This window comes from Corynebacterium sp. ED61, assembly GCF_015233855.1.
In the GTDB taxonomy this organism is placed as follows: domain Bacteria; phylum Actinomycetota; class Actinomycetes; order Mycobacteriales; family Mycobacteriaceae; genus Corynebacterium; species Corynebacterium dentalis.
In genome coordinates this window covers 1-115343 of the sequence record NZ_JADGIT010000003.1, presented here as the reverse complement: position 1 = coordinate 115343, position 115343 = coordinate 1, and the positions used below count along the sequence as shown (strand labels likewise).

General features: G+C 59.5%; 102 protein-coding genes and 1 pseudogene (1 of these 103 running past the window's edge). 70 read left to right on the top strand and 33 right to left on the bottom strand.

Annotation, left to right across the window (positions count from 1 at the left end):
- Positions 1 to 5152: the 3' end of a non-ribosomal peptide synthetase gene (locus IM764_RS04270; RefSeq protein ID WP_194187040.1), read on the top strand. 5771 nt of this gene lie to the left of the window's left edge; the window shows 5152 of its 10923 coding nt (coding positions 5772-10923); its start codon lies beyond the left edge, outside the window; its stop codon occupies positions 5150 to 5152.
- 2 nt (positions 5153 to 5154) lie between these two features.
- Here IM764_RS04270 and IM764_RS04265 read toward each other — a convergent pair whose 3' ends face one another.
- Positions 5155 to 6159 (bottom strand): esterase family protein, encoded by a 1005-nt coding sequence (locus IM764_RS04265; protein ID WP_194187039.1) that lies wholly within the window; start codon positions 6157 to 6159, stop codon positions 5155 to 5157.
- A gap of 59 nt (positions 6160 to 6218) precedes the next feature.
- On the opposite strand from IM764_RS04265, the gene IM764_RS04260 reads away from it, so the two are divergent.
- Positions 6219 to 7163, top strand: coding sequence for a methionyl-tRNA formyltransferase (locus IM764_RS04260; RefSeq protein WP_194187038.1), 945 nt, complete (start codon positions 6219 to 6221; stop codon positions 7161 to 7163).
- A 65-nt stretch (positions 7164 to 7228) separates the two neighbouring features.
- Positions 7229 to 8245, top strand: coding sequence for an iron-siderophore ABC transporter substrate-binding protein (locus IM764_RS04255; protein ID WP_194187037.1), 1017 nt, complete (start codon positions 7229 to 7231; stop codon positions 8243 to 8245).
- Between the two features lie 97 nt (positions 8246 to 8342).
- Here IM764_RS04255 and IM764_RS04250 read toward each other — a convergent pair whose 3' ends face one another.
- A complete protein-coding gene (locus tag IM764_RS04250; protein ID WP_194187036.1) occupies positions 8343 to 9326 on the bottom strand; it encodes a siderophore-interacting protein in 984 nt (327 codons plus the stop codon).
- Between the two features lie 221 nt (positions 9327 to 9547).
- Between IM764_RS04250 and sucC the strand changes: the two genes are divergently transcribed.
- Both sucC and sucD read left to right on the top strand, forming a co-directional pair.
- Positions 9548 to 10735, top strand: coding sequence for an ADP-forming succinate--CoA ligase subunit beta (gene sucC, locus IM764_RS04245; RefSeq protein WP_194187177.1), 1188 nt, complete (start codon positions 9548 to 9550; stop codon positions 10733 to 10735).
- A 36-nt stretch (positions 10736 to 10771) separates the two neighbouring features.
- Entirely contained in the window at positions 10772 to 11668 is an 897-nt protein-coding gene (gene sucD, locus IM764_RS04240) for a succinate--CoA ligase subunit alpha (protein ID WP_194187035.1), read from the top strand.
- 112 nt (positions 11669 to 11780) lie between these two features.
- Here the strand turns inward: sucD and IM764_RS04235 are convergent, their stop codons facing one another.
- Both IM764_RS04235 and IM764_RS04230 read right to left on the bottom strand, forming a co-directional pair.
- Positions 11781 to 12161 (bottom strand): hypothetical protein, encoded by a 381-nt coding sequence (locus IM764_RS04235; protein WP_143341744.1) that lies wholly within the window; start codon positions 12159 to 12161, stop codon positions 11781 to 11783.
- A gap of 537 nt (positions 12162 to 12698) precedes the next feature.
- Positions 12699 to 13067, bottom strand: a complete 369-nt coding sequence (locus IM764_RS04230) for a hypothetical protein (RefSeq protein ID WP_194187034.1) — start codon at positions 13065 to 13067, stop codon at positions 12699 to 12701.
- Between the two features lie 534 nt (positions 13068 to 13601).
- Here IM764_RS04230 and rplN point away from each other — a divergent pair.
- The 4 genes from rplN (at position 13602) to IM764_RS04210 (ending at position 15712) form a co-directional block, all read left to right on the top strand.
- Positions 13602 to 13973, top strand: a complete 372-nt coding sequence (gene rplN, locus IM764_RS04225) for a 50S ribosomal protein L14 (RefSeq protein WP_099297958.1) — start codon at positions 13602 to 13604, stop codon at positions 13971 to 13973.
- A complete protein-coding gene (rplX, locus tag IM764_RS04220; RefSeq protein WP_099297957.1) occupies positions 13974 to 14288 on the top strand; it encodes a 50S ribosomal protein L24 in 315 nt (104 codons plus the stop codon).
- Positions 14289 to 14290: 2 nt separating this feature from the next.
- On the top strand, positions 14291 to 14863 hold the full coding sequence (rplE, locus tag IM764_RS04215) for a 50S ribosomal protein L5 (protein WP_099297956.1): 573 nt from the start codon (positions 14291 to 14293) through the stop codon (positions 14861 to 14863).
- 210 nt (positions 14864 to 15073) lie between these two features.
- On the top strand, positions 15074 to 15712 hold the full coding sequence (locus IM764_RS04210; protein WP_312587700.1) for a DedA family protein: 639 nt from the start codon (positions 15074 to 15076) through the stop codon (positions 15710 to 15712).
- Positions 15713 to 15722: 10 nt separating this feature from the next.
- On the opposite strand, the gene IM764_RS04205 is transcribed toward IM764_RS04210, so the two are convergent.
- Genes IM764_RS04205 through IM764_RS04195 form a run of 3 tightly spaced genes read right to left on the bottom strand, consistent with a single transcriptional unit; the run spans position 15723 to position 18768 of the window.
- Positions 15723 to 16505: an ABC transporter ATP-binding protein gene (locus IM764_RS04205; RefSeq protein WP_228073329.1), complete on the bottom strand. Its 783-nt coding sequence runs from the start codon at positions 16503 to 16505 to the stop codon at positions 15723 to 15725.
- Positions 16506 to 16555: 50 nt separating this feature from the next.
- Positions 16556 to 17650 (bottom strand): iron chelate uptake ABC transporter family permease subunit, encoded by a 1095-nt coding sequence (locus tag IM764_RS04200; RefSeq protein ID WP_194187032.1) that lies wholly within the window; start codon positions 17648 to 17650, stop codon positions 16556 to 16558.
- Positions 17650 to 18768 carry an iron ABC transporter permease gene (locus IM764_RS04195; protein WP_194187031.1) on the bottom strand — a complete coding sequence of 373 codons (1119 nt, stop codon included), beginning with the start codon at positions 18766 to 18768 and terminating at the stop codon, positions 17650 to 17652. The genes IM764_RS04200 and IM764_RS04195 overlap by 1 nt, the downstream gene beginning before the upstream one ends.
- Before the next feature lie 520 nt (positions 18769 to 19288).
- On the opposite strand from IM764_RS04195, the gene rpsH reads away from it, so the two are divergent.
- The 6 genes from rpsH to rplO are packed head-to-tail and all read left to right on the top strand — an operon-like array spanning position 19289 to position 21989.
- Positions 19289 to 19687 (top strand): 30S ribosomal protein S8, encoded by a 399-nt coding sequence (gene rpsH / locus IM764_RS04190; RefSeq protein WP_034986964.1) that lies wholly within the window; start codon positions 19289 to 19291, stop codon positions 19685 to 19687.
- A gap of 14 nt (positions 19688 to 19701) precedes the next feature.
- A complete protein-coding gene (gene rplF / locus IM764_RS04185; protein ID WP_099297948.1) occupies positions 19702 to 20238 on the top strand; it encodes a 50S ribosomal protein L6 in 537 nt (178 codons plus the stop codon).
- Positions 20238 to 20648, top strand: coding sequence for a 50S ribosomal protein L18 (gene rplR, locus IM764_RS04180; RefSeq protein WP_099297947.1), 411 nt, complete (start codon positions 20238 to 20240; stop codon positions 20646 to 20648). Before rplF ends, rplR begins: the two co-directional genes overlap by 1 nt.
- A gap of 40 nt (positions 20649 to 20688) precedes the next feature.
- Positions 20689 to 21351 (top strand): 30S ribosomal protein S5, encoded by a 663-nt coding sequence (rpsE, locus tag IM764_RS04175; RefSeq protein WP_099297946.1) that lies wholly within the window; start codon positions 20689 to 20691, stop codon positions 21349 to 21351.
- A gap of 3 nt (positions 21352 to 21354) precedes the next feature.
- Entirely contained in the window at positions 21355 to 21540 is a 186-nt protein-coding gene (rpmD, locus tag IM764_RS04170) for a 50S ribosomal protein L30 (protein WP_099297945.1), read from the top strand.
- A 2-nt stretch (positions 21541 to 21542) separates the two neighbouring features.
- Complete coding sequence (rplO, locus tag IM764_RS04165) at positions 21543 to 21989, top strand: 50S ribosomal protein L15 (RefSeq protein ID WP_099297944.1); 447 nt, start codon at positions 21543 to 21545, stop codon at positions 21987 to 21989.
- 81 nt (positions 21990 to 22070) lie between these two features.
- On the opposite strand, the gene IM764_RS04160 is transcribed toward rplO, so the two are convergent.
- Positions 22071 to 22655: a TetR/AcrR family transcriptional regulator gene (locus IM764_RS04160; RefSeq protein WP_099297943.1), complete on the bottom strand. Its 585-nt coding sequence runs from the start codon at positions 22653 to 22655 to the stop codon at positions 22071 to 22073.
- 94 nt (positions 22656 to 22749) lie between these two features.
- On the opposite strand from IM764_RS04160, the gene IM764_RS04155 reads away from it, so the two are divergent.
- From IM764_RS04155 to truA, 14 genes are all read left to right on the top strand, one after another.
- Entirely contained in the window at positions 22750 to 23415 is a 666-nt protein-coding gene (locus tag IM764_RS04155) for an NAD(P)H-dependent oxidoreductase (RefSeq protein ID WP_099297942.1), read from the top strand.
- 170 nt (positions 23416 to 23585) lie between these two features.
- The gene (gene secY / locus IM764_RS04150) at positions 23586 to 24920 is read left to right on the top strand and encodes a preprotein translocase subunit SecY (protein WP_099297941.1); all 1335 of its coding nucleotides are present in this window, start codon (positions 23586 to 23588) and stop codon (positions 24918 to 24920) included.
- Positions 24917 to 25462, top strand: coding sequence for an adenylate kinase (locus IM764_RS04145; RefSeq protein ID WP_099297940.1), 546 nt, complete (start codon positions 24917 to 24919; stop codon positions 25460 to 25462). The genes secY and IM764_RS04145 overlap by 4 nt, the downstream gene beginning before the upstream one ends.
- 159 nt (positions 25463 to 25621) lie before the next feature.
- Positions 25622 to 26416, top strand: coding sequence for a type I methionyl aminopeptidase (gene map / locus IM764_RS04140; protein ID WP_194187030.1), 795 nt, complete (start codon positions 25622 to 25624; stop codon positions 26414 to 26416).
- 196 nt (positions 26417 to 26612) lie between these two features.
- The gene (gene infA / locus IM764_RS04135) at positions 26613 to 26834 is read left to right on the top strand and encodes a translation initiation factor IF-1 (RefSeq protein ID WP_005519800.1); all 222 of its coding nucleotides are present in this window, start codon (positions 26613 to 26615) and stop codon (positions 26832 to 26834) included.
- Positions 26835 to 27083: 249 nt separating this feature from the next.
- Positions 27084 to 27452: a 30S ribosomal protein S13 gene (gene rpsM, locus IM764_RS04130; RefSeq protein WP_099297938.1), complete on the top strand. Its 369-nt coding sequence runs from the start codon at positions 27084 to 27086 to the stop codon at positions 27450 to 27452.
- Complete coding sequence (gene rpsK, locus IM764_RS04125; protein WP_099297937.1) at positions 27452 to 27856, top strand: 30S ribosomal protein S11; 405 nt, start codon at positions 27452 to 27454, stop codon at positions 27854 to 27856. The genes rpsM and rpsK overlap by 1 nt, the downstream gene beginning before the upstream one ends.
- Before the next feature lie 29 nt (positions 27857 to 27885).
- Positions 27886 to 28491: a 30S ribosomal protein S4 gene (rpsD, locus tag IM764_RS04120; protein WP_099297936.1), complete on the top strand. Its 606-nt coding sequence runs from the start codon at positions 27886 to 27888 to the stop codon at positions 28489 to 28491.
- A 114-nt stretch (positions 28492 to 28605) separates the two neighbouring features.
- On the top strand, positions 28606 to 29619 hold the full coding sequence (locus IM764_RS04115) for a DNA-directed RNA polymerase subunit alpha (protein WP_099297935.1): 1014 nt from the start codon (positions 28606 to 28608) through the stop codon (positions 29617 to 29619).
- 45 nt (positions 29620 to 29664) lie between these two features.
- Entirely contained in the window at positions 29665 to 30216 is a 552-nt protein-coding gene (gene rplQ / locus IM764_RS04110; protein WP_194187029.1) for a 50S ribosomal protein L17, read from the top strand.
- A gap of 146 nt (positions 30217 to 30362) precedes the next feature.
- Positions 30363 to 32102, top strand: a complete 1740-nt coding sequence (locus IM764_RS04105) for a circularly permuted type 2 ATP-grasp protein (protein ID WP_194187028.1) — start codon at positions 30363 to 30365, stop codon at positions 32100 to 32102.
- A gap of 149 nt (positions 32103 to 32251) precedes the next feature.
- Positions 32252 to 34222 (top strand): prolyl oligopeptidase family serine peptidase, encoded by a 1971-nt coding sequence (locus IM764_RS04100; protein ID WP_194187027.1) that lies wholly within the window; start codon positions 32252 to 32254, stop codon positions 34220 to 34222.
- Positions 34215 to 35453: an amidohydrolase gene (locus IM764_RS04095; protein ID WP_194187026.1), complete on the top strand. Its 1239-nt coding sequence runs from the start codon at positions 34215 to 34217 to the stop codon at positions 35451 to 35453. Before IM764_RS04100 ends, IM764_RS04095 begins: the two co-directional genes overlap by 8 nt.
- Positions 35450 to 36325 (top strand): tRNA pseudouridine(38-40) synthase TruA, encoded by an 876-nt coding sequence (truA, locus tag IM764_RS04090; RefSeq protein WP_194187025.1) that lies wholly within the window; start codon positions 35450 to 35452, stop codon positions 36323 to 36325. The genes IM764_RS04095 and truA overlap by 4 nt, the downstream gene beginning before the upstream one ends.
- Here truA and IM764_RS04085 read toward each other — a convergent pair.
- Positions 36322 to 37170 (bottom strand): hypothetical protein, encoded by an 849-nt coding sequence (locus IM764_RS04085; RefSeq protein ID WP_194187024.1) that lies wholly within the window; start codon positions 37168 to 37170, stop codon positions 36322 to 36324. The two genes, truA and IM764_RS04085, sit on opposite strands and share 4 nt — an antisense overlap.
- A gap of 118 nt (positions 37171 to 37288) precedes the next feature.
- Here IM764_RS04085 and eccB point away from each other — a divergent pair, with 118 nt between their 5' ends.
- Positions 37289 to 38575 carry a type VII secretion protein EccB gene (eccB, locus tag IM764_RS04080; RefSeq protein ID WP_194187023.1) on the top strand — a complete coding sequence of 429 codons (1287 nt, stop codon included), beginning with the start codon at positions 37289 to 37291 and terminating at the stop codon, positions 38573 to 38575.
- A gap of 212 nt (positions 38576 to 38787) precedes the next feature.
- Here eccB and IM764_RS10335 read toward each other — a convergent pair.
- Both IM764_RS10335 and IM764_RS04075 read right to left on the bottom strand, forming a co-directional pair.
- Positions 38788 to 39522 (bottom strand): annotated as a pseudogene (locus IM764_RS10335) (S8 family serine peptidase); the annotation flags it as partial.
- A gap of 29 nt (positions 39523 to 39551) precedes the next feature.
- The gene (locus IM764_RS04075; RefSeq protein WP_194187022.1) at positions 39552 to 40724 is read right to left on the bottom strand and encodes an EsaB/YukD family protein; all 1173 of its coding nucleotides are present in this window, start codon (positions 40722 to 40724) and stop codon (positions 39552 to 39554) included.
- 191 nt (positions 40725 to 40915) lie between these two features.
- Between IM764_RS04075 and IM764_RS04070 the strand changes: the two genes are divergently transcribed.
- The 10 genes from IM764_RS04070 to IM764_RS04025 all read left to right on the top strand — a co-directional run bounded on the left by IM764_RS04070 (position 40916) and on the right by IM764_RS04025 (position 51482).
- Positions 40916 to 44092 (top strand): FtsK/SpoIIIE domain-containing protein, encoded by a 3177-nt coding sequence (locus IM764_RS04070; protein WP_194187021.1) that lies wholly within the window; start codon positions 40916 to 40918, stop codon positions 44090 to 44092.
- A 50-nt stretch (positions 44093 to 44142) separates the two neighbouring features.
- Positions 44143 to 45423, top strand: a complete 1281-nt coding sequence (locus IM764_RS04065) for a type VII secretion-associated protein (protein ID WP_194187020.1) — start codon at positions 44143 to 44145, stop codon at positions 45421 to 45423.
- Positions 45424 to 45632: 209 nt separating this feature from the next.
- Positions 45633 to 45920, top strand: coding sequence for a WXG100 family type VII secretion target (locus IM764_RS04060; RefSeq protein ID WP_099297923.1), 288 nt, complete (start codon positions 45633 to 45635; stop codon positions 45918 to 45920).
- A 122-nt stretch (positions 45921 to 46042) separates the two neighbouring features.
- On the top strand, positions 46043 to 46324 hold the full coding sequence (locus IM764_RS04055) for a WXG100 family type VII secretion target (RefSeq protein WP_099297922.1): 282 nt from the start codon (positions 46043 to 46045) through the stop codon (positions 46322 to 46324).
- Positions 46325 to 46597: 273 nt separating this feature from the next.
- Positions 46598 to 47041: a 50S ribosomal protein L13 gene (rplM, locus tag IM764_RS04050; protein ID WP_099298039.1), complete on the top strand. Its 444-nt coding sequence runs from the start codon at positions 46598 to 46600 to the stop codon at positions 47039 to 47041.
- Positions 47041 to 47592 carry a 30S ribosomal protein S9 gene (rpsI, locus tag IM764_RS04045; RefSeq protein WP_194187019.1) on the top strand — a complete coding sequence of 184 codons (552 nt, stop codon included), beginning with the start codon at positions 47041 to 47043 and terminating at the stop codon, positions 47590 to 47592. Before rplM ends, rpsI begins: the two co-directional genes overlap by 1 nt.
- 199 nt (positions 47593 to 47791) lie before the next feature.
- Positions 47792 to 49135 carry a phosphoglucosamine mutase gene (gene glmM, locus IM764_RS04040; protein WP_194187018.1) on the top strand — a complete coding sequence of 448 codons (1344 nt, stop codon included), beginning with the start codon at positions 47792 to 47794 and terminating at the stop codon, positions 49133 to 49135.
- A gap of 156 nt (positions 49136 to 49291) precedes the next feature.
- On the top strand, positions 49292 to 49594 hold the full coding sequence (locus tag IM764_RS04035; RefSeq protein WP_143341741.1) for a hypothetical protein: 303 nt from the start codon (positions 49292 to 49294) through the stop codon (positions 49592 to 49594).
- 2 nt (positions 49595 to 49596) lie between these two features.
- Complete coding sequence (locus IM764_RS04030; protein WP_194187017.1) at positions 49597 to 51198, top strand: hypothetical protein; 1602 nt, start codon at positions 49597 to 49599, stop codon at positions 51196 to 51198.
- Positions 51192 to 51482 (top strand): hypothetical protein, encoded by a 291-nt coding sequence (locus tag IM764_RS04025; RefSeq protein WP_099297917.1) that lies wholly within the window; start codon positions 51192 to 51194, stop codon positions 51480 to 51482. The genes IM764_RS04030 and IM764_RS04025 overlap by 7 nt, the downstream gene beginning before the upstream one ends.
- A gap of 76 nt (positions 51483 to 51558) precedes the next feature.
- Here the strand turns inward: IM764_RS04025 and IM764_RS04020 are convergent, their stop codons facing one another.
- Positions 51559 to 52455, bottom strand: a complete 897-nt coding sequence (locus IM764_RS04020) for a dienelactone hydrolase family protein (RefSeq protein WP_370551541.1) — start codon at positions 52453 to 52455, stop codon at positions 51559 to 51561.
- Between the two features lie 129 nt (positions 52456 to 52584).
- Between IM764_RS04020 and glmS the strand changes: the two genes are divergently transcribed.
- Both glmS and alr read left to right on the top strand, forming a co-directional pair.
- Positions 52585 to 54447, top strand: a complete 1863-nt coding sequence (gene glmS / locus IM764_RS04015) for a glutamine--fructose-6-phosphate transaminase (isomerizing) (protein WP_099297916.1) — start codon at positions 52585 to 52587, stop codon at positions 54445 to 54447.
- Positions 54448 to 54460: 13 nt separating this feature from the next.
- The gene (gene alr / locus IM764_RS04010) at positions 54461 to 56131 is read left to right on the top strand and encodes an alanine racemase (RefSeq protein ID WP_312587903.1); all 1671 of its coding nucleotides are present in this window, start codon (positions 54461 to 54463) and stop codon (positions 56129 to 56131) included.
- 24 nt (positions 56132 to 56155) lie between these two features.
- Here the strand turns inward: alr and IM764_RS04005 are convergent, their stop codons facing one another.
- Positions 56156 to 57799, bottom strand: a complete 1644-nt coding sequence (locus IM764_RS04005) for a glycerol-3-phosphate dehydrogenase/oxidase (RefSeq protein ID WP_194187015.1) — start codon at positions 57797 to 57799, stop codon at positions 56156 to 56158.
- Positions 57800 to 57848: 49 nt separating this feature from the next.
- On the opposite strand from IM764_RS04005, the gene IM764_RS04000 reads away from it, so the two are divergent.
- Complete coding sequence (locus IM764_RS04000; protein ID WP_228073327.1) at positions 57849 to 59489, top strand: FAD-binding oxidoreductase; 1641 nt, start codon at positions 57849 to 57851, stop codon at positions 59487 to 59489.
- 95 nt (positions 59490 to 59584) lie between these two features.
- Positions 59585 to 60583 (top strand): diacylglycerol kinase, encoded by a 999-nt coding sequence (locus IM764_RS03995; RefSeq protein WP_194187014.1) that lies wholly within the window; start codon positions 59585 to 59587, stop codon positions 60581 to 60583.
- A 29-nt stretch (positions 60584 to 60612) separates the two neighbouring features.
- On the opposite strand, the gene IM764_RS03990 is transcribed toward IM764_RS03995, so the two are convergent.
- Positions 60613 to 60918, bottom strand: a complete 306-nt coding sequence (locus IM764_RS03990; RefSeq protein WP_194187013.1) for a hypothetical protein — start codon at positions 60916 to 60918, stop codon at positions 60613 to 60615.
- 137 nt (positions 60919 to 61055) lie between these two features.
- On the opposite strand from IM764_RS03990, the gene tsaD reads away from it, so the two are divergent.
- Complete coding sequence (tsaD, locus tag IM764_RS03985; RefSeq protein ID WP_194187012.1) at positions 61056 to 63653, top strand: tRNA (adenosine(37)-N6)-threonylcarbamoyltransferase complex transferase subunit TsaD; 2598 nt, start codon at positions 61056 to 61058, stop codon at positions 63651 to 63653.
- A 126-nt stretch (positions 63654 to 63779) separates the two neighbouring features.
- Positions 63780 to 64208, top strand: coding sequence for a hypothetical protein (locus IM764_RS03980; protein WP_099297910.1), 429 nt, complete (start codon positions 63780 to 63782; stop codon positions 64206 to 64208).
- Positions 64209 to 64213: 5 nt separating this feature from the next.
- Here IM764_RS03980 and nadC read toward each other — a convergent pair whose 3' ends face one another.
- Positions 64214 to 65101 (bottom strand): carboxylating nicotinate-nucleotide diphosphorylase, encoded by an 888-nt coding sequence (gene nadC / locus IM764_RS03975; protein WP_194187173.1) that lies wholly within the window; start codon positions 65099 to 65101, stop codon positions 64214 to 64216.
- Between the two features lie 35 nt (positions 65102 to 65136).
- On the bottom strand, positions 65137 to 66207 hold the full coding sequence (nadA, locus tag IM764_RS03970) for a quinolinate synthase NadA (RefSeq protein ID WP_312587645.1): 1071 nt from the start codon (positions 66205 to 66207) through the stop codon (positions 65137 to 65139).
- Between the two features lie 283 nt (positions 66208 to 66490).
- On the opposite strand from nadA, the gene groES reads away from it, so the two are divergent.
- Together groES and groL are read left to right on the top strand one after the other, a co-directional pair.
- Positions 66491 to 66787: a co-chaperone GroES gene (groES, locus tag IM764_RS03965; RefSeq protein WP_099298035.1), complete on the top strand. Its 297-nt coding sequence runs from the start codon at positions 66491 to 66493 to the stop codon at positions 66785 to 66787.
- Between the two features lie 13 nt (positions 66788 to 66800).
- Positions 66801 to 68414, top strand: coding sequence for a chaperonin GroEL (gene groL, locus IM764_RS03960; protein ID WP_194187011.1), 1614 nt, complete (start codon positions 66801 to 66803; stop codon positions 68412 to 68414).
- A gap of 229 nt (positions 68415 to 68643) precedes the next feature.
- On the opposite strand, the gene IM764_RS03955 is transcribed toward groL, so the two are convergent.
- On the bottom strand, positions 68644 to 68949 hold the full coding sequence (locus IM764_RS03955) for a WhiB family transcriptional regulator (protein WP_099297907.1): 306 nt from the start codon (positions 68947 to 68949) through the stop codon (positions 68644 to 68646).
- Positions 68950 to 69368: 419 nt separating this feature from the next.
- On the opposite strand from IM764_RS03955, the gene shbA reads away from it, so the two are divergent.
- Positions 69369 to 69956: an RNA polymerase sigma factor ShbA gene (gene shbA, locus IM764_RS03950; RefSeq protein ID WP_099297906.1), complete on the top strand. Its 588-nt coding sequence runs from the start codon at positions 69369 to 69371 to the stop codon at positions 69954 to 69956.
- 22 nt (positions 69957 to 69978) lie between these two features.
- Positions 69979 to 70938, top strand: coding sequence for a hypothetical protein (locus IM764_RS03945; protein ID WP_194187010.1), 960 nt, complete (start codon positions 69979 to 69981; stop codon positions 70936 to 70938).
- Between the two features lie 95 nt (positions 70939 to 71033).
- Here the strand turns inward: IM764_RS03945 and IM764_RS03940 are convergent, their stop codons facing one another.
- A complete protein-coding gene (locus IM764_RS03940; protein WP_099297904.1) occupies positions 71034 to 71423 on the bottom strand; it encodes a DUF5319 domain-containing protein in 390 nt (129 codons plus the stop codon).
- Between the two features lie 223 nt (positions 71424 to 71646).
- Here IM764_RS03940 and guaB point away from each other — a divergent pair, with 223 nt between their 5' ends.
- From guaB to guaA, 3 genes are read left to right on the top strand one after another with little or no spacing between them, the layout of a single operon-like run.
- Positions 71647 to 73179, top strand: coding sequence for an IMP dehydrogenase (gene guaB / locus IM764_RS03935; protein ID WP_194187009.1), 1533 nt, complete (start codon positions 71647 to 71649; stop codon positions 73177 to 73179).
- A gap of 30 nt (positions 73180 to 73209) precedes the next feature.
- Positions 73210 to 74388: a GuaB3 family IMP dehydrogenase-related protein gene (locus IM764_RS03930; RefSeq protein WP_194187008.1), complete on the top strand. Its 1179-nt coding sequence runs from the start codon at positions 73210 to 73212 to the stop codon at positions 74386 to 74388.
- 29 nt (positions 74389 to 74417) lie between these two features.
- Entirely contained in the window at positions 74418 to 75998 is a 1581-nt protein-coding gene (gene guaA / locus IM764_RS03925; RefSeq protein WP_370551540.1) for a glutamine-hydrolyzing GMP synthase, read from the top strand.
- Positions 75999 to 76135: 137 nt separating this feature from the next.
- Here guaA and IM764_RS03920 read toward each other — a convergent pair whose 3' ends face one another.
- On the bottom strand, positions 76136 to 76549 hold the full coding sequence (locus tag IM764_RS03920) for a hypothetical protein (RefSeq protein ID WP_194187007.1): 414 nt from the start codon (positions 76547 to 76549) through the stop codon (positions 76136 to 76138).
- A gap of 245 nt (positions 76550 to 76794) precedes the next feature.
- Between IM764_RS03920 and IM764_RS03915 the strand changes: the two genes are divergently transcribed.
- From IM764_RS03915 to IM764_RS03900, 4 genes are all read left to right on the top strand, one after another.
- Positions 76795 to 77499, top strand: coding sequence for a hypothetical protein (locus tag IM764_RS03915; protein ID WP_194187006.1), 705 nt, complete (start codon positions 76795 to 76797; stop codon positions 77497 to 77499).
- The gene (locus IM764_RS03910) at positions 77496 to 79208 is read left to right on the top strand and encodes a DNA polymerase Y family protein (RefSeq protein WP_194187005.1); all 1713 of its coding nucleotides are present in this window, start codon (positions 77496 to 77498) and stop codon (positions 79206 to 79208) included. Before IM764_RS03915 ends, IM764_RS03910 begins: the two co-directional genes overlap by 4 nt.
- A 62-nt stretch (positions 79209 to 79270) precedes the next feature.
- Positions 79271 to 80260 (top strand): sucrase ferredoxin, encoded by a 990-nt coding sequence (locus tag IM764_RS03905; protein WP_194187004.1) that lies wholly within the window; start codon positions 79271 to 79273, stop codon positions 80258 to 80260.
- 35 nt (positions 80261 to 80295) lie between these two features.
- Positions 80296 to 80565, top strand: coding sequence for a hypothetical protein (locus IM764_RS03900; protein WP_194187003.1), 270 nt, complete (start codon positions 80296 to 80298; stop codon positions 80563 to 80565).
- Between the two features lie 220 nt (positions 80566 to 80785).
- Here the strand turns inward: IM764_RS03900 and IM764_RS03895 are convergent, their stop codons facing one another.
- The 7 genes from IM764_RS03895 to IM764_RS03865 form a co-directional block, all read right to left on the bottom strand.
- Positions 80786 to 81475 (bottom strand): methionine ABC transporter permease, encoded by a 690-nt coding sequence (locus IM764_RS03895; RefSeq protein ID WP_194187002.1) that lies wholly within the window; start codon positions 81473 to 81475, stop codon positions 80786 to 80788.
- Positions 81472 to 82524 carry a methionine ABC transporter ATP-binding protein gene (locus tag IM764_RS03890; protein WP_194187001.1) on the bottom strand — a complete coding sequence of 351 codons (1053 nt, stop codon included), beginning with the start codon at positions 82522 to 82524 and terminating at the stop codon, positions 81472 to 81474. The genes IM764_RS03895 and IM764_RS03890 overlap by 4 nt, the downstream gene beginning before the upstream one ends.
- Positions 82525 to 82676: 152 nt before the next feature.
- A complete protein-coding gene (locus IM764_RS03885) occupies positions 82677 to 83543 on the bottom strand; it encodes a MetQ/NlpA family ABC transporter substrate-binding protein (protein WP_194187000.1) in 867 nt (288 codons plus the stop codon).
- 206 nt (positions 83544 to 83749) lie between these two features.
- Complete coding sequence (accC, locus tag IM764_RS03880) at positions 83750 to 85126, bottom strand: acetyl-CoA carboxylase biotin carboxylase subunit (RefSeq protein ID WP_194186999.1); 1377 nt, start codon at positions 85124 to 85126, stop codon at positions 83750 to 83752.
- A 30-nt stretch (positions 85127 to 85156) separates the two neighbouring features.
- The gene (gene accB / locus IM764_RS03875; RefSeq protein WP_194186998.1) at positions 85157 to 85696 is read right to left on the bottom strand and encodes an acetyl-CoA carboxylase biotin carboxyl carrier protein; all 540 of its coding nucleotides are present in this window, start codon (positions 85694 to 85696) and stop codon (positions 85157 to 85159) included.
- A 2-nt stretch (positions 85697 to 85698) separates the two neighbouring features.
- Positions 85699 to 87252, bottom strand: coding sequence for a pyruvate carboxylase (locus IM764_RS03870; protein WP_194186997.1), 1554 nt, complete (start codon positions 87250 to 87252; stop codon positions 85699 to 85701).
- A gap of 288 nt (positions 87253 to 87540) precedes the next feature.
- Positions 87541 to 88611 carry a PDR/VanB family oxidoreductase gene (locus tag IM764_RS03865; RefSeq protein ID WP_194186996.1) on the bottom strand — a complete coding sequence of 357 codons (1071 nt, stop codon included), beginning with the start codon at positions 88609 to 88611 and terminating at the stop codon, positions 87541 to 87543.
- Between the two features lie 123 nt (positions 88612 to 88734).
- On the opposite strand from IM764_RS03865, the gene IM764_RS03860 reads away from it, so the two are divergent.
- From IM764_RS03860 to IM764_RS03850, 3 genes are all read left to right on the top strand, one after another.
- On the top strand, positions 88735 to 90078 hold the full coding sequence (locus tag IM764_RS03860; protein ID WP_228073325.1) for an oxygenase MpaB family protein: 1344 nt from the start codon (positions 88735 to 88737) through the stop codon (positions 90076 to 90078).
- A gap of 426 nt (positions 90079 to 90504) precedes the next feature.
- Positions 90505 to 91683, top strand: coding sequence for an oxygenase MpaB family protein (locus tag IM764_RS03855; protein ID WP_194186995.1), 1179 nt, complete (start codon positions 90505 to 90507; stop codon positions 91681 to 91683).
- Between the two features lie 82 nt (positions 91684 to 91765).
- Positions 91766 to 93142: an NAD-dependent succinate-semialdehyde dehydrogenase gene (locus IM764_RS03850; protein ID WP_194186994.1), complete on the top strand. Its 1377-nt coding sequence runs from the start codon at positions 91766 to 91768 to the stop codon at positions 93140 to 93142.
- Positions 93143 to 93300: 158 nt separating this feature from the next.
- Here IM764_RS03850 and IM764_RS03845 read toward each other — a convergent pair whose 3' ends face one another.
- Positions 93301 to 94653, bottom strand: a complete 1353-nt coding sequence (locus IM764_RS03845) for an MFS transporter (RefSeq protein WP_194186993.1) — start codon at positions 94651 to 94653, stop codon at positions 93301 to 93303.
- A gap of 92 nt (positions 94654 to 94745) precedes the next feature.
- Complete coding sequence (locus IM764_RS03840; protein ID WP_194187169.1) at positions 94746 to 95966, bottom strand: acetyl-CoA C-acetyltransferase; 1221 nt, start codon at positions 95964 to 95966, stop codon at positions 94746 to 94748.
- 267 nt (positions 95967 to 96233) lie between these two features.
- On the opposite strand from IM764_RS03840, the gene IM764_RS03835 reads away from it, so the two are divergent.
- From IM764_RS03835 to IM764_RS03820, 4 genes are all read left to right on the top strand, one after another.
- Positions 96234 to 96977 (top strand): CoA transferase subunit A, encoded by a 744-nt coding sequence (locus IM764_RS03835; protein ID WP_194186992.1) that lies wholly within the window; start codon positions 96234 to 96236, stop codon positions 96975 to 96977.
- Positions 96977 to 97636: a 3-oxoacid CoA-transferase subunit B gene (locus tag IM764_RS03830; protein ID WP_288802225.1), complete on the top strand. Its 660-nt coding sequence runs from the start codon at positions 96977 to 96979 to the stop codon at positions 97634 to 97636. The genes IM764_RS03835 and IM764_RS03830 overlap by 1 nt, the downstream gene beginning before the upstream one ends.
- 43 nt (positions 97637 to 97679) lie before the next feature.
- Positions 97680 to 101102, top strand: coding sequence for an error-prone DNA polymerase (locus IM764_RS03825; protein WP_194187168.1), 3423 nt, complete (start codon positions 97680 to 97682; stop codon positions 101100 to 101102).
- A gap of 97 nt (positions 101103 to 101199) precedes the next feature.
- Positions 101200 to 102387: a PHB depolymerase family esterase gene (locus IM764_RS03820; RefSeq protein ID WP_194186990.1), complete on the top strand. Its 1188-nt coding sequence runs from the start codon at positions 101200 to 101202 to the stop codon at positions 102385 to 102387.
- On the opposite strand, the gene IM764_RS03815 is transcribed toward IM764_RS03820, so the two are convergent.
- The gene (locus tag IM764_RS03815) at positions 102380 to 103597 is read right to left on the bottom strand and encodes a DUF4272 domain-containing protein (RefSeq protein WP_194186989.1); all 1218 of its coding nucleotides are present in this window, start codon (positions 103595 to 103597) and stop codon (positions 102380 to 102382) included. The genes IM764_RS03820 and IM764_RS03815 overlap by 8 nt on opposite strands.
- A gap of 73 nt (positions 103598 to 103670) precedes the next feature.
- A complete protein-coding gene (locus IM764_RS03810) occupies positions 103671 to 104930 on the bottom strand; it encodes a trans-acting enoyl reductase family protein (protein WP_194186988.1) in 1260 nt (419 codons plus the stop codon).
- 66 nt (positions 104931 to 104996) lie between these two features.
- On the opposite strand from IM764_RS03810, the gene IM764_RS03805 reads away from it, so the two are divergent.
- From IM764_RS03805 to IM764_RS03795, 3 genes are read left to right on the top strand one after another with little or no spacing between them, the layout of a single operon-like run.
- Complete coding sequence (locus IM764_RS03805) at positions 104997 to 105482, top strand: tRNA (cytidine(34)-2'-O)-methyltransferase (protein ID WP_234990782.1); 486 nt, start codon at positions 104997 to 104999, stop codon at positions 105480 to 105482.
- Between the two features lie 19 nt (positions 105483 to 105501).
- Positions 105502 to 106353 (top strand): bifunctional methylenetetrahydrofolate dehydrogenase/methenyltetrahydrofolate cyclohydrolase, encoded by an 852-nt coding sequence (locus IM764_RS03800; protein WP_194186987.1) that lies wholly within the window; start codon positions 105502 to 105504, stop codon positions 106351 to 106353.
- A gap of 32 nt (positions 106354 to 106385) precedes the next feature.
- A complete protein-coding gene (locus tag IM764_RS03795) occupies positions 106386 to 106796 on the top strand; it encodes a DUF3017 domain-containing protein (RefSeq protein ID WP_099297875.1) in 411 nt (136 codons plus the stop codon).
- A gap of 4 nt (positions 106797 to 106800) precedes the next feature.
- Here IM764_RS03795 and IM764_RS03790 read toward each other — a convergent pair whose 3' ends face one another.
- The 3 genes from IM764_RS03790 to IM764_RS03780 all read right to left on the bottom strand — a co-directional run bounded on the left by IM764_RS03790 (position 106801) and on the right by IM764_RS03780 (position 111913).
- A complete protein-coding gene (locus IM764_RS03790) occupies positions 106801 to 107970 on the bottom strand; it encodes a homoserine O-acetyltransferase (protein ID WP_194186986.1) in 1170 nt (389 codons plus the stop codon).
- 79 nt (positions 107971 to 108049) lie between these two features.
- Positions 108050 to 109381 carry an O-acetylhomoserine/O-acetylserine sulfhydrylase gene (locus IM764_RS03785; RefSeq protein WP_194186985.1) on the bottom strand — a complete coding sequence of 444 codons (1332 nt, stop codon included), beginning with the start codon at positions 109379 to 109381 and terminating at the stop codon, positions 108050 to 108052.
- A gap of 309 nt (positions 109382 to 109690) precedes the next feature.
- On the bottom strand, positions 109691 to 111913 hold the full coding sequence (locus IM764_RS03780) for an NADP-dependent isocitrate dehydrogenase (protein WP_194186984.1): 2223 nt from the start codon (positions 111911 to 111913) through the stop codon (positions 109691 to 109693).
- Positions 111914 to 112179: 266 nt separating this feature from the next.
- Between IM764_RS03780 and IM764_RS03775 the strand changes: the two genes are divergently transcribed.
- The 3 genes from IM764_RS03775 (at position 112180) to IM764_RS03765 (ending at position 115291) form a co-directional block, all read left to right on the top strand.
- Positions 112180 to 113442 carry an MFS transporter gene (locus IM764_RS03775; RefSeq protein ID WP_370551539.1) on the top strand — a complete coding sequence of 421 codons (1263 nt, stop codon included), beginning with the start codon at positions 112180 to 112182 and terminating at the stop codon, positions 113440 to 113442.
- Positions 113443 to 113501: 59 nt separating this feature from the next.
- Positions 113502 to 114515 (top strand): exodeoxyribonuclease III, encoded by a 1014-nt coding sequence (locus tag IM764_RS03770; protein ID WP_194186983.1) that lies wholly within the window; start codon positions 113502 to 113504, stop codon positions 114513 to 114515.
- 71 nt (positions 114516 to 114586) lie between these two features.
- Entirely contained in the window at positions 114587 to 115291 is a 705-nt protein-coding gene (locus tag IM764_RS03765) for a trimeric intracellular cation channel family protein (RefSeq protein ID WP_370551551.1), read from the top strand.
- The last annotated feature ends 52 nt before the right edge of the window (positions 115292 to 115343 follow it).

The following is a 115343-nucleotide window of genomic DNA, read 5'->3' as shown; positions in this document are numbered from 1 at the left end:
AGAGACCGGCATCATGTACGTTGCCGGACCGCAGGTCACCGCGGGTTATTGGGGGCTTGCTTCTACTACGGCCTCCCGTTTCGTGGCCGATCCTTTCGTTGGTGGAGGCGCGCGGATGTACTGCAGCAATGACATGGCAAAGGTGCTGAACAACGGTCATCTGGATTACGTGGGCCGCGCCGATAGGCAGGTGCAGCTGCGCGGTTATCGCGTGGAGCTGGGGGAGATCGAGAGCGCGCTGGAGAAGGTCAGCGGTGTGCGGGAGGCCGCCGTGGTGGTGGTCGATCTGCCCGAGGGTCAGGTGCCGGGTGCATTGTTGATTACGGATTCTGGTGCCGACGCCAAGGAGATCACCTCCCGGGCTGCCGCAGCGGCCCGAGACGCGCTACCTGCCTACATGGTTCCGCAGCTATTCGCGGTGAGTACACAGGTGCCGCAGACCATCAATGGCAAGCGGGATGAGCGCGCGATCCTCGATCTTTTGGGAGAGGTTTCTCCTGCTCAGAAGGCTTCGGACACCTCGGATCTGGTGGAGTCGATCTCGCGGGCAATCGTTGATGCACTTCGCTTGGACCGCGCCGAGGTGGCGCCGGACTCGGACTTCTTCCGCTTAGGTGGAGACAGTATTCTTGCCATCCGCGTTACTCATGCGCTGGCGCGCGCTGATCTCAACGTGACTCCGCGGGACTTCTTTTTGGGGCGCACGCCACGCAAGATTGCCGAGCGGGTCACGCCGCAGAACAGTCAGCCGGGTGCTCGGGAAGCAACGCAGAGCCAGGCAGAAACTCGGCCGAAGGAGGGGCACTCGGAAATCTCGGGGGCTTTCCCCATCCCGGCGATGCTGCGGAGGCAGATGGAAAGAGGAATGAGCGACCGCTTTGTGCAGGCGCGCCGCTTGGATCTGGGGCCGGTCGCTGTGGAGGACTTGGAGCGGGCTCTGCAGCAGGTAGCGCAGGCACATCCGATGCTTCGTGCGCGCGTGGACACCAGTTCTGCGTTCGCGCACTTTGTTGGTGCCGAGGGAGACGGTCCTGTGGTTGTGCGGGCTTTGGACGTGGATGCATTGATCGATCACATCGATATCGCAGCTGGTCGTAGCGTGGTGCTCGGGTGCGTGGATGGGTACGTCAAGGCCGTTGCACATCACGCGGTGATCGATAGCGCCAGTTGGATGATTCTGGAAGACGATCTGCGGCATGCGCTCGCGGGGCGCAGGATTCTCCCTGAGCAGGCGAGCTTCAAGGATCTGTGCCTGCAAGAACTGCACGATGCTCACACCGCAGCAGCTCAGGATGCCCAGCACTGGAGTGAACTGGCTACATTGCCACGGCCCGTCGAGGACTCGTTCCAGTGGAGTACGGATCACGTGAGCAAGGTCGAAGTGAGCATTGACGGACGGACCGCGCAGGTTCTGCAGAGCGTTGCGCCCGAAGTGATGGGTGTGGACGTTCAAGACCTGGTGGCAGGGCTGGTGACCGTCGCGGTGGCTCGGACAATTGGCACGGACGCGCGGAGCTGGGCTGTGGACGTCGAAGGCCACGGACGCCCCTTCGATCATTCCTTTGGGCGAAGCCTCGGGTGGTTTACCACCATCGCGCCGGTAAGCCTCCCGCTGGATGATCCAGCGCATGCTGCGCGTGCCGCAGCGAAAATGCGCGCCCTCCACGAGGACGGCGCAGCCCCGGACCGGCGCACTTATCAGGCACTGCGATACACACACCCGCAAGGGCAGCGAACACTGGCCCGCGGTGCACAGATCCTGGTCAACTACCTCGGACGGGGAGAGACTGGCACCGTCCTTCACGCGCCGGGCGATGCCGCCTGTCAGTGGACGAATTACGTGGTGGAGGCGGATGTCTGGTCTAGCGAGCGAGCTTTGAGCATGGACCTGTCCGTGGTGAATTCGGTGATTCCCATCGAGCGTTTGCGCAGCGCCATCGGCGAGGTAGCTCGCGAGTTGCAGGAGCAGGTCAGCCGCGAGCAATCCTCAGGACGCTGCGCTCCGCTGAGCGTGCTGCAGCGCGGAATCTGGTTCCAGTCGCAGGTGGCAGCACCCGGTGCCTACGTTGCACAGACTGCGTTGACGTTTGACCGGAGACTGGATGCCAAGGCCGTTGTGGAAGCCTTCCGGGACACAGTGACCGTGCATCCAGCCATGGGCGCGGAGTTCCGCACCGATGCTTCCGGCCAGCCCGTGCAGATCTTGCCGTGGAGTGGACAGGGCATTGACCTTCCCGTCGAGACCATCGAAGGGGATCTCGAGGCGATCATGAACGCTGATCGCAGCGCGGGCATCGATCTTGCATCCGTTCCGCTGGCGAAGGCAACCATCGTCTCCGGCCGAAGTGCCGAACAAACTGGCGACACGCTGCTTCTCACCTACCACCTGGTTCTAGTCGATGGTTGGTCGCGTGCAGTGATGCTGCAGACCTTCCTCGAGAGGCTGACGTTGAGGTCCGGCCAGGCCCGCACGCAGGGTGCGGGAGAGTTGGTTCCTCGCCGTTGTTCTATTGCCGACGCCCTGCTCGAGTCCGTTGACACTCACAAAGAGCAGGCAGATAGCGACTATTGGGTACACCGCCTGGAGACATTGTCTCAGCCCACGCTCGTTGCCCCGCAGGCCGCGGACATCTCTTCAGAGCAGTCTCGTAGCGAGTTGCCTTGCCAGGTGTTTGCCGAGTGCAGCGAAGAGCTGACTGGTGCACTGCAGAAAAAGATCCGGGCGCAGGCCCTGACGTTGACCTCCGTGGTCAACGCAGCTGTGGCCGTGGCATTAGGTGCTGTCACAGGGGACTCGGATGTGGTGTTTGGCCAGTCTGTCAGTGGCCGCGATGCCCTGAGTGATCCCGCGATGTCTGACGTGGTGGGAGTGCTGCTCAACACCGTGCCGGTGCGAGTGACAGCTCGGCCTGGCCAGAGCATAAAAGAACTGGTCCAGGATGTTTATCGCCAGCGCATCGAGGATATGGACCACGATTCCGCGGACCTCGGCGCCATTCAGCAGCAGCTGGGGGTGGGCACGCTGTTCGATTCCATGGTGGTGGTGCAGAACTTCCTCGATCCGCAGGCAGCCGAGGAACTTCGGGACCGCCACGGGGTTGTGGAGGAGCGCGCGGAAGATTCCACGCACTTCCCTCTGACCTGGGTATTCACTCCGGGGCCGAAGCTGGGCATCAAGCTGGAATTCCGCCACGATGTGGTGGATGAGTCCCTCGCGCATTCCGTGCTGGAGGCCGCGACCGAAGTCCTGACCGCGTTTGTGGACACACCAGAGGTTCCGCTCGCTCAGTTGGCCCAGTCGGCGCCATCCCGTGCTGAGGTTGCTTCCCTGCCAACCACGCCGGCGCAGGTGGCTTCTTGGCAGAAGGCTGAAGGCATTGAACGCACCGTCGCGGACGAGCTCATGGACATCGCGCAGCGCTTCCCGGATTGCATCGCGCTAGTGGATGATGCCCAACAGTGGACGTTCGGTGAGCTGATGGCTCGCTGTTCCGACATTGCGGAAAAGATCAAGAATTGCGGCGTGAACAGCGGCGGTACCGTCGCCATCGCGGTGGAGCGCTCCGCGCATTCGGTGGTGGCTCTGCTGGGCGCCCTGTGGGCAGGGGTGCGTTACGTGCCGCTTGATCTGACGCACCCCGATGGGCGGCTCCGGGTGATCGTGGAGGACAGCCAGCCCACTGCCGCGCTGGTGGACGATTCCTCTCGGGAGCGCATGGAACGGATCGGTGCGTTTCCTTGCGTCGACGTCACCACTGCCGATTCCCACGCCACCACCCGCACACCTGCGGCCATGCCCGGGGACGATGCCTACCTGATGTACACCTCCGGGTCGACCGGCAAGCCCAAGGGTGTGGTGATCAAGCATTGCGGGCTGCATAACATGTTGGATAATCATCGGCGCAAAATCTTCACGCCAGCTGCTGCCGATGGGCAGACGTTGCGGATCGCGCATGCCATCAGCTTTGCTTTCGATATGTCGTGGGAAGAGCTGTTTTGGCTGGTGGAAGGCCACGAGGTGCGGATCTTCTCCGAGGATTTGCGACGCGATGCTGCGGCCATGGTTGAGGCCATTCGCGCGCATCAGGTGGATGTCATCAACGTCACCCCGACCGTTGCCGAGCAGCTGCTCGCGGAGGGGATGCTGGAATCCGGCGCGCATCGCCCGCGGCTGGTGCTCTTGGGCGGCGAGGCTGTCTCGCACGGAGTGTGGGAGACTTTGCGAAAGGCCGATGACGTGCGCGGATACAACCTTTACGGGCCAACCGAGTACACCATCAACGCCCTTGGTGCTGGTACGAATGAGAGCGCTACGCCCGTGATCGGAACTCCGGTGGACCGCACGGCGGCGTTCGTTTTGGACCCGTGGTTGCGCCCCGTTCCTACAGGCGCGCCGGGTGAGCTCTACCTCGCGGGCAGCGGCTTGGCGCAGGGGTATCACGGGCTCGCGGCGCGCACCGCAAGCTCCATGGTCGCGTGCCCGTGGGGAGCCCCGGGGGAGCGGATGTATCGCACGGGAGACATTGTTCGCGTGCGTGCGGATGGCATGTTCGAGTACCTCGGACGCAGCGATGATCAGGTGAAAATCCGTGGTCATCGCGTGGATCCCGGCGACGTCTCGGCCGCCGTGTCCCGCAGCGTGGATCCCCGCATCCTCCACTGCGTGACCGTTCCTGTTCGTATATCCGACGCCACACTCCTGGCCTGTCACCTCGTGGCCCCACAACTGCGCGATGCAGACCAGGGGGAGCGGCAGAATTTCTTGACTGGCGTGCGTGATGCGTTGCGCGAGGAACTGCCCAGCTACATGATCCCGGATCGATGGTCGATCGTGGATGAGTTGCCGGTGACGTCGAATGGAAAGACCGACCTTGCCGCACTGGGTGAGGGAGAAAGGATCACGGATAAGGGTCGCGCACCGGCGAGTGAAACAGAGGAGATCACGGCGGAACTGTTTGCCGAATCGCTCGATATTGAGCCCGAGGACGTGCCGGTGGATGCTGATTACTTCGACATGGGAGGGCACTCCATGGCGGTCATCAAGCTCTGCGCGCTGCTGCGGGGAGAACTGAGCGTGGAGGTTGGCGTGCGTGAATTCTATGGGCTGCGGACGGTCGAGCGCGTGGCTGAGTTTGTGGAGGCGCGCTCGTAGATTCAGCCCAGCAATTCGGCGAGGGCCGGGATGATCCCGTGGCGCCACATCGCAGGGTCGTGGCCGCCGGGCGTGCGGTGATTGGTGGTGGGAAAGCCGCGGCGTGTCAGGGCATCCGCTACCGCGTCCACGTGCCGTTGCATGGGCGGCTCTTCTGCACCGCACGTCAGTACGATGCGTGCCAGACCGGAGCCGCTGTGAGCGGCAGGAATGTCGAGTGAGTGGCCAGCGAGCTGTGCGGCAATGTCGCCTCCTGCAGGGCCGTCCGAGAGGGTGTCTGCGAGCTCTGTAGAACGCTCAGACGACCACCAGACGGCAGGGGATTGGGCGATGACTCCTTTGATTGCAGGGGCGGTTTCGGTGGAAGCCACAAGGGCAGCGCGCAGGGCGGAGAGACCGCCGAAGCTTTGCCCTACCAGGACTATGTGGCTGCTGTTGATGATCGCCGGAAGCTCGGTGGCCAGTGCGCTGGCGAATGTTTGGGAGGTGTACTCCTCGCTGCGGTCTTTGGCTGCAGGTAGGAAGACGCGGTTGATCTGGGGGATAAGCCCTGCCGTGACTGCTCGGTCCAGTGCGCCTGTGAGGTCATGCAGATGGATCCAGTCGTCGCCGTCCAGGAACACCACGGTGGTATCCGCACCGCGGTCATCGAGGCGCGCGGTGCAGCGTCTGCCGAATACCTTTCGGTCGATGGACAGGCGAGCGCCGGGCAAGTCCGCGATGACGTCGGCAGCGCGTGGCGGCCAGAACCTCTGGTCTACAGAATCGCCGCTCAACAGGCTCGCCTGTGGGCCTGCACCGTGTTCATTTTTTGGGTCGGGATACTTCAGCTCGCCGAACTGAAAGCTATAGGTCACCGCGGAGTGCGCCGGTATTCTCACGTCGACGCTGGATATCGATTCGGTGAGCTCGACGTTCGGACGGTAGGGGTCCGTGAAAACGAGTGTATCCGCGTCTGCGGGCACCGAGATTCGGTGATGGGTGGTCTCGTCCGGGGAGTATGGCATGAAAATTGTGCCGCTTTCATCATTGACTACATAGGTTACCCTAAGCTAACATCCTCTGTATGCGAGTTGCTGTTTTCGGTTATCAGTCGTGGGGACACCGGACGTTGTCTGCGGTCATCACGGCTGGTCATGAAGTAGTTTTGGTAGTTACGCACCCTGCCAGCGATCACCCTTATGAGCAAATGTGGGCAGACTCCGTAGAGAAGCTAGCCAGCGAACATGAGCTCCCACTGTGTGTCACTGAGCGCGTGGGCCAAGACGTCATTGAGGCGTTGCGCGATGCTGCACCAGACGTCATCGTGGCCAACAATTGGCGAACCTGGCTTCCTCCCGAGGTCTTCGGCGTGGCCAAGCACGGCGCATTGAACGTCCACGATGGCCTCCTGCCTGAGTACGCCGGATTTTCGCCCATCCTGTGGGCGCTGTTGAACCGGGAAACTCACGTGGGGGTCACCGTGCATGAGATGGATGAAGTGTTGGACGGCGGCCCCATCGTCGCCCAGCGCGCGATCCCCGTGGGTCCGCAAGACACCACCACGGATCTCGTGGCCAAGACCATCGACCTCATCGAGCCCCTCGTGGAACGCGCATTGAGTGACGTCGCCCAAGGCACCGCCACCGCGCAACCTCAAGATCCCACCCGCGCCGCGTACTTTCACAAGCGCGGCGAGCAGGAATCTCGCATAGATTTCACCCAACCTGCGGAAGATGTTGCCTTGCTGGTCAGGGCGCAGTCCGACCCGTACCCCAGTGCTTACTTTGAATTCCGTGGCGAGCGCGTCCGCGTGCTTTCCGCGCACGTCTCGCGGGGCCGCTTTGGCGGAACCCCCGGCCGAGTCACCATCCCTCACGAGGGAGGAATCGCGGTGGTCTGCGGATCGCCCCGTGCCAACGTGCCGGCGCCGGCGATTGTTCTGGATCGTGTTCGTCTCGACGACAACTCGGAACTGCCCGCCACCGAATTCTTTGGACATAGGGCTGGATATATCCAACCAAAGGTTTGACCTTTCCCTTTTGTGTACGGGCCACGCCTCGCGCGGAAATCCGTCACCAGTAACAACGGAGAAAAATGACACTCAAGAAGATTCTCGTTAGCACCGCTGCTGTGTTGACCTTGGGCGCGGCACTGACCGCGTGCTCGACTGATGAACAGTCCGGCAACTCCGGGGACTCCCAGGCAGTCAATGCAGAGCAGGGCGCATTCCCCACCACCATCGAGCACCGCTACGGCTCCACCGAAATCAAGGAAGCCCCTCAGCGCGTGGTCTCCCTGGGCTACACGGATCAGGACGCACTGCTGGCGCTGGGCGTTACTCCTGTCTCCGTGAAGTACTGGGACGGAATGACCCCGGATGGTCAGGCTGCGGGCAACTGGTCCAATGACAAAATCGAGGGCGACACTCCTCGGATCGACAAGGACACAGAAGTCAACGCGGAAGCCATCGCAAAGGACAATCCAGACCTCATCGTGGCCGTGTACTCGGACATCGATGAAGACACGTACAAGAAGCTGTCTGAGATCGCCCCTGTCGTCGTACAAAAGGGCGAATACGAAGAACTACAGCAACCATGGGACGTGACCACGGAAGAGATCGGGCAGGCCGTGGGCAAGCCGGAAGAGGCAAAGCGCCAGGTGGAGCAGGTCAAGGAGAAGTTCGCAGAGCTCAAGGGCCGCCACCCAGAATGGGCCGAAAAGGAATTCGGCGTGGCCACTGTCTCCGACGAGAGCCTGGCTGTCTTTGCCGAGGGCGATCCGCGCAGCCGCTTCTTCGCCGAGCTGGGATTCAAAATCAACCCGGCCTACGCGGGCATCACCAAGGACAAGTTTTACGGTGAGGTTTCCAAGGAAAACGCAGACCAGATCAACTCTGACGTGCTGGTGTGGGATCAGCTGTCTTACTCTCCGAAGCAGAGCAAGGCTTCTGTGACCGAGGATCCGATCGTGGGCAAGCTGCCCGCCGTGAAGGACGGACACAGTGTCTACCTGGAGGGCGACCTGGAAAAAGCCTTCGGATGGCAGACCGTGCTGAGCCTGAACTACCTGCTGGACAAGATCGAGCAGCCGTTGGCAGACGCCACGAAGTAGTCTGAATCAAATGATGAACCGCCCCGCATAAACGTGCTGGGGCGGTTTTGCTGTTGCAGGCTAGGGGACGGGCACTCACGGGGGTAATGGATGCACGCTAGGGGCGAGCTTTGCCGACGAACCAATAAGGGCACCACAGGATGTTGTCCTTGTTGAGCCGCCAAGTCTTGATGGCGTGGGAGCGCACCATCTTGCAGAAATCCCCCTCCCCGGCGACCCACACATAGTCCACTTCTGGTAGGAGCTTGTGCTGTTGATTGCGCGAGGACTCAACGACGATGTTTGCGAGATGTTCGGCGATGGCCTGCGCATAACCTTCAGAAGGTGCGGTGATTTTGGTGAGGCTGCCGAGGGCGTTGCGCCAAACCTCCAGGTGAGGCTCTGAATCGAAATCGGAACTGGTGACTGCGATGACGTGGGTGTCTGCGAGCTGCTCGGGAAAGAGCGTGGCGAGGTACTCCAGGATCGCGCGCACGGATGGCAGGGAGCTGGGATCTGCCACCAGTAATTGTTTACGGTGCTCGCGATGCCACAGACCTTGGCATGTCCACAAGCCAGCAGGGTCGCCCGGCTGTGCAGACAAACACCACGAAATGCCAGGGCCGGTGGGCGTGTCCGTAGAAGGTTCGGCGTGGGGGCTGGCGTCAGTGGGCTGTGCATTCAGTCCGTGGGTGGCGACGTCAAACGCCAGCAAGCCGCGGGTTTTGTCGAGGTAGCGCACGGTATACCACCGCAGGTTGGGCCGCACTTCGGGAGGCATTGCTGCCACGGCAGCCCGGATGTTCAGGCCCTCGATGGGTGTGGCGGCGAAGTCCTCCGGAGAACTAAAAGGCTGATTCGGTGGCGGCATCAATAGACCGAAGAACTCATCCGGACCGCTGAGTGCATAGCTCTTAAGCTCTTCTGCGTGCACCACGATGCGTAGCAAAGTATCAGTCAGGTAGTCCACGCTGTGAACCGTGACGGGGATCAGCCGATGGTTTTGTGGGTGCGGGGCACGCAGCAGCTGGTGATCGGCGAACTCCTCTGAAGAGCGCTGAGGGTTCTCATGTGAAGAAGGATCGTGAGAGGGGAAAGTCATATGATTTTTAGCCTACCCTTACCCGTTCGAATCTTGCCCCTTGCTCGATGGACGTGGACGTGTGGGGGTTAGCACCGCCACATCCGCTGTCTTGGAGGCAAAACTTCCTTACGATGGGTTAAGGAAGCTCATGCACTTGCTGTTGCTAGTCAATGAGCACACTCGTGAGCTGGCCGCACGTCCCGATCTTTCACACAAAGAAGACCGAATGGAGAATTCACGTGGATCTTTACGAGTACCAAGCTCGAGATCTTTTCGAAAAGTACGGCGTGCCTGTTCTTAAAGGCATCGTTGCCACTTCCCCCGCACAGGCTGAGCAAGCAGCTGCCAAGCTCGGCGGCACTGTCGTGGTTAAAGCCCAGGTCAAGGTGGGTGGCCGAGGCAAGGCCGGAGGTGTGAAACTGGCTCATTCCCCACAGGAAGCCTCCGAAGCTGCGGATGCGATCCTTGGTTTGAACATCAAGGGTCATACCGTGCGCCGGGTGATGGTGGCCGAGGGGGCGGATATCGCCGAGGAGTACTACTTCTCCATCCTGTTGGACCGCACCAAGCGTCGTTACCTCGCGATGTTGTCCCGTGAGGGTGGTGTGGAGATCGAGAAGCTGGCCGAGGAGCGTCCGGAAGCTCTTATTCGACGCAACTTCTCCCCGCTGGATGGGATGACCGACACGTTGGCCCGCGAGATGGCTGAGGAAGCGGGATTCCCAGAGGATGACGTCAAGAAGCTCATCCCCGTATTCAAAAAGCTGTACGAGGCCTACACCGGCGAGGATGCCACCCTGGTAGAGGTCAACCCACTGGTCAAGACGAAGTCGGGAGAGATCCTGGCCCTGGACGGCAAGATGTCTTTGGATGGCAACGCTAGCTTCCGTCACCCAGAGCACGCAGAGCTGGAAGACCACAGCGCAGCGGACCCATTGGAGCTCAAGGCGCAGAAGATGGGCCTGAACTACGTGAAGCTGGATGGCGACGTAGGCGTGATCGGCAACGGTGCCGGTCTGGTGATGTCCACGCTGGACGTGGTTGCTTATGCCGGTGAAGAGTTCGCCGGCTCCCCGAAGCCCGCCAACTTCCTAGACATCGGCGGCGGTGCCAATGCCGAGGTCATGGCGAATGGTCTGGAAGTCATCTTGGGCGATTCCCAGGTCAAGTCGGTTTTCGTCAACGTCTTCGGTGGCATCACCGCGTGTGACGAGGTCGCCAAGGGAATCGTGCAGGCCTACCGCATTCTTGAGTCTGATGGCATTGAGCCGAAGCCGCTCGTCGTCCGTTTGGATGGCAACAATGCGGAAGAGGGCCGGAAGATTTTGGATGACGCCAACCTGCCCGGGCTGCAGCGGGAAGACACCATGGATGACGCTGCCCGCACTGCCGCCGAGCTGGCCTCCCAGGCCGGTCATAACAACTAAACGCCACGGATAGTAAAAGGAAGAGGACGAAAGAAAATGGCTATTTTTCTCGATAGCGATTCCAAGATCATTGTCCAAGGCATGACCGGCTCGGAGGGCATGAAGCATACGCAGCGCATGCTGAACTCCGGTTCGAACATCGTCGGTGGCGTAAACCCTAAAAAGGCGGGCGAGACGGTCACTTTCGACGGTGGCGACGAGATCCCTGTGTTCGGCTCTGTGCGCGAAGCGATGAAGGCGACGGATGCCAACGTCTCCGTGATCTTCGTGCCAGCCAAGTTCACCAAGGCGGCGGCCGAGGAAGCCATCAAGGCGAACATTCCACTGGCCGTGGTGATCACCGAGGGTGTACCGGTGAAGGATACTGCCGAGTTCTTTGCTCTGGCCAAGGAGTCCAATACCCGCATCATCGGCCCGAACTGCCCGGGAATCATCTCTCCGGGACAGTCCAATGCTGGCATCATCCCAGCGGAGTCCGCGGGCAAGCCTGGCAAGATCGGGCTGGTGTCTAAGTCCGGTACCTTGACCTATCAGGTGATGCACGAGCTGTCTGACCTGGGATTCACCAGCTGCATCGGTATTGGTGGAGATCCGATCATCGGCACTACCCACATTGCTGCGATCGAGGCTTTCCAGAATGATCCGGAGACCAAGGCGATCATCATGATTGGTGAAATTGGTGGCGACGCGGAGGAGTACGCGGCCAAGTACATCGCGGAAAATGTCACCAAGCCAGTGGTGGGCTACATCGCCGGATTCACCGCTCCGGAGGGTAAGACGATGGGTCACGCGGGAGCCATCGTCAGCGGTTCTTCCGGCACCGCGGAGGCAAAGAAGGAAGCACTGGAAGAAGCTGGCGTGCGCGTGGGCAAGACCCCAACGCAGGCAGCTGAACTGATGCGCGACGCACTCGCCGCAATCGGCGAGGCTTAGGGTCTTTCTCTCACTGGTTTAAGTGAGAGAGCAGAAGAGCCGCCCTGCACTTCCCGAAAGGGAAGCGGGGCGGCTCTTTTGTGCGGTTTTAAAGAACCAAGAAGATTAAGACTTAGTTCTTTGGAGCCAGCATGTCGTTGATCTTCATGACAGCGCCAACCAGGGTGGCGATGCCGCCGACGACGGTCACAATGACACCGAAAACAGTAGAAATGGTCTCGAGCTTGTCGAGGCCAGAGGTCTCTTCGTCCCAGCCGAAGAAGTCTGCGGAACCGGTAGCTTCGCCCTCTTCGGTGCCTGGAGCTGGAGTCTCGGTGCCCTCGCCGGTTGCGGGATCGGTGGTCTCTTCGTTGCCGCCGATGGAACCGGTCAGGCCGCCTTCGGTGATGTTCTCCAGGGAGCCGGTGGTGTCCTGAGCGGAAGCAACTGCGGTGCCGGAGATGGCGACAGCGGTAGCGGTGGTGATGGCCATGAGGGACTTCTTGAGCTTCATGATTCTTCTCTTTCTCGAGTGTCAGATGGAGGCAATGCGCAGGGGATTTCGAGGCGCAGACCTCGTTACGAGGAGAATCTAACACGGCGCAAAACAACCGGCATCCGCTAGAAGTTAAGAAAAGTGTAAAAATTCAAGTATTTATGTAACGCTACCGCGCTGAGCAGCGATCATGTTCAGTTGAGGGCTGAAAAATTTTTAAAAAATCCACCCCTGAGGTTATGGAAAAGTAAACGCAGCGCAGGGAAGTCTCTGTCTTTCCTTATGGAAATAAGTTTAGTTTGCGAACGTTAATAAAATGCGCCGCTCCCTAGCGAAGTGCGCTATCCATTGTTGCTTTGGCTTTTTTCCTGGTCCGATATGCACAATGATCCCCCGGAAGTGTCATGCCTCAATCTGCGACCTGCGGAAACGTAAATCGTGTGGCACTTCCGGGGGATCGTTGGGCACTCGCAACATTGCGAGTGCCCAACGGTGAAAGAAGCTATGCGCGCTGTGATGCGCTGTAGCTAGATGCGCGGTAGCGCGCGCTATTTACTAGCTGCTCAGAGCAGACAGGTCTGGGATGCCGGCGATGGTCTTAGCAACCTTGACGATTCCGTCCAGGATGGTCAGGAACTTGTCGAAGCCGGTGGTCTCCTCATCCCAGCCGAAGGAGCCGTTCACGGACTCCTGCAGCTCTGGGTTTTCGGAGGACTCCAGTGCGCCGGACTCCTCGGAGGAGCCGGAGGTGGTGTCTTCCTCGGTGCCGGTCTCGGTGCCGTTGTCTGCGGCGGTGGAGCCGGCTGGAGCCTCAGCGGTAGCGGCTGGCTCGGTTGCAGCGTCCTCTGCCTGTGCGGCTGGAACGCCAGCCAGGGCAACAGCGGTAGCGGCGGTCAGGGTGACGAGGGACTTCTTAAGCTTCATGAACGGACTCCTTTTGTCTTGAACTTGGCAATAGGCAAACGTTATGAATCTAAAATTGACGTTCTTGATCGCTTGCCGTGCGTACAACGACGAATTTAGCATGACCTAATGGGGTTTCTCTAGGAGAAATCGGGGAAATGTGCGCCATATCACACAGGAATTTTGCGGCGATTTAGTTGAACATTCCTAGAGGTTTAAGAAAAACTAAGGGAGATCTAAGCCCTTATTAATAATATTTACTTATGTTTTGGAGGGCGAAGTTCCTGGCCTTCGGACGCGGTAGCGCGAACAGGAAAGTCCATATGCAAGCGGCTTTTGGAATCAGCGCCCAAACATGGAATAATTCGGAGGTTGCCAGTTCTGGCGTACATCCAGGGGAGAACCCCGTATCCGCCCTGAGAAGAGTGGATCAGGTTCGCCCTGGCGTCGACGAAAAACACACGTCGACCAACACAGAACAAGGCACGGACCACGTGCGCGAGGGTCGGTAATCCCACGCACATTAAGCAATCTAGGTCTACGAGGAGACTCAAAGTGATTCAGCAAGAATCGCGTCTGCGAGTCGCCGATAACACCGGTGCCCGGGAAATCCTGGTCATCCGCGTTCTCGGTGGTTCCACCCGACGCTCCGGTGGCATCGGCGACATCGTCGTTGCAACCGTCAAGGAAGCCACCCCAGGTGGCACTGTTAAGTCCGGTGAGGTCGTCAAGGCCGTAATCGTTCGCGCTAAGAAGGAAACCCGTCGCGCAGACGGCTCCTACATCAAGTTCGACGAGAACGCCGCCGTCATCATCAAGGCAAACGACAATGACCCACGCGGTACCCGTATCTTCGGCCCAGTGGCTCGTGAGCTTCGCGAGAAGAAGTTCATGAAGATCGTTTCTCTCGCTCCGGAGGTGCTGTAAATGAAGATCCGTAAGGGCGATACCGTCATCGTGATCTCCGGCCCAGATAAGGGCGCTAAGGGCAAGGTCATTGAGGCCTACCCAGCTCAGGAAAAGGTCCTCGTTGAGGGCGTAAACCGCATCAAGAAGCACGTTGCTAACTCCGCCCCAGAGCGGGGCGCCGAGTCCGGTGGCATCGTTACCCAGGAAGCACCGATCCACGTGTCCAACGTGATGGTCGTAGATGCTGATGGAAACCCAACCCGCGTTGGCTACCGCTTCGATGAGAACGGCAAGAAGATCCGCGTCTCCAAGCGCAACGGGAAGGACATCTAACGATGAGCGAAAACTACACTCCACGCCTCAAGTCCGAGTACCGTGCAGAAATCCGCGAGAAGCTGAACTCTGAGTTCAACTACGACAACGTCATGCAGATCCCAGGCGTCACCAAGGTGGTCGTCAACATGGGTGTCGGCGACGCTGCCCGCGATTCCAAGTTGATCAACGGTGCGATCGAAGATCTCACCCTGATCACCGGTCAGAAGCCACAGATCCGCGTTGCGAAGAAGGCTATCGCTAACTTCAAGCTCCGCGAAGGCATGCCCATCGGCGCCCGCGTTACCCTGCGCGGCGACCGCATGTGGGAGTTCCTGGACCGTCTGCTGACCGTCGCGCTGCCACGTATTCGTGACTTCCGCGGCCTGTCTGACCAGCAGTTCGATGGCCACGGTAACTACACCTTCGGCCTGAACGAGCAGTCCATGTTCTACGAAATCGACGTAGACAAGATTGACCGTCCACGCGGTATGAACATCACCGTGGTCACCACCGCGACCAACGATGATGAGGGACGCGCTCTGCTCCGCGAGCTGGGCTTCCCATTCAAGTCCAAGCAAAACTCCGGCGAGTAATTCCCGCTTCTGTTTGTACGCCGAGACTCTCAGCAACTTGGCTTAGAAAACCCGCACACTTCTTTGTTGAAGTTGGTGCGGGTTTTTCTGTGCAATGCCTGCGTTTCATGCTGACTGTTTGTGAACCAGTCGCAATCGGGCACGCCTGCCTGTATTCCGGTCAGAAACCGGGGTAAGAATAGACCGGTTGTTTTCTAGAAGGGATTCCCTGTGCACTTAAGCGACCTCATGGACGCCACCACCCTGCTCCAGAACTTTGGCGGCTGGGCGCTCGGCGGCATTGCGCTGATCATCTTTATTGAATCCGGCGTGCTCTTTCCGTTCCTGCCCGGCGATTCAATGCTGGTCACCGCGGCAATCCTGCGCGATCAGCTGGGCTTGAACGTTCCGATTCTGGTCGGCGTGGCCATCGTCGCGGCGTTCTTGGGCGACCAGGTGGGTTTCTGGCTCGGCCACCGTTTTGGTCGCAAATTGTTTAAGCCCGACGCCAAGATCCTCAAAACTGAGCACCTCGAACAAGCCGAGGCTTTCTTCCTGAAGTACGGGCCGTTGGCTCTGGTACTGGGACGCTTCATCCCGATCGTGCGTACCTACATTCCCGTGGCCGCTGGTACCGCGGAGATGCCGTACAAGAAGTTCGTGGGATGGAACGTCACGGGTGCTGTGCTGTGGATTGTCAGCATGGTTGGCATCGGCGTGCTGCTGGGGGATATCCCGGGCATTGCGGATCGCATCGACATGATCGCCATCGTCATTGTGCTGGTGTCCGTGATCCCGGTGGTGATTTCGGCGATGATCAACTGGCGGAAGTCCAAGAAGACTCCAGCCCAGGAGCTGATGGAGGACTAAGCTCCGATCGTCACTTGGGGACGATCAGCGGACCGCCGGTGACAGGATCCTCGATGACCAGCGCATTGAGGGAAAACGCCTCGAGTAGTAGCTCTGGGGTAATCACCTCGCTGGGACGCCCGGTGGCGAGGATCTGTCCATCCTTCATAACCACGAGATTATCGCTGTAGCGCGCGGCCAAGTTGAGATCGTGCAGCACCATCACCACGGTCCGATGCAGCTCTCGGCGTAGACGCTGCACCAGCTCCAAAATCTCTACCGACGTGGCCAGATCCAGGTAGGTGGTGGGCTCGTCCAGGAACAGGTTGTCCGTGTTTTGCGCAAGAACCATGGAGATCCACACGCGCTGCCGCTGCCCGCCGGACAGGGAATCCAGGGTGCGCTCCGCCAGCCCCATCGAGCCAGTCATTTCCAGCGCCTTGTGCACCTCGGCTTCGTCCGTGGACGACCACTGACGGATCCACGATTGGTGTGGATGCCGACCGCGCGAGACGAGATCAGCCACGTTGAGTCCCTCTGGGGCGGTAGGGGTTTGTGGCAGCACGCTGATGGTCCGTGCGAGATCTTTGCGCTTGATGGATGAGATATCGGTACCGTCTAACAACACTTCGCCCTCATTGGCCGGAAGTAAGCGAGACATGGCTCGCAACAACGTGGATTTACCGCAGCCATTAGGGCCGATGATTGTGGTGATCTGTCCGCGAGGAAAGTCCACGTCCAAACCCTCGATGACCGTCCGGTCGCCGTAGCCCACGGTGAGGCCGCGTGCGGTCATGCTGTGGTTCTGAATCATGTGTCCTTCTTTGTTCGCGTCACTGCTAACTTCCAGGGTGGTATCTTTCCTCATGCCGTGGTTGACCTATTCCGTTGCACCAGCAAATAAATAAGGAACGCACCGCCGATTGCCGAGGTGAGAATGCCCACCGGCAGCTCTACGGGCAACAGAGTTTGGGTGCTGATATCTGCCAGCAGGAGGAGCGCCGCGCCGGTCAGTGCGGATGCAAGAAGCGGTGGTGCAGAGCAGTTACACAAGCGCAGGGCCACCTGTGGGGCCACGAAGGCGACGAATCCGATGGGGCCAGCGGCAGACACCGCCACTGCTGCCAAGGCCACGGCAGCGGCGAGCAGCAGCACCTGTACACCCTGGACGTTTTGTCCCAGAGCCCGAGCAGTATCCGAGCCCAATAGGGTGGCTAAAAGTTGGTGACCAATCCAGGCCAGCAGGGGGGTAAACACCAGTACCACGATGGCGACGGGCCACATCTTCGACCAGTCCGCAGTGCTCAGGGAGCCAGTAAGCCAGAACTGGGCGGCTGCGGCATCGCGCAATTCCGTGCGGATCATCAGGAAGTTGATATACGAGGTCAACAGGGCAGAGATGATGATGCCGAACAGCACTAGCCGGAAGGAATCAGTGGATCTCCTCCACGCCAGAGCCCACATCACCGTTGCGGTTAGAGCCGCACCAAGCACTGCGGCCAGGGGGATGCCGATGCTGCTGAGCCAGCCGAGGAAACCACCAGCGCCACCACCCAGAGTGATGACGGTGACCGCGGCCGCAGATGCGCCCGTGGTGAAGCCTAAGATATCCGGGCTGGCCAGCGCATTGCGGGTCACGGACTGAGTGAGGGCTCCGGATAAACCCAGCGCACAGCCCACCAGAATGGCCGTCAGCGCACGAGGCATGCGCCAATCCAAAACCACCAGACGCTCAATGCGGGTTCCCTGGCCGGTGAACAGCACCTCCAGCACACGAGCCGGGGAAACGGGATAGTCGCCCAGGCCGATGGAGACCGCCGCTAGCAAGACGATCGCCACGAGCAGCAATAGAGACACCGTCAACGCGCGAGGGCGCCGCACCACAGAAAATGGGCCCACGCGGAACGGCGGACGGCCGGGGATAGTGGAAGAGGTAGGGCGGGCAAGGAGGGAACTCATTAAATGGCCACCACCCGGCGTCGATAAATAAGGGTGATGAAGAACGGCGCGCCCACGAACGCGAGGACGATGCCCACTTGCAACTCGCCCGGACGAGTGATCAGACGGCCCACCACGTCTGCGAGCAGCATCATCACCGCACCCGTCAGGGCAGAGTAGGGGAGGATCCAGCGGTAATCAGGGCCCGTGACGGCGCGCACGAGGTGCGGGACCACCAGGCCGATGAAGGTGATGGGGCCGGCGGCAGCTGTCGCGGCACCCGCCAGCAGTGCGATCAGAGCCATGCCGATCAAGCGGGCGCGCTGGGTGCTGATGCCCAGTCCAGAGGCGATGTCATCGCCCAGATTGAGGAGGTTCAGCTGCGGTGCCGTGATGAACGCCAGCACGAGGCCCGCCAGGATAAACGGCAGCACGCCGTAGAACACGGTGAGATCCCGGCCCGCGATGGAGCCGACGGTCCAGAAGCGCATGCGATCCAGGTTGGCATCGTCAGTGAGGATAAAACCGCTGATGATGGCGCTGAGGACCGCAGACAAAGCCGCACCGCCGAGGACCAGCGTCATCGGATTGGCCTGTCCTCCTCCTATCGACGCCAAACTAAACACCAACGCAGTAGCAGCGATGGCCCCACCGAACGCCCACATGCTGGTAGCCCACACGGACGTCACACCCAGCAAGGAGAAGCTGGCAACTACGGCCAGGGACGCACCATAGTTGATGCCGAGAATGCCCGTGTCCGCGAGAGGGTTGCGCGTGTGCCCTTGGATCAATGCGCCGGAGACGCCGAGGGCAGCACCGGCGACTAGGCCCAACAGGGTGCGGGGAATGCGGAGCTCGACGATCACGCGCTGATCCACATTCAGCCCCTCCGCGTGGCCGAACGCCGTGCCGAGATCGCGGAACACAGCGGTCACTTCTCCGAAAGGGATCTGCCGGGAACCGAACACAATGCTGGCAACGATGCTGGCGAGGAGTAAGAGGAAAAGTACCCCGAGGCCGACGAGGCGGCGCGGGAGTTTGCCTGATGGAGTGCTGGCAGAAGCGTCCGAAGTGGCGTCCGCGCGAGACCCCAGGTGTGTTTGAGAAGGGGATTGTGCATGCGGGGTAGAGGTAGCCATGCACCCTCCTTGACGCGTGAAACTCCGTGGTCTTAACGGGAGCAAGCCTATATGAACAAGGTAAGCCTAATCAAAGTACTCTAGGGAAGAGTTGAGAAGGTGCTAGTGAGTGCGTGGGCCAGCAGGTGCGGCTAGTGAGGTCGGTCGGCTCTGCATGGCGCCGACCTTACACTTCAGCTCTATGCTTCTGAGCAGGGATTTGGACATGTTTTAGCTGGTTGCTAGGCTAGTCAGGTCTTGCCGTAGGTAGGTACCCCCATGTTCTTTTTTCGACGCTACCGCGTCAAAATCTCGGGAATGCCACATGACCTGCGGAAAGAGTCTCCCGCTACAAGGGAGAAAAACTGTACATCCACTTTGTTACAGGCCCCTCGCCCGAAGCGGCCGCACGGATAAAGGCAGCGAGCACCCCTAACTACTGAGTTAGGCGGAGCGTGAGTAGCCAGCGATCGTGCGGTACACGCGACTAATCAAGGGTGAGCACGGGAACCGTAACGAGAAAGGCAACAGGTCACTTCACATGACCATGACTGATCCGATTGCGGACATGTTGTCACGAGTGCGCAACGCAAACAATGCGTTCCACGACACCGTGTCTATGCCATCCTCCAAGATCAAGGCCAACATCGCCGAGATCTTGAAGCAGGAAGGCTACATCGCCGACTACTCCGTTAACGACGAGACCGTCGGCAAGACCCTGGAACTGAACTTGAAGTACGGCCCATCTCGCGAGCGTTCCATCGCTGGCGTGCGCCGTGTTTCCAAGCCAGGTCTGCGCGTTTACGCAAAGTCCACTAATCTGCCAAAGGTTCTCGGTGGCCTGGGCGTGGCTATTATTTCCACGTCCCAGGGTCTGCTGACTGACCGTGAGGCCAACAACAAGGGCGTGGGCGGAGAAGTCCTCGCCTACGTCTGGTAAGAGGAGGTTTAACCATGTCTCGTATTGGCAAGGCACCGGTGACCGTACCCTCTGGCGTCACCGTCACCATCAACGGCCAGAACGTTGAAGTCAAGGGTCCTAAGGGCACCCTGGCTCAGGAGATTCCGGCACCAATCACCGTGGCTCAGGAAGGCGAAGAACTCGTCGTCTCCCGCCCAGATGACCACCGCAAGAACCGTTCCCTGCACGGCCTGTCCCGCTCCCTGATCAACAACATGGTCGAGGGCGTTACCAATGGTTACACCATCAAGATGGAAATCTTCGGTGTGGGTTACCGTGTGCAGCTCAAGGGCCAGAACCTGGAGTTCGCACTGGGCTACTCTCACCCAGTCCTGATTGAGGCGCCTGAGGGCATCAAGTTTGCCGTCGACGGAAACACCAAGTTCTCCATCGAAGGCATCAACAAGCAGCAGGTTGGACAGATCGCCGCTAACATCCGCCGGCTGCGGAAGGATGACCCATACAAGGGTAAGGGCATCCGTTACGAAGGCGAGCAGGTCCGTCGCAAGGATGGAAAGACGGGTAAGTAATGAGCAACAACGCAACGAACAAGGAAGGCCAGCGTTTGCCGGTGGGCAAGGACATCTCCACCCGCCGTCGCAACGCTCGCGCACGTCGCCACTTCCGTATCCGCAAGACCCTGTCCGGCACGCCAGAGACTCCACGTCTCGTTGTGCACCGTACCTCTCGTCACATGCACGTTCAGGTCATCGACGACACCGCTGGCCACACCCTGGTCGCGGCGTCCACGATGGAGCCAGATGTGCGTTCCCTCGAGGGTGACAAGAAGGCACGCGGAGCAAAGGTGGGTCAACTGATCGCGGAGCGCGCTAAGGCCGCTGGCATCGAAGCAGTCGTTTTCGACCGCGCTGGCTACAAGTACCACGGTCGCGTCGCCGCACTGGCAGACGCCGCCCGCGAAGGTGGTCTGAAGTTCTAATGATCACCGCTAACTACAACACCAACGGAAGGAACGCGTGATGTCGGGACGTGAACGTAACGGCGGACGCTCCGCCGAGAACAACGACAACAACCGCGACGGCCGTAACAACGACCGCCGCAACGATCGTGACGGCCGTAACAACGACCGTCGCAACGATCGTCGCAACCAGCAGCAGGACGAGCGCAACCAGTACATCGAGCGCGTCGTAACCATTAACCGCGTGTCCAAGGTGGTTAAGGGTGGACGTCGCTTCAGCTTCACCGCACTGGTCATCGTCGGCGACGGCCAGGGCATGGTCGGCGTGGGCTACGGCAAGGCCAAGGAAGTTCCTGCCGCAATTCAGAAGGGCGCAGAAGAGGCTCGCAAGAACTTCTTCCGCGTGCCAATGATCAACGGCACCATCACTCACCCAGTTCAGGGTGAGGCTGCAGCCGGCATCGTCATGATGAAGCCAGCTGCTCCAGGTACCGGTGTTATCGCCGGTGGCGCTGCACGTCCAGTTCTGGAATGTGCCGGCGTGCAGGACATTCTGTCCAAGTCCCTCGGCTCTGACAACGCAATCAACGTTGTCCACGCAACTGTGGACGGCCTGAAGCAGCTCGTACGCCCAGAGGAAGTTGCCGCTCGTCGTGGCAAGTCCCTCGAAGAGGTTGCTCCAGCAGCAATGCTGCGTGCACGTGCTGCAGGACAGGGGGCATAAGCAATGGCTCTGAAGATCACCCAGTTGAAGGGCATCGTCGCAACCAAGCCAAAGCAGCGCGAGTCTATGCGCTCACTCGGCCTGAAGCGCATCGGTCAGTCTGTGGTACGTGAGGATTCTCCAATCGTCCGCGGACAGATCAACACCGTGCGCCACATGGTTGAGGTCGAAGAAGTGGCAGGAGAGTAAAAATGAGCGATCCAATTAAGCTCCACGACCTCCGCCCAGCAAAGGGTGCCAACAAGGCCAAGACCCGTGTCGGTCGTGGTGAGGCATCCAAGGGTAAGACCGCTGGTCGTGGTACCAAGGGTACTCGGGCCCGTAAGCAGGTTTCTGCAGCGTTTGAGGGTGGCCAAATGCCACTGCACATGCGCTTGCCGAAGCTCAAGGGCTTCAAGAACCCAGCAAAGGTTGTCTTCCAGGTAGTCAACGTTGAGGACCTGGAAAAGGCATTCCCTAATGGCGGCGATGTTGCAGTAGCAGACATCGTTGCTGCAGGCCTGTGCCGTCCGAAGCAGCCGGTGAAGGTTCTGGGCAACGGAGACATCAGCGCAAAGCTGAACGTCACCGCTCAGAAGTTCTCCAAGTCTGCCAAGGAGAAGATCGAGGCTGCAGGTGGCTCCGTCACCGAGGCTTAAGGTCTAACTGTTTGGCCGCTGCGCGCGGCTGAGCGAGAGAGCGCCCCGCACCTGTGAAGGTGTGGGGCGCTTTTTGCTGCGTTATCGCTCTGCAGCCAGCGCTGTCACGGATGCTTCCGCCTCCTCCAGCGGCAGGTGTCCCGCCGTCACTAGTTGCGCGAGCCCGTGCACCAGGCCCCACACCATCGTGGTCAATTCGGCAGAGTCGGTCGCGGCGAACATGCCCTCGTCCTGCGCCCGCCCCGCGGTCTCCCGCAGTAGCGCCTCCACCCGGTCGATCTGAACCTGCTTCTCTGGCCCTGGATTACCCGGGTCGCACACCGCTGGATCGTAGATCAAGGCGAACGCGTGCGGGTAGCGCGCTGCGAAGCGGATGTAGGCGAGTCCTTGGGCCCGCAAGGCAGCTATTCCTCCGTGCGCCGCGTGTACGGCTGCTTCTTGTTCAACGCCAAACCGGCGCATGCATTCCGTACTTAAGTCCTCGAGCAGCGCTTTTTTATCGCTGAAGTGGTGATAGGGCGCCTGGTGGCTCACTCCAGCGCGGCGGGCGAGTTCCCGCATGCTGATTCTGCTGGCGGGATGCTCGGTGAGCATGTCGAACCCAGTGGCGCGGAGATCTTCGAGGAGCCGGCCGTGGTGGTAGGACTTTTCCGTTGAACTTGACACAGTCAAGATCCTAGTACAGCCTTAAAGGCGTGCAATCTAGACACTGTCTAAATGTAGTCACAAGCCACCGCATATCCCACCGAAGGGCTCACTCATGCCGAACATCTTGGTGATCAACGGTCACCCCAATCCGGAATCATTCACCAGTCAGCTGGCTGCGCTGTATGCAGACGCTGCACAACAAGCTGGAGCAACTGTGCAGCGTATCAATCTGCACGCGCTGGACTTTGACCCGATCCTGCACCTCGGCTACCGAGGAACGCAGGAACTAGAGCCCGATCTGAAGGAAACACAGAAGGCTCTGGACGAGAGCGATCACCTGGTGATTTTGGCGCCACTGTGGTGGGGTTCCACTCCTGCGCTGCTGAAGGGATTTTTCGACCGAACACTCGAGGCCAAGTGGGCGTACCACTATGACGATCATGGCTTGCCACACGGACACTTCGGCGGACGTTCCGCCCGATTCGTGATGACTGCCGATTCGCCGGGGTGGTACTTAACGCTGTTGCAGGGCAGGCCTACGGTCAAGCAGGTGGCTCAGTCCACGCTGCGCTTCTGCGGCTTTAAGCCGGTTTCGGTCACGAGGTATTCGCCGGTCCGTACGTCCTCGGCAGCGAAAAGGCAGCAGTGGTTGGACGACGTGCAAGAGGTAGCGAAGTCTGACGTCGAAAAACTGCATACTCGAAACGCAAAAGCGGGAAAGAAGAACAAAACCAAGCAGAACCCGTTCTTAATCCGTGAAGAATTGCTCGGTCGGTAGGGAAGCGATAAGAACGCGTTAAGCGGACGGCTAAATCGGCCGTCAGACTATCGAGTGTCCCGCGCGCCTGATACTATTCGGGGGTTGTACATCGGCCGAATTTTGGCCAGCCGCCGCACCACCCACGCGGGGCGCGCCGAAATGCCGTACCAAATACCCAGGAGGCTAGTTTGTCCGCCATCGTCTCGGCGTTCAAAAATGTTGATCTCCGCAAGAAGATTCTCTTCACTATTGCGTTGGTCATCCTTTATCGCATCGGCGCCCAGATCCCAACACCTGGTGTGGATTACGCCCGAATTACGCAGCAGATTAGCGATCTGACCGAGCAATCGGCGGTCTATTCTCTAATCAACCTGTTCTCTGGCGGCGCGCTGCTGCAGCTGTCCATCTTCGCGGTGGGCATCATGCCGTACATCACGGCCTCCATCATCATTCAGTTGCTCACAGTCGTGATCCCTAAGTTTGAGCAGTTGAAGAAGGAGGGCCAGTCCGGCCAAGCCAAGATGACGGAATACACCCGTTATCTGACGGTGGCGCTGGCGCTGCTGCAGTCCTCCGGCATCGTCGCTCTGGCGGACCGTCAGCAATTGCTGGGCCAGGGCATCCCTGTGCTGAAGGACAACGTCGGCGTGTTCGGCTTGGTGGTCATGGTGCTGATCATGACCTCCGGTGCTGTGCTGCTGATGTGGATGGGCGAGCTGATCACCGACCGTGGCGTGGGCAACGGCATGTCCCTGCTGATTACCGCAGGTATCGCCACCATGCTGCCTGCTGAGGGCGCGACCATCCTGTCCTCCGGTGGTGGCTTCAAGTTCGGCGCGGTGATCGTGGGTGTGCTGATCCTCGTGGTGGGCGTGGTCTTCATCGAGCAGGGCCAGCGCCGCATTCCGGTGCAGTACGCTAAGCGCATGATTGGCCGCCGCCAGTACGGCGAGACCTCCACCTACTTGCCACTGAAGGTCAACCAAGCTGGCGTGATCCCAGTGATCTTCGCGTCCTCCCTGCTGACCGTCCCCATCTTGATCACCCAGATCATCCAGTCCAATGATTCCGCCGCCGCGCAGAATCAGGACAACTGGTGGAACCGCACGGTCATCAGCGCGCTGACAGACCCATCTAACTGGGCCTACATCGCGGTCTACTTGCTGCTGATCATCTTCTTCTCCTTCTTCTACGTCTCCGTGCAGTACGATCCGTACGATCAGGCAGACAACATGAAGAAGTACGGTGGCTTCATCCCCGGCATCCGCCCCGGCCGTCCGACCGCCGAGTACTTGGGTTATGTGATGAACCGTCTGCTGGTGGTGGGTTCCATCTACTTGGGCCTCATTGCCATCCTGCCGAACATCCTGATTAACATGGGTGTCCAGACCTCAGCATCGGCCAACGGTTCCATGCCGTTTGGTGGCACTGCGATTCTGATTCTGGTGTCTGTCGCGTTGACCACCGTGAAGCAGATCGAGTCCCAGGTCATGCAAGCTAACTACGAAGGATTCCTGAAATGAGACTAGTTCTCCTCGGCCCTCCCGGAGCCGGCAAGGGCACCCAGGCAGCACTGCTGTCCGATTCCCTGAAGATCCCACACATTTCCACCGGCGATTTGTTCCGCGCGAACATCAGCAACGGCACCGATCTGGGCAAGCAAGCTCAGGAATTCATGGATGCCGGCAAGCTGGTTCCCACCGAGGTCACCGCGAAGATGGTTCAGGATCGCCTGAACGAGGACGACGCCCAGAACGGCTTCCTCCTCGACGGCTTCCCACGCACCATCGAGCAGGCCGAACTGCTGGAAGAGATGCTGTCCAAGTCCGGCACATCGCTGGACGCTGTGGTCAACTACGTTGTCTCCGAGGACGTCGTGGTGGAGCGCATGCTCGCCCGTGGTCGCAATGATGACAACGAGGACACCATCCGCACCCGCCTCGAGGTCTACCGCGATGAGACCGCTCCTCTGATCAAGCACTATGAGGACATCCTGGTCAACATCGACGCCGAAGGTTCCGTGGAAGATATCTCCACCACCACCTTGGATGCCCTGGGCAACTAGCCTTTTTGGGTCTCACCCGCCGCGCCTCGTCAGTGATCTTCCTGGCCGGGCGTGGTTTTTCATTTCCCTTCCTTTTCTTTTCGACGCCAGCCTCGATCGATCGCGCGCATGGCGTCGGGAAGAAAAAAACAACAACCCGCAGATAGGACGCACCCACCCATGGGCTTTAGAAAAAAGACCAAGGCGATCGCCGCCAAGACTCCCGAGCAACTGGATGCCATGGAGGCTGCGGGCAAGATCGTCGGTGACGCGTTGCAGGCAGTGCGCGCGGCCGTGAAGCCGGGGATGACCACGCTGGATCTGGACAAGATCGCAGAGGACGTGATCCGTAGCGCAGGTGCCGTGCCGACGTTCAAGGGCTACCAGGGGTTTCCGGGTTCTATCTGCTCGTCGGTCAATGAGATGATCGTGCACGGCATTCCCTCCGATGACGTGGTGCTCAAAGACGGCGACCTGGTCAGTGTGGATTGCGGCGCCACACTCGGGGGATGGGTGGGTGATAGCGCCTGGTCATTCGGCGTGGGGGAGTTGGCCGAGGACGTGCGCTTGCTCAACGAGGCCACGGAGTGGGTCCTGATGGAAGGTCTGAAGGCGATGGTCCCCGGTAACCGACTCACGGATGTGTCCTGGGCATTGGAAAAGGCCACGTATGAGGCGGAGAAGAAGTTTGGCGTCGATCTATACATCGTCGATGGATACGGCGGGCACGGCATCGGGCACACCATGCACGAGGATCCGTTCTTGGCCAACGAGGGCAAGCCGGGGCGTGGACCGGTGATTCAGGAAGGTTCCGCGCTGGCTATCGAGCCGATGCTGACGCTGGGCACCGAGGATTCCGTGGTGCTGGAAGATGATTGGTCCGTGGTGACGGTCGATGGTTCGCACGCCGCGCACTGGGAGCACACCGTGGCGGCGACCGCTGGGGGACCGCGGATTCTCACGCCGCGCCGCTAGAGCCGCACCGGACGTGCGGGGGCCTAGGCCACAAGGTGAGCACACTTATTTGTCATGAGCAGGGAAAAGGGCGTAAAGTCTCCCTTTGTCTTGTGAGACAACGATCTTACTACGACAAACGCTCACATAAACGCGACTGAGATCGCGCAGACTGTGGCGGAAAATATACGTTTACCACCAGGTTGTTAGGAAGTTTATGGCTAAGAAGGAAGGCGCCATCGAGGTCGAGGGCCGCATTGTCGAGCCTTTGCCAAATGCGATGTTCCGCGTTGAGCTGGATAACGGGCACAAGGTGCTCGCACACATCTCCGGCAAGATGCGTCAGCACTACATCCGCATCCTCCCAGAGGATCGCGTAGTGGTTGAGCTTTCCCCATACGACCTGACCCGTGGGCGTATCGTTTACCGCTACAAGTAAACAAAGTTGACTAGTTATTGCTGGCCAACGGGCTATGTGAGACTCATACTGTAAGCCTCCATACATCCATTCGGGGTCATTTCCTGCGTGCAATCGCCGTGTGCTTTTGTGCGTAAGCCAAGCCCCGATAACTACCTTTGGCCGCGGTGGCCAGAGCCCGCAAAACACTCACCGGCACCAAGTGCTGGTGGTTTTTGAACGGGACGAGTATGGAGAAAACCGCCGCAATTATCCGGAAGGAAATGCCCTATGGCACGCCTTGCTGGTGTGGACCTCCCACGCGATAAGCGCATGGAGGTTGCACTCACCTACATTTTCGGAATCGGCCCAGCCCGTTCCGCAGAGCTGCTGGAAAAGACCGGCATCTCTCCTGACCTTCGCTCCAAGGACCTCACCGACGAGCAGCTGTCCGCTCTGCGTGACGTGATTGAGAACACCTGGAAGGTGGAGGGTGACCTCCGCCGCGAGATTCAGGCCGATATCCGCCGCAAGATCGAGATTGGTTCCTACCAGGGCCTGCGCCACCGTCGTGGTTTGCCGGTTCGCGGTCAGCGCACCAAGACCAATGCCCGTACCCGTAAGGGTCCTAAGAAGACGATCGCAGGAAAGAAGAAGTAATGCCTCCTAAGACTCGTTCCGGCGCTCGCCGTACCGGCCGTCGCGTCGTCAAGAAGAACGTGGTTAATGGCCACGCCTACATCAAGTCCACCTTCAACAACACCATCGTGTCCATCACGGACCCGAAGGGCGCTGTGATTTCCTGGGCATCCTCCGGCCACGTCGGCTTCAAGGGATCCCGTAAGTCCACCCCATTCGCTGCCCAGATGGCTGCTGAGTCCGCTGCCCGCAAGGCAATGGAGCACGGCATGAAGAAGGTTGACGTTTTCGTTAAGGGTCCAGGCTCCGGCCGCGAGACCGCCATCCGTTCCCTGTCCACCGCTGGCCTCGAGGTCGGCACGATCGCAGACGTTACGCCGCAGCCACACAATGGCTGCCGCCCTCCAAAGCGTCGTCGCGTCTAAAGATCACACAGAAAGGATAGGGATAAATAATGGCTCGTTATACCGGACCCGCAACCCGTATTTCCCGTCGCCTCCGCGTCGACCTCATCGGCGGCGATAGCTCCTTCGAGCGCCGTCCGTACCCACCGGGACAGGCTGGCCGCGCTCGCATCAAGGAGTCCGAGTACTTGCTGCAGCTTCAGGAGAAGCAGAAGGCTAAGTACACCTACGGCGTGCTGGAGAAGCAGTTCCGCCGTTACTACGCTGAGGCTAACCGCCAGGCTGGCAAGACCGGTGACAACCTGGTCATCATCCTGGAGTCTCGCTTGGACAACGTCGTGTACCGCGCAGGACTGGCTCGTACCCGCCGTCAGGCTCGTCAGCTGGTGTCCCACGGTCACTTCACCGTGAACGGAAAGAACATCAACGTTCCTTCTTTCAAGGTTTCTCAGTACGACATCATCGACGTGCGCGAAAAGTCTCGCTCGATGCTGTGGTTCGAAGAAGCTCAGGACCGTTTGGTTGATACTGTCGTACCGGCCTGGTTGCAGGTCGTTCCGGCAACTCTGCGCATCCTCGTGCACCAGCTGCCCGAGCGCGCTCAGATCGACGTGCCGCTGCAGGAGCAGCTCATCGTCGAGCTCTACTCCAAGTAGTAGACAACCCGGCTTTACTCCGTTGCCGTACTTTCGCTGCACACCGTGGGGTGAAAGGCGGTTCCCCCTCTACCGGCGTCAAATAGCGGTCGCCGACAAGGAGAATTTCAGACAATGCTTATCTCACAGCGCCCATCACTGACCGAGGAATACATCGATCAGTCCCGCTCCCGGTTCGTCATCGAGCCACTGGAGCCGGGCTTCGGTTACACCCTCGGCAACTCCCTGCGCCGTACCCTGCTGTCCTCCATCCCCGGAGCAGCAGTGACCTCCCTGCGTATCGACGGTGTGCTGCACGAGTTCACCACCATCCCTGGCGTAAAGGAAGATGTCTCTGACATCATCCTGAACATCAAGTCCCTGGTTCTGTCCAGCGATTCCGATGAGCCAGTAACGATGTACATCCGCAAGGAAGGCGCAGGTGCCGTCACCGGTGCCGATGTTGTTCCTCCCGCAGGAGTAGAGGTCCACAACCCGGACCTGCACATCGCTACCCTCAATGACCAGGGCAAGCTGGACATCGAGCTGATCGTAGAGCGTGGCCGTGGTTACGTTCCTGCAGCAGCCGCTTCCAGCGAGATCGGCCGCATCCCTGTGGACCAGATCTACTCCCCAGTGTTGAAGGTCAGCTACAAGGTCGAGGCAACCCGTGTGGAACAGCGCACGGACTTCGACAAGCTGATCTTGGATGTAGAGACCAAGAACTCCATCACCGCCCGCGATGCCATGGCATCCGCAGGTAAGACTCTAGTGGAGCTCTTCGGACTGGCCCAGGAGCTGAACTACGAGGCTGAGGGCATCGAGATCGGCCCATCCCCACAGGAGACCGAGCACATCGCTGCATACAATATGCCTATCGAGGACCTGAACTTCTCCGTTCGTTCTTACAACTGCCTCAAGCGTGAGGAAATCCACACCGTTGGTGAGCTGGCCACCCGTACGGAGTCCGATCTGCTGGACATCCGCAACTTTGGTCAGAAGTCCATCAATGAAGTAAAGATCAAGCTCGCCGGCCTTGGCCTGGGCTTGAAGGATGCCCCAGAGGGCTTCGATGTCACTGAGATCGAAGGCTACGACGCTGCAACGGGCGATTTCGTAGACACTGAGGGCGAAGACATCGCGGAGTAAGTCGCTTTTCGAAGCGCTCACTAAACACCCACACGAGGAGAACTAATGCCTACCCCAAAGAAGGGCGCCCGTTTCGGCGGTTCTGCTTCTCACCAGAAGAAGATCCTGTCCAACTTGGCAGCCCAGCTGTTCGAGCACGGCGCCATCAAAACCACGGATGCAAAGGCTAAGCTGCTGCGTCCATACGCTGAGAAGCTGATCACCAAGGCTAAGCGCGGCACCCTGGCTGACCGGCGCAACGTTTTGAAGCTCATCCCGAACAAGGAAGTTGTTGCTTACCTGTTCAACGAGCTGGCTCCACAGTTCGAAGGCCGTGACGGCGGATACACCCGCATCATCAAGCTGGAGAACCGCAAGGGCGACAACGCTCCAATCTCTCAAATTTCCCTGGTTACCGAGCCACTTGTTTCTACCGAGGCTGAGCGCGCAAACCGCGCTGCTGCTTCCAAGAACGCAGACAAGGCTGAGGCAGCAGAGGCTGAAGAGACCAAGGCTGAGCAGGCTCCTGAGGTTGAGGCTGATACCGCAACCGACGAGGCCGCTGAGGCTGAAGCAGTAGAGGCTGACAAGGCTGAGGACGCTGCTGAGGAGAAGTAAGCACTAACTGCTGAAACTTCCTGCACACAAGCGGGGCATGACCTTTCGAGGTTGTGCCCCGCTTGTTTCGTTTTGTAGGTCGAATTTGCACGGACAATGCCAGTTTTCAAAGTCGGTGCAGGAACAAGTCGCTAGCCTTGAAGGTTATGTGCCCTGCAAAAGATGACACCAATACCTCGGATGGAACCCCTCGGGAGCAGTCCAACGATGCTCCCAGCCCGTTGGTGACCATGGAGTTCTCCGACGAGACCCTACCCACATACGATCCCGATGCGGATGCCACCCCTTCGGAGGACGCGCAGCTGTTCTCCGCGTATGACCCGAATTCCCCCGCGGCCAAGTTGTGGGATGAGGCCCTTTTTGCCGACGGCACCCCGCGCCCTCGTTACGCGTTCGCCATGGAAAAGTTCGCCGAAATCGGGTTGCAGGAGCTAGACGAGCGCAACGCACGCGCAGAAGACTTGGAGCGCGAAGAAGGCATCACCTTCCGCGTCACGGGTGAGAACGAGCCGCAGGTGTTCCCGATGGACTTCATTCCTCGCATCATCAACGCGGAGACGTGGACGTTCCTATCCGAAGGTCTGGAGCAGCGCGCACGGGCGCTCAATGCCTTTTTGGACGATGTGTACGGACCGAAGAAGATCGTTGAAGCTGGCGTCGTGGACGAGTTCGACCTGCAGCGCGCACCCGGGTACGAGGACTCAGGCTTTCTGCAGCCCACGGGTTCCGTCCGCGCACAAGTGTGTGGCATGGACTTGGTATGCACGGACGAAGGACGTTGGTACGTGCTGGAGGATAACCTGCGCGTGCCGTCGGGAATCACATTTTCCCACTCCATGCGAAAGATCTCCCGCGAGCTCTTTGGAGAGGTCATGGAGGGCTACGACATGCACGACCCGGAAGAGGCGTTCCCCATGATCAGGGAGACAATGCGCGCCTCCGTGCCGCAGAATGCGAAGAACCCGCAGGATCCACAGCTGGCAGTCGTGTCCATTGGTGACACTGATTCAGCGTGGTTTGAACATCAACGTATCGCGGAGATGATCGGTGCCCCGGTGTGTACGCCGGACCAGTTGGCCGTGATCGATGGTTACCTGCACTACAGAGATGCCGAGGGGCAGGAGCGGCCCCTGGATGTGGTCTATATCCGCATCACCAAGGAGCAGCTGTTTGAAGCCACAGGTTTCAATGGAGAAAAGCTTGGCCCAGGCCTAGAGCAGGCCCTCAACGGTCACCGGGTGCTTTTTGCAAATGCCTTTGGCAATGGCGTGGGTGATGACAAGGCCATCTATGCCTATGTTCCGCAGATGATTCGCTTTTACCTCGATGAAGAGCCGCTATTGGATCAGGTTCCTACGTGCCTATGTCACAAGCCGGGTGAAGTTGACGCGGTGCTTAGTCGACTTGGTGAAGTGGTAGTCAAGCCAGTGGATGGATACGGTGGAAACGGCATCACAATTGGTCCAGAGTGTTCGGACGAGGTGCTGGCGCAGCGCGCTGAAGAACTGAAGGACAACCCAGAAGGCTATATTGCTCAGGACGTGGTTCGTCTGTCTACGTTGCCCACTTATGGTGAGGACACCACAGGTAATAAGGTTATTCATCCCCGCCACGTGGATTTGCGTGCGTTCGTTCATGTGCGACCTGCGCAAAGTGAGCAGGAAGCCTCCGATCAGCCAGTGAACGCCCATAGGCTCACTGCGCACACGGTGCCTGCCGGGTTAACTCGGACGGCTGCGGCGGGGTCGTTGATCGTTAACACTTCTCGCGGTGGCGGAGGCAAAGATACGTGGATCTTGCAGAATCCGGTGGAATGGGGAGAGAACATTCCTTCGGCAGGTGCATTAGTGGATGAAGACGAAGAAGGGCCTGTGGTGATGCAGTAGTGACAAATTCGGAATCATACGAACATCCCGAAGTGCACGGGGATAGGCAACCCGAGGATGCCAAGCAGGACCGTACGTTCCGTCAATTCAGGCGCTTTGCCTCCCGCCCCTTTCGAGGATCACCTGCACAGCAATTAGGATTTAGAGCTGTGAATTATCAGGATGTAGTCAGCGACGAAGTGCCCGTGCATGGAGAAACTTCTGCGGGTGGTGGTGATCAGCCGAACTGCTTGTGGTCCGTCGACCGCTACGTCAAGGCTCCAGCTTTGTCCCCAGATGGTCGTTTGTTGGCGTGCGTGGTGGTGGAGCAGGAACGTTACCCGCTAGCCATCCAGATTCCTCTCGACGCCAAGGGTGATCCCGTTTCTGGCCAAGAGCGCGAGGTTGTGCTCCCGATTGAGGGCGCCGTGCGCAGGGTGTTGTACTCCCCGAATGGTGAGTGGTTGGCCTGCGAAGTAGCGCCCGATGGTGGTGACCATGAGCAGATCTGGTTTGTGACCACTAACCCGGAGGATCCAAATGCCTACATGGTGGACTTGGCCGCATACGCCACCGTGGAGTTGGTCAGCTGGGAAGACGAATACGTGGCCGTGAGTGCCTATGACCGGGATGGAACGGTGGAAGGCCGCCTGTTCAACCCTGTTACCGGTGAGTCCAAGTTGGTGGATCGGCGCACGGGCGGTGCGTTGATCCATTCTCGTGACCAGTACTCCTTGTTCCGAGTGGGGTCTCGCACCAACCGTGAGTTGCTTGCAGTGAGTCCGGAGGGCGAATGGATGCCCCTGTTGCCCGTGGACAAGGGGTCCACCACAGATCAGGGCTTCGTGTTGCCCACCGAAGACGGCGGTCATTGTTACATCGTGCGTAGTGATCATTCCGCTGAACGTTTCCGCCTGCTCAAGGTCACGCCAAGCACGCACGGCTACAACAAGGACGTGTTGTTGGAGCGTGACGATGCCGAGGTAGAGGAGTTCACAATCTCTGCGGACGGTTCTACTGCTGTAGTGCTGTGGAACGACGAAGGTTGGTGCGATCTGGAAATCGTGGACCTTGCTAATGGCAACGCTGAGGTCATAGCGATACCGGAGTTGCCTTCCCTGATCGCGACGTCCCCTTCGTTGACGGCGGATGGAAAGTTGCTGGCAGTAACTGTTTCTGGTCCTGAGTTTCCGCCCAGCGTGGTGGTTTATGACGTGGCGCGCCAAAGCTGGGTGGGCGACGAGTTCCAGGTCACTGCTGCGGCGGTGGGAGATGTGGTGAGTGAGGCTCCGCCTGAGCTACTTTCTGAACAGCCGCAGGACCAGCGTGGCCGTGCAGTGCTGTCTGTGTGGGACGAGGCGGAGATCATCCCGGAGCTACACAATTACGAAACGCGGGATGGTCTGCGACTATCAGGCTGGTTGTATCGGGCCGTGGGGCAAGAGCCCACTGAGCCTGCGCCCATGGTGGTGTATTTCCACGGCGGTCCCGAGGGGCAGTCTCGTCCGGATTACAACAATGTGTTGCGGAAGTTGGCCTCGTCCGGATATTCGGTTTTCCAGCCCAACGTGCGTGGTTCGGCAGGACGTGGGCGCTGGTTCTCCCAAGCAGACGACCGTTATGGTCGCTTTGCCGCGATCGACGACGCCGAGGACACCCTGGACTACTTGATCTCTGCTGGTCTGACTGAAGAGGGCAAGGCTGTCATCATGGGACGCTCCTACGGCGGCTACCTGGTGCATGCTTCCCTGACCAGGCACGCGGGACGCTGGGCTGGCGGCATCGCCGCCTGTGGCATGTCTGATCTGGAGACGTTCTACCGCGATACAGATCCGTGGATTGCAGCTGCTGGTCAGCCGAAGTACGGCGATCAGAATCTTGACCAGCAACTACTGCAGCAGGCATCCCCACTGCGCCAGCTGTCCAAGGTAGACGTTCCAGTGCTTTTCATTCACGGTCAGCGTGATGCCAACGTGCCTGTGTCTGAGGCATATCAGGCCATGGGTGTGTTGACGGCCCACGGTGTGCATACCGAGCTACTGCTTTTCGACGATGAAGGCCATAACTTTGAACGCCTTCCCAACCGCGCTGAGATGGCACAGCGGATACTGAAATTCTGCGAAAGGATTTTTCATGAATAACGCACCTAGTGCCAACAAAAACAATCCCATTGGAACAACTCCGGCCGACGCATGGAGCGCAGCGAAGGGATATGCGGGTGTCGATGAGCAATTAGTAGAAAGTTTGACTGGTTGGCGTCGGCACATTCACCGCAACCCCGAGCTCAGCTACAAGGAGTTTCAGACCACCGATTACATTGAATCGGAGTTGAACAAACTGGGTTTTGAGGTGCGTCGCTTCGAATTTGGGAGCGGTTTGACCTGCGATATCCCGGCGGCGGACGGCTCGAGTGAGACGGATGTGGTGGCGCTGCGAGCAGATATCGACGCGCTGCCGATGGAGGAGACGACGGGCTACGATTTCTCCTCGACCAACGAGGGAGTGTGTCACTCTTGTGGTCACGACGCCCACGCCGCCATGCTTTTGGGTGCGGCCACCTTGCTGGCAAAGACCCCTCCACCACGCCCCGTGCGTCTGATCTTCCAGCCCGCCGAGGAGACCATGCCCGGCGGTGCGGTGGACTGTGTAAAGGAAGGGGCGGTCAAGGGAGTGGATCGCATCGTAGCCCTGCACTGCGATCCGCACCGCGTGGTGGGCGATGTGGGCGTGCACGCTGGTGCGATTACGTCTTCGAACGCCAAGCTAGAGGTCACGCTGCAGGCCAGCGGTGGGCATACCGCCCGCCCGCACGAGACGGGGGATATCGTCTACGCCCTGTCTACGGTGGCCACGGGTGTGGCGCAGGTGGTGGATCGTCGTATCGATCCGCGCTCCGGAACGGTGCTGACCTGGGGTTCCATCATGGCTGGTGCGGGCGCGCCGAACGTGATCCCTGCTATAGGCACGCTGGCCGGTACGGTACGCTCCGCGAGCCGCGATACGTGGGCTGAGCTCCCTGAAGTGATACCGCCTGCCATCCGTGCGATCGCTGAACCCTATGGCGTGGAAGTGGATGTGAACTACGTGCAGGGCGTGCCTCCCGTGGTCAACGACGATGCCTGCGCGGAGATCGCTGGACGTGCTGTGACCGACGTGCTGGGGGAGCAGGGCGTGGGAGAGGCCGTGCAGTCCTCCGGCGGCGAGGACTTTGGCTGGTATACCGAGGAGATTCCGGGCGTCTACCTGCGCCTGGGCGTGTGGGACGGCGAGAGCCCGGAGACGGACCTGCACCACCCCGCGTTCGCCATGGATGAGCGTGCGCTGGTGATCGGTGCTGCCGTGTTTGACCGCTTTGCCCGTTTGGATCGATGAACCAGCACGAAGTGACCGCAGCACCTGCCAATTCTGAGCACGTCCGCGTGCGCTTGGATATCTCCTACGACGGCACCGATTTCCACGGTTGGGCCTCCCAGAAGGGAGACCTGCGCACCGTGCAAGGGGTCTTGGAGGACAAGCTTTCCCTTGTCACCCGCCACCCCATCACGCTGGTGGTGGCTGGCCGCACCGATGCGGGAGTGCACGCGGACGGGCAGGTTGCGCATGCGGACATCCCCGCGGAGGCCTTCGAGCAGCGGTCTTTGAACCGCCCCGAGGACCTGGTGCGGCGCTTGTCCCGCATGCTCCCGCGGGACATTCGCCTCTCGGCTGCTACGTCTGCGCCGGAGGGTTTCGACGCGCGGTTTTCTGCCCTTAGGCGCCACTACGTTTATCGCGTGACCACCTCTGACGCGGGTCCCCGCCCGGTTCGCTCCCGTGACACCGCGGTGTGGCGCAAATCGGTGGAGCAGGACAAAGTACAGTCGGCGGCCGATGCACTGCTGGGCCTGAACAATTTCGCCGCCTACTGCAAGGCCCGCGAAGGCGCGACCACCATTCGCGAGCTGCAAAAGTTTGAGTGGCGAGACGTGTCCACCGCGTCCGAGCCGGAGACCTACGAGGCACACGTGGTGGCCGATGCCTTCTGCTGGTCCATGGTCCGCTCGTTGGTGGGAGCCTGCCTGACGGTGGGCGAGGGGCGCCGTGCACAGAGTTTCACCGCAGACCTGCTGGAGGAAACCGAGCGCAGCTCCGCTGTGCCCGTGGCACCCGCCAATGGGCTGAACTTAGTGCAGGTGGACTACCCGGCGGACGCAGACCTAGCCGAGCGTGCAATGGCCACGCGCGCGGTGCGCACGCAGGACTAGAGCCTCCTGCGAATAGGCACCGGCACCTGCTTGATCCCGGTGAATAGCGGCCAGAAAGTCTGCCGGTATCCGGTGTTCTGGTGCACCACTTCTCCCACGACATCCCCGTTGATCACCTGCACGGAAACCACAATGTCGTAGTAGATCCCTTCCAGCTGTGGATCGGCCGCATCTGAAATCCCCAGGACTTTCACCACTCGGCATACTCCTGGATCCCACGCCGCTTCCCATGCATCGGCCACGGTGTCCTCAGAATCCACATCGACGAGGCGAAACCAGTGATGTTGTGGCAGCGCAGCCGCGTTTCCTAGCACCAGAATGGTGGAACCGGGCACAGCCTGTACGCTCACGGATTCGCCGGAAATATCCATCCCCAGTAGCCAAGGACTCGGCCCGGTCACGGCGAAGTCTGACGTCGGAACTACAAGACCTGAACCACGCCCACCTGCTACCGAACTCGGCGCGACCAGAACCCCGCACGCGGCAGCCGCGATGCGCATGGACCCGGCCAACTCCGTGGGCACACCGACCGTGCTCAGTAGCTCCGTTCCCAACAACCCCGGAATGGGCCGTTCAGATACGTGCACACGGCGCCGTTCGCCCTGGGCACCCAAGGAATCAAGAAGCAGCTCCGGTGAAAACGCGATTGGACCTGGGGGCGAAAAGAAATGAGACGGCGCCGCAGCCACATCAAACCAGGTCAACGGAGTAATGCCCTCGACCTTGGCGCGTTCCCGCAGCCACCAGGCTCCCACCCCACAGCCAACGAACAACAGCACACACAACAGCGCCAACATGATCCCCATCAACTTTTCCCCCGCATCGTGCAAACCACCGTTTGCCATCAATCTCTGGTCACACCTTAACCTGCGAGCCCACGGTCTGCCGTGCGGGCGCAGCGCATTCCTGCGATGATCAATGAGCTAGGTGAACAGAACTTCGGGGGAAGGGGAGTGCGCAGCCATGCGTACTACGGGAATTCAGGTTTCGGGATACAGTTTTCTGTTACGTCGATTGGAGTTGGCGCTGGTCATTGGGGATCCGCGCATGGCACACGATCCACTGCGGTCTCAACGACGCGCCGTGATGGTGGGCGTGCTGATCAGCCTCCTGTTGGCTGGTGCAGCAGTGATGATGGGGCTGTTGCGCCCGCAGCCGAATATCGACGACGCCGCGTTAGTCTCCGACGAATCCGGAACCCTCTTTGTGCGCCTCGACGATGCTTTCCATCCCGTCACCAACGTGGCCAGCGCCCGGCTGATCCTGCGGGAACCGGTGCAATTCCAGCAGAGCACTGCGGAGCAGCTGGCCAAGTTTCCGCAGGCAGATCCGGTGGGCATACCGGTGGTGCCAGGCTTGGAGCAGGCACCTTCGCGCGAGCTGTTGCTGTGTGAACCCGGAGTGGTGCTGGCCTCTACGAACGTGACGTGGCACGAGCACGCGCTGTTGCAAGCACCCAGTGGAACCTGGCTGGTGGTGGGCAAGGATCGTTTTCTTATCGACGCCCGAGCCCCGCGTGCCTTAGGTGTCACCGGAGTTCCTGCAAGTGACCAATTAGTAGGTCAGTTGGAGCGGAAACCGGATGTGGTCTTACCCCATGGACCTTCGGGTTTGCCTGCCCCGTTTGACGTGGCGGGGCGTGTGCTGCTGGCAGACGATCGCGCGTTCATGGCCACGCGCGGTGGAGTCGCTGAGCTCACAGGACCGCAACGAGCGCTGGCAGAAGCCTTGAGTACCGTTCCTCCGATACCCGTGAACGTGGCGGATGCAGTCGATCAACCCAGTGCTGGAGTACTGCAAGGCCTGCCGAAAGAAGATGTGCAGTGGTCTGCGCCGGAGATGCTCTGCGCAGGTCAAAACGGGTTGGGAACTCCTGCTGAATTGGAAGATAGTACGGGTAACGAGAAATCGGCAGGAGCAATTGAACAAGACAGTCTTAATGAGCTGGGCCTGGTTCGCGCGGTTGATCAAGCACCTTACGAGGGGCCACGGTATGTGGCGCCGCGAGGAACGATGCCCGTTGCCACAGAACGCGGAATCCTGCTGATCAGCGACGACGGAACCCGCTTCAGCGTGGGATCCCAGGAGGATCTGACTTCGCTTGGTTTTACTGATCCCACTCACGCGCCGTGGCGGGTGGTCTCCGCGCTCCCTGACGGTGGTCTGCTTTCCGAGGACAACGCTCGGGCGATCAGCACCACTATCAACACCAACGAAACCACAGCAGATAGTGCGATGGGCACGCGATAGTCCACCGGAGGTTCAGTGAGCAGCGGGCTGGTCACTGAAGTTGTCTCGGGCAGCCACGGTTCAGCGGATAAGCCGTGTGCGTTGACCTCGGGAGTACGGCCATCGCGTACGTCGCGAATCTCCCAAGCCTTCTCAACCGCAGCCTGCGGATTAACCACTTGTAGGGCGGAGCTCCCACGCAAGGGTGATCCACCGGCAATGGCGGTGGAGGTGAGAATATCGGAGACCGCGGTGGCGTCGAGAAAAGGAGCGATCTCCCACACCAACGCCGCAGTTCCTGTGACCACAGGGGCGGCAAACGACGTTCCGAAAAATGGGTCCGGACCACCGACCACGGTCCTCGGACCAGACTCGGTTTCGAGGACCGCGCTGACAGGACCGCCCGGTGCGAACAAGTCCGCGTGGCTACCGCTTGCGTTGTACTCGGCGGCGGTCCTGCCTAAATCCAAAGAGCTTTCCTTGTTGGAAGAATCTCTGCTATCAACTGCCCCTACGGCGAGGACTCCCGTGTAGCTGGCCGGAAACGTCGGCACTGCTTCGTCGCACTGACCTCGATTACCAATCGAGGCGACAACGAGGGTGCCACTTCCTTGAACTGCGCGAATGGCATCGCGGAGGGAGGCAACGTCCTCGCAGGCGACCATCGAAATATTGACGATTTTCGCGTGCAACTCCTCGGCTGTATAGATTGCCTGCACCAGATCCTCCACGGTGCCTTCAGCTCGATCTTCCACGGGAGAATGACGCAGGGAGTGTATGGACGCGCCGGGAGCCACTTGCTTAATCACGCTGGCCACAGCGGTTCCGTGGAGAATGCACGAGCTCCTGTCGCCGGTAGTTCCGGGAGTGGCAGCGCCGGTATCGATCACCGTTGTTTGCACACCTCGTCCCGTGGCAATCCCGCTATCTACTGTCTGGATATCAACCGGAATGCTGGGGCCATACATCGGAACGGCGCAATTCAGTGGAGAGGTCATCAGCCGATCCCTCGAATGAGCTCAAAGATCCCCGTGCTGTGCAGAGCAAGAGGTATGGCGCAGGCGAAACTGAGGCTTTCCAGCCCATCAATGATCCGCCCAGCCAGGGGTGAGCGGACGTGGATGGCCGGCAGCACGAGGAGCGCGAATACCAGGGCTCCAAAAGAGACATGGAGAGCGAGCCACACCAAAATGACAGCGGACAAGACAACCACCGCGGTGGCGTGAACCGGGCGGGCGCCGCGCGAACTCAAACCAATCGTTGCCGTGCATACGGCCAGCGCGATGATCCACACACTAGGACGCGACCCCCACGGGATGAGTTGGTAGATACTGGCGGAAATCACCGAGCATAGAGCGATAACCACCGTGGAATGAATGGTGATCACGTTGCCACTGGAAGCGTGGACAGGTTCCTGGAAGAGGCCAGTGGCAGGTACTCTCGGCAACTTGATCTGCGCGATTCCGATGGCTATCTGTCCGGAAAAAGTTAGGGTGAGCAGTGCCAAGACAAGGGTGAGGCCGGGGAAGAAATTGATGGCCGCAAAGACTGTGACTACCAGCGTGAATACGCGTGCTGGGCCCGGACGCCAGACCATCAGGGCTGCGCACACACAAGCGCACAAGACATTGATGTGCAGGCCAAGTCCAAACCCGAGAAGAGCAGCGATGTAGGTGTAGCGCCGATCGAACAGTGAACCGGCAGCAGCACACAGTGCCGCGATGCCCGTGACGGCGAGCAAGAGCAACGCTTGGTAGTCCATTGCAGAGGCGCCAGCGGCCAGGCCTAGTTGATGCCGTCCATGATGAGCCAGCGGATGAAACAGTGGCGCAGATTGCAGGCTGAATAGTGCTGCGATGCATGCTGCGAACCACGCAGCGTGATTACTCCCAATCTTTCCCGTGAGTTGATCAACTGCCTCTGCCTCTGGTTGCGGAACCATGGCGATATCCAGAGTTAGCAGCTCTCCGGGGCGTACCCCGGCCTCGCTTAGAGAATGCTCCGGTCGGATTGCGCTGATGCTTCGAGAAAGTACCCAGTGCTCGCCCGGCTTGAGCTCGGCTTCCTGCTGCACCAAGTGCGGAATTAACTCCGCAACAGGCACGTGATCCGCCACCGCCGCATTGATGGTCGATTCCGCTCTTGGCACGGAAATACTTACTGCAAGCATGGTCCCCCCATACGAGAATTGTCTCTGCCACCCCCACGGTGTCTTGCCACACTTTAGTATGAGTGCCAGACACGCGCTGGACTCGCCGAGAGAGCACAGCCGTGGCAGACTAAAGACACTTATGCGGCTCATGGGGATGGGTTGCGTCGTGAAGAAACATCACGGGGGAACAATGGGGGAGGAACCAATTCATGCAATCGCAAGCACCACCAACGCTGCCCAAAGATAAGCAGCCATTCGTCAAGATGCTGATGCCCGTGATCATGCTGGTGGCTGTCGCGGGGATGATCGGCGCAATGGTGCTATCCGGGGCGGGGCGTTCCCCGATGACGTTCATCTTTCCGCTGATGATGCTGGGCTCGATGGCCATGATGTTTTCCCCGGGCACGAATGTGGATGAGATGCGGCGTGCGTTTCATCGTCACCTAGACGCGCTCAAAGATTCGGTGCGCCGCTCGCGGGCGGAGCAACTGGAAAAGATGGCCGAATCCCATCCCAACCCGCACGCGCTGTGGACGCACCTAGTGACGGATACGCAGGTATCTTCCGCGCCGGGGGTGGTGCGGCTGGGAACCGCGGTGCAAACTCCGGAAGATCCACTGGAGATCCCCATTTCTGCACCTCCGGAGGACTTAGAGCCGGTATGCGCGATGAGCCTGCGTGACCTCGCCTTGGCAAACGCCACCATTGAAGCGCCTGTCGCGGTGGACCTCTCCAGCTTTCACTGCGTGGTGCTGACTGGCCCTGGTGCGCAACGGTTGGCTTACGCTATGCAGGCCCAAGTCGCGGTTCAAGACGTGGATGCATTGAGCATCGAGGGCCCATATGACGAGTGGCTGCCGCACGACGGGCCGCACAAGGTGCGCTTTTGTACTGGTGCACATCCGGTGACATCCGGCGCTGTTGTGGTGGATCCCTCGCCGGAATGGGTGGAGACTGCCAAAGGTCAAGGGCTGCTTCTGCATGTGGAAGAGGAAGCAGCGGGATGCGTTATGGCGGCGTGGACGATGGACGGGTGGGCTCCGTTCGGTGTGGCGGATCAACTATCTGACGTGGAACTGGCGCAGATATGCCGGTCGCGGTCCCGCGTGACTGGATCTTCGAGCTTGTTGGAATTGCCTGGTGGAGATCTGCGTGCGCCCATCGGCTATTCCGGCGCGCCGGTGTATCTGGACATCAAGGAATCTGCGCTGGGCGGCATTGGTCCGCATGGCTTGTGTGTGGGCGCGACGGGCTCCGGAAAATCAGAGCTCCTTAAGAGCATTGTCATTAGCTTCGCTTACAACCATTCGCACCTCAATCTCAATTTCATCCTGGTGGATTTCAAGGGCGGCGCGTCCTTTCTGGGCATGGAACGGCTCCCACACACCAGCGCCGTGATCACCAACCTTGCAGACGAGGCTGGGCTGGTCGATCGCATGCAGGACTCACTGCTGGGCGAAATGCACCGGCGCCAAGAACGGCTGCGAGCAGCCAATCTGACCACCGCACGTGAGTTCAACGCACAGTTCCCCGGGCAGATGCCCTCACTGTTTATCGTGGTAGATGAGTTTTCGGAACTTCTGCACGCACGCCCGGAGTTTGCCGAGGTGTTTGCGGCGATCGGACGCCTCGGGCGCAGTCTGGGTATGCATCTCCTGTTGGCCAGCCAGCGGCTGGAAGAGGGGCGGCTGCGCGGCTTGGAATCCCATCTTTCCTATCGCATAGCGCTACGGACGTTTTCTGCTGCGGAATCTCGCGCCCTCATTGGGTCACCCGCCGCGTTTGAACTTCCTGCCACGCCCGGTGCGGCCATTTTGTATGCGCATGACGCCACCCGTTTCCAATCCGCCTATGTATCCGGCCCGGAATTGCCCCGGGATCAGCGCCTGGTTCGTCGTCTCGGAACGGAAGTGGAATCCACCAGCACCACCTTGGATTTAGTGATCGACAGGCTTGCTGCACCGACGCACAACCAAGTTTGGCTCCCACCCTTGCCGAATCGGCTGCGTGCGTGGGATGTCATCGCTGAAGGCTCACCTATGCAGGCGTTTGTCGCTTTGGAAGATCTTCCGTTTGAAGGCCAGCAGATTCCCTATGCGGTGGACATGTCACGGCGCCACTGGGCGGTGGTAGGGCAACCGCGGACTGGCAAGACGAGCTTCTTGCGCGCCCTAGTGCTGGGCACAGTGCTCTCGAGTCCAGGAGTACCGATCTACATTTTCGATCCCGGCGGTTCGCTACGGGACCTCACCCGCTTGCCACAGGTATCCGCCGTTGCAGGCGCCGACCAGCTCACTCGCTTGCTGGATGAAGTGGAGCTCATGGAAGGTCCTCGGCTGCTCGTGATCGATGGCGTGGATCAACTAGGCGAGGAGGATCAGCGTGTGATCCGCTTCGCCACCACCGGTCTAGAACACGGACTTCACCTGGTGGTCACGGCTCTGCGATGGAACTTCCGCCCTGCGCTGCGGGATATGTTGACCGGCATCGTCGAATTCAAGATGACCGCATTGGACGCTCACTTTCGTGACGCACAGCGTAGTCTGCCTGACGTGGCAGGCCGAGCAGTCTCCCACCATGGCAAACACATTCAGGTCGCAGAGGTAACAGTCCAGGACATCGAGCATGGGCGAATGGTCTCTGCCCAACGCAGTGAGCCAAACCTGACCATGCGCATCCTTCCGGATGAGCTGAATCGAGAGGATATCGATACCCACGCGTTCGCCATGGGTGGTCCGCGACTGGACTCTGTGGTGTGGGACCACGGAGCCTTTCCACACTTCGTGGCTGTGGGACAGTCCGGCGCTGGTGTGACTACTGCTCTGCGTGCGGTGATTGATGGGCTGAATGGCCAGGTTGGCGTCGAGAAAAAGATCCTAATCACCGACGCACGGCGAGGTTTGTTGGGCCACGATGGCTACGCCGTCCCAGAGGACTTCCGAAACCAGCTTCAGGAATGGGTTCACGTTCTGCGGGAGCGGATCCCACAGGCGGATGTGACTCCGGAGCAACTAGCACGGCGTACTTGGTGGCACGGGCCGGAAGTGTTTGTGGTGGTCGATGATGCGGATGCTGACCCTGGATTGGACTGTCTGATTCCCCTTTTGCCATATGCCGCGGATATCGGCTTGCACGTGATTTTAGGGCGGAAGTCCGGTGCTTTTGCTCGCGCTAGTTACCAGCCGTTGATGCAGTCGATGCGTGATCAAACAGCGTGGTTACTGTTGAGCGCGCCTCGAGAGGATGGCTCCATTGCAGGTCAGAAATTGTTTCGACGCCAGCCTGGCCGCGCCATCTACGTTCACCGTGAGCCGTGGCTCGTGCACGTGGCCGCAACTCCGATGCCGGGTGCCAACAAGGTGGAAAGAGTTGAGGCTGCGTCGTGAATACAAGCGCTGCGATGGAGCGGGGAAAGCACCGAAAGATGGATGAAACAATGACCGTTACCACGCGTTCGGAAAAAGCTGACATGGGGATTTTGGCTAAAGCTGTGGCGCTGCAGGAATCAGGCATCTTGGTACATGCACTGACTGTCACCGATTTATCTTCTGGCTTTACAGTGAGCGGAACAGGAGCCGTGGAAGCCGATCCTTTCCAGGTGGGGGAGGGAGAACCTCGATTCCGGACGAGCGCGCTGGGGCTGGCGCGACTGGAAATGTTGCGTGAATTGGTGGTGGATGTGGTGGAACAGAGGAAAGCCAATCCGGAATATTCGCAGGTTGACGCGCCAGGTGGCCGGACTCAGTTCCCGTGGGGAGTGGGAATGCGCGAGTCAGATGTGGTGGTGGCCGGAATGCACGCGAGCACTATTGCCGAGTACCTGAGGTGCACGGGGATGCGGGCCCGCACGCTAGATGTGGATAGTGTGCTGCGCATTGCTGCGGATTTGCGGGATGCGGAACACGAATGCGTGAGGGAGACTGAATCCGCACCGGGTGCCGCAGTTCCGAAAGAGCAGGTGCGGCAGGTGGTGACCGACGAACCACTGGCGAATCAAGAGCGTGCTGGCTCTGAAAAGTCTTGCATTGAGCCGTTGGATAGGGGCGCTAGGGACAAAAATCTGCTGCGCATCGCTGTGGCTGCTGCGGCGGTTGTTTTGTGTTTGGTGGGTGTGGGAACGATCGTCGCTGTCATGCACAGTGGCGCTGGCTCATCAGTGGAGGAAGCGCAAAATTCCCAAATGATTACAGAGCCAGAAGACGCGGCGACAGGTGGCGTGACGAGTTCAGAGAGGTCAGAACCGGCTGCCGCTCCGTCGGATTCCGCTAGTGCGCAACAGCCACAGCCGTGGAGAGAGCAGCGAGTGGCCGGAGACCAGGTGGTTACGGCATCCGCGGAACGAGCACAGATTCCGGTGAAGATGGATGCACCGGGGTGGACGAGATCCGGTGCTACGGCACAGCGCGAGGAATTCATGTCCTCTGATCCGGACATGAGAGTGCTGGTTTCTGCAGTACCCACCCCCTTGACCACGCAACAGGAAATGGATAACGCTGTCCTGAATCAGCTGCAAGGAATGCAGGGAATTCGGATAGCGGGGCGGGCTCCCGTGAGCTATGAGGAGGTCTATCCGGAATCCACCACGTTGTGGCACGTTCGTCTCAAGGACGGTCATCAAATTTCCGTGGGATGCCAATTCCGGGAAGTGACAGGGGATAGGCTCCGGGCTTGCGATACAGCAGTTCAGTACGCGGGGATAGACCCTGAACGTCAGTAGCATCAGATCGTGGATGTGCTCAGAAAAATCCGCTAATCGTGAACCTTTTATTCTGGTGTGGAGTCTTATTGCCTTGTGGGGGACGCGTGGGAAGCCTTCGGAGCATTAAGCAATTCTCTAGATGGCGCTCAGGTGGTAATCACGGCAAAGGTCGGCATCGGAAGTTGCCGCAGAGAACATTCAAGATTGACCTTTAGGGGAGGCACATCGTGAGTTTTAAGACAGACATTCAGACGATGAACAATGCGGCCAGCAATGTGGACCGCGTGAATGAAGACGTACAAGGCGAGCTCCGTCGCCTGCAGGGAGTGGTGGATGACGTGGCTGCGAGTTGGAAGGGTGACGCGCAGCACTCCTTCGCTGGACTGATGCAGCGGTGGAATGACGATGCTCGTCAGCTGCGTGAAGCACTGAACAGCATCGCGGAAAACCTCCGCGCCAATGCTGCTGGTTTCGACGAGACCGAAACGGAAAACGCGTCCGCATTCAACAGCTAGTCAGCTGAAAACGGACATTACGAGCGACCGGTGGCCGGCATAGACAACGAGAGCTATCGGGCCAAAGGTGTCCGCAGAGTTTGCACAACTTCACATTCCACACTTCTCAAGGAGACAACATCATGATTCACTACAACTTCGCCAGCATCGGCCAGGCAGCAGACGATATCAACAGCACCTCACAACGCATCAACGGAATTTTGGAAGATCTCAAGAGTGACCTGCAGCCACTGGTTGCGGAGTGGGAAGGCGAATCCGCGACGTCCTACCAAGCAGCTCAGAAGAAGTGGGATAACAGCGCGCAGGATCTCAACGTGGTCCTCGGCGAGGTTTCCCGTGCGGTTCGTGAATCCAATGACCGTATGAGCCAGATCAACACCAACGCTGCAAACAGCTGGGCATAGAACACCTGCATTAGCGATCAGCGGTGCGGTTCATCAGCGAACTGCGCCATTTTTATCCCTCAAGCGTCCTGTTTGGGGGATTTTGTCTATCCCCCCAGCATGGGTAATATTTATCAGGTTGCGAGCTCACCACACGGTGAGATCCCCTGTCCGTGGGTCACAACCGGCCGCCACGGACAGACCGTGAAATCCATCAGGTATTGCCTGATCAGATACTTTTTCTCACGGGAGCAGCGCCTGGCTGGCAGTTCCAATAAGACCAAGGAGTCCCACGTGACTACTTTCCACCCAAAGAGCGGTGACATTACCCGTAAGTGGTACGTCATCGACGCCACTGACGTGGTGCTGGGCCGTCTTGCCGTTACCGCAGCTGACCTGCTGCGCGGCAAGAAGAAGCCTTCCTACGCACCAAACGTTGACTGCGGTGACAACGTCATCATCATCAACGCTGACAAGGTTCACATCTCGTCCAACAAGCGCGAGCGCGAAATGCGCTACCGCCACTCCGGCTACCCCGGTGGCCTGAAGTCCATGACCCTCGGTCGCTCCCTGGAGCTGCACCCAGAGCGCGTCGTGGAAGAAGCAATCCGCGGCATGATGCCACACAACAAGCTGTCCCGCGCTTCCATCAAGAAGCTTCGCGTCTTCGCCGGTTCGGAGCACAACCTCCAGGCTCAGAAGCCTGAGACCTACGAGATCAAGCAGGTGGCACAGTAATGGCTGATTACAACGAGAACAACGAAACCGTCGAGAACACCGACAACTTCGAAGGCGAGTACACCGCCGCTGACGCAGTCAACGAAGAGTTCGTCGCTTCCATCGGCGATGCCGTAGCAACCGAATCTGCTGAGGAAGAAGTTCAGGCTGCTCCAGTTCTGTACGAGGGAACCATCCAGACCGTCGGCCGCCGTAAGGAAGCTGTCGTTCGCGTCCGCATGGTGCAGGGCTCCGGCCAGTTCATCTGCAACGGTCGCACCCTGGAGGATTACTTCCCCAACAAGCTGCACCAGCAGCTGATCAAGGCACCACTGGTGCTGCTTGATCGCGACAACCAGTTCGACATCGTCGCAAACCTCAAGGGCGGTGGCCCATCCGGCCAGGCCGGCGCATTCCGCCTGGCAATCGCTCGCGCTCTGAACAAGTACAACCCAGAAGAGCGTGGCGCCCTGAAGAAGGCTGGCTTCCTGACTCGCGACGCACGTGCCGTCGAGCGTAAGAAGGCCGGTCTGCACAAGGCACGTCGTGCCCCGCAGTACTCCAAGCGCTGATCTGCTTATCACGCTGGATTTCCGGCGGCATGGCGTCGAAACAAAGATGCCACCGCAGTCGGAAAGGAAACCGCTTCCACACTTCACAGCTGCATTGCTGCGAAGGTGGGGGCGGTTTCGCCGTTGCTGGGCACAACACAGCACCCGCATTGCCCACATTGCGCAAAACCACCCACCGTGGTGGGTATGCTGTGAGGCTATGGGAAGACTGTTCGGAACCGACGGAGTGCGCGGCCTAGCTAACGATAAACTCACCGCGCCACTGGCAATGAAGCTTGGCGCGGCCGCAGCGCGCGTGCTCGTAGACCACGAGGGCAAAGGCAACCGGCGGCCGACCGCCGTGGTGGGACGCGACCCTCGAGTTTCCGGCGAAATGCTCACTGCAGCGCTGGCAGCGGGCATGTCCTCGCAAGGCGTGGACGTGCTCAACGTGGGCATTCTGCCCACCCCAGCCGTGGCTTATCTCACGGACGCCTTCGGCGCGGATATGGGCGTGATGATCTCCGCCTCGCACAACCCCATGCCAGATAACGGCATCAAGTTCTTCGCAGCCGGCGGGCACAAGTTGGAAGACTACGTGGAGGACGAGATCGAGTCCTTCATGCTGGAACTGCCGGAGCAAGGCCCCACGGGCGCGGGGATCGGGCGCATCATCGACGAATCCGAAGACGCGTTGGAGCGCTACCTTTCCCACCTGCATAACGCCGTGCCGACCCCACTGGACGGAATTCGCGTGGTGGTGGACTGCGCCAATGGTGCTGCATACAAGGCCGCACCTTCGGCTTACCGGAACGCGGGCGCGGAGGTCATCGCCATCCACGACCGCCCCAACGCCTTCAACATCAACGAGGGCGTGGGCTCCACGCACATCGAGGTAGTGCAGCAGGCGGTTCAGAAGCACGGCGCTGATATCGGCCTGGCTCACGATGGCGATGCGGACCGCTGCCTAGCTGTCGATTCCGAGGGCAACGTGGTGGACGGCGACCAGATCATGGCCATCCTCGCCATGGCCATGAAGGAAGATGGCGAGCTAAAGAAGAACACGCTCGTGGCCACCGTGATGTCCAACCTGGGGCTGAAGCTGGCGATGAAGGAGCAAGGCATCGTGCTGCGCGAGACCTCAGTGGGCGATCGCTACGTGCTGGCTGACCTGCGCGCTGGTGATTTCTCCTTGGGTGGCGAGCAGTCCGGCCACATCGTCATTCCTGAGCACGGCACCACCGGCGACGGTACCCTGACCGGTCTGTCTCTGATGGCGCGCATGGCATCGACCGGCAAGTCCCTCGGCGAGCTGGCCAGCGTGATGTCCGTGCTGCCGCAGACCCTGATCAACGTGCCGGTGGCGGATAAGTCCATGATCGCTGATTCTCCGCAGGTTAAGGAAGCGATTGCCGCTGCTGAGGAAGAGCTCGGCGAGACCGGCCGTGTGTTGCTGCGACCCTCCGGCACCGAGGAGTTGTTCCGCGTGATGGTGGAGGCCTCCGATTCCACGACCGCTCGCCGCATCGCCGGCCAGTTGTCCGCCGTGGTTGCGCAGGTCTAGCACTCTTTTTCTCGACGCCAAACATCGGCCCTTTCAACTCGTGACACTGCATTGCCAGTGACCAGTTGAAAGGGCCGATGAACTTTTTCTGTCTGGTGGTAGTCAGATGTGACCAAAGGTTTGGTAATCATTGGGCGGTTCAAAGGGGATGAGCTGGTGGGGAACGGAATTACTACTGATCCGACAGTGGTGCGCGAGGGCGCAGAGAAGCTGCGTGCGCAGCAAGAGCAGTGGGCGAGTGTCTTGGCAGCGCATCGTCCGCATGTGCCTCTTGCCGCATTCGGCGTGGGCTTGCAGGGGGCTGGTGCGCGGCTCAAAGAGCTGGTGGATAAGGGGCACGATGTACGTGTGGCACACGCGGGAAGGTTGGCTGCAGCGGGACGCGATGCTCACCGGCTGGCGGATGTAGTGGACGCTGCCGATGCAACGAACGCTGTGGCTTTGGGAGGTGGGCGATGATGATGGCTGCACCCACAAATAGTGCTCACGTCTCGGAAAGTTTGACTCAGCTGGAGGCTGCGGGTGGTGCCACGGGGGCGTGCCGAGTGGCTGCGAGCTTCACCCACGGTTTGGATATTCCAGCTATCCGTCAGTGCCTGGGCGAAGCCTCTCGTCAGGTACTCGAGACCGATGTAACCAACGTGGTGGATGGCTTTCTCAATGGCATCGGACAGGATCGCTCGCAGCAGGCGGTGACCAAGGCGGTCCAGGAGCAATGCGGACATGAGGACCAGGTGGCCAGTAGCTGCCAAGCAGTAGAAATCGCTACTGATGGGTTGCAAAGGATTGACGACCAGTGTGCCCATACGGTCGCTCAGATGTGCACGGCAACTGCGCGCGCAGTGGATGCAGCCAAGGCCTTCGCCGGACCGGTGCAGGGAGCGTTGCTTTCCCAGCCTTTGGTGCAGATGGCAACCGGGGTAGTGGAGCGGTTGTTGAGCTCTCGAAATATCTCGCTGGAGGGCATGCTCGATGTGTTGATTAACGATCATTCACCGGCGGCGCAATGTGGATCAGCACAGACTCCAGTCTGCGTGAGCTCTGCACCCGACCCTGCGCCAGCGCCCTCGCCCGTGGATGACCGTGACTGCGGTTGCGATGGACAACAAAGCGTGGAACCAGCTGCTACGGATTGTGCGAAGCCCACACCCGTGGTGGAAGAGCCGCCGGCTGCCACACCGGAATGTGAGGAGGGCGTCACATTAGCATCCACTCCGACCGCTGATCCCGCGCCGTGTCCGAGCACTACTTCTAGTTCAGACTTGTCCGACAGGCCACCGGTGAATTCTCATCCCGCTTCGTCGACTTCGGCGCCTGCACCGGTCGTTGCTGATACGTCGTGTGCAGGATCGGCCCAGACTGTTGTGGCGCCTGCTCAGGCCTGTGAGGTCGCGCAAAATATCAACGCGAATGTCAATGCCAACTTCAACGCCAGCCTCAACGTGGCCGCGAGTGTGGCGGGCAGCGCCGTCGGAGAGTTCATCAGCTCAATGGACGCTGCACTGTGCCCGCCGGAGAGTCCTTCGACGGTAGAGTACCCGACCCTTGAACCGGTGAACAACTCTCAACCTGAGTGTCCTGAACAGCCAGTCTGTGATGAACCGGAACCAAAGACAGAGCCGGAACCTTGTGCCGAGCCCGTGGGCCCTGAACCCGAATGCGCGGACAACACAGAGCCTGCCATCGCAAAACGTCCAGAGGATGTCACCGGTGAAGACGTTCCTCCAGAAGGGTTCGATAAGAGTAAGCAGCCGTCCGTGCCTGAGGGTGCCGTGACGGTACCGGATCCCATTGAGCCAGACAGTGTGGACAACACTGGCCAGGCACCTGCGGTTGATGAGTCGGTAAATGATGAACCAGTCAATCGAGTAACAGAGGTTCCACAGCAAGAAGTGCAGCAGCCAGCGGAGGCAGCGCCAGAACCGGTCACACCGGAAACTGCACCCGCATCAGAAACGTGGACTCCAGACATCTGGGTCAGCGCGGGAGCTGATGTGGACATGGAAGTGGAGTTGGCAACTAGTGCGAACGCGGTTCCTATCGCAAGGAGTGGGCAATGGTGAACCATCAGCACTATCAATCCATCCTGGATGAGTACTTCTCACAGGTCGCTGAAATGACCAAAGAATTTGAAGATGTTCTAAAAGAACAAACGGAACTATTACGCACTTTGGCGGAAAAGTCTGGACATTCTTTAGAAGAAGCCACGCCCAAACAAAGCGAGCAAGCCGAAGCTACTCCGCGTCCAAATCAGAGCACGCACAACCCCACCCCAGATATGAATTACCGGCCGCCTCATACCGGTGGTGGCTCGCACCGTATGAGACAGCCGGACATCTTCACTTAAAAGTGGCCCGAACCGGAGATGCAGTCCAGACGCTCAAAGCCCGAGATCCAACCAGGGGTGTTGCACACCCCGCGAACTAGATCAGCTTTTGGAGGCCCTGCAGGCTATCCAAAGCGTCAGCGTTCTCCGGAAGGTGACGCGCCAGCTCCAGCTGGCCGGGAGCCTCGGTGTCATCGAGCTTTTCGTCGTGGCTACGGAACGCCTTGTACTTGCTTTGCTCGCCAGCCAAGATGAAGCCCGTCATCAAACCACGGATTTCTTCCTGATTAGCGAATTCCGGGCCACCCTGACCCAAGAGGAACTTGCGTGCCAGCTTCTCGTGGAAACCAGTGGAGCTTGCCTTCTTCAGCTTGCGGTAGAAGACCTCACCCTTCCAGTTAGCGGCCATGCGCTCCGGACTACCAGCAGGAACATCAGCCAACGCTCCCGCAGCCAGAATCAGGCCAGGAACGTCCACATGCTTGGCAGCTTCGTAGGCGTTAGGAGAAGTGTCCGATGGGAATACAGACACCACACCAGCCAGGGGAGGAGCATCGCCGGTGCGAATCGAATCCGTGCGGTAGGCGCGATTAGTCGCAGCCAACACAGCAGTGGAAGCACCCATTCCATGGCCAGCCAAGTAGAGATTGGAAGGCTGCACGGTCACATTGCCCTGACCCAAACGCACTCCAGCCAGAATCTGCAGAGCAGTTTCCAAATCCGCAGCGAAACCACGGTGGTTAGGGACAAAGCCCTTCTCCGTATCCGGAGCTGCTACAGCGATACCCCAGCTAGCCAAGTGGCGCAGAGTCGCATGGTAGCCATCCACTCCCACGCGCCAATCGTGACCAAAGGCCACACCGGGGATGCTCTTGCCCTCTTCAGGGACATACACGCGGCCAGGGATGCCCGCGAAAGAGAGATCGCCAGTGAGCACTCGGTGCGGGCCGCGCTTGCCGAGCGAAGGAACGAGGTTTTTCAGTTTATCTGCCACGATGTATAAGCCTAACCGACGATGCAGCACGAGCGCAGAAGCATCCGAACTTTCCAGCCGACCAGCCGCCCAACCCACAAATAGACAAGTCTTCGAATTCAATAATCCACAGCGTGTATCGTTTCCCCTATGTGTGCAATTGTTGGCTACGTCGGAAATTCAGATGCGTTGCAGATCGGCCTCGATGCCCTCAAACGAATGGAATACCGAGGGTACGATTCTGCAGGAATTGCAGTCATCGAACCCGGAGAGCTGCACCTCGAAAAGAAAGAGGGCAAGCTCGATAACCTCCTGAACCGTCTCGACGAAGTCGGCAAGGATACTTTCCAGGGCTCTACCTGCATCGGCCACACGCGTTGGGCCACGCACGGCCGACCCAACGATGCCAACGCGCACCCTCATCGTTCGTTCGACGGCAAGGCAGCCATCGTCCACAACGGCATCATCGAAAACTTCGCCGCCCTCCGTGACGAAATCGAAGCAGCCGGCGTGGAAATGGAATCCGAAACGGACTCCGAGGTGGCAGCACACCTCCTCGCGCTTGCCTACAACGAGGGTCCCACCCAGGGCGACTTTGAAGCCTCCGCCCTCAGCGTGCTCTCCCGCCTGGAAGGTGCGTTCACCGTCCTGTTCACTCACGCCGACGCGCCAGATCGCATCGTCGCTGGCCGTCACTCCACCCCACTGATCGTGGGTGTGGGCGAAGGCGAAAACTTCATTAGCTCTGACGTCGCCGCCTTCATCGACCGCACCAAGAATGCTGTGGAACTGGGGCAGGACAACGCCGTCATCATCACCCCCGATTCCTACAAGATCTGCGATTTCTCAGGTAACGAGGTCGAGGGGCGTCCATTCACCATCGATTGGGATCTGGAAGCTGCGGAAAAGGGTGGCTTTGATTCCTTCATGATGAAGGAGATCTTCGAGCAGCCAGCCGCCGTGCGCGACACTCTCGCTGGTCACTTCCTTGACGGTCGCGTGGTTCTGGACGAGCAGCGTTTGTCCGATGACGAGCTGCGCCAGGTGGGAAAGGTCTTCGTGGTGGCCTGTGGCTCCGCCTACCACTCCGGACTGCTGGCCAAGTACGCCATCGAGCACTGGGTGCGTGTGCCCGTGGAAATCGAGGTGGCTTCTGAGTTCCGCTACCGCGACCCAGTACTGGATAAGCAAACGCTGGTGGTCGCCGTGTCCCAGTCCGGTGAGACCGCGGACACGCTGGAGGCCGTCCGTCACGCCAAGAGCCAGGGCGCTCGCGTGCTGGCCGTGTGTAACACCAACGGTTCCCAGATTCCGCGCGAGGCAGATGCGGTGCTCTACACCCACGCTGGTCCGGAGATCGGTGTGGCTTCCACCAAGGCGTTCCTCGCACAGGTTGCAGCCAACTACGTGGTGGGCCTGGCATTAGCGCAGGCACGTGGTACTAAGTACTCCGATGAGATCGCCGCGATCTTCCGCGAGCTGGAGAGCCTGACCCCGAAGATCGAAAAGACGCTGGAGCTGCGCGAGCAGATCCTGGAGCTGGCAGAAGAGCTCGGCCCTGTGCGCACCATGCTCTTCCTCGGCCGCCACGTGGGCTTCCCCGTTGCTCTCGAGGGCGCACTGAAGCTCAAGGAGCTGGCCTACATCCACGCCGAGGGCTTCGCCGCAGGCGAGCTCAAGCATGGTCCGATCGCCCTGATTGAGGATGACCTGCCCGTGGTGGTTGTGGTGCCGAGCCCACAAGGTCGCCCGGTGTTGCACTCCAAGATTGTCTCCAACATTCAGGAGATCCGCGCCCGCGGTGCGAAGACGATCGTGGTGGCCGAAGAGGGCGATGAGGCTGTGAAGCCTTTCGCTAACTACCTGCTGGAAATCCCACAGACCTCCACTTTGGTCCAGCCGATATTGTCCACCATCCCGCTGCAGTTCTTGGCCGCGGACATCGCCCGCCAGTGTGGCAACGATGACATCGACAAGCCGCGCAACCTGGCCAAGTCCGTCACAGTGGAGTAGAAGCTTGAACCCAGTGTCGCAGCATGCGCTGGCTGAGGTCGTTATTGATCTCGACGCCATCGCGCACAACGTGCGGACGTTCGTGCGGGCCGCAGCGCCGGCGCAGGTCATGGTCATCATCAAGGCGGATGCTTATAACCACGGCATGCTGCCGGTAGCGCGCACGGCGATCGCCGCGGGCGCTGCTCAGTTGGGTGTCGCGACCGTGGGCGAGGCCCTGAGCTTGCGCGAGCTCGGCGTGAACGAGCCGGTCACAGCATGGATGTGGTATCCAGGGGAAGAGCTCGAAAGCGCATTGAGCCAGGGAGTCACCATCGGGATTCCTTCGCTGGCGCACGCAGAAGATGTGGTGCGGCAGATCGATGCACTACCTGGCGAGCTGAATGTTCAGCCGCAGGTGACGCTGATGTTCGATTCTGGGCTGTCCAGAAGTGGCGTCGGACCGAAGGAATGGACCCGGACCGTTGACCTGCTGGCCGAGGCTGAGCGCTCGGGAACACTCCAGGTCACGGGACTGATGACCCACCTGGCCAGCGCGGACATGATCGCCGAGGCGCACGTCACGGACCTGCAAGTCGCCCGGTTCAACGAGGCCATCGAGCTGTGCCGTGCCCAGGGGATCCGTGCGCCGATCAACCATATGGCCAACACCCCGGCCACGCTGTCCCGGCCGGATACGCATCACCAAATGGTGCGACCCGGGGTGGGCGTCTATGGTGTGGACCCGGTGGATCCACCGGTACAAGCCGGACTGCGCCCGGCGATGACGCTGCGCGCTCGTGTTCTCACGACGCGCGTGGTGCCCGCCGGGGAAGGGGTGAGCTACGGCCTGACGTGGCGGGCGGAGAAGGATACCCGCACCGCAGTGATCGGCATCGGCTACGCGGACGGAATTCCGCGCAGCCTCTCCGGAAATTTCGAGGTCAGCATCAATGGCACGCGGTATCCGCAGATCGGCCGCGTATGTATGGATCAGTTCGTGGTGAACCTCGGCGATGCCGATGTAGAGCCCGCCCCGCATGTCGCTCCCGGCGATTGGGCAGTGATCTTCGGCGACAGCGGCCCGACTGTGGAAGAAGTAGCGGAGCGAGCCGACACAATTGCCTACGAGATCCTCACGATGCCTCGCGGCCGCGTGCAGCGTCGCTACGTGGAAGCTCCGGGCGTTGACTTCTCTGGCGCGTCCTCCGCGGTGGCCAATACGGCCGAGGAGATGCGGGCCCTCGGCGAGCAACTGGGCAAGACGCTCAAGGCGGGCACCGTGGTGGTGCTCACGGGTGCATTGGGCGCCGGGAAAACTACACTCACCCAGGGCATTGCCCAGGGGTTGGGCGTGCGCGGGCGCGTGCAGTCGCCGACGTTTACCATCGTGCGCACCCACAAGCCGGGCGAGCCTGGCGCACCCGGTCTGCTGCACATGGACGCCTACCGGTTGCTCGGAGAGGACGTTGCCGAGAGCATCGAGCCCGGCACGTATGCAGATCCCGATGCGGTTCTTGATGCGTTAGAGTCCCTTGATCTCGACGCCGACCTGCAGGACACCGTGGTGGTGGCCGAATGGGGTCGCGGAATGGTGGAACAGCTCAGCGACACGGTGCTCGATATCACCCTGACCCGTGGCGATGGCGAGGATGAAGCGCGCACGCTGGCGTGGGAATGGGTCCGCGGAGGCCCGCAGAGTTAGTCCCGAGCGGTTAGCCCTGCGCGTCTAAACCTGCGCTGCTGCTAGCGCTTCCTCCGCCACGGATTCGGCGGCGCGGCGATCCTCCGGAACCAGCCCGATGCGCGTGCGGCGATCCAGAATGTCTCCCACTGTCACCGCGCCCTCGTGGGTAACGGCATAGGAGATTTCCGCGCGCGTGATGTCTAGGCTCCCCACCTGCTGTTCGCCATCTGGGATCCGGCACTCCGCGATCACATTGTGAGCCTCCGCGCCGAAACGCGAGACCAGCGATGCCGGTAGCCCACTGGTCAACGCGTGTGCGGCGGCGATCTGGGAGGCACCCCGTGGCGAACGCGCTGCAGTGGCGCCCACCAACGGGATCTCCTTCGTCGCGCAGTCTTTTGCTGAGCCTTCGATACGTCGGCGAATTTCCTGCTCTTTGAGTGCACGATCCACGGCCTGCTGCGCCATCAATCGGTACTCGGTGAGCTTGCCGCCGGTCACGGTCACCACACCGTCCTTGTGCACAATCAAGTGCTCCCGTGAAAGATCGGCTGTGGAATCCGAGGCGGCCTTCGCCACGGCACCGCGCAGTTGTACCAGCGGTCGTAGCCCGGCGAACGCTCCCAGCACATCGTCTGCAGTCAGCTGGGTTTTCAGCCCGTGGTTGACCACGGTCAAGATCCATTCGATATCGGATTCCGGGGCGTGCGGAATGTCTTCGAATTCGGCTGTCTCATCGGTCAGGCCGATGTAGCAACGCCCCAGCTGCGTGGGCAGGATGAAGCAAAAGCGATTCACTGACCCCTGCACCGCCACCGTCAGCGCACCCTGTGGATTTCCCAGTTTTTCTGCATCCACCACGAGGTGGGTGCCGCGGCTCGGCGTCACGGAGACATCGTCTTCGATGTCTCCTGCCCACACGCCCGTGGCGTTAATAACCCCGGCGGCCGTTACCTGGATGCCCTCGGCTGGCCACTCCGGTTCGCCTTCCGCCGCGTGGGTGCGCGTGAGGGTCACGGACTTGAGGCCATCGTCGCGCCCAGGGGCGATATCTGCTTTGGTATGAGTCAGCACGTCCGCACCGTAGCCGGCCGCGGTGCGGGCGAGAGCTGTGACGAGGCGGGCGTCGTCGATTAACTGCCCGTCATAATTAACGAAACCGAACTTCACCGCATCGGAGACCCCAGGACACAACTGCTTAACCTTTTTGGCGCTCACCGTCCGCGAACGAGGCAGCGTGCGCGAGGACGTTCCCGCGGCAATGCGCAGGATGTCCCCGGCGAAAAAGCCCAGACGGGGAACGAAGCTCAGCGGTGAAAAGTTTTCCACCGCCACTACCTGCGGGAGAGCACGCGTGAGGTGCGGGGCGATGGTCTCCATCAGGGCGCCGCGCTCCACCGCGCTGCGCTGCGCGATGCCGACGTTGCCGGAGGCCAGGTAGCGCAACCCGCCGTGCGCCAACTTGGACGACCACCGCGAGGTACCGAAAGCGAGATCCTGCGCCTCGACGATCAGCACCGACAAGCCACGGCTAGCGGCATCCAAGGCGACTCCCGAGCCCGTCACTCCCGCGCCAATGACCACCAGATCGTAGTGCGCACCGGCTGCCAACGAGCCCAGTAATTCGGCCCGGTACTGCGGAGACAGGACGGTGCGCTGTGGGGTGAATGAATCAAGACCAGTCATGATTTCCAGACTAGCCGTTATATAAAAAGCCCTTGCGTACCCTGTGACTATGAAAAAGATGCCAATGCCACCAATGGTCTACAACAAGTGGGGAACCCTTGATGAGGCGAAGGAGCTTTCGCCATCTATTCAGAAGATGCTGGGCAGCATGCTGGGCGTGACCAAGCCCGCGCCGGTGCAGGAGCCGAAGCTGGCTGCCTCTCGGGCAACGGAGGGTGACCTTGCCGCGCTGGGACGCATCGTGGGCGAGGCGTTCGTCTCCACAGCCGTTGAGCACCGCCGCCCTCGTGCCCGCGGGAAAAGCTACCTGGACCTGCTGGATTGGCGGATGGGGGAGGAGATCTCCGCCCCGGATGCGGTGGTCACTCCTGAGACCGAGGAGCAGATCCTGGAGATTCTGCAGTACTGCTCCGCCGAGGGCATCGCCGTGGTTCCTTTTGGTGGCGGCACCTCGGTGGTCGGCGGGATCAACCCCGTGCAGGGCGAGGGCCACCGTGCGGTGATCAGCGTGGACCTGGCCCGTTTTGATGCGTTGGAGGATGTCGACGCTGAATCTGGGCTGGCCACACTCGGAGCCGGTTTGATGGGGCCGCATGCCGAGCTGAAGCTGGCGGAATACGGCCTGCAGTTGGGGCACTTCCCCCAGTCCTTCCCGTACGCAACTATCGGCGGCTTTGCGGCGACCCGCTCCAGCGGACAGAACTCCGCTGGCTACGGACGCTTTGATGACATGGTGCGCGAGCTGACGGTGGTGACTCCGCAAGGAATCATCCGCCCGGGCCAGGCCTCACCAGCGACCGCGGCGGGACCTTCGCTGAAGCAGTTGTTCTTGGGCTCCGAAGGGTTGTTCGGCATCATCACCCGCGTGCGCGTGCATGTGCACCCCATCCCAGAAGCAAAGCTCTACGAGGCCTTTACTTTCCCTACGTTCGACAAGGGTGTGGCCGCGTTGCGTGCGGTGGAGCAGTCCGGCGCCAACCCAGCGGTGTTGCGCTTGTCCGACGAGATTGAGTCCTCCGTGAACCTGACCAGTACCGACAAGATCGGCGAATCGGAATCCGAGGACAATAAGGGCTGTCGAGCCATCGCCATGTTCGAAGGCAGCGAGGAGCACGCGCGGCGCACCCACCAAGAGACGCGTTCGGTGATGCTGGCACACGGTGGCACCTCTGTGGGCGAAGGCCCGGCCCGGCAGTGGGAAAAGGGACGCTTCGGCGCGCCCGTTCTACGGGACACGCTGATGGACGCCGGTGCGCTGTGCGAAACCCTAGAGACGGCTACAGATTGGTCCAACGTCCCCCGCCTGAAGAAGGCAGTGGGAACAGCGCTGGCCTCCCAGCTGGTCGGGGAGTCTGCGGCGCTGATCATGTGCCATGTCAGCCACGTCTACGCCACCGGGTGTTCTCTGTACTTCACTATCGTCGCCGGTGCCAGCGAGGACAATGAGTCCACGGCGCGTAAGTGGCGGGCAGCCAAGTCTGCAGCCACGGAGGCCATGACGAAAAACGGCGGTACCGTCACCCACCACCATGCCGTGGGAACCGACCACTTGCCGTGGATGAGCGAGGAGATCAGCCCGCTGGGCATCAACATCCTCAAGGCCGTCAAGCGCGAGCTGGACCCCGCGGGAATCCTCAACCCGGGTAAGACCTTCGAGCTGCCGGACAACGCGGAGCGCACGCTCATTTAAGGAACGTGCGTTAAGGGTGCGCGTTAAGCGACCCAAAGGAAATGACCCAGCGGGACAGAGCTGCAGCCAGAGCCAGGATGACAAGGAGACATGCCATGAGCAGGGCGTCGGAAATACACGAAGATCCCAGTGGATCCTTCCAGGTTGGAACGTGCGATGTGCAACGCATCGCCATGATCACCAACCCAGCCGCCGGCAAAGGTGCGGCACAACACGCTGCGCACGCGGCCCGGGAGAGGTTTTCCGAACTGGGCATCGACGTGGTCTCGCTGCAAGGAGCCAGTGCGGAGTCCTCGTTGGAACTGGCACAGGCGGCCGTGGCAGACGAGCGCCTCGACGCACTGGTGGTGTGCGGCGGAGACGGTCTGATCAACCTGGCGCTGCAGGCGCAAGCGCAGACCAACATTCCGCTGGGCATCATCCCTGCTGGTACGGGTAATGATCACGGCAGGGAGTACAACATTCCCACCAATCCTGCCAAGGCTGCGGACGTTATTGCGGACGGCTTTTTCACCACCACGGATCTGGGGCGCATTACTGAGGTGGGCCACGGCAAGGATGATGGGCGCGGTGGTGAAAGCAGCGAGCTGAAGACCCGCTGGTTCGGAACGATCGCCTGCGCTGGCTTCGATTCACTGGTCACGGACCGCACCAACCGCATGACCTGGCCACACGGCAAGAATCGCTACAACCTGGCGATCATCATGGAAGTGATGAACTGGCGAACCATCCCCACACGTATCGTGTTGGACCACGAGCACGTCATTGAGCAGGACATCAAACTGTGCAGCATCGGTAACACCCGCACTTACGGTGGCGGAATGCAGATCTGCCCCGATGCCAACCACCACGATGGGATTTTGAACCTGACCGTGATGGAGGACATTAGCCGGGTCAAGGCCATCACTAAGTTCGCAGAAATTCTTCAGGGGAACCTGGAGCACGGGGATGGCATCAGCCTGTACACCGCCAAGCACGTGCGGATCGAGATGCCCTCGATGAATTGCTACGCCGATGGTGACTTAATGGCCACGCTGCCCATCGAGATCGAGGTGGTTCCCGGTGCGGGACGCTACCTCGTGCCCCGGCCGTAGGTTTTACAGGTGTTTACGCTGCTCGGTGTTTAGGATGCTCGGTGCTCGCGCGGCAGGGGAGCGGCGGCGGCCTGAGCAGCCACGATGCCGTTGGTGCGGTCATTGAGCGGCGGGTTGTACCGGCCTTCTGGTTCAGCCACGGCAAGCTCGGCGGACCCATGACCGGCACGATCTTGCTTGCCCGACGAGCTCTTGCTGGTCAGCGAGTGCACAATCTTGCCCGCCAGCACCGGGTAGTAGACCTGCCCGTACGTCATCGCCTTGTTCCTGAGCGTGGCGAAAAAGCGCTTGAGGGACCAGCGGCAGAGCTTGCGAGCTGAAGAAGTAGCTGACATAACGAGTCCTGTCTGTATGTCGGAATGACTGCTTGCCTACTTTAGGGCATGACCGGTGCACTTCTTCCTCGCGGTGAGGCGCGTGGCTGACTGTTGGGATAGGGGCTTTTGGTTTTCCATTCGTTAGGATCTGCACCATGTACGTCTTGACCGTCGACACGTCGACTTCCTATGTTGTGGCCGGAATCGTAGAGGTCTCCGATAGCGCTGCGGAGGTGACCTCCGAGGAGCAATCCCAGGTATCCGTGCTGGCCGAACGCGTGGTGGATAATCCGCGCGGGCACATGGAGTTGTTGACGCCCAATATCGTCGATTGCCTCGCCGAGGCTGGTCTTTCCCCCGAGCAGTTGGGCGCGGTGGTCGTGGGCGTGGGGCCTGGTCCGTTCACCGGATTGCGGGTGGGCATGGCCACCGCGCAGGCTTTCGCCGATGCGCTGTCCATCCCAGTTCACGGTGTGGAATCCACCGCGGCGATGGCCGTGCGCAGCATCCTCGAGCAGCGCCGGAACGGTGTGAGTAACTTGGACGAGAGCGCCGAGCTCCACGTCCTCGCCGACGCCCGCCGTCGCGAGTGGTACTGGGCCAGCTACGCCCTGCGCGCCGGGGACAATTCCACCGACTTGTCGCAGTGCACCCTCGAAACACTTCGGGAACCTGCAGTGGATAAGCCCGCTGCGATTGTGCCCCAGCTGCCTGCCGGGTCCCCCGTGGTGATGGGCAAGACCATCGCGGATGATTCGGTGGATTGTGTTTCCGACGCCGATGCTCAGCCTTCTTCAGCCAGTCTCGTGATAGCCGCACTCTTGGCCCGCGGGGGAGTCAACCAACGGGCGGTGCGCTCTTTGCGCGGAACGGGCAAGCCCCTACGGGCGCTGTACCTGCGCCGCCCCGATGCGATTGAGCCGAAGCCTAAGCCCGTGCCCACCTCGGTGGACTTCGGTGCCGTGTCCGGGGAACAAGACGGCGATAAGCAAGACAGGGAGCACGAGGCTGCAGGCGCCGAGCTACTCGAGCCCCGTGTGGTGATGCTGGATCGCTCCCACGCCGAGGCGATGGAGAAGATCGAGCACCAGCTTTTCGTAGGGGATTCGCCCTGGTCGCTGGCTGGAATCCAGCACGAGCTGGACGCGATGAATACGCAGTACTTCGGGCTCATCGCAGGCGATCAACTGGTGGGGTATTTGGGACTCGCCAAGAATGGCCCCAGCGCTGAACCGGAGTGGGAGATCCACACCGTGGCGATCGCAGAGCAGCAGCAGGGTCGGGGATACGCGCATCGATTGCTTCGCGCTGCCCTGGATGCGGTGGACGCGGCTGGTGGGCCTGTATTCCTTGAGGTGAGGACGGATAACGATCCCGCCGTGGGACTGTACGAACGCTATGGTTTCTACATCACCGGCACCCGTAAGAACTACTATCAGCCCAGCGGCGCCGATGCGTTCACGATGATGCGCCCCGCCTCAGGGGAGGACGTGGATGCCTCGCAGTTTCACGGCGCGGATCCGCGGAATAAGGCAGCGCGAGAGAACGGACAGAACTCCTTCCAGCCGGTATTCGCTTCGCGGAGTGCAGAGGACAGCAGTAAGGATGAGGCGGTTAGCTCCAGCCGGGTGATCCTTGGCGTCGAAAGTTCCTGCGATGAGACGGGGGTCGGCATTGTCGAACTGACCACCGAAACCACTGGCCCACAGGTGCGCATGATCAGTAACCGGGTGGCCAGCTCCATGGAACAGCACGCGCGGTTCGGCGGAGTGGTGCCGGAGATCGCGAGCCGGGCGCACCTCGAGGCGATGGGGCCGACGATGCGCGAGGCTCTGCGGGATCTGCGCAAGGACCGTGCCGCACGCGGGATGAGCACGTCATACATGGAAAAGCCCGACGCGGTGGCGGCCACCATCGGCCCTGGCTTGGCAGGCGCATTGCTGGTGGGTGCAGCTGCTGCGAAGGCCTACGCGGCGGCGTGGCAAGTGCCGTTCTATGCCGTCAACCACCTGGGCGGGCACGTGGCGGTGGACCTCCTGGCAGAACAGTCAGGGCAGACAGAGCGTGCCGAGGCACCAGCTGAGCAAACGGATGGGCCGGGCTTGGACAACGTCATCGCGCTGCTCGTATCCGGCGGGCACACCCAGATTCTGCACGTGCAAGGCGTGGGTAAGCCCATGCAGGAGCTGGGCAGCACGCTGGATGACGCAGCTGGCGAGGCCTATGACAAGGTCGCGCGCTTACTGGGACTGGGCTACCCAGGAGGCCCCATCATCGACCGCCTGGCTCAACAGGGAAACCGCAAGGCTATCGCGTTTCCGCGCGGCATGATGCGTCAGCAGGATTCTCGCTATGACTTCAGTTTTTCTGGACTCAAGACCGCGGTAGCGCGGCACGTGGAAAAGGCAGAAAAGGATGGCATCAGCATCCTCGTGGAAGATGTGTGCGCATCCTTCCAAGAAGCAGTGTGCGACGTACTGACCTTCAAGGCCGTGCGAGCAGCTCAGGATGTGGGGGCGACCACGATGCTGTTGGGTGGGGGAGTTTCCGCCAACTCGCGACTGCGCGGATTGCTGGCAGACCGGTGCTCCTCTGCAGGTATTCAGTTGCACGTTCCGCCGATGTCCTTGTGCACGGATAACGGAGTGATGATCGCCGCATTGACTGCGCAGCTGATCGCCGCCGGGGCAGAAGCTAGTGAATTGACAGTGGGAACAGACCCCGGACTGGAAGTGGAAGTACCACTGGTCTAGTGACCTGCAGTGTTCTTGCGCTGCAGGAAAGTAGTACTGCTGGCAAAATAGCTGTGAATTACTTACTGTGACCCTCATCAATTTTTTAGCTGGGTCAAAATGAGCGTTGAAACTGAAGGAGAAAACATGGCACGCAGCCTCTTGGTCACCCCAGACCTCAAGGTAGAAGAGCACGATATCGAGCTGTCTCAGGCCGCGGAGATGCTGGGTGGAAGCGCTGACGATCGCCTCCACGTGGCCTTCGTTGAGTCTGGCCTGACCATTCCGGCTATTTACTCCTCCGAGGCTGCCAAGGCTGAGACTCCTGAGCCAAACCCACTGGCTTCCATGGGTCGCAACGAGTCCGAGATCGGAAACGCACGTTTCCTCTCTGACCCCACTCGCGCCATCCTGGGTCCCGTCCTCTTCGTGGGCGAAAACGGTGCGGATCTCACCGATGAAGAGGTCGAGTCCGTACACAATGGTATTCGCGCCGTAGAGAACTACCGTGCTGACCAGCCAGAAGAGTTCAACCTCTGGCACGATGCCGTGGTGAACCTCACCCGCGGCATCTAGCCCAACTACTGGAAATCGAGACCGAGATCCAGCACTGCGGCGGAGTGCGTGAGCGCGCCGACCGCGATGTAATCCACGCCCGTTGCTGCGTATTCCGCAGCATTGCGGAGGGTCAGCCCGCCGCTGGCTTCTGTTTTGACCCCCGCCGGCTCGGTGATTGTCACAGCCTCACGGGTGGTTGCTGCGTCCATGTTGTCCAGCAAAATGAGGTTTGCACCCACCTGCACAGCTTCCTTCACCTGCTCTAGGGTGTCGCATTCCACCTCGATGGAGATATCGGTTGTCTGAGCCTTGACCCGGTTGAAGGCTTCTTTCAACCCACCCACGGCGGCGATGTGGTTGTCCTTGATCAGTGCGGCATCGCCTAATCCCATGCGGTGATTGGTTCCGCCGCCGTGCACCACCGCAGCCTTTTGCAGAACTCGTAGACCGGGGATGGTTTTCCGGGTATCGCGGACTTGCGTGTGCGCCTCGGGCACAGTGGCGAGCGCATCCGCCCACTCTGCAGTCGCGGTGGCCACTCCAGACAGGTGGCACAGCAGATTGAGCAGAGTGCGCTCGGCCGTGAGAACCACTCGGGTGGGTCCGGTGATCTCCAAGATGGCGTCCCCCGGCTGGACCCGGTGACCGTCGGAAATCAGGATTTCTACGGTGACCTTCGAGATTGTTTCGGCCGTAAGCTCAGCTGCGATGAACGGAGCCAGGGCGGCAACGAGAGTGCCGGAGAGTGCCCCGTGCCCGCGGCTGACCACCAGCGCGCGACAGTGCGCGGCCTCCTCGATGGTGGAATTGGTGGTGACATCAGGACCCCATTGCAGGTCTTCTTCCAAGGTGGAACGAACCAACGCATAGGCATCGTTGACCTGCTTCTGAGTCCATCCAGCCTCCTGCATAGAGGAGCGAAGATGGGGTGGGATGTTCGGTTCTGTCATTCCCCACCGCCTGGGGTGCCGATGGCGATCATGGCCTCGACACTACGACGCGCAGCATCGGCAACATCGGTAGGAACATCTACTTCATCGCGGCCTTCCTCCAGGCTGCGCAGCAATTTATCTGGCGTGATCATCTGCATGAAGGGGCAGGCTGCCTCAGGATTCACGGCTAAGAACTCCGTGTCCGGACGTGCCTTACGGAGTTGATGGAGCATGCCTACTTCCGTAGCCACCAGTACGGTGTTGCGCGAATTCTTCTTCGCCTGATCCAGCATGGCTCCGGTGGACAGAATGTGGGTGCGATCGCGCGGGAATTCACCCGAATCCGCCATCCACAACGCGGAGGTAGTGCAACCACACTCTGGGTGGACATAAAGATCGGCCTCGGGATGAGAGCGCACGGTGTCCGTGAGATCCGTCGGGGAGATATCCGCGTGCACGTGGCATTCGCCCATCCAAATGTGCATGTTCTCCCGCCCTGTGCTGCGCTGAACGTGCGCGCCTAAGAACTGATCCGGACAGAACAGTACCTCTTGATCAGCAGGGATGGACTCCACCACGTCCACCGCATTGGACGAGGTGCAGCAAATATCGGTCAACGCCTTTACCTCGGCGGTGGTGTTCACATAGCTGACCACTACCGCGCCGGGGTGCTCGTCCTTCCACGCGCGTAGATCCTCGGCGGTGATGGTGTCCGCCAGGGAACAGCCCGCCGCAGCATCAGGAATGAGCACTCGCTTATCTGGAGACAGGATCTTGGCGGTCTCCGCCATGAAGTGCACGCCGCAAAAAATCACCTCATCGGCATCCGTGTCCGCAGCAATGCGGGATAGGCCAAGGGAATCTCCCACGTGGTGAGCCGCATCTTGGATCTCTGGCAGTTGGTAGTTGTGCGCCAAGATCACCGCGTTGCGCTCTGTGGCCAGGCGATGCACTTGGTTGCGCCACAGTTCCCACTGCTCGTTGCTCCACTCGCGCCACGGAGTATTCCGTAGTTCGTCGAGGGCGGAAGCATCGACGGCGGGGGAGTTGGCGTCGGAAATTGAAGGAGAGGAAGGAGGTGCCACTGTGAGATCCTTTGCACACACGGGAGCCAGAGGACGCCAGCGAACTGCACGAACGCCGACGTCCGAGGAACAAAAACTTCCAAAAACATTACCATGTGACCCGGACAACACCGGGACGTTGATATGGGCAAACTCAAGTGTTGAGCGCTAGCACTCACAGGGGTAGAGTGCCAGTAGGTTGTTTGACACACAGTTGTTCACCCGCGACGACGGCTGTGCGCGGAAACCAACCGGCACAATCGACAACACTCGATAACACTACGAATACATGGAGGTATTCATCGTGGCTAACGTGAACATCAAGCCGCTGGAGGACCGCGTACTGGTCCAGATCGTCGAAGCAGAGACCACCACCGCATCCGGCCTGGTTATCCCTGATTCTGCGAAGGAAAAGCCACAGGAAGCTACCGTCATCGCCGTCGGCCCAGGCCGCGTATCCGGCGAAGACCGCATCCCAATGGACGTGAAGGAAGGCGACACCGTTGTCTTCTCCAAGTTCGGCGGAACCGAGCTGAAGTACAACGGCGAGGAGTTCCTGCTTCTGAGCCAGCGCGACATCCTCGCAGTCATCGAAAAGTAAGCGGGTAACTTCCATGTCAAAGCTCATTGCATTCGACCAAGAAGCACGCGAAGGCCTGCAAAAGGGAGTCGACGCACTGGCTGACGCGGTGAAGGTAACCCTCGGCCCGCGTGGCCGCAACGTGGTGCTGGACAAGGCCTTCGGTGGCCCCACCGTCACGAACGACGGTGTCACCATCGCCCGCGACATCGACCTCGAAGATCCCTTCGAGAACCTAGGCGCACAGCTGGTGAAGTCCGTGGCCGTTAAGACCAACGACATCGCTGGCGACGGCACCACCACCGCAACCCTGCTGGCACAGGCCCTCATTAATGAAGGTCTGCGCACCGTTGCTGCGGGTGCAAACCCGATCGCCGTGAACCGCGGCATCGAGATCGGCACCCAAAAGGTCATGGAGCTGCTGCGTGAACTCGCGCAGCCCGTGGCTGATTCTGCAGCGATCGCCAACGTGGCCACCGTCTCCTCCCGCGACGAGAAGATCGGCGCAATGGTTGCCGATGCTTTCGACAAGGTGGGCAAGGACGGTGTGGTCACCGTGGAAGAATCTCAGTCCATCGAGGATGAGTCCACGGTCACCGAAGGTATTTCCTTCGACAAGGGCTACCTGTCCCCGTACTTCGTCACCGAAGAAGAGACCGGACACGCAGTGCTGGATGATGCACTCATCCTGTTGGTGCGCGACAAGATCAGCTCACTGCCAGACTTCCTGCCCCTGCTGGAGCAGATCGCGAAGTCCGGCAAGCAGGTGCTCATCGTTGCCGAGGACGTGGAAGGCGAGCCACTGCAGATGCTGGTGCTCAACGCCATCCGCAAGTCCCTGAAGGTGGTTGCCGTCAAGGCTCCATACTTCGGTGATCGCCGTAAGGCCTTCATGGATGACCTTGCCATCGTTACCGGTGGTGTAGTGGTGGACAAGGAGCTCGGCCAGTCCCTGTCCGAGACCACCCTGGAGCAGCTAGGATCTGCACGCCGCGTCACCGTGACCAAGGAAGACACGGTCATCGTTGACGGTGGCGGAGCTGCCGAGGCCGTAGAAGAGCGACGCAACCAGCTGCGCACCGAGATCGAGCGCACCGATTCCACGTGGGATCAGGAAAAGCTGGAAGAGCGCCTGGCCAAGCTGTCCGGCGGTGTCGCAGTGCTTCGCGCTGGCGGTGCTACCGAGACCGAGGTTAACGAGCGCAAGCTGCGCGTCGAAGATGCCATCAACGCTGCGCGTGCCGCAGCGCAAGAGGGCGTTATCGCCGGCGGTGGCTCCGTGCTGGTGCAGATCGCAGAGCAAGTCAACGCGCTGGCTGCGGACTACGACGGCGACGAGGCCATCGGTCTGCGGGCGCTGGCACGTGCACTGCGCCGCCCTGCCTTCTGGATCGCGGACAACGCTGGTCTGGATGGCGCTGTGGTGGTCGCACGCGTGGCCGAGCAGCCTAATGGTTCCGGCTTCAACGCCACCACTCTGGAGTACGACAATCTGCTGGAGAAGGGCATCATTGACCCAGTCAAGGTGACCCACTCCGCAGTTATCAACGCGACCTCCGTGGCACGCATGGTGCTCACCACCGAAACTGCCGTGGTGGATAAGCCAGCCCAGCCAGCAGCAGCTGGGCACGCACATCACCACCACTAAAGGTGCATGAACACCCCTTGGGGTGAGACCGTGCGCTAGAGCAGCGCTTTCAAGCGTTGTCTAGTGCACTTCAAGATAAAAGGCGCCCTCGCTGAGTTTGGTCTCGAAAGAGACGATAAACCACGGCGAGGGCGCCTTTGTATGCGACAACTGAACCACGGCTTGAGAGGGACGGTGCTGGGTGGCGCGAACTAATTCAGCATTGTTGTTACTTCAGAGCGACAGTTAATTAAGCAGAGAAGCGACGGTGACGATTCCGAGAGGTGGGGCGCAGGATTGCATCGCGTTCAGACTCGGACATGCCACCCCAGATGCCGTAGGGCTCGCCCACGGACAGTGCATGGTCTCGGCACTGCTGCATGACGGGGCACTCTGCGCAGATCGCCTTGGCGCGTTGTTCACGCATTGCGCGAGCGCGACCGCGCTCGCCGTCCGGATGGAAAAACACGGAGGAGTCTGCACCACGGCATGCGCCGTGCAGCTGCCATTCCCAGATGGAAGAGTTTGGTCCCGGAAGCTGGCTTGGCTGAGGCATCGGTTGAATCTCCTTGAAAGTCATGGTGTCGCGTTCGACGTGTAGAGATTCTCGGGGGCATATGAACGAAAGGTAACGAGTGGATGCTGTATAGGTAACGCAGACAAAAAGCCTATGGAAACCGGGGGGACTTGCCCCGTGCCACCTGCACTTATCGACCATTCTTAACGGAAGATGAAATGTGTTGGCCGAACCTGTGCGTCCCCTTAATGGGGGAACCAGCTACCCCCATGGTGTCCCTACTTTGCTCGACTTTCGCCATTGTTGCCAGTGTGGAAAACTTTTGATGTGGAATGTAAATGTCTGCGCACAAGTGCAATCAGGCTGACTTTGAGGTAATTGAACTGTGATATTTTGTTGTGAAGCTGCGCGGTGAATTTCATCGGTAGGCAACCGCTTTGCACAGAAACTATGGATTAATGACTACAACAGTGGATACAGACGCGGCCATCGCCGCCGCAGTGCCTGGTGCTGTTGAAGGCGATCCGAAACGGCTGCAGAAGCTCATTAACCTCATTCATCCCCAAGTGGTTCGCTACTGCCGTGCCCGTGTCGGTTCGAACAGGTACCCCACCGCGGACGATGTGGCCCAAGAGGTATGTCTTGCCGTGGCCCGCGCCATGCCGAAGTTTGACGAAAAAGGCGTGCCGTTCATGGCGTTCGTTTTTCGTATCGCCGCGAACAAGATTGTCGATGCCCGCAGGATGCACTCGAGGGATCTCGCACAGCCTACTGACGAGATGCCGGATGAGGAAGAAGTCAGCCAGACACCCGAGTCCGAAATTCTTTTGCTTGACTCGTGTAACGAGGTCTCCGGCCTGCTCGATTTGTTAAGTGACAAGGCGCGAGAAATCATCACACTCCGCGTTTTCGGAGGCTATTCGGCCGAAGAAACTGCTCAGATTCTCGGTACGTCTGCTGGTGCCGTGCGTGTGGCACAGTTCCGAGCCCTCGCCAAGCTGCGGGCTTATGTGGAACAACAACGAAATAATCCAACTGCGGACTGACAAGAATCAGGAAACCAGGACAATGAAGAACAAAGAATCCTCCCAAGCCTTCGGATCATTTTCCGAGGTCATGGCGGAGGATCGTGCGCTCGATTTAATCGGGCAAGGTCAGAGTTTTGAGAATAACCTGGAAGACTCTGACCAGCTGTACGCGCTGTTTTCGGCCGCTAAGGCGGAAGCAGATGCGGATATTCCTGCACCGCCATTGCTTGCGGATCTGTTGGGCGAACCTGCGCTGACCGGTTCGGATAATACGGCAGACGGGCACTCAGATGTCATCCCACTGCGGAAGAAGCGCGGTGGCTTGCTCCGTCGTCGCGCTGGAGCCGCCGTGGCTGCAGGTGGAACTTCGATTACCTCCATGCTGGTTGCCGGTGGCGTGGCGGCGGCCTTGGCTGTGGGTGGCTTGGGATACGCCGCGTACACCACTACGCAGTCGAACGTGAGCGAGTCTGACACCGCTCAGCAGCAAGAGTCCACGCAGTCGGTCACTGATGGAACCAGCAGCGTAGGTACCTCAACCCGCTCTACGGGCCAAGGAGATGCACAGCCATCCGCCGAAGATGCCCCCGACCGACCTGGACGGGGAATGGGTGCTGCGGAGCCAAGCTCAGACAACCCAGAGCCAAGCGAGGAGAAGCAGGAACTACCAGTTCTAGATGCACAGAACCTCGCCGATGGTGAGCAAAACATCACGGACCCCGCGCTTGAAGGTCTAGAGGGACTAGAAACTCAAGAATTAGCCCCCACCATGACCGAGATGACTGGCCAGGACCAGGCAGCTCCAACAGTTCCTGCGAATCCAGGTGCAGGTGCACTCCGCCCACAGCTGGCAGCACCGCCAAAGCCTTTTGAGACTGAGGAAACCACCGGCACCACGGAGTCCGAATCCACCACGGCGAACCAGGGACAGGGCCAGCTGCAACAGCAGCAGGAACGCCCGAGTCAGCAATCGCCGGCGGGAAGCACGGATACTCGCTAATTAGCCCGTAATCGCGCAACGCAAACAATGAGCCCGCGAGCACCGAAAGGTGCTCGCGGGCTCATTGCGTCGGGAAAAAGAAAGAAGAAGAAAAATCAACGCTGCCAGGGGAAACGAGGCCGCAGCCCGTTGAACGCGAAATCCATCGCATCGGCATAACCCAAGCAATAATCCCACGTCACGTAGTGCTCAGGATTCGGCTGCGCGCCTGGCTCGTGGACAGGGACGATCTGCTGATCCAACAGCGTCTTGATGTTGGACTCGATGATGCCCCAATCATAAAAGTGCATCTCCTCGCAGTCCTCGCACAGCATGGAAACTCCGCGAATGCCACGCGGCTCCAGCAAACGCTTGAAATCGCGGACGTTGACCAGATCAGATTCCAGCGCTTCCCGTTCCTCAGCGGAAACGGGTGGGTAATCTTCGTCTGGCTCCAGCAGAGATGCCGGATCGTTTGGGTCGTCCGCAAAAGGATCCAGAGGCATGTCATGATTACCGTAACTCACAGATCACATACTACCTGCTAGATAGCCCCAGAGAACAACTATCCACGGTGAGCGCGGTATTGTTGAGACATTCATGCGTGGCATGCCCCAGCCACGTACCAGCGCGGCAATTTTGCAAGAATTGTGAATCTCCAAAAGATCCACCCCAGTGATCCAGAACGATGCACAGATTCAAGATCGATAGATTGAGGAAGGAAACGGCGTGACTAATCCGCAGACCGTATCCACCGGCGGCGACGACCCACAAAAGGTCTCACTCGTAGGACTTACTTTTGACGATGTTCTCCTGCTCCCAGACGCATCGGAGGTCATTCCTTCCGAGGTCAACACCTCCACGCAGCTGACCCGCAACATCAGCATCAACGTGCCCATCCTGTCCGCCGCTATGGACACGGTGACCGAAGCCCGCATGGCCGTGGCAATGGCTCGCCAGGGTGGCGTGGGCGTTTTGCACCGCAACCTGTCCATCGAGGACCAGGCGCAGCAGGTGGAGATCGTCAAGCGCTCCGAGGCTGGCATGGTCACGGATCCCGTGACTGCCTCCCCAGACATGAGCATTCAGGAAGTGGATGACCTGTGCGCCCGCTACCGCATCTCCGGCCTGCCCGTCACTGATGAGGCTGGCCTGCTGGTGGGCATCATCACCAATCGCGACATGCGTTTCCAAGAGGACTTCAGCAGCAAGGTCGCGGACGTGATGACCAAGATGCCGCTGATCGTGGCACAGGAAGGCGTATCCGCCGAGGCTGCGCTGCGCTTGCTCAGCGAGCACAAGGTGGAGAAGCTGCCCATCGTCGATGGTGCTGGCAAGCTCACCGGCCTGATCACCGTCAAGGACTTCGCCAAGCGCGAGAAGTACCCAGATTCCGCCAAGGATTCCTCTGGCCGCCTGCTGGTGGCGGCCGGAATCGGCACCGGTGAGGATTCCTGGAAGCGCGCCACCGCCCTGGTGGACGCTGGCGTGGATGCCCTGGTGGTGGACACCGCGCACGCGCACAACCGTGGCGTGCTGGACATGGTTGCTCGTGTGAAGAAGGAGTTCGGCGATCGCGTGGATGTCATCGGCGGCAACCTCGCTACTCGCGGTGCGGCGCAGGCTATGATCGACGCTGGCGCGGATGCCATCAAGGTGGGCATCGGCCCAGGCTCCATCTGCACCACCCGCGTGGTGGCAGGTGTAGGCGCCCCACAGATCACCGCCATCATGGAGGCCGCTGTGCCTGCCCACAAGGCTGGCGTGCCCATCATCGCCGATGGCGGCATGCAGTACTCCGGTGATATCGCCAAGGCGCTGGCAGCCGGTGCTTCCTCCGTCATGCTGGGCTCCATGCTCGCCGGAACGGACGAGACCCCAGGCGAGACCGTCACCATCGCGGGCAAGCAGTACAAGCGCTACCGCGGCATGGGTTCCATGGGCGCGATGCAGGGTCGCGGCCTGACCGGCGAGAAGCGCTCCTACTCCAAGGACCGCTACTTCCAGGCGGACGTCAAGTCCGAGGACAAGCTGGTTCCGGAAGGCATCGAAGGTCGCGTGCCCGTGCGCGGTTCCATCGAGACCTTGCTGCACCAGCACGTGGGTGGCCTGCGTGCCGCTATGGGCTACACCGGTGCCGCTACCGTCGCTGAACTGCACAAGGCTCGTTTCGTGCAGATCACCGGCGCTGGCTTGCGCGAGTCTCACCCCCACGATGTCCAGGGCATCGTCGAGGCTCCGAATTACAACCCCGCTCGCTAGCTTTCAAGCGCATTAGGACAGGTTAGATTCATGCAGGAATTTGTGGATATTGGACGCGGCCGGGTGGCTCGCCGGGTGTACGGCCTGGATCAGGTGGACATCGTCCCTTCGCGCCGTACGCGCAGCTCACATGACGTGGACACCACGTGGAAGATCGATGCTTATGACTTCGACATTCCCGTGATGGCGCATCCCACCGATGCCGTGGTGACCCCGGAGTTCGCCATCGAGTTCGGCAAGCTGGGTGGTCTGCCTGTTATCAACGCCGAGGGTCTGTGGGGCCGCGCTGCGGATCTGGATGCCGCGCTGCGCGAGGTGGCCGAGGCTGCCCGCCGTTCGTTGTTCGGTGAGGTTTCTTCGTCCGACGCCAACTCCGCCGCCACCGCACCCTTCACCGTGGACAGCGGGGAGGCGAACCAGGTGCTCCAGCGTCTGCATGCGCAGCCGCTGGACCAAGATCTGCTGCTGGAGCGCTTGAGCCTGGTGCGGGATTCCGGCGTGCGCTTTGCGGTGCGCGTGTCTCCGCAGCACGCTGCTGACCTGGCGTCCGTGTTGATTAAGTCCGGCTTGGACATGCTGGTGATCCAGGGAACTCTGGTTTCTGCTGAGCACGTTCATCGGGATGGCGAGCCGCTGAACTTGAAGGAGTTCATCGGCTCTCTCGATGTGCCGGTTATTGCTGGTGGCGTGGTGGATTACACCACGGCTATGCACATGATGCGCACCGGCGCTGCCGGGGTGATCGTGGGCTCTGGCGATACCACCAACACTGCATCGCTGGGTATCGACGTTCCAATGGCCACGGCCATCGCGGATGCCGCAGCTGCCCGCCGGGACTACCTGGATGAGACCGGTGGCCGCTACGTCCACGTCATCGCGGATTCTGAGCTGCTGACTTCTGGCCAGGTGGCCAAGGCCATCGCCTGTGGCGCGGATGCCGTAGCGTTGGGAGCTCCTTTGTCTGCGGCGGAGTCCGCAGGTGCACCGGAGTGGTACTGGCCAGCTGTGGCGGGCCACCCGAAGGCTCCACGTGGCGAGGTGAGCTACACCGGTGATTACGGCACACTTCCGCTGGAAGAGCTGCTGTTTGGCCCTACTGCAAACCCTTATGGCGTGCAGAATATTGTGGGAGCTTTGCGTCGATCCATGGCCAAGTGCGGTTACACGGATCTGAAGAGCTTCCAGAAGGTTGACCTGGTAGTTCGCTAGCGCGGTTCGTGCAGGTAGACTCTATACCTGTGACTGAGACAGACCACATTCAGCCCCCGCGCCCAGTTCTCGTCGTTGACTTTGGCGCGCAGTACGCCCAGCTCATTGCACGTCGCGTGCGTGAGGCAAATTTGTACTCCGAGGTCATCCCTCACTCGATGCCTGCCGATGAGGTGGCTGCGAAGAACCCCGCAGCTCTGATCTTGTCCGGCGGCCCGTCCTCCGTGTACGTCGATGGCGCCCCAGCCCTGCAGGAAGAACTCCTGAACCTGGGCGTGCCTGTGTTTGGCATTTGCTACGGATTCCAGGCCATGACCAACGCCCTGGGTGGCACGGTCGCAGAGACCGGCCTGCGTGAGTACGGACGCACCGCGCTGCAGGTCACCGGTGGCGAGCTGCACTCCGGCTTGGCGGCCGAGCACCAGGTGTGGATGAGCCACGGAGATTCCGTATCTGAGGCCCCCGAGGGTTTCCAGGTGACGGCCACCTCCGAGGGTGCTCCGGTTGCCGCTTTCGAGTGCCCCGAGCGCCGCATGGCCGGTGTGCAGTACCACCCAGAGGTTCTGCATTCACCGCATGGGCAGGAAGTTTTGCGTCGATTCCTCACCGAAACGGCCGGCCTGGAGCCCACCTGGACGGCGGGCAACATTGCCGAGCAGCTGATCGAGCAGGTCAAGGAGCAGGTGGGACCTGAGGGTCGCGCCATCTGTGGCCTGTCCGGTGGCGTGGATTCCGCCGTGGCGGCGGCGCTGGTGCAGCAAGCGATCGGCGATCGTCTGACCTGTGTGTTCGTGGATCACGGACTGCTGCGCGAAGGCGAGCGCGAGCAGGTGGAACGCGACTTCGTGGCCGCCACCGGAGCAAACCTGGTGACGGTGGATGAGCGCGCTGCCTTCTTGGACAAGCTGGCTGGCGTGTCCGATCCGGAAGCCAAGCGCAAGGCTATTGGCGCAGAGTTCATCCGCTCCTTCGAGCGTGCCGTGGCGGGTGTGTTGGACTCCGCTCCGGAAGGTTCCTCCGTGGACTTCCTGGTGCAGGGAACGCTGTACCCAGACGTGGTGGAATCCGGCGCCGGCTCCGGCACCGCGAACATCAAGAGCCACCACAACGTGGGCGGGCTGCCTGATGACGTGGAGTTCCAGCTGGTCGAGCCACTGCGCCTGCTGTTCAAGGACGAGGTACGCGCGGTGGGCCGCGAGCTGGGTCTTCCCGAGGTCATCGTGGGACGCCAGCCGTTCCCTGGTCCTGGCTTGGGCATCCGCATCATCGGCGAGGTCAACGAAGAGCGCCTGACCATCCTGCGCAAGGCAGATGCAATTGCGCGCGAGGAGCTGACCATCGCGGGGCTGGATGACACGATCTGGCAGTGCCCAGTGGTGCTGCTGGCCGACGTACGCTCCGTGGGCGTGCAGGGTGATGGACGTACCTACGGACATCCGATCGTGCTGCGCCCCGTGTCCAGCGAGGACGCGATGACCGCAGACTGGACGCGTGTGCCATACGACGTGCTGGAGAAGATTTCCACCCGCATCACCAACGAGGTGGAGGACGTTAACCGCGTGGTGCTGGACATTACGTCCAAGCCACCGGGAACCATCGAGTGGGAGTAGGTCTCCTGCGCGGGCTCTGTGGAGCCTGTCAGTGACCTACATGAGAAAGCCGGCCGCTTTTTCCGAGAAGCTATTTCTTGGAGGAGCGGCCGGCTTTCTGTGTGGGCTGAGCTTTGTGGCGGGCTTTGTGCCGGGCTTTATGCGCGGCGGTTATCGTCCGCGAGGGGACGGATGTGGGCGGTGCCGTCCAGCTGGGGGTGGACGAACCATGCGTACGCAGCGGCGATGACCCACACGATGGCCGCCAGAACCCAGCTTCCCGTGACGATGGGCAGCACCATCAGAGCCAGCCAGAGTGGGAACAGGGGAAGCACCTGGCTGATTGTGGTGGTGTATTTTTCATTGCGCTCTTCTACGGCGGCGCGGACGCGACGTCGATAAGGATGGCTGAAGGTCACCATCAACCCGGCGGCCACACAGACAACCAGGCCGATCACCTTGAAGCCGTTGGGGATGGGCATCGCCATAACGGCAACGGCCAGTCCCAGCAGGATTGAGGTGGCGGCGCGCACGGGGGTGGGGGCGGCAACGATGAGGGTGCGGTTAGTCATGGTGTTCCAGTGTAGAAGCAGTGGTGGATAGGGTGCGCAGTTGACGTAGGGGATGGGGAGTTTTACGCTACCTATAGCGAACATGTGTTCTATTTTAATTCTTTCTGTGCGGGTTGGTTGTCTCGGCTGTGTAGTACATATGTTCGTAGTGAACAGGGCGGTGAAAGTATGCGCTTTGTCACGCGATGTGACGGTTAATCTGCACGTTAAACCATTAATTGAGACTTAAGAGGAGGTGTTCACCCATGGCTGGTTCTACGCAGCAAGAGTTAGATCATACTATCTATGACCTACGGAAGAAGATGGCTCGGATTTCCGGGAAGACGTCCACCCCGGAGAGTTTTCAATCGCGCGTGGTGGACACACTTCCGAGCCCGCCGTGGTTGGAGCAGGCGATTGATACGGGCGGCATTCCACGGGCGATGGTGACGGCCGTGGCGGATTGTCCCGCAGTGCACGTGGATCTGTTGGTGGCGGCCACGCAGGCCGGCAGTTGTGTGGCCATCGTGGGATATCCGCAGTTGGCGTTGGCTGCTATCGATGCCGCTGGGGGAGACCTTGAGCGGGTGGTGGTGATTCCGGACCCGGCTCCGCACGCGGCCGCGGTGTTGGGCACGTTGGTGGAGGGCGTGGACATGGTCTTCTATCGTCCTGCCGCCAATGCCTCGCCCACGTTCGCGCGTCCCGTTGAGGCGCGGTTGCATAAGAGCCGCTGCGCGCTGGTGGTTTCTGGCCATGCGTGGCCGAAGGTGCAGCTGAACATTGATGCGCACGTGGTGGGCATTCGCGGGTTGGGCCGCGGGTATGGCCGTGTGCGCGGGGTGGAAGTCGACGGCCGCGTGTGGGGCAAGTCCCAACCTCCGCGCCGGTTCCACGCCGTGGTGGGGGAGCGGATGGATGTGGTTTCTTTGTCCGACGCCACTTCTGAGCTTCAGGAGATGGCCCGATGAGTCAGCGCGTGACGGTTCTATGGTTTCCGGATTGGCCTGTGTATGCCATCGGGAGAGCACATGGATGGGATTTGCTGCAACCTGCGGCGGTGATCGCGGAACACCGGATTTACGCGTGCAATGCGGCGGCGCGGAAAGCGGGCGTGAAGAAGGGGATGAAGCAGCGCCATGCGCTGTCTGTGTGTCCGCAGTTGGCGGTGGCTGATGACGATCCTGCGCGTCAGCTCGCGGTGCACGATGATGTGCTGACTGCGCTCGAGCAGGTGGCGGCCGGAGTGGAGACGCTGCGCCCGGGGTTGCTGGCATTCCCTGCTGATTCTTTGGCGCGGTACTACGGCGGGGAAGACCGCGCGGTGGAACTGCTGTTGGATGCAGCGGTCCGTCAGCAGGCGGACTGTGTGGCAGGCACGGCAGATGATGTGGTCACGGCGGTGTGGGCGGCGCGTCGAGGTAAGAACATCGCACCTGGTGGCGGGCGGAATTTTGTGCAGAGTCTGCCCGTGGGAGAGATGATCAGCGAACCCGCTTTGGCTGGCTCGCAGGAGGTCGTTCACGTGCTGCGGCAGCTGGGTGTGCGCACGATGGGAGACTTCGCGAACCTGCCGCGAACGGACGTCTCTGCGCGGTTTGGGGCGGTCGGGGCTCAGTGGCACCGGATTGCCTGTGGGGATATCGATCGCACGGTGGCGCCGCGGCGAGATGTTCCTGCTATTGCTGTTCGGCAGGATATGGATGAGCCCATCGCTAACACGGAAACGGCAGCCTTCGTGGCCAGAAAGGTGGCAGCGCGGCTGCACGCGGAGCTCTTCGCAGCGGGAGATGCCTGCTTGCGGTTGGCGGTGCGGGCCTACCTTTCGGCTCCGGAAGGTTATGCGGGCGCCACGATGATTGAGCGCGTGTGGCGCTGCCGGGAACCTCTGACGGAGGAGGACACCGCCCAGCGCGTGCGGTGGCAGCTGGAGGGATGGATTACTCGGCTGCGCCAGCAGGCTCCGACAGGCGCGGCGAGCACCACGAGCACGGCGGATGGTGCTGGTCAGGGCGGTGATAGCCATGTTGAGACGGAGTATTTCGACGAGCCCGTGGGTGTGGCCGCCTTGGAACTCGTGCCCGTGGAGACAGTCCCCGCGGGCAAAGTAGAGTCCGCGCTTTGGGGCGGCCCCGATGAAGGAATGCGCGCCATCCGCGCTGCCGCCGGACGCGCGCAAGCGCTCATCGGGGTGCACAACGTGTTGCGTCCCGTGCATCGCGGGGGCCGCGCGGTGGCCAGCAGAGTGGTGACGGTGCCCTACGGCGACGAAGATCCAGAGTCGGTCAGTGCTTTGCCTACGCGCCAGTGGCAAGGAGAGCTTCTGCACCCGCTGCCTTCGGTCATTGGGGCGAAGGCAGCGGGAAGGGTCGCCGGGATGGACTCGGGAATGACATCCCCTTCGGCTGCCCACCCCGCCGCAAAAGTAGAGGTGCGCACTGGAGATGATCAGCCCATTCACGTCTCCGGACGCGGGCTGCTCAGCGGCGAGCCCGCCTACCTGCAGTGGGGCGGACGGCGCGTGGAGGTCACCGGATGGGCAGGGCCATGGCCCGTGGATGAGCAATGGTGGGCGCGCGGCAAACGCTACGCCCGAATGCAGGTCGCCACCGCAGATCCTCCCGGAGCGTTCCTGCTGGTCAGCCGTGATACCGCCTGGCGGATCGAGGCCTCGTACTGAGAGATAAGCGGGGCGGGGAGAAGGTGGCGTCGGGGAAAAACCCCACTGGTAACCTGAAACCTATGTCCACGAGGAGAAACCCACTGGCCGGCATCGCCATGACCGGGCCGGATGATGAGGAAAAGTGGAAGGAATCTGTCTGCTCCACGCTGACCGGGGAGCAGCTGGCGGGGACGGCACGCGGGGGCAATGTCATCCTTGCGCTGGAGCATCCGCGCGGGTGGGGGCGCGACATTCTCGACGGGGAAGCCTTGGGTACGGAACTATCGCAGCAGATCAAGAAGTTCATCAAGAGCCATCGCGCGCAGTTGCAGTTCATCCGGCAGCCGGGTCGCGCCGGGCAGCACCACGAAACCGATGACCTGCGGCCGGTGCTCTACATCAGCTGGTCGGCGGGAGTAGGCGATCCGACGCAGCCGGTGCTCGAGCGCATGCGCGTCGACGGGCCGGAATCGATCCTGGAACTGGACCTTTCGCAGCCAGGGAATACGCCGGGGGCGGATCGAGTAGAGCATCCCGTGCTGCTGGTGTGCACACATGGCCGGCGTGATCTGTGCTGCGCGGTGTGGGGCAGGCCTTTGGCGTCTGACCTCTCGGAAAAGTGGCCCAGGGACTACGTCTGGGAAACCTCCCACACCAAGGGGCACCGCTTTGCACCAGCAACGATGCTGCTACCGGGGAACTACTCCTACGGACGCAACGCGGTGAGCTCCGCCAGTGAAATCCTGGAGTGCGCGCAGCGAGGGGAACTCTGGCTGCAGGGAAACCGCGGGCGCGGTGTGTGGGACGGGCCGGGACAGGTCGCGGAACTAGCCGTGGGGCGGATGCTGCACGATGAGGGGGAGAATGTTCCGCTGGCCGGGTTGCAGGTCAGCGCTCATGAGGAGCAGCCGGGTGATAAGCGACGGGCAACGCGCGAGGTGCGGGATGCTGCCACTGGGCGCCGGTGGCTCGTGGAGCTAGAAAGCCGACCGTCGGTGATGGCCAAGGGCTCTTGCGGCGATAAGCCGAAGCGCGTGAGCTCCTGGGTGGTGCTGGGAATCGCAGAGTAGCCCCGGGGAAATTTTGCGCTGGTACGCTAGATTGCATGGAAAATGAAAAATTAAACACGGGCGCTGGCGAGGCTAGCGATGTCGGACCATCAAGCGCACGAGCAGACGACCTCTACAACCACATCGGTAAGCACATCAGCTTCCAGGTGGAAGGCAAGTCCGTGGCAGGAACCTTCGAAGGCTACGAAGAGTCCGAAGGCATCGAGACCAAAGCGCTTCGCGTCAAGACGGATGGCACCGAGGATGACGTGGTCATCGTTGGCGTGAACAGCGATGCTGTGATTCTTATTGACGACGACAAGTAACAGTAGACCCGCTTCGGCGGCAGTGCCCCTCAGCTAGCGAAGGGCTTGAGCTGACATGGGATGCTGAGCTTCAGCGGAGATGTTCAGCACCGACGTAGAGCGCCAAATGCACAACGATCCCCCGGAAGTGCCACCACTTTTGTAAAACCGCAGGTCGCGGAGAAGCCGGTGGCGCTTCCGGGGGATCATTGTGCAAAAGCTGGTCAGAGAACAGCAGAAACTAGCGGCGCATGATCTTGCGCGCTGCCCAGTTGCCCAGCAGCTGAGCGATCTGGACAATCACGATGATCACCAGCACTGTGATCCACGTGACCTGGTCGTTGAATGTGCGGTAGCCGTAAACGATGGCAAAGTCTCCCAAACCGCCAGCGCCGATGTATCCGGCCATCGCGGACATATCCACAATCGCGATGAACACGAATGTGAAGCCCAGGATCAGTGGTCCAAGCGCCTCGGGGATGATCACCGAGGTGATGATCTTCAGTGGAGAAGCACCCATGGACTTCGCAGCTTCCACCACGCCCGGGTCAATGGACACCAAGTTTTGTTCCACGATGCGCGCCGCACCAAAAGTAGCTGCTACCACCATGCCCACGATCGCAGCCTCGGTGCCAATACGCGTGCCTACCAGCACGTCCGTCAGCGGGCCAATGGCTGTCAGCAAAATGATGAACGGGATAGGGCGGAAGAAGTTCACCAAGAAGTTCAGCAGCAAATACACCAGTCGGTTTTGCAGCACTCCACCAGAGCGGGTGGTGTACAGCAACAATCCCAGCAGGAGCCCCAGTATTGCTGAGAGTACCAGCGTGATTGAGACCATGTAGAGGGTGTCCCAAATGGCATTAGTGAAGGTGGGGCCTAAGCGATCCCAGTCCATCTGAGCCAGGATCATTGTGTTGTCTGTGCTCATCGGATCTCCTCAATCTCGGTGTTGGCCTGCATGGTCTGGAAAAACTCTTCAATGGCGGATTCCGCCTGCGGGGTGGATCCAGACATGCGCATTGTTAGCTTGCCGAAGCTGTGCTGCTGCAACGTGGTGATTCCACCGTGAACAATGTTTACCGTTACGCCTGCGTCGGAAGCTTTGGAGATGGCGTCGAAAAATCCGATGCCCTCCGCCATGGTCACGGTGAACAGGCGGCCGGACTCGGCCTGCAACGCCTCGGATTCCACCATGTCTGGCGTATTGCGCAGAGAAGTGGCCACGAAGTTGGCGGCCACAGCGGTGCGAGGGTTGGAGAAGACTTCGTAGACGCTGCCTTGCTCCACGATCTGTCCCGCTTCCATGACCACCACGCGGTCAGCGATGCTGCGCACCACTTCCATCTCGTGGGTGATCACCACGATGGTGATGCCCAGATCCCTATTAACCTTGCGCAACAGTTCCAGCACGTCGCGAGTGGTGGAGGGATCCAACGCGGACGTCGCTTCGTCGGCGAGCAGTAGGCGAGGGTTGGTAGCGAGTGCTCGGGCGATACCCACGCGCTGCTTCTGTCCGCCGGAGAGCTGCTCGGGGTAGGCCTTGCCCTTATCGGAAAGGCCCACGAATTCCAGCAATTCCTTCACGCGAGCCTTGCGCTCGGAGGCACCCATACCCTGCAGCTTGAGTGGGTAGGCGATGTTGCCTTCTACATTGCGCGAGGTCATGAGGTTGAACTGCTGGAAGATCATGCCGATGTCCGAGCGCAGTTTGCGCATCTGTGATTCCTTGAGCGGAACGATATTCCTACCGTCCAACAGGATCTCGCCCGAAGTGGGGCGATCTAGGCCATTGATTTGGCGAACCAGGGTGGACTTGCCGGCGCCGGAGTAACCGATGATGCCCACGATGGATCCGGCGGGGATAGCGGTATTGACATCTTGGAGGGCGGTGACTTCCTTACGGCCTTGCTTGAAGACCTTATGGACGCCGCGGAATTCCACCTCAGTGCCGGTGGTTGTAGTGGCCTGTTCAGCCATGGGAAACCTCGTTGCGTATCTGGGTTGCGTAATGGGGAGCGGTTTTAGTGAGCGAAAGGGGCTGGCCGCGGGCTCCAGATGAAGCAGGGCGGCGAGCCCCTAGTAAAGCTGGATCTTGACCTTCAGCGAGACTCGCGCGAGTCCGCTGGGGCTTACTTGGAGCCCTTGATCTTGTCTTCGATGCCGGTGAGGATGCCTTCCAGCTCCTTGCCGTCCTTCTTCACCTCAACAGAGGTGCCCTTGGACTGATGCTCGATGGCTTCCTGCACCTTCTGGGAGTGCCATACGTCCACGAGCTTGTTCAGGTTCTCATCATCCTTGTGCTCCTTGGTGGTCACGAAGGCGTTGATGAAAGGCTCTGCGGCTGGGGAGTTTGGATCGTCCTGAGCCACTGCGCTCTTTGGATCGATGTTGCCGTTGGACAAGAAGGAGTTGTTGATGACGGCCGGGGTGCCGTCTTGGTAGGAGGTCACCGTCTGTGCAGCATCCACTGCAACGACCTTCACCTTGGACTTGTCTGTATCGACATCGGCTGGGGTTGGAGAGAGCAGTGAATCGTCCTTGAGCTTCAGCAAACCGGCACCTGCCAGCATGTGGAGCGCGCGTCCCTGGTTGGTTGGGTCATTCGGGATGGCAACTTCGCCGGCCTCTTCGACATCCTTGAGCTCGCTGTGGTCCTTGAAGTACAGGGCCAGTGGAATGATTTCCGTAGCACCGATAGGGGTGAGGTCTGCGTCGCTGTTGACGTTGTAGTCAGCCAGGAACATCAGGTGCTGGAAGTTGTTGACATCAATCTGTCCGTCTTGCAGCGCGCGGTTGGGCAGGGAGTAATCGGAGAACGGCACGAGCTCCACGTTCAGTCCCTGTGCCTTGGCCTCTTGTTCGAAGACCTGCCACTGCTCTTGGCCTTGGTCGGTGGTGCCGACCTTGATGGTGTCTGCATCGTCACCGCAGGCTGCCAGGGAGAATGCTGCGGCTGCTGCAACGATGGTGGCTGCGGCCTTTTTGCGAAGGGACATGTGGGTCCTCTTTCTTTCGTCGAGTTGGCCGGTCAGACGGCCTAAGGGTTGGGGGAAAATTTAGCACCCAGCCCACAAAATGAACAACTTGGTCTAGTTTATCGGAAGACTTTGGTCGCTATGTGCGTTGATGGTGAAGATTTATGAACGAGAAACCGTCGTCCTCACCCAATGCATTGGGTGAGGACGACGGTGCTTGTGAAGACTTATTGGTCAGTTGGCAGTTCTGACTTCGATTCGAGAAGTTTCGCTACGTATCCGGTGTTGAAGTGGCCACTGCGGAATTCTTCGCTATCGAGCAACATCGCTTGGAACGGGCCTGTGGTGATGACTCCGTCGACGGTAAGTTCGTCGAGAGCGCGCAAGGTCCGAGCGATAGCCTCATCTCGGGTTTCAGCCCAGCAGATGAGTTTTCCCACCATGGAATCGTAGAACGGAGGAATGGTATATCCGGTCTCGATGTGAGTATCCATGCGTACACCGAAACCACCGGGGGCACGATACTTTTCAATCTTGCCAGGTCGAGGTGCAAAGTCCTCGTTGGGATCTTCCGCATTAATTCTGCATTCGATTGCGTGTCCGCGTATGGAGATTTCATCCTGGGAGAAACTCAGGGGGATACCCGAAGCGATACGTAATTGCTCTTTGATGAGATCCACTCCAGTAACCATCTCCGTCACTGGGTGTTCCACCTGGATACGAGTATTCATCTCGATGAAGTAGTACTTGTTCTCGACGTTGTCGAAAACAAACTCGATGGTGCCCGCGTTACGGTACTTAACCTCCTTGCATAGGTTGATAGCGGCTTCTTGCAGACCGGAACGAAGCTCGTCATCGATAACGGGAGAAGGAGCTTCTTCAATCAATTTTTGGTTACGTCGTTGGGAGGTGCAGTCGCGTTCTCCCAGTGCAATGGCGTTCATTCCATCGGCAATGACCTGGACTTCGATGTGGCGGATGTCTGTGAGATACCGTTCGATGTAGACCGACGGATCGTTAAAGGCAGTCTTAGCTTCAGACATAATCTCTGTGAGATCGCGTTCGAGGGTGTCTTCGGACTCAACCACCCGCATGCCTCGGCCGCCACCACCGGCAGCTGCCTTAATGAGCAAAGGGAACCCGGTTTCCTTGGCGATCTGAAACGCTTCGTCCGGCTCAGAGACCACTCCGTCTGAGCCGGGGACAGTAGGTACTCCGGCAGCCCGAGCGATGCGCTTTGCCTGAATCTTGTCGCCCATTTGAGCGATATGTTCCGAGGTTGGGCCCACAAAGCCGATGTTTTCCTCTTCTAACATCTTGACGAAATTCGCCTTTTCTGACAAGAAGCCGTACCCAGGATGGACAGCATCCGCTTTGAATGCCATGGCTGCAGATACAAGCAACTCGGGCGAGTTGTAACTCTTGGCCGCATTGGCAGGGCCAATGCATACCGCCTGATCAGCGAGCTTCACAGGCAGAGAATCTCGGTCTCCCTCGGAATAAGCCAAGATGCTCTTGATGCCCAGTTCTTTACATGCTCGGATCACACGGAGCGCAATTTCCCCGCGATTTGCGATTAATACGCTCTTCAAAAGTTCGGTCATGGATGACTCCAGGTGAGTGTTCGTAAAAGGCTATTTTGGGTTGATGATCATGAGTGGCTGGCCGTGTTCGACAGCGTCTTCATCATTGACCAAGATCTCCGTGACCGTGCCGGCGACCTTAGCTTCAATGTTGTTCATAAGCTTCATTACTTCGATGATGCAGAGCTTCTGTCCTACTTCCACTTCGTCTCCGACCTTGACGAAAGCTGGGGCACCAGGCTGCGGAGAAGCGTAGAACGTTCCCACCATTGGAGATTTCACGGCTGTACCGTGTGCGCTTTCCGAAGCAGCAGGAGCTGGCGCGGAGACATCCTTTGGTTGGGAGTCCTCTGCTGGTGCAGTCTCAGGCTGGGTAGGAGCCGGTGAGCTTGCTGGAGCCGGTGCACTCGCAATCTCTTGGACAGCGGACGTTGCTGATGGAGCTGCTGCCCGATTAAGGCCACCCGGGGTCCGAGACATGTTCAGTTCTGTGGTGCCGTAGCGGATACTCAGTTCTTGAATGTCATCGGATAGATTGACCCATTCCAAGAGCGCCTTGAGTTCGGAAAGGTTGGTGGATTGCTCAGACATGTTTACTTTGCTCCTTTAGTGAGGTTGATTTCGAGATCAGGGGTGGACAACGAGAACTGCCCTTGTTCTGTTGATTCGTATAAAGACTTGACCAAGGCCATCAATGAGCCCCCTGGCGCGCCTTCGCCTTGGCCGGATAGTCCTTGAGCGACGAACTTTTTCATTTCATCGACTTGTGATCCCGCGAACATGGCACGCAAGACCAGCATGTCAACGTCTTCATCGGGAAAGCGTTCCTTAAGGCGAGGCATCATGGGCTCGAGCTCTGGACGCTCATCGGTGATTTCGGAAGATCCATTGGTGCGGATTTTTTCCAATGCATCGGGATCGATCGGTGCCAACAGTTCCCCGTAGTATCCCAACGCGTACTTTTTGATTTCATTGGGGACGACACTGTAGCGCTCGCCGGAAATCACATTCATCACAGCCTGCGTGCCCACGAATTGAGCGAACGGGGTGATCATGATGGGGAACGCTAACTCTTCTCGAACTCGGGCTACTTCGTAGAGCAACTCTTCGAAACGATCCGACAGACCCGCGGTGGCTAGCTGGGATTCAAAATTAGTAAGCATTCCGCCTGGAAGTTGATGCATATAGTGAAGTCCGTCGTACGCACGAGGCACACCAACTGGCTTTCCTTCTACGTCAGCGATCTCCTGAATGCGCTCGCTGACCTTTGCCAACTTTTCATCGTCGATATTGACGGTGTATCCGAGGGCGCGGAGATCACGCACGAGACTCTGTGTGGAAGGCTGACCTGGGCCATTTGCAAGTGGAGCAGTTGACGTGTGGATGCTGTCTACGCCCAGCTCAGCGGCATAAAGATAGACGAGCGGAGAAAGGCCTGTGAGGCTGTGAGTGTGCACTTCGAGTGGTCGGTCGCCTATGACACTACGAATAGCTGGAATTAGAGTCTTCATGCGGTCCGGAGTGAGCAGACCACCGGCATCTTTGAGCATGATGCGGTCTACTTGGGCACGGTCGATGAGATCTTGAGCCTTGCGAATGTAGAGCTCGTCAGTGTGGACCGGACTCAAGCAGTAGGAGAGACAACCGAATGTCTCGGCGCCGAGTTTCTTGGCGTGCAGGAGACCTTCGTAGATGTTATCGACGTCATTAAGCCCATCGAACGAGCCGATCACACGAAAACCATTGGCATATAGACGATCAACCCATGTAATGATGACGTCATCAGGAAGGAAGTCGAATGCTGCAAGGTTTTTCGACCTCAATAGCGCACGGAACTTGACGTTCGGTGCTTGTTCATGAACCTTGCGCACGCGTTCCCAAGGATCTTCTTTGAGGTAGCGCACAGCAACGTCGAACTGGATAGGCGCGACGAGGTCAATGTGTTCAAATCCAGTGTCGGCCAAGTCATCAAGCATCGACAGAATGTGATCGGTCGTCATGCGAGTCGCCCAAATACTCTGGTGGGCATCACGAAGTGTCGTATCAATGATGTTGATCTCGCGTTGACTACCTTGGGGGCGGCCTCCCGCAGCCATGATTTCGGCAATTGATTCAGTTGTGAGATTTTCGGTGGCTATTTCAGCCATTATGCCTCCCAGTTAAGCGAACATCGTCTGCGCTACGCAGTTGGAATGCGATTGACGATACCGTTTGGGAGATGCCCTCATCGGTGACTTTTGAAAGCAAAAAGTGTGACTAAAGTTGTGCTCTCTCAACCAGATGTGTGCCGATTGGTCTTTTAACTGCAGTTTCTTCCGTGTGGGTACTAATTTTCGAGGCCGAGATGATTTTAGAGAGATTGTTTTTTGTTACAAAAATAGGTCGCGCTTGGTGCTTTTTGCACAATAAGGTTGGCGAGGGGAGTGGTGCTCCTGTCAAGGCCGGTAACGGGTGCGTTTGCTTCGTCGAGCGAGTGTGAGTTCCGGGGAAAGCGCCCTCGATACACATGGTGTAAATAGCCCTGTGGAGTGATCTTCGTCAGTCAGGCAGGAGTCTCGATGGTCAGGAGTGCCGTCCAGTACTTGCATGATGCAGGTTCCGCAGATCCCTTCTTCGCAGGAGGTCAATAGTGGCACGTCGTTATCTTGGAGTACCTCCGCAATGGAATGAGTGGCGGGGACGCTGAACGTCTCTCCGTCACATTCGACGGTGAGTGCGGAGTCGGGCGCATCAGCACGGGGTGTGTGCTGCGGTGGCTGGAACAGTTCGAAGTGGATACTGGATGTGGGTAAGTAAGACTGGGCTATTTCGATTGCGGCGTTCATGAAGCCTGGGGGTCCGCAAACGTAAAAATGAATGCTAGAGGGGGATCTACGCTGGTCAGCCTCGTCCTTGCCGCCTAGTGAGTTCGTCAGGACCTGGGTGATTGCGGGAGCGAGTTCGGGAGGAGTGTCGTCGTCAAAAAAGCAAGACAAGTTATCGGGAATCAGAGCCTCGAGTTCCTCGAGTAGTGCGGCCTCTGTGCGACTCCGAGAGAAGTAGAGCAGTGAGAAGTTATGATGATCGCGGAGCTGAGCGGCCATCGCAAATAGTGGCGTGATGCCGATCCCCGCGGCGATGAAGATGTGGAATTCGGCCTCGTCTGCCAAGGGGAACAGGTTCAGGGGATGGGAAACATCGACAACTGAGCCTGCCACCAGATTGTGTGCTTCGATCGAGCCTCCGCGGGAGTCTTCTTCGCGTTTGACGGCAAGGCGATAGCTCGCTGGAGGGGTGTTTTCGGAGACAGGATTGCAGATGCTGTACTGACGGACTAGCCCGCTAGGAAGAGTGAGATTTACGTGTGCTCCCGCAGAGAAAGAAGGGAAGTTGAGCTGGTCTAGAGGCGCGAGGGTGATCAATTTGATATTGGGCGTCTCATCCTGAATGGATATAACTTTCGCTTTCATGGAGTTTCCTGCCTGTGATGTGCAGAGTAAACAAAATTGTTCCGAAATAACGAGCATATTGACCAACTGTGATCTCTATTACTCTGAGGTTTGAGTGTGATCTGCGCGATTGATATTACATAGTGCTCATCAATGAAAAGCAACAATTGCTTCTCTCCTACATGTTTAAGGAAGTTAGAAATGACTACCGCCGAACGCCCAGACATCCTTCCGATGTCCGCAAACCCTTTCGCAGACTTCCGATATTTCTATAAGGAAGGCATGCCCCTCCGTCCTGCCCCGCAACGCCGGACGGAAACTCCGTCCTGGAGCACGTTGCGGCACAACCTCTTTGACAACTGGCATGACGTCAAGGATGACTGGGACGGGTATAACTCTGATCAGAACCGCCTCTTAGATGACCACATGTGGCAGTGCGATGAGACTGGTCTCGCTGTCGCTGAAATGTTCAAGCGCGTTGGCGCAAAGAAGGGAAGAGCAGATTTTGAGACTGCTTTGAGCCAGGGCATTGAAAAGGTAGATAACCCGGAGCCGGAGCTGGTGGAATTCTTCCGTCAGGTTGACAACGTTCCCGAGTGGATCGACATGGAAGCGGCAGGAAGAGGCCGAATTGCCTACTACAACGTCACCTTTACGTCCGAGACTCTCGCCATCGCCTTTGCTTATTGGGCAACCACTATGGAGGATCGCACCTCTGCTGCAACTGGCGAAACGGGAATGTTTGATCACAAAGCGATGCAGCGATCCGTAGAAACAGCGAAGTTCTTTGTAGACCTTGGGCGAGAGGACGTATTTGATAGGTACAGCGATGGGCTCAAAGCTGCAGTCCGAGTGCGTTTGCTCCATGCTCAGGCCAACCGAGGCTTGGAAAAGCTTTGGGGGCCAGAACACTTCAATGAATTTGGGAGGCCCATCGGTTCTAGTTTCCTAGTGTCCGGTGAAGGCTGGTTTGCCCTCATGCCATTGGCGATCGATGAGCTGTTTGGCAGGCCTCATTCCGGTCAAGAATGGGACGATGTCGCAATGTACTGGGCTTATGTTCTCTACATGATGGGTGCGGAAGAGCGGATCATTCCGAAGACCGGCGACGAGATGCGGAAGATGACTGACTATATCTACGCAAATGGAGGACAATCGAGCGATTTCCATCAGGAAGTGGCCACTGCCTTGATGTCTATTCTGGAAAACCTTAACCCCGCTTTGCCGATCATCGTCCTTGGAGCGTTGTGCACCGTCGTAGGTGAGGATGATGTGCGGTTCATGGTTAAGGGAACGAAGTGGGAAAAACTACGCTTTAAGCCAGTGGCCTGGATGTATGGCACGGTTGCTCGTATGGAAGCTCGCGCGGCTCGATTGCGGGATAAATTGCCTGGGGCAGAGCAGGCTAAAGTTCGCCGAGCGGGCAGAGGTAAGCCGCCGTGGAGTACAGTGCTGGGGCAAATCGAGGCACATATTGCCAAGAACAACCTAGGTGTGGAAGCAAAGTTCAACCTCCATGATAATTCCAAAGAGGCCTTGAATTAGATGTAGGAGAGCTGGGTTGGGCGCCTGTCTAGCGTGACGGCGATGAATGAGGGGAGCGGCTTCGGTTGCTCCCCTCATTCTTTGGCGCCTCTGCCTCTAATAATGCTTTGGGCAGGGGTTATTTGTCGCTATCTCTATCGTTTGTGGCTGGCTCTGAGGCTGGAGTTCTAACGCATGGGCTGCCTTCAGAGTTCACGTTTTTGTTGGAAGTGCACAGTTGAATCAACTTCATTTTAGTTTTCTAACTAAAAGTGAAGGGAGTTAAAAATTTTAGCGGTAAGTGATGTGCGACACAGTAATGTTCTGGCTACCCGCAAGGGAACCACCACGGGAAGCTTTGACCAACGCATTGCTAATTAGTTAAGAGTGGCTTGGGGCGATCAAAGAAAAACTTCCTGCAATCTCCTACGAATAGGAAGAATTACCATGACAGATTCGCAGACCCTGTCAGCAAACTGGCCACCTAGCCGTGGCGACTACACCGAATTCGTGTCCAGATTCGGCCAGGAGCGTGCTGACCGTTACGCGCAGGCTTTCCACGCTAAAGATCCTGTCGCCGATGCACTGTTTTCCGGTGACCGAAGTGTGCGTGAAATCATGCCAAATCTCAGGGAAGCTCTTGTTGCTGGTCGCGCAACGGAAAATACGTTTCCCGAGGTAGCGGCTCTCATTGAAGACATGGCAAGCGCTTTGGAGGGGATCGACGAAGAGAGGCTTGAGCGCGGCCGGAAAGTGTATCTGTCCATTCCTGTTATCCAACATGCGTTGGCAGTGGGACCAGGTTCTCTCGTGCACACGTATTCCACCCCTGCGATTGCAGATCTTCTGGTGAATACGGGTGAACTAACAGTCGGTGCTATCAAGAGGTTGAGCTACACAACTAACTGGACGTTCTCTCTTTATCTGCCAGATAGTATTTCCCGAGGAGGCAAGGGGTTTGTCCACACCGGCATGGTACGCGCCATGCATGCTCATGTCCGGCGCGTACACACAACGAGGGGACTTGATTACAGCGACTGGGGAGCTCCGATTAGTGAATTCGACATGCTACGGACCTGGTTCGATTTCACCTATATCCCTTACAAGGGGCTCAGGAACATGGGTTGGTCTCTTAGCAAGGAAGAAGAGCAAGACGTCTACTATCTCTGGAAAATCGTGGGCCGAATGGTCGGAATTCCAGAGGACTTGATGGATGGACAGGACGACATTGAGTCTTCCGAAGAGACGATGGATGCGATCCACTCTGTGGACGGCCTGCCGAATGAAAATACTCAAGCACTAATCGATGCATTGATGCACGGTTTTGTGGTCAATGCCAACATGATCACGGGACTGCCTGAGGACACGCTCGCTGATTGGACAGCGGCGTACACGCGGATTATCCATGGAGATGAAAAGGCAGATCTACATGGCATTTCCCAATCCTTGATGCTCCCGATCATTCAGATGAACGTGCCGTCAGTGCAAGAGAGGTTTGATCTGCTCCGTAAGGACGAAGAGGCACTGTCAGCTGAAATTAAGAACAACGAGGAGATGGTTCGCCAGCTACTCAATGAAGAAGAGCCTGCGTACTTGAACCAAGATAAAGCCCCTGAACAAGTTTAAGAACTGATCAGTCCTACGCTACCGAGACAATCGGTCAATCCTTGTACCTTTGATGTATACCTTTGAAAGGAATCTTGCATTTATGAATCCCCAGTATCGTGTTCAAAATCCCGTAGATAACCAGGTTATTGAAACCTTTGATTTCGCTACCGATCAGGAAATTGCTCAGACTCTAGACAGAAGCGCTGCCGCATTTTCTGAATGGCGCAAGACCACATTTGCGGAGCGTGCCGAAATCGTTTCCAGGGCAGCCGAAATCTTGCGTGAGCGCTCTGACGAATTGAGCTCCATCATGGCCCAGGAAATGGGCAAGCAGCTTCCGGAAGGTGCATGGGAAGTCAATTTCAGTGCAGATATCCTGCAGTTTTACGCTGATCGAGCAGAAAAGCACTCGGCTGACGTCGAAATTCCCGGAATTCAAGGCGGAAAGGCGATGGTTCGTCGACTTCCCTTGGGGCCGCTTTTGGGTGTGATGCCGTGGAACTTCCCGATGTATCAGGTGGCGCGCTTTGCCGGCCCAAATCTGATGAACGGAAACACTGTCATTCTGAAGCATGCGGAAATTTGCCCGAAGTCCTCCGCGGCATTTGAGCAGATCCTCAAAGATGCGGGTCTTCCAGACGGCGCCTTCATCAACGTCTACGCAACCCACGACCAAATCTCCACGATCATCGAAGATCCACGAGTGCAGGGTGTGTCTCTGACCGGTTCCGAGCGTGCAGGATCGGCGATCGCATCGCAGGCAGGGAAGAACCTCAAGAAGTGTGTGCTGGAACTCGGTGGCACTGATCCGTATATCGTGCTTGACAGTTCGAATGTCAAGGAAGCAGCCGCTAATGCCTGGGCAACTCGAGTTATGAATTCTGGCCAGGTTTGCACGGGAAACAAGCGCATCATCGTCATGGCAGATATCTATGATGAGTTCATTGAAGAGCTGACTAATATCGCCAAGTCCTACTCTCAGGGTGATCCGCAAAACCCTGGTGAAAACCAATACTTCCCGCTGTCTTCTCGTGACGCAGGAGAAAACCTCGAAAAGCAAATTGACGATGCGAAGTCCGAGGGCGGTGTGGTCCATACCGGTGGCAATCTATTGGAAGGTGGAGCTTATTTTGAGCCCACCGTGATTACCGACATTCCGGTGGGATCTGATCCTTACTACCAGGAGTTCTTTGGTCCAGTTGCCGAGGTATATAAGGTGCACTCGGACGAAGAGGCCATTGCGGTTGCTAACAATTCGCTCTACGGCCTTGGTGGCTCCGTTTTCTCTCAAGACGAGGACCGAGCCAAGAAGGTTGCGGCTCAGGTTGAGACCGGAATGATTCACGTGAACTTGGGCCAAGCGTTTGACCCAGCATTGCCGTTTGGTGGCGTTAAGCGCTCTGGCTTTGGCCGAGAGCTTTCCGTCTATGCACTCGATGAGTTTGTAAACAAGCAGACCTTCTACGTGAACGACTAATCTTGACGAGCTGTCTGTCTAAATAGCAAAAAGGGTGTTCCCCGAAACTTGATTGTTTCGGGGAACACCCTTTTTATGTGACGTGATGGAGAACTACGTGACTCGAGAAAAGGCAACCTATATCGGCTCCCCATTACTTCACAGGGAACCGAGTGAACCTAATGCTTGAGATCGATGCCTCGAGTTTCGGGGAGCAGCCTCATACAAACCAAGGTTAAGATGCAGAGGATCACGACATAGCTGCCTGATATCCAGGCCAGATCAAGATTGTTCATGAGCTGGAAAACGTACGGTGCAGTTCCGCCGAAAACGGCCACTGAAAGTGAGTACGCAAGTCCGATGGACTTTGTTCGGTGAGCTGTTGGGAATACCTCAGACATGATGGCACCCAGGAGCGCACCACCTGCTGACACGATTATGAGCGATGCTCCGGATGCGACTAGAAGAGTCCACGGTTGGGAGTTGATGAAATTCATCAGTGGGACTTGCGCTATCGCAAGAGCGCCGGCGAAAAAGTAAATGACGGGCTTTCTTCCGATACGGTCAGATAGCCGTCCCCAGAGGGGAAGTGCAATGAGACCGATGACTTGTGCGACGACTGTGACCCAATAAGCCCCTTCAACTGCCATGCCTTCGTGTTTGATCGCATATGTGGAAACATAAGAAGACCATGTGTAGTGAGCTGCAGTGATGCCGGAGACCATTCCCACTACAAGGAGAATAGACACCCAGATTGGTGCGGCTTTTTGTCCCGTTTCACCTGGCGAATTGTGATCTGCAGCTACCACAGGCTTCGCGGTATTGGTGTTGTGCTTCTCTGATTCGGTGAATGCCTCACTTTCGTTCATGCCGCGGCGCATGAACATAGCGAAGAGAGCAGCAATGGCACCAAGCCAAAACGGGATTCTCCAGCCCCATGATCCGACCTGGTCTTCCGTCAAAACGCTGGAGATCACGCCACCGACAATGTAGGCCAGGACGGAACCGCCGAAGATGGACATGTAGACAAAACTGCTCCACAAGCCACGATGCTGTTTCGGCGCAATCTCTGGAATGTAAGCGTTTGCGGTGGCCGATTCGCCACCGTGAGCGAATCCTTGGATCAGGCGAAGCAAAAGTAGACCGACTGAAGCCCAGACGCCAATTTTCTCGTATGTCGGCATGAAACCAATGATCACGGCGGCTGCAGCCATCGTGAAGATGGTTGTCATAAGCACAAACTTCCGCCCTTTTCGATCAGCAATGATGCCGAACACAATTCCGCCAAGGGGTCGGACAAAGAACCCAATTGCCAGAACGCCGAAGGTAGCAAGCAGTGCAGACGACGGGTCTGCACTGTTAAACATTGCAGCTGCAATAAAGGGGGCAAATACAGCGTAGGTACTCCACTCAAACCATTCGAGTAGCTGGCCGACCATGCTGGCGGCCAGGGACTTGCGGTCTGACGAGCGGGTTGTTGTGTGGGGTTCTTGTGAAGAAGTAGCCACGTGTTTCGTGGATGATTGGTTCATGTTGCTCCTTGAAAATAGGGCTAGAGTTCGCGCTTGATCTTTGAGAAGTTCCTTTCCCTTTCGGGACAAGTCATTTCTTGCGATTCCTGCGGCTAGTCCGCTCTTTCGATTACTGCAGCGAGGCCCTGCCCTCCGCCGATGCACATCGTCACAAGTGCACGTTGAGATCCCGTGCGCGCCATGCGGTGGGAGGCTGTGACCAGCATTCGGGCGCCTGTTGCCCCGATGGGATGGCCCAAAGAAATGCCTGATCCTTGAGGGTTTAGGCGGTGGTCATCCGCTGAAATTCCCCACTGGTCTAGGCATGCCAGAACTTGCGAAGCGAACGCTTCATTCAGCTCAATGAGGTCTATATCTGCAAAAGTGAGTCCTAGACGCTCGAAGAGTTTTTGTGTGGCAAGAACGGGGCCAATCCCCATCGTTTCCGGAGCGACGCCTGCCACGGACCAGCCTTTGAGGACGACTATGGGAGCAAGGCCAAGCTCTTTGGCTTTACTTTTGGTGGTGACGATCATCGCTGCTGCTCCGTCATTTTGTCCGGAAGCATTGCCCGCGGTAACGGTGGCGTGGTCGACACTTTTACCCATGATTGGCCGAAGTTTGCTTAGTGCATCAGGCGTGGTTGTCGGACGAATGTGCTCGTCGCTGGAAAAGACGAGTGGTTCTCCCTTGCGCTGAGGAATTTCTACAGGAACGATTTCCGTGGAGAATAGACCGTCTTGTGTAGCTTTTGCCGCCCGTGCATGCGATTCAGCCGCCAGTTCGTCTTGTGCATCTCGGGGAATTTCGAATTCGCGACGGAGATTTTCTGCGGTTTCAATCATCCCTCCAGGGATGGGGTGACATTTTCCACCGGCGTTCGTACGTGCTTCGGCCAGACGGTCTCTAAGAGCCATGTTTCCGGCCTTCTTCCCCCATCTGATATCGGCATCAACCGTGTACTCAGTTTGGGACATTGACTCTGCACCGCCAGCAATAATGAGCTCCGTTGCACCACTTGCGATGTGGGCAGCAGCTGTAACTACAGCCTGCAAACCTGAGCCGCAGCGACGATCAAGCTGCATTCCTGGAACTGATGCACCGAGTCCGGAATCGAGAGCTGCAATTCTTCCTAAGGCTGGAGCTGCGCCGTTGGGGGATGCTTGACCGAGGATGAGGTCATCGACATCTTCTGCGGTAATGCCGGATTCCTCTACTACTGCTTTCACCACAAGGCTTGCGAGATCCTGAACGGGGATGGCAGATAGGGCCCCTCCGAAGGTTCCCACAGGGGTGCGTTTGGGATTACAGATTACGATTTCTTCAGTAGAGATATCCAATATGTTGTCCTTTGCTCGATCGGGTGCGGTGTCAGTGAGGATGGCTGATTAAGATAGCCTCTGAGCGGGTAAAAGCGAGCATTCGTTCAATATGTCTGAAATGACTATGCCTATTGTGCTTTTCCTACATCTTCAACAATGGCCTTTGGCGTTCTTCGGGGCCACAGCAGGTTTGTCTATAGGCTAATAAAAGACTCAAAAATCAAGGGGTCCTGCAAAATATTTGTATATCTAGATTGATTTGAAGATTGGGCGTCATGCATGATCAATAAGACTATTGAGTCTGTCGAAGAAGCAGTTGCTGATATTTCTGACGGCGCTTCAATTGCGGTAGGCGGTTTTGGTCTGGTGGGGATTCCTTCAGTGCTGATTGCGGCCTTGCGGGAGCGGGGAACCGGCGACTTAACGATCATCTCCAACAATCTGGGCACTGATGGTTTTGGGCTCGGACTGCTTTTGCAGGATGGGAGAATTTCCCGCTCCATCGGTTCTTACTTGGGGACAAATAAGGAATATGCCCGCCGGTACTTGTCTGGTGAGTTAACGGTGGAATTCACTCCGCAGGGAACCTTGGCTGAGCGTATGCGAGCGGGGGGTTTTGGGATCCCGGCCTTCTATACAAAGGCGGGAGTGGGGACTCCGCTGGCGAGTGGCGATATCCCAACTCGCTATAACACTGATGGCACTGTGGCTGAGTATTCCGCTCCCAAGGAGATACGTGAGTTCAATGGTGAACAGTATGTGATGGAGGAGGGGTTGCGCCCGGACTTCTCCTTTGTGCATGCAAAAAGGGCTGATCACTATGGGAATCTCAGCTTTTCTAAGACAGCGCAGAACTTTAACCCTGATGCGGCCATGTGCGGCAAGGTCACGATTGTTCAAGCGGAGACTTTGGTAGAAGAGCTGGCTCCTGAGGAAATTGATCTTCCGGGGATTTATGTGGATCGCGTAGTAGAAGTGGGGCCGCAGGAAACTGGAATCGAATTTAGGACGGTGGCTGAGTAGTGGTGTGGGATCGGAAGCAAATGGCGGCGCGTGCAGCGCGGGAGCTAGAAGATGGCCAGTATGTCAACCTCGGTATTGGTATGCCGACTTTGATTCCTGGTTTTCTTCCGCCAGGCCTCGAGGTGGTTTTGCAGTCTGAGAATGGCATTCTTGGTGTGGGACCGTATCCGGCAGATGACGCAGTGGATCCGGAGCTCATCAATGCAGGCAAAGAGACTATTACCGTTGCGCCGGGCGGATCTTTTTTCTCTTCTTCTCAGTCTTTCGGCATGATTCGTTCGCAAGCCATTGATGTTGCGGTTTTGGGATCGATGGAAGTCTCGCAACACGGAGATCTTGCGAATTGGATGATCCCAGGGAAAATGGTTAAGGGCATGGGTGGGGCTATGGATCTTGTCCATGGAGCTAAGAAAATCATCGTCATGATGGACCACATAACGAAGTCGGGGGAATCGAAAATTCTTGAGGAGTGTCGGTTGCCTCTGACTGGTGCGAAGTGTGTGGATCTGATTGTTACCAACTATGCGGTTTTTCATGTTGATGCCAAGAAAGGGTTGACCTTGGTGGAGGTGGCGGAGGGTGAAAGCGTGGATTCTGTTCGTGCGGTAACGGGAGCGCCTTTCGAGGTTTCCCTCACGGAGACTTCTAAAAATAGATAAATAGAACATATGATCCATATTGCGGTATGCTGCAGGCGTGTCTATGAACGCTGCATCGCTGAGCTGGTCGCGGCTAGAGAGGATCCTCTCTAGTAAGTCGGCCGGCACTTTGCATGCGGTGGGCATCGGTGAAGGTCAGCGGGTGGAGTACTTCGATGGTGCGGGTTCTGGTGAGCAGGAAGATCGACGCCAACGCCGCGCCGCCCGGGCTGCTCAGGCAGTGCCTTTTGCGGAACTCCATGCCTGCAGTGCCTATAACTTTTTGCGCGGAGCCAGCGAACCGGAAGACCTCGTAGAGCAAGCTGCCGAACTTGGGATGAGTGCTCTGGCCTGCTTGGATAGGGATGGGTTTTATGGTGCCGCGCGTTTCGCCGCCGCTGCGGCGGAACGCGGAGTAGCTACGGTATTTGGCGCGGAGCTGTCCATAAGCGGGGCGCAGGCAGAGCCGCTGGCGGTGCTGTGCCGAGGCGAGGAAGGATATCGCCGGCTCTCGCGGGCGATGACAGACGCGCATATGGCGGACCGGCACAAAGATGTGGTGGTCTATCCGCCGATGGAGGAACTCGCCCGCTATGCCTTCGATGAACAAGGTGGCTGCCATTGGATAGTGGTGGTGGGGTGGAGTATGGCGTCGAAAATAGAAGAAATCGTGCATGCGTTCGGTAAAGAAAACTGTGCAGTGGAGCTGCAACAGACGATGCAGCCCATTGACGCAGACCGCAACGAACAGCTGCATGCCATGGCGGAACGATGGGGGCTGCGGGAGTTTGTGAGCAGCGTGCCCACCTGCGCGGTGCCGCACCAAGCACGGCTGGCCGGGGTTAAGCGCGCGCTACACGAGCATAAAGACGTGGGCGCGGCCGAGGCCATGACACATCCGCTGGGCGGGGCGTGGCTGCGCACGGGAGAGGAGATGCTCCAACTGGCGGGCGATAACGCGTGGCTCAAAGAGGCCGTGGCGAACACGGTGGAGATCGCGCAGGAATGCGCCTTCACGCTCAACCTCATTGCGCCAAACCTGCCCAATTTTCCCGTGCCACCAGGGCACACGGAGATGAGTTGGCTGCGGGAGGAGACCTATCGCGGAGCCACGGTGCGCTATGGGGCACGGCCGGACACAGCGGGGGAGGCGGACACTACCAACTCCGCCACCGCGAAGGCCTGGGCGATGATCGATAAGGAGCTCGATGTCATCGACAAGCTCGGGTTTCCGGGATACTTTTTGATCGTTCATGACATCGTCAGCTTCTGCCACTCCGCCAACATCCTGTGCCAAGGGCGCGGGTCGGCAGCTAACTCCGCGGTGTGCTTTGCCCTAGGGATCACCAACGTGGACGCAGTGGCCGCGGGTCTGCTGTTTGAGCGCTTCCTGTCCCCAGAGCGCGACGGGCCGCCGGACATCGACGTAGACATCGAATCCGGACGCAGAGAAGAAGCCATCCAGTACGTCTACTCCCGCTACGGCCGGGATAACGCTGCGCAGGTGGCCAACGTCATCACCTACCGCCGCAAGGGAGCGCTGCGCGATGCCGCCCGAGCGCTGGGCTACGCCCCCGGCCTCGTGGATGCGTGGTCCCGGGGGACGGAAGAACCACCGGAGATCGTCAGCAGTGTTGCGGAACAGCTGAAGAATCAGCCCCGCCACCTGGGCATTCACTCCGGCGGCATGGTGATCTGCGACCGGCCAATCGCCCACGTGGTGCCCACAGAATGGGCGCGCATGGAAAACCGCAGCGTGGTGCAGTGGGACAAGGACGACTGCGCCACCGTGGGCCTTGTGAAGTTCGACCTGCTGGGCCTGGGCATGCTGGAGGCCATCCATCACGGCCTGGACCAAGTCCGCACCCACCGCGGCGGGCGCAACATCGAGCTGTGGCGGCTAGACCCCGTGGAAAAAGAGGTCTATGACATGCTCAGCCGCGCCGATGCCATCGGCGTGTTCCAGGTGGAATCCCGCGCGCAGCTCAACACGCTGCCCCGCCTACGCCCGCGGACGTTCTACGACCTCGTGGTGGAAGTCGCGCTGATCCGGCCGGGCCCTATCCAAGGCGGATCCGTGCACCCGTACATCCGCCGACGCAACGGCGAGGAGCCCGTCACCTTCGACCACCCCTGCCTAGAGCCCGCCCTGACGAAAACCCTGGGCATCCCGCTGTTTCAGGAGCAGCTCATGCAGGTGGTGGTGGATGCCGCCGGGTTTAGCGGGGCAGAGGCCGATACCCTGCGCCGCGCGATGGGCTCCAAGCGCTCGCCGGAGAAGATGGAGCAGATGCGCACCCGTTTCTACGAGGGCCTGCGGGACACCAACGGCATCACCGGCGAGGTGGCAGACCGGTTGTGGGACAAGATCGTGGCGTTCGCCTCCTACGGTTTTCCTGAATCCCACGCGCAGTCATTTGCCTCGCTGGTTTACTATTCTGCCTGGTTAAAGCACCATTACCCGGCCGAGTTCTGCGTGGCTTTGCTGCGCGCCCAGCCGATGGGTTTCTACTCGCCGCAGTCCTTGATTGCCGATGCCCGGCGCCACGGCGTGCGCATCCTCCCCGTCCACATCAACGAATCCGGTGTGGAAGCGGACACCGTGGTGGATTGTCCGGATCTTAATTGTCCGACGCCGGACTCACCCCACAACCAACCCCGCGGCATTCACGGGCTGGGCCGCGGCACCGCGGAACCGGTGGGCTCCATCCGGCTGGGACTGGCCTCCATCACCGGCATCGGCACGGCCGTAGCCGAGCGCATCGTCGATGTCCGCGAGCGGCTTGGCGAATACCGCAGCATCAGCGACCTATCCCGCGAGGCGGACCTGACGGTGGCACAAGTGGAACACCTGGCCCGAGCCGGAGCCCTAGAGCCGCTGGGAATGTCCCGCAGGCAGGCCGTATGGGCAGCCGGTATCGCAGCGACCGAACGTGCAGGGATGCTGCCTGGAACGTCACACCTGGACGCGCCCGCCCTGCCCGGCATGAGCTCGTTTGAATTGGCCGCTGCGGATCTGGCCAGCACCGGGGTCACCCCGGAGGGACACCCCGTGGAATTGCTGCGGGGCTACCTCAACTCGTGGCACGAACAGCCCATACGGACAGGAGCGAAGGCGGGGCAGATCCGCGGAGGGGCGGCCGTGGTGGCGTCGGAAAAATTACTGACGGTACCCAACGGAACACGCGTGCGGGTGGCCGGGGTGGTCACGCACAGACAACGTCCCATGACAGCAGGTGGCGCCGTGTTTTTCGGCATTGAGGACGAAACCGGAATGGCCAACGTGATGGTGACCAAGGGACTGTGGAGCAAGCAGCGCGTGGAGGCGCTGAGCACGCGCCTGGTGGTGATCCGCGGGATTGTGTACAACTCCACGGGCGCGGCATCCGTGACGGCGGATCTGATCGAGCCGGTGGAAGCGGAGTTGGTGGCCGTGGGGATGGGGCAGGCGGCGCAACTGGGAAGCCGCTCGCGAGACTTCCAGTGAGCGTGCGCCAACCCCAATGCCGTGACCCTGGCCATAAACGCCCAGCTGGCGGCGCGGTGCTTTGACACTGATGAGACCGATTACCAAAATCAACGATGTGACTCACCGACCCACCCCGCAGCAATACAAGCGCCGCCGCATCGCCGCGGCGTGCATTGCTGCGCTGCTCGTGGTGGTAGCGATCTCCATAGGAGTGACTGCACAACGGACAACCGGCTGGTCAACGGCTGATCTGGAAAAGCAACTGGTGGCGGCAGAGCCAGAGAGCAATACCAAGTCCAACGAGGCCGTCCCGCGCATGCCAGAGGACGAAAAGCCCGATATCGCTCCCGTGGCGCGAACCTCGCACGGCCAGGGCACCATCCTCGATGCCCCTGCTCCGGGACACTCCGCGCGCATTTGGGTGACTACGGGAGGCGAACGCCGCGCTGCCTACGTCCAGGTGCCGAAAGCCGCAGCGGACGGGGAACCCACTCCGCTGGTCATGGCATTCCACGGATACGAGGAAACGCCCACCAGCATGGCCGAATACTCGGGCCTTGGCGCCGCATGGGGCAAAGACGGCGGCGACGGAGCAATCGTGGTCTACCCCGAAGGTAAAGGCAAAGCGTGGGAAGGCGCGCCCTATTCCAAGACCTCCAATGGGCAGGACCTGCAGTTTGTCCGCGATCTGCTGGACCGCTTGAGCGCAACGTACTCCGTGGACGCCACCCGCATCTACGCGGCAGGCATGTCCAACGGCGGTGGGCTGGGGCTGAAGCTGGCGTGCGAAATGCCGCACCAGTTCTCAGCCATCGCCAGCGTGGCCGGTGCTTACTATCCAGGGACGTGGAAGGGCTGCGCCACACGGCAATCTGATCCAGCGCAGCCAGACAGCGTGCGCTTTGTCAAAGCTCCCACCACGCCGTTCTTGGAGATTCATGGGCGCAAAGACGAGACCATCGAATACCGCGGCGGTACCCGGCACGGCAGCCCCTACCTGGCCGCGATGCGCGTAGCCAGCCTGTACGCCGGACGCTCCGGCTGCTTCGGCGCTCCGCGCGTGGTGACCGTGACCAGCAAGGTCAACCGAGTGGAATGGCCCAGCTGCGCGAATAACTCCGAGGTCATGCACATCTCCATCGCCGATGCAGCACACACCTGGCCGGGAGAGATGAAGGGATCCTCGGGTGCCGGAGAAGTCAGGCGCGGCGAAGGTGGAGAATCCAACCGCACGAATGACACCATCACGGCAACCAACGAGGTCCTAGCGTTCTTCGAACGCCATCGCAGCTTGACTATGTAGACAGATCCACGTCTTCGTAGTCCGTGGTGGGATTGACCAGCCACGCCAGCGCGCGGTGACGCTCCAGCAGGATCGATTCCTGGGCAGGCTCCAGCTGGAACGGAGCCCCGGCTCCGGCAGAACCGGCGGCAGAACCAGCACCGCCAGCAGCCTCACCATGGGCAGCCTTGAGCGACTGATCCACCGCAAACCAGCGCAGAGAAAACGTGTACTCCAGCGCATCACAGATCAGGGACAGCGGCTGCGGGCGCACGTGAGACGCGGCACCGGAATCCAACAACTGCGTGGCCAGCTTCTCCGGATCCGGAGCGTTGAGCTCAAACGGATCCGTCTGCGTCACTCCAATGGCCCATCCCAGCATCTCTGCGGCCACAAAACCCCATTGCACCTGGAACGCTTGCTCGGTCAGTTCGGTGGGATATGCAGGGGAATCGACAGAACCGATGGTATTGAACCGGCGCACGGCGTCGAGAAAACTCCGCTCGCTTCCCGTCACCGAAGAACCACCGTTGCGATCCGCGCCAACGCGATCAGCACGAACACTGATCCGGGCCAGCTGGCTGTCCACGTCCACGGACTGCCCGGCCACCACGTCCACCGCGATGCGTGCCAGCGTCACCAGAGTCTGCGCGCGCTCCAGAACCTCGGACGGGCGGCGCACCACAACTTCCGTCTCGCCAATGACCGGAGGCAAGAACGGGCTGATGCGGATGCCTTCCTCCCACAGCCTGCCGCGAATCCGATCCCGGCGGGCCGTGGCTAGCTCGGTGTGGGGAGCGGAAAGAATCTCCTGACCGGAGGAATTCTGCGGGTCCAGCAGGTCTGCGCCATCGGCATTGCGGACGGTGCCGTCTGGCAGAAGGAAGATCGCATTGGCTTCCTTGGCCCACGCGGAAAATTCTGTCAAGGAGAAATCTTCTGGGCGCTCGAAGACATAGTGCCGGCGCACCTGGAAGATGTGTTGAAACACGGAGTGAATGGTGGGGTTGTACTCCCCGGCGCGCTCGATTCCCTGGTCGCGGGCGTATCCGGCGAAGCCGTTGAGGTGCTCCTGCAGGTCCAGCGCCTCGCTGCCAGCAGCCAATTCTGCGACGAAAGGGCCAACCTCCTCCGGCTCCACCAGCGAGCGAACGTACGTCGGACCGGCACCCGAGCCCGTCCAGGCAACGTCATCCCGGACGGTGGAGTACGCATTCACAAAGATTCCCATGAGGAACAAGGATAGGGAATGATCTGCATTAATGCGCAGTAAACGCAGGGTTTGTGCGTAGTGGTTACGCCCGTTAGGCCCGTTCTGCGGTGATCGTCAGGCCTGCGGAGCGCAAACGATCGGCATAAGCGGTTCCCAATGCGGTGGCTGGGGTGAGGATTCCTCCTGCACGCTCCGGCAGCTTGTCCTGATCCAGTGCCAATGCCAGTGCAGCTTCGCTGAGCATGACGGTAGTGGCCTTGTAACCGGGGTCGCCCTGCGCAGATACCGTCGAGATGTAGCGCTTGCCAGACTCGGTGGTGCCGTAGTGCGTGGTCTTGAAGAAGCCATTTTCGCGCTCTTCCTTGGATGGGCCTTCGCCTGGTTCTGGCACCCAGCGGGACAGCAACGGGCGCAGTTTGTCCACGTTGAGCAGGGTGAATCCCAGCCCCAGCGCGCCGGCCATGGTGAATGCGCGCAACCGGCCCTTGATGCCGGTGCCCGTGGGGAGATACTCGCCGTAGCGCAGGCGTGGGCCGTAGGCGTGGTCCAGGAGGGAATTGGAACGACGCACAACTCGCGTATTGCTTCCAGCCATCAAGAACGGCCCTGCCCATCCCTGTGGGCCACCGTGCTCTGCGGTGTTGATGATGCCGATGTCTGGCTGGGATCCCAGCTCAGAATCGTCCTGGGCGGGGTCAGCGGCGCGGTCTGCGCTGATGCCGTAGGGGTCACCGATGGCGCGTGCGCCTTCGGGATCCTTCTTGGCTTCTGCAGTCTGCACGCGCATGGAATCGATAGTTCCTCCGGACAGGCCACCCTTCATCTTGACCAGCATGGTGGCCTCGGTGAGAGGTTCGCCGGATTCCTTGGCGGCCTCATGCAGCATCAGCATGCCGATATCGCTGGGAACGGAATCGAAGCCACAGGCGTGCACGATCCGGGCACCGGACTTCTCGGCGGTGGAGTGGAACTTGGAGATCGTGCGGTGCATGAACAGCACCTCACCGCACAGGTCCACGTAGTGGGTGCCGGCTTCAGCACATGCGCGCACCAGCTCCTCGCCGTAGCGGGTGTAAGGACCCACGGTGGAGATGACGGCGGTGGACTGCTCGGCCAGGTTGTGCAGGGAGGGGGCATCAAAAGAATCGGCGACAATGATCGGCCACTCGCGTACGGTCTCCACGCCGGAGTCCTGAGCGATCTCGCTGCGTACCTTCTCCAGCTTGGATTGGTTACGCCCGGCCAAGGCAATGGTCGCGCCCTGGGGAGCATGGTTGGCCAGGTACTCTGCAGTGAGGCGACCCACAAAACCAGTGGCGCCAAAGAGGGTTACATCAATGCTCTTAGTCATATATTCGTTTCTACAGGTAGATGGTTTCTCGTGGTTCAAGACCCAACAACGCGCAGCTCAGATGAGGTGACGCCACCACGCGCCGGGCTGATCAACGTCATTTTTGACCGCCCGGTTATCCCTCCGAATACGGGCAACGCGATCCGCATGTGCGCCGGTGCTGGCGCATCGTTGCATCTTGCGGGTCCGTTGGGTTTCAATTTCGACGAAAAGAACGTCAAGCGCGCGGGCTTGGATTACCACGATCTGGCGGATGTCACCCAGCACGCGAATTTTCACGAGGCCTTCATGGCACTTCCTAAATCCCGCATCTTTGCGTTTTCCGCGCACGCAGACGTGTGGCATACGGATATTGAGTACCAGCCGGGGGACGTGCTGCTGTTTGGTCCGGAGCCCACTGGTTTGGCAGAGGAGGTGCTGACCCATCCACGCATCACCCAGCAGGTGCGCATCCCCATGCTTCCCGGGCGGCGCAGCATGAATCTGTCCAATGCGGCTGCTGTAGCCACGTATGAGGCGTGGCGCCAGTTCGGATTCCCCGGCGGAGAATGAGCGTGGAATAATGGGGCGCATGGCTGCTACCAAACTGGATGGAAATATGTACCGCGATGAGATCTTTGCGGATCTCAAGACCCGCGTGGATGCGCTTCGTGACAAGGGTGTTACCCCGGGACTGGCCACCGTGTTGGTCGGTGAGGATCCAGCCAGCCAGTCCTATGTCCGCATGAAGCACCGCGATTGCGAACAGGTGGGCATCAACTCCATCCGCAAGGATCTACCGGCGGATGTTTCCCAAGAAGAGCTGAACGCCACGATTGACGAGCTCAACGAGGATCCAGCCTGCACCGGCTACATCGTGCAGCTGCCTTTGCCGAAGCACCTCGATGAGAACGCCGTGCTGGAGCGCATCGATCCCGCCAAGGATGCCGATGGCCTGCACCCGGTGAACCTTGGCAAGCTCGTGCTCAACGAGCCAGCGCCGCTGCCGTGCACCCCGAACGGCGCAATCTCCCTGCTCCGCCGCTTTGACGTGGAGCTCAACGGAGCCAAGGTAGTGGTGATTGGCCGCGGAGTGACCGTGGGTCGCCCCATTGGCTTGATGCTGACCCGCCGGTCAGAAAATTCCACCGTCACCCTGTGCCATACCGGTACCAAGGATCTGGCTGCAGAGACGAAGAACGCGGATGTCATCGTGGCCGCTGCTGGCGTGCCACACATGCTCACCGCGGACATGATCAAGCCCAGCGCAGCAGTGCTGGACGTGGGTGTCTCCCGCAAGGACGGCAAACTGTTGGGTGATGTGCACCCAGACGTGTGGGACGTCGCTGGTTTCGTTTCCCCCAACCCCGGCGGTGTGGGCCCATTGACCCGCGCATTCCTGGTGCGCAACGTGGTCGAGCGCGCTGAAAAGCTCAACAAGTAACCCGCTAGCGTAACTACGCCCAAGGTTTCTGCATGTCCCACCCCGTACAGTCGCCGAACGAGCGCCAGCCTCTGATCGATAAGGGCCACGAGGTGTCCAAGCCTGCCCAAGTGGGCGACGCCCGCGCCCGGCTGTTGGACAATCCTCATGACCGCGCCGTCCCCGCTTCGCCGCTCCCTGCCGTGGCGCAGCGAGTGTTGGTGGGCTTGTTCGCGGTGATGGTTGTGTTTGCTCTGCTATGGATCGCGCAGGAGCACTGGCGCCGCGGAGCGTCCGTGCTGGGCGGGGCACTGGTGTACCTCGCGGTGATCCGCTGGCTGGTGGATTCCCGCATCATGGGCGTGCTGGCGGTGCGGAGCAGGAAGTTCGATTCCCTTTTCACCGCCCTGCTGGGTTTCGCGATGCTGTGGATCGCCGTCAGCGTGGATCCCCTGGGAAGCTAGCCGCTTACTCCCGCACGTCCTGGCAGATGTGCTCGGCCTTGAGTAGGAACTTCTGCAGAATCAATCCCATCTGACGGCCTTCGATCAAGAATCCATCGTGGCCGGTCGGGGATGTGATTTGAGATAGCCCGATGAAATCTCCCAAGTTGCGCGACAGGTGCTCCTGCTGGTGCCACGGGTACAGAATGTCCGTGTCCACACCAGCGATCATCGTCGGCACTTGCGATTTCGCCAAGGCCGCATTCATTCCGCCGCGCCCACGCCCCACATCGTGCCGGTTGAGGGCATCAGTGAGGGCAACATAGCTGCCTGCGTCGAAACGTTCCTTTAACTTTTCAGCCTGCCGGTCCAGGTAGCTCTCCACGGCGAACCGCTGGTCAGCCCGGCGATACGCGCCGTAGGGGTTTTCGTTTCTTTGTGGGTCGACGCCAAACCGCTCGTCAATCTCCAGCTCACCGCGATAGGTCAAGTGAGCGATCCTCCGGGCTTGGCCCATGCCTTCCGCAGGGGTGTGGCCGGTTTCGTAGTAGTCACCGCCGTGCCAGTGCGGATCGTTTTCGATGAAGCGGATCTGGCTGGATTGCAGACCGATCTGCCACGCGGAGGCGCGGGCGCTGACGGCGATGGGGAGCGCGGCCCCCACGTAATCGGGGAACATCAGTGTCCATTCGAGCGTGCGCGCGCCACCCATCGAGGCGCCGATCACGGCTTGAATGTGGGAGATGCCGAGTGCATCAATCAGTGCCTTTTCGGCGGTGACCATGTCCCGGATGGAGATACCGGGGAAGCGCGAACCCCACGCTTTGCCGTCCGGGTGTGGCGAACACGGTCCCGTGGATCCCATGCATCCGCCCAGGACGTTGCTGCACAAGATCAGGTAGCGCGTAGTGTCTAACGGCTTGTGCGGACCGACCATCTCGAACCACCAGTCGGCCAGGTTTCCATCGCCAGTGAGCGCGTGCTCGATCAGAAGTATGGGCCGCTGGTCTACATCCAGCCCGGGCTCGGGACCTTCGGAGAAATCGGCGTAGTTCGGATCGGCAGAGGTGGCGTCGTAGAAGGCGAAGAAGGAGATCTGCACATCCGGAATGGTGACGCCGGCCTCGGTGACCACATCGCCCACGGAAATCGTGGTGGACTGCCCTGATGCGGGTAGGAGGTCAACGTTTACCATGGGGTTTCCTTCGGAGCGCGTGGAAAAGGGTCACAAAGTGTGGCGTGATGTGCGCCACACACATGCAGTGAACCTTAGACTAAATGGCCTCGAAGCCGCGCTTCAAATCGGCCAGAATGTCATCGATGTCCTCGATACCCACGGACAGGCGCACGGTGGCCTTCGTGATACCACCGCGAGCCAAACCAGCCTCATCGGACTGAGAATGCGTGGTGGTGGCGGGGTGAACCACCAGGGAGCGCACGTCGCCCACGTTGGCGAGGTTGGAGTGCAGCTTCAGGGCATCGATGAACTTCCATGCCAGGTCGCGGGCGGCATCGCTGTTGGCATCCTCGATCTTCAGATCGAACGCGAGCACGGAACCGGTGTAATCCAAGCCCAGTTCCTGCTTGACGGAGTACCACGGGGAAGACTCAAGACCCGCGTAGTTCACGGTGCCGACCTTGTCATTGGCAGCCAGGAACTCGGCAACCGCGCGGGCGTTCTCATTGTGCTTGTTCACGCGGAGGGACAGAGTGTCCAGACCCTGCGCGATGACCCATGCGTTGAGGGCGGATAGCGTAGCGCCGGTATCGCGGAGTAGGCCCACGCGTGCCTTGAGGCCGAAAGCGGCTGGGGCCAGGTCCGCGTACTTCAGTCCGTGGTAAGCGGAATCTGGGGTGACGAAGCCGGGGAAGACTGGCTTACCGTTGCGCTCTACGGTCCAGTCAAACTTGCCACCATCGATGAGGATGCCGCCCAGAGCGGAACCGTTGCCCGTGTAGAACTTGGTCAGGGATGCCACCACGACGTCCGCGCCCAGTTCCAGCGGGCGAACCAGTGCGGCGGTAGCCAAGGTGTTGTCCACGATCAGCGGTACCTGGTTCTTGTGGGCCAGCTCTGCGATCACGGGGATATTGAGCACGTCCGCCTGCGGGTTGGCAAAGGTCTCGCCGTAGAAGGCCACGGTGTTGTCCTGAACCGCTGCCTGCCAAGACTCTGGATCGTCAGGGTTTTCCACGAACGTCACGTCGATTCCCAGACGCTTCAGGGTGACCTGGAAGAGGGTCTCGGTACCTCCGTAGAGGCGAGGGGAGGTCACGATGTGGTCGCCTGCGCCAGCGAGGTTCAGAATCGCGGCCGTTTCCGCAGCCTGACCGGAAGCAAACGCGACGCCATGCACGCCACCTTCCAGCGAGGTCACCCGGTTTTCCACTGCTTCCACCGTGGGGTTGGTCAGGCGGGAGTAAACGGGACCCAGGTCCTCCAGCGCGAAGCGCTGCTTGGCGTGCTCAGCGGAATCGAACACGAAAGAAGTGGAGAAGTGGATGGGGAGGTTGCGGGCTCCGGTGGAATCCACTTCCTGTCCGGCGTGGATCTGGCGGGTGGCGAATCCCCAGTTGGCTACGTCTGAGTTGTCGTACTTAGTCATGGTGAGTGCTTCCTGTTCTGCTATCGGTGAGGTGTCTAGTTCACTGTGTTTGTTGCTTGAGCGTTTGATGCTTAATGAGAATTCATTAAGGACTTGACTGCCGACTATAGCGGGGAAGCGGGACGAAACAAACCGCTCTGTCTATTTTTCTTAGACCGTGGCGGAAAATTGCAGGTGGCATGCGGTGTGTTGTGCGGACTGCTTGGTCTGTTTTAATGGTTGAGAGGCAAAAAGTGGGGAAGTCGGCGATTTCCGACCTCCCCACTTAATTGTTAAGGCCCTCAGTTCTGAGGGGCCTTACGCAAGAAGTTACTTGTTCTTGTTCAACCCATCGATGATCTCGTTGAAAGCCTTGGATGGGCGCATGACCTGGTTGGTCTTGTCCTCGTCCACCCAGTAGTAGCCGCCGAGATCCACTGGCGAGCCTTGGATATCCAGCAACTCCTTGGAGATCTCCGCTTCCTTTTCTTCCAGCTGCTCTGCCACGGGCTTGAAGATCTCCGCCATCTCGGAATCCTTCGTCTGCTTGGCGAGCTCCTGTGCCCAGTACAGGGTCAGGTAGAAGTGAGAGCCACGGTTGTCGATCTCGCCAACCTCGCGGGAAGGGGACTTGTCCTCGTCCAGCAGGCGCTCGGTAGCGATGTCCAGAGCGTCGCCCAGGATTGGGGTGTGAGGGTTGTTGTCGATCTCAGCCAGCTTGCGCAGAGACTCTGCAAGAGCCAAGAACTCGCCCAGGGAATCCCAACGCAGGTGGTTTTCTTCCTGCAGCTGCTGCACGTGCTTTGGAGCGGAGCCGCCAGCACCGGTTTCGAACAGACCGCCACCAGCGATCAGTGGAACCACAGAGAGCATCTTTGCGGAAGTTCCCAGCTCCATGATGGGGAAGAGGTCCGTCAGGTAGTCACGGAGCACGTTGCCCGTCACAGAGATGGTGTCCTCACCCTTGCGGATGCGGTCCAGGGAGACCTGGCATGCCTCTTCAGGAGGCAGGATGCGGATATCTAGTCCCTCGGTATCGTGATCCTTCAGGTACTTCTCCACTTGAGTGGTCATGTTGCGATCGTGAGCACGCTTCGGATCCAGCCAGAAGATCGCTGGCATGCCGCTCTCGCTCGCACGCTTGACGGCCAGCTTCACCCAGTCTTGGATGGGGACATCCTTAGCCTGGCATGCGCGCCAGATATCGCCCGGCTGCACTTTGTGCTCCATCAGCACCTCACCGGCCTGATTGACTACCTGCACCTTGCCTTCAGCAGGGATCTTGAAGGTTTTATCGTGAGAGCCGTACTCTTCTGCCTTCTGCGCCATCAGACCAACGTTGGGGACCGTGCCCATCGTGGTGGGATCGAAGGCGCCGTTCTTGCGGCAGTCATCGATGACCACCTGGTAGATGCCCGCGTAGGAAGAATCTGGCAACACGGCCAAAGTGTCCTGCAGCTCGTTGTTCTCATTCCACATCTTGCCGGAGCTGCGGATCATCGCTGGCATGGACGCATCGACGATCACATCGGAAGGCACGTGCAGGTTCGTGATGCCCTTGTCGGAATTCACTTGAGCCAGCGCCGGGCCGTCCTTGAGTTCCTTGTCAAAGGCAGCCTTGATTTCCTCGCCATTTTCCAGATCGCGGAGACCGTCGTAGATCGACGCCAAGCCGTTCTCGCCGTTCAGGCCAGCTTCCATGAGCTCGTCGCCGTATTCGGCGAAGACGTCGGAAAAGAAGGCGCGCACCGCGTGACCAAAGATGATCGGGTCAGAAACCTTCATCATGGTGGCCTTAAGGTGAACAGAGAACAGCACGTCCTCGGCCTTGGCGCGGGCTACCTGAGCGCGCAGGAAGGAATCGAGGGCTTCCGCGGACAGCACGGATGCATCCACGATCTCGTTTTCCAATACGGGCAGGGATTCGCGCAGCACGGTGGTAGAGCCGTTGGCCTCCACCAGCTGGATCCGCAGATCATCGTCCGCAGGCATGATCACGGACTGCTCGTTGTGGCGGAAATCGTCCGCTTCCATCGTCGCCACATTGGACTCATTGTCCGCAGACCATTCACCCATGGAGTGAGGGTGCTTGCGGGCGAAGTTCTTCACGGCCTTCGGCGCGCGGCGGTCGGAGTTGCCCTCGCGCAGCGCGGGGTTGACGGCGGATCCCTTCACGCTGTCGTAGCGCTCGCGAGCATCCTTTTCTTCCTCGGTGGAAGGCTCGTCAGGGAAATCGGGGAGATCGTAGCCCGCGTCCTGCAACTCCTTGATGGCCGCCTTCATCTGCGGCACGGAAGCGGAGATGTTCGGCAGCTTCACGATGTTGGCATCGGGAGTTTTCGCCAGCTCGCCTAGCTCGGCCAGCGCGTCAGAGATCTGTTGATCTTCTGGCAGCTCGTCGTTGAAGGCGGCGATAATGCGGGCAGCTAAAGAAATGTCTCGGGTTTCCACATCAACGCCCGACGTAGAAGCAAACGCTTCCACGATTGGCTTCAGCGAGTAAGTGGCCAAAAGTGGCGCTTCGTCTGTGCGGGTGTAGATGATCTTTGCCATGAGGCTTTCAGTCTCCCTGCTTGGTGGGTGGGGTATCTTCTATTACTTCGGCTGTGCTCCGAGTGGGCGATCGTGTAGCGTTCGCCATCGGTTTTCAGCCGGTCTAGTGTTCAAGACTACGTGAAGTAACATGCCTGTGGCACGGCTGGGGCGCGGAGCGATAACCGTCCCCAAAGGCATAAATAACTTTAGAAATTTTTTTATTTGCGCCACTGGCGCCCACCTCAATAGACCTGCACTCAAAGATCAAGGTTTGATGCATTCCTGTGACTGAAAATAGCTCCACCCCCCGTACCCGCCCGAGCCTCCGCGCACCCCTGAAGCGTCATCCGTTGCCGCGACAGACCGAAATTTCGCATCGTCGCGTCATCATCACGATGGTCGCTATGGCGCTAGGTGGGTTCGGAATTGGCACCACCGAGTTCGTGGCCATGGGCCTGCTGAATCTGATAGCTTCGGATTTCCAAATCTCAGAGGACCAGGCTGGTCACGTCATCTCCGCCTACGCTCTGGGTGTGGTGGTGGGTGCGCCACTGATCACCACGTTGACGGGCCGGGTTCCGCGCCGTCGTTTGGCGCTGATCCTGATGATCGCATTCACTGTGGGCAACGGCCTGTCCGTGTTCGCCACTTCCTACGAGATGCTGCTGGTCTCCCGCTTCATCGCTGGCTTCCCCCACGGCGCGTACTTCTCCGTGGTGGCGCTGATCTCTGCGTCCTTGGCACCGACAGGCAAGCGCGGTAAGTACGTGGCTCTGTCTGGACTGGGTCTTTCGGTGGCCACGGTCATCGGCGTGCCCGCTGCACAGTGGATGGGCGCCACATTCGGATGGAACACCGCGTTCCTCGCTGTGGCCATTATCGGCGCGGTGACGTTTGTGGCCCTCTGGTTCGCTGTCCCGCACATGACTCAGATGCCGTCCACTAATCCCATGACGGAACTGGGTGCGCTCATCAACTCGCAGGTGCTGTTCACTTTGGGTATCGGCACCGTGGGCTTTGGAGGCATGTTCGCGGTCTACACCTACATCACGTTCAGCCTTACGGAGAACGCGGGATTTAGTGCCCATCTCATTTGGATTCCATTGATGGTCTACGGCATCGGCATGATCATCGGTACCTATGTGGGTGGCATGCTGGCGGATAAGAACTTGGAGTTCACCATTGTCGGTGTGCTGATCACTTTGATCTTCGTCCTCAGCGCTTTCTACTTCACCTCGCACGTCGCGTGGCTGGGCATCTTCAACTTCGGGCTCATTGGCACGATGGGTTCCATGCTGGTGCCCAGCCTCCAGACTCGCCTGATGGACGTGGCGGGCGAGGCACAGACTCTGGCCGCCGCGCTGAATCACTCCGCGTTGAATATGGCCAACGCTGCCGGCGCCACCGTGGGTGGTGCAGTGATCGGTGCTGGTTATGGGTACTCCGCGCCGGCGCTCGCAGGTGCGATCATGGCCGCGTGCGGTGCGTTGTTGTGGATTCCGGCCTTCTTTCTTCGCCGACACCACACTCGCGCTACCACAAACTAATCCCCGCCCACACAGCTGGTGGACTGTAGTGTCTTGCGCACTCGCTAGGATGTGGTGCCATGAGTAGCTTTACCGTCGCCACTGTCAACGTCAACGGAATCCGCGCTGCCGCCAAACAGCGCAGCGAGGAAAACCGTGGCTTTCTCCTCTGGTTGGAGGAGTCTGGGGCGGATGTCGTCCTCATGCAGGAGGTTCGCGCTGATGAGAAGCAAACTCAGCAGGCGCTCGAGCCTGCCCTGGAAGCTGGGTGGCATCTCGCCCAAGCACCTGCAGCGGCCAAGGGGCGAGCGGGCGTAGGAATCCTGTCTCGCACGGAGCTCAAAGATGTGACCGTGGGATTCGGCCACGCTGACCTGGGAGAAGAGATCCCCGAGGCCAGGGAGTTTGATGAATCTGGTCGCTACGTTGAGGCCACGGTGGCGTCGGGCATAGAAAGGGTCGGGGACGTCACGGTGGCCAGCCTGTACCTGCCCTCTGGTTCCGCGAACACGTCAAAGCAAGACGAAAAGTACCGCTTCCTGGATGCTTTCGCGCCGTTCATGCACGCCCGCGCTGCGCAGGACACCCCGACCGTCATCGGTGGCGACTGGAACATTTGCCATCGCCGGGCGGACCTGAAGAACTGGAAGACCAACCGCACCAAGTCCGGCTACCTGCCGGACGAGCGCGCGTTCCTCGACCACGTCCTCGGCGTGTGGCCGGACGAAGCGACCCAGGTGGGCGATGCAGAAGATTCCGGCCGTAACGGCAACCCCGCCGGAGATGCCGGAGATTTCTACGGAGCGGTGGACTACGCCGTCGCCGAGCGCGCCCTGCAGCGCCTGCGCGATGGTGCTGCTACCCAACCGCAGTGGTTCGACGTCATGCGTCGCCTGGACCCAGAGTCCATGGACGTGTTCAGCTGGTGGACGTACCGTGGGCAGGCGTTTGATACCAACGCAGGGTGGCGCATCGACCTCCAAGTGGCCACCGAACAGCTGATGCAGCGCGCGCAGAAGGCGTGGGTGGACAAGGCTGCAGCCTATGACCTGCGGTGGAGCGACCACTCGCCTGTGTTCGTGGAATACGCATAAGCAACAGCCAAAGGGCGAAAGGGGGAGGAGTGCTGACAGTCTTGTACGTCATCGGTATCACGGCCGAGGCGATGACCGCAGCTTTGGCTGCAGGACGGCAACGCATGGACTTGTTCGGCGTGAGCATGATTGCCTGCGTCACTGCGCTGGGAGGGGGCACCGTGCGTGATCTGCTGCTGGGACACTATCCGCTGCGTTGGGTGGCGGAGCCGATATTCCTTTTGATCGTGGTGGGTGCGGCATTGGTGACGGTCTTCGCCAGTTTCCTCATGGCCTACTTCCGCACCATCTTCCTGATTCTGGATGCCATAGGCCTGGCTGCCTTTTCGGTACTTGGTACCCAGGTGGCGCTGTCCGGAGGTCACGGCCTGGTCATCGCCTGCATGGCCGCCGTAGTAACCGGCGTTTCCGGTGGCGTGATGCGCGATATTCTCTGCGACCGCGTCCCGCTGGTGTTCTCCGACGAGCTCTACGCCAGCATCGCGCTGATCGCGGGCCTGTCCTACAGCGCGATGCACCTGGCAGACGTACCGGAAAACTTGGCGGTGATCATCACGCTGAGCTCCGCGTTCATCCTGCGCATCCTGGCTATATACTACTCCATCTCGCTGCCGGTCTTCGAATACCAAGAACGGGAAATCTCCCGCGACCCCGCAGGCAGACTCACCATGTGGATGCTGAATAAGGCGGGAGTGCGGCGTCGAGAAATGAGAAAACGAACCGTAGGTAACACCCAACAACGCAGGCGCGCACGGACTAACCGCACCGAAGGCTGAAGTGCCCCAGGTTTTGTTCCGTCTGAGTAGATGGGAAAATCTGGAACATGCC

Coding starts and splice junctions, on each gene's coding strand:
- IM764_RS04265 (WP_194187039.1), bottom strand. CDS start 6,159: ATGCCATACTCCCCGGACGAGACCACCCATCACCGAATCTCGGTGCCC.
- IM764_RS04260 (WP_194187038.1), top strand. CDS start 6,219: ATGCGAGTTGCTGTTTTCGGTTATCAGTCGTGGGGACACCGGACGTTG.
- IM764_RS04255 (WP_194187037.1), top strand. CDS start 7,229: ATGACACTCAAGAAGATTCTCGTTAGCACCGCTGCTGTGTTGACCTTG.
- IM764_RS04250 (WP_194187036.1), bottom strand. CDS start 9,326: ATGACTTTCCCCTCTCACGATCCTTCTTCACATGAGAACCCTCAGCGC.
- sucD (WP_194187035.1), top strand. CDS start 10,772: ATGGCTATTTTTCTCGATAGCGATTCCAAGATCATTGTCCAAGGCATG.
- IM764_RS04235 (WP_143341744.1), bottom strand. CDS start 12,161: ATGAAGCTCAAGAAGTCCCTCATGGCCATCACCACCGCTACCGCTGTC.
- IM764_RS04230 (WP_194187034.1), bottom strand. CDS start 13,067: ATGAAGCTTAAGAAGTCCCTCGTCACCCTGACCGCCGCTACCGCTGTT.
- rplX (WP_099297957.1), top strand. CDS start 13,974: ATGAAGATCCGTAAGGGCGATACCGTCATCGTGATCTCCGGCCCAGAT.
- rplE (WP_099297956.1), top strand. CDS start 14,291: ATGAGCGAAAACTACACTCCACGCCTCAAGTCCGAGTACCGTGCAGAA.
- IM764_RS04205 (WP_228073329.1), bottom strand. CDS start 16,505: ATGATTCAGAACCACAGCATGACCGCACGCGGCCTCACCGTGGGCTAC.
- IM764_RS04200 (WP_194187032.1), bottom strand. CDS start 17,650: ATGAGTTCCCTCCTTGCCCGCCCTACCTCTTCCACTATCCCCGGCCGT.
- IM764_RS04195 (WP_194187031.1), bottom strand. CDS start 18,768: ATGGCTACCTCTACCCCGCATGCACAATCCCCTTCTCAAACACACCTG.
- rpsH (WP_034986964.1), top strand. CDS start 19,289: ATGACCATGACTGATCCGATTGCGGACATGTTGTCACGAGTGCGCAAC.
- rplF (WP_099297948.1), top strand. CDS start 19,702: ATGTCTCGTATTGGCAAGGCACCGGTGACCGTACCCTCTGGCGTCACC.
- rplR (WP_099297947.1), top strand. CDS start 20,238: ATGAGCAACAACGCAACGAACAAGGAAGGCCAGCGTTTGCCGGTGGGC.
- rpsE (WP_099297946.1), top strand. CDS start 20,689: ATGTCGGGACGTGAACGTAACGGCGGACGCTCCGCCGAGAACAACGAC.
- rpmD (WP_099297945.1), top strand. CDS start 21,355: ATGGCTCTGAAGATCACCCAGTTGAAGGGCATCGTCGCAACCAAGCCA.
- rplO (WP_099297944.1), top strand. CDS start 21,543: ATGAGCGATCCAATTAAGCTCCACGACCTCCGCCCAGCAAAGGGTGCC.
- IM764_RS04155 (WP_099297942.1), top strand. CDS start 22,750: ATGCCGAACATCTTGGTGATCAACGGTCACCCCAATCCGGAATCATTC.
- IM764_RS04145 (WP_099297940.1), top strand. CDS start 24,917: ATGAGACTAGTTCTCCTCGGCCCTCCCGGAGCCGGCAAGGGCACCCAG.
- map (WP_194187030.1), top strand. CDS start 25,622: ATGGGCTTTAGAAAAAAGACCAAGGCGATCGCCGCCAAGACTCCCGAG.
- infA (WP_005519800.1), top strand. CDS start 26,613: ATGGCTAAGAAGGAAGGCGCCATCGAGGTCGAGGGCCGCATTGTCGAG.
- rpsM (WP_099297938.1), top strand. CDS start 27,084: ATGGCACGCCTTGCTGGTGTGGACCTCCCACGCGATAAGCGCATGGAG.
- rpsK (WP_099297937.1), top strand. CDS start 27,452: ATGCCTCCTAAGACTCGTTCCGGCGCTCGCCGTACCGGCCGTCGCGTC.
- rpsD (WP_099297936.1), top strand. CDS start 27,886: ATGGCTCGTTATACCGGACCCGCAACCCGTATTTCCCGTCGCCTCCGC.
- IM764_RS04115 (WP_099297935.1), top strand. CDS start 28,606: ATGCTTATCTCACAGCGCCCATCACTGACCGAGGAATACATCGATCAG.
- rplQ (WP_194187029.1), top strand. CDS start 29,665: ATGCCTACCCCAAAGAAGGGCGCCCGTTTCGGCGGTTCTGCTTCTCAC.
- IM764_RS04105 (WP_194187028.1), top strand. CDS start 30,363: ATGTGCCCTGCAAAAGATGACACCAATACCTCGGATGGAACCCCTCGG.
- IM764_RS04095 (WP_194187026.1), top strand. CDS start 34,215: ATGAATAACGCACCTAGTGCCAACAAAAACAATCCCATTGGAACAACT.
- truA (WP_194187025.1), top strand. CDS start 35,450: ATGAACCAGCACGAAGTGACCGCAGCACCTGCCAATTCTGAGCACGTC.
- IM764_RS04085 (WP_194187024.1), bottom strand. CDS start 37,170: ATGGCAAACGGTGGTTTGCACGATGCGGGGGAAAAGTTGATGGGGATC.
- eccB (WP_194187023.1), top strand. CDS start 37,289: ATGCGTACTACGGGAATTCAGGTTTCGGGATACAGTTTTCTGTTACGT.
- IM764_RS04075 (WP_194187022.1), bottom strand. CDS start 40,724: ATGCTTGCAGTAAGTATTTCCGTGCCAAGAGCGGAATCGACCATCAAT.
- IM764_RS04070 (WP_194187021.1), top strand. CDS start 40,916: ATGCAATCGCAAGCACCACCAACGCTGCCCAAAGATAAGCAGCCATTC.
- IM764_RS04065 (WP_194187020.1), top strand. CDS start 44,143: ATGACCGTTACCACGCGTTCGGAAAAAGCTGACATGGGGATTTTGGCT.
- IM764_RS04055 (WP_099297922.1), top strand. CDS start 46,043: ATGATTCACTACAACTTCGCCAGCATCGGCCAGGCAGCAGACGATATC.
- rpsI (WP_194187019.1), top strand. CDS start 47,041: ATGGCTGATTACAACGAGAACAACGAAACCGTCGAGAACACCGACAAC.
- glmM (WP_194187018.1), top strand. CDS start 47,792: ATGGGAAGACTGTTCGGAACCGACGGAGTGCGCGGCCTAGCTAACGAT.
- IM764_RS04030 (WP_194187017.1), top strand. CDS start 49,597: ATGGCTGCACCCACAAATAGTGCTCACGTCTCGGAAAGTTTGACTCAG.
- IM764_RS04025 (WP_099297917.1), top strand. CDS start 51,192: ATGGTGAACCATCAGCACTATCAATCCATCCTGGATGAGTACTTCTCA.
- glmS (WP_099297916.1), top strand. CDS start 52,585: ATGTGTGCAATTGTTGGCTACGTCGGAAATTCAGATGCGTTGCAGATC.
- IM764_RS04005 (WP_194187015.1), bottom strand. CDS start 57,799: ATGACTGGTCTTGATTCATTCACCCCACAGCGCACCGTCCTGTCTCCG.
- IM764_RS04000 (WP_228073327.1), top strand. CDS start 57,849: ATGAAAAAGATGCCAATGCCACCAATGGTCTACAACAAGTGGGGAACC.
- IM764_RS03995 (WP_194187014.1), top strand. CDS start 59,585: ATGAGCAGGGCGTCGGAAATACACGAAGATCCCAGTGGATCCTTCCAG.
- IM764_RS03990 (WP_194187013.1), bottom strand. CDS start 60,918: ATGTCAGCTACTTCTTCAGCTCGCAAGCTCTGCCGCTGGTCCCTCAAG.
- tsaD (WP_194187012.1), top strand. CDS start 61,056: ATGTACGTCTTGACCGTCGACACGTCGACTTCCTATGTTGTGGCCGGA.
- IM764_RS03980 (WP_099297910.1), top strand. CDS start 63,780: ATGGCACGCAGCCTCTTGGTCACCCCAGACCTCAAGGTAGAAGAGCAC.
- nadC (WP_194187173.1), bottom strand. CDS start 65,101: ATGCAGGAGGCTGGATGGACTCAGAAGCAGGTCAACGATGCCTATGCG.
- groL (WP_194187011.1), top strand. CDS start 66,801: ATGTCAAAGCTCATTGCATTCGACCAAGAAGCACGCGAAGGCCTGCAA.
- IM764_RS03955 (WP_099297907.1), bottom strand. CDS start 68,949: ATGCCTCAGCCAAGCCAGCTTCCGGGACCAAACTCTTCCATCTGGGAA.
- shbA (WP_099297906.1), top strand. CDS start 69,369: ATGACTACAACAGTGGATACAGACGCGGCCATCGCCGCCGCAGTGCCT.
- IM764_RS03945 (WP_194187010.1), top strand. CDS start 69,979: ATGAAGAACAAAGAATCCTCCCAAGCCTTCGGATCATTTTCCGAGGTC.
- IM764_RS03940 (WP_099297904.1), bottom strand. CDS start 71,423: ATGCCTCTGGATCCTTTTGCGGACGACCCAAACGATCCGGCATCTCTG.
- IM764_RS03930 (WP_194187008.1), top strand. CDS start 73,210: ATGCAGGAATTTGTGGATATTGGACGCGGCCGGGTGGCTCGCCGGGTG.
- IM764_RS03920 (WP_194187007.1), bottom strand. CDS start 76,549: ATGACTAACCGCACCCTCATCGTTGCCGCCCCCACCCCCGTGCGCGCC.
- IM764_RS03915 (WP_194187006.1), top strand. CDS start 76,795: ATGGCTGGTTCTACGCAGCAAGAGTTAGATCATACTATCTATGACCTA.
- IM764_RS03910 (WP_194187005.1), top strand. CDS start 77,496: ATGAGTCAGCGCGTGACGGTTCTATGGTTTCCGGATTGGCCTGTGTAT.
- IM764_RS03905 (WP_194187004.1), top strand. CDS start 79,271: ATGTCCACGAGGAGAAACCCACTGGCCGGCATCGCCATGACCGGGCCG.
- IM764_RS03900 (WP_194187003.1), top strand. CDS start 80,296: ATGGAAAATGAAAAATTAAACACGGGCGCTGGCGAGGCTAGCGATGTC.
- IM764_RS03895 (WP_194187002.1), bottom strand. CDS start 81,475: ATGAGCACAGACAACACAATGATCCTGGCTCAGATGGACTGGGATCGC.
- IM764_RS03890 (WP_194187001.1), bottom strand. CDS start 82,524: ATGGCTGAACAGGCCACTACAACCACCGGCACTGAGGTGGAATTCCGC.
- IM764_RS03885 (WP_194187000.1), bottom strand. CDS start 83,543: ATGTCCCTTCGCAAAAAGGCCGCAGCCACCATCGTTGCAGCAGCCGCA.
- accC (WP_194186999.1), bottom strand. CDS start 85,126: ATGACCGAACTTTTGAAGAGCGTATTAATCGCAAATCGCGGGGAAATT.
- accB (WP_194186998.1), bottom strand. CDS start 85,696: ATGTCTGAGCAATCCACCAACCTTTCCGAACTCAAGGCGCTCTTGGAA.
- IM764_RS03870 (WP_194186997.1), bottom strand. CDS start 87,252: ATGGCTGAAATAGCCACCGAAAATCTCACAACTGAATCAATTGCCGAA.
- IM764_RS03865 (WP_194186996.1), bottom strand. CDS start 88,611: ATGCTCGTTATTTCGGAACAATTTTGTTTACTCTGCACATCACAGGCA.
- IM764_RS03860 (WP_228073325.1), top strand. CDS start 88,735: ATGACTACCGCCGAACGCCCAGACATCCTTCCGATGTCCGCAAACCCT.
- IM764_RS03855 (WP_194186995.1), top strand. CDS start 90,505: ATGACAGATTCGCAGACCCTGTCAGCAAACTGGCCACCTAGCCGTGGC.
- IM764_RS03850 (WP_194186994.1), top strand. CDS start 91,766: ATGAATCCCCAGTATCGTGTTCAAAATCCCGTAGATAACCAGGTTATT.
- IM764_RS03845 (WP_194186993.1), bottom strand. CDS start 94,653: ATGAACCAATCATCCACGAAACACGTGGCTACTTCTTCACAAGAACCC.
- IM764_RS03835 (WP_194186992.1), top strand. CDS start 96,234: ATGATCAATAAGACTATTGAGTCTGTCGAAGAAGCAGTTGCTGATATT.
- IM764_RS03825 (WP_194187168.1), top strand. CDS start 97,680: ATGAACGCTGCATCGCTGAGCTGGTCGCGGCTAGAGAGGATCCTCTCT.
- IM764_RS03815 (WP_194186989.1), bottom strand. CDS start 103,597: ATGGGAATCTTTGTGAATGCGTACTCCACCGTCCGGGATGACGTTGCC.
- IM764_RS03810 (WP_194186988.1), bottom strand. CDS start 104,930: ATGACTAAGAGCATTGATGTAACCCTCTTTGGCGCCACTGGTTTTGTG.
- IM764_RS03800 (WP_194186987.1), top strand. CDS start 105,502: ATGGCTGCTACCAAACTGGATGGAAATATGTACCGCGATGAGATCTTT.
- IM764_RS03795 (WP_099297875.1), top strand. CDS start 106,386: ATGTCCCACCCCGTACAGTCGCCGAACGAGCGCCAGCCTCTGATCGAT.
- IM764_RS03790 (WP_194186986.1), bottom strand. CDS start 107,970: ATGGTAAACGTTGACCTCCTACCCGCATCAGGGCAGTCCACCACGATT.
- IM764_RS03785 (WP_194186985.1), bottom strand. CDS start 109,381: ATGACTAAGTACGACAACTCAGACGTAGCCAACTGGGGATTCGCCACC.
- IM764_RS03780 (WP_194186984.1), bottom strand. CDS start 111,913: ATGGCAAAGATCATCTACACCCGCACAGACGAAGCGCCACTTTTGGCC.
- IM764_RS03770 (WP_194186983.1), top strand. CDS start 113,502: ATGAGTAGCTTTACCGTCGCCACTGTCAACGTCAACGGAATCCGCGCT.
- IM764_RS03765 (WP_370551551.1), top strand. CDS start 114,587: ATGACCGCAGCTTTGGCTGCAGGACGGCAACGCATGGACTTGTTCGGC.